General features: G+C 63.8%; 99 protein-coding genes and 2 pseudogenes. 41 read left to right on the top strand and 60 right to left on the bottom strand.

The window, feature by feature from the left end; translation table 11 throughout:
* Nucleotides 1–429, top strand: a 429-nt coding sequence (locus AAV94_RS02095; protein WP_046740682.1) for an IS5 family transposase, incomplete at its 5' end; no start/stop codon positions are given.
* A gap of 231 nt (nt 430–660) precedes the next feature.
* Here the strand turns inward: AAV94_RS02095 and AAV94_RS02090 are convergent.
* The 7 genes from AAV94_RS02090 to AAV94_RS02060 form a co-directional block, all read right to left on the bottom strand.
* The gene (locus AAV94_RS02090; protein WP_046740616.1) at nt 661–1,908 is read right to left on the bottom strand and encodes a phenylacetate--CoA ligase family protein; all 1,248 of its coding nucleotides are present in this window, start codon (nt 1,906–1,908) and stop codon (nt 661–663) included.
* A 320-nt stretch (nt 1,909–2,228) separates the two neighbouring features.
* A complete protein-coding gene (locus AAV94_RS02085; RefSeq protein WP_046740615.1) occupies nt 2,229–3,071 on the bottom strand; it encodes an ABC transporter ATP-binding protein in 843 nt (280 codons plus the stop codon).
* A gap of 100 nt (nt 3,072–3,171) precedes the next feature.
* Entirely contained in the window at nt 3,172–4,488 is a 1,317-nt protein-coding gene (locus AAV94_RS02080) for an ABC transporter substrate-binding protein (RefSeq protein WP_046740614.1), read from the bottom strand.
* A 104-nt stretch (nt 4,489–4,592) separates the two neighbouring features.
* Entirely contained in the window at nt 4,593–5,657 is a 1,065-nt protein-coding gene (locus AAV94_RS02075; protein ID WP_046740613.1) for a branched-chain amino acid ABC transporter permease, read from the bottom strand.
* Nucleotides 5,658–5,675: 18 nt separating this feature from the next.
* The gene (locus AAV94_RS02070) at nt 5,676–6,605 is read right to left on the bottom strand and encodes a branched-chain amino acid ABC transporter permease (RefSeq protein WP_046740612.1); all 930 of its coding nucleotides are present in this window, start codon (nt 6,603–6,605) and stop codon (nt 5,676–5,678) included.
* Between the two features lie 14 nt (nt 6,606–6,619).
* The gene (locus AAV94_RS02065; protein WP_046740611.1) at nt 6,620–7,405 is read right to left on the bottom strand and encodes an ABC transporter ATP-binding protein; all 786 of its coding nucleotides are present in this window, start codon (nt 7,403–7,405) and stop codon (nt 6,620–6,622) included.
* 2 nt (nt 7,406–7,407) lie between these two features.
* A complete protein-coding gene (locus AAV94_RS02060) occupies nt 7,408–9,345 on the bottom strand; it encodes an AMP-dependent synthetase/ligase (protein ID WP_046740610.1) in 1,938 nt (645 codons plus the stop codon).
* Between the two features lie 326 nt (nt 9,346–9,671).
* Here AAV94_RS02060 and AAV94_RS02055 point away from each other — a divergent pair, with 326 nt between their 5' ends.
* Nucleotides 9,672–10,391, top strand: a complete 720-nt coding sequence (locus AAV94_RS02055) for a Crp/Fnr family transcriptional regulator (RefSeq protein WP_052754868.1) — start codon at nt 9,672–9,674, stop codon at nt 10,389–10,391.
* 355 nt (nt 10,392–10,746) lie between these two features.
* Here the strand turns inward: AAV94_RS02055 and AAV94_RS02050 are convergent, their stop codons facing one another.
* On the bottom strand, nt 10,747–11,277 hold the full coding sequence (locus AAV94_RS02050) for a hypothetical protein (RefSeq protein ID WP_046740609.1): 531 nt from the start codon (nt 11,275–11,277) through the stop codon (nt 10,747–10,749).
* Between the two features lie 99 nt (nt 11,278–11,376).
* On the opposite strand from AAV94_RS02050, the gene AAV94_RS02045 reads away from it, so the two are divergent.
* The 3 genes from AAV94_RS02045 to AAV94_RS02035 all read left to right on the top strand — a co-directional run bounded on the left by AAV94_RS02045 (nt 11,377) and on the right by AAV94_RS02035 (nt 13,613).
* Nucleotides 11,377–11,607, top strand: a complete 231-nt coding sequence (locus tag AAV94_RS02045) for a DUF3460 family protein (RefSeq protein ID WP_046740608.1) — start codon at nt 11,377–11,379, stop codon at nt 11,605–11,607.
* Between the two features lie 92 nt (nt 11,608–11,699).
* Entirely contained in the window at nt 11,700–12,563 is an 864-nt protein-coding gene (locus AAV94_RS02040) for a segregation and condensation protein A (RefSeq protein ID WP_046740680.1), read from the top strand.
* Between the two features lie 42 nt (nt 12,564–12,605).
* Complete coding sequence (locus tag AAV94_RS02035) at nt 12,606–13,613, top strand: DUF3014 domain-containing protein (RefSeq protein ID WP_052754864.1); 1,008 nt, start codon at nt 12,606–12,608, stop codon at nt 13,611–13,613.
* A 3-nt stretch (nt 13,614–13,616) separates the two neighbouring features.
* Here AAV94_RS02035 and xerD read toward each other — a convergent pair whose 3' ends face one another.
* From xerD to AAV94_RS14790, 3 genes are all read right to left on the bottom strand, one after another.
* Nucleotides 13,617–14,522, bottom strand: a complete 906-nt coding sequence (gene xerD / locus AAV94_RS02030; protein WP_046740607.1) for a site-specific tyrosine recombinase XerD — start codon at nt 14,520–14,522, stop codon at nt 13,617–13,619.
* Nucleotides 14,523–14,624: 102 nt separating this feature from the next.
* Nucleotides 14,625–15,602, bottom strand: coding sequence for a tripartite tricarboxylate transporter substrate binding protein BugE (locus AAV94_RS02025; RefSeq protein WP_046740678.1), 978 nt, complete (start codon nt 15,600–15,602; stop codon nt 14,625–14,627).
* A 62-nt stretch (nt 15,603–15,664) separates the two neighbouring features.
* Nucleotides 15,665–16,006 (bottom strand): hypothetical protein, encoded by a 342-nt coding sequence (locus AAV94_RS14790; protein ID WP_156167904.1) that lies wholly within the window; start codon nt 16,004–16,006, stop codon nt 15,665–15,667.
* Nucleotides 16,007–16,139: 133 nt separating this feature from the next.
* On the opposite strand from AAV94_RS14790, the gene AAV94_RS02015 reads away from it, so the two are divergent.
* The 4 genes from AAV94_RS02015 (at nt 16,140) to zapE (ending at nt 20,749) form a co-directional block, all read left to right on the top strand.
* On the top strand, nt 16,140–16,898 hold the full coding sequence (locus AAV94_RS02015; protein ID WP_046740677.1) for a 3-hydroxyacyl-CoA dehydrogenase: 759 nt from the start codon (nt 16,140–16,142) through the stop codon (nt 16,896–16,898).
* A gap of 282 nt (nt 16,899–17,180) precedes the next feature.
* A complete protein-coding gene (locus tag AAV94_RS02010) occupies nt 17,181–18,521 on the top strand; it encodes a hemolysin family protein (RefSeq protein WP_046740605.1) in 1,341 nt (446 codons plus the stop codon).
* A 62-nt stretch (nt 18,522–18,583) separates the two neighbouring features.
* Nucleotides 18,584–19,378, top strand: a complete 795-nt coding sequence (locus AAV94_RS02005) for an endonuclease/exonuclease/phosphatase family protein (RefSeq protein WP_084824671.1) — start codon at nt 18,584–18,586, stop codon at nt 19,376–19,378.
* A gap of 273 nt (nt 19,379–19,651) precedes the next feature.
* Nucleotides 19,652–20,749: a cell division protein ZapE gene (zapE, locus tag AAV94_RS02000; RefSeq protein ID WP_046740604.1), complete on the top strand. Its 1,098-nt coding sequence runs from the start codon at nt 19,652–19,654 to the stop codon at nt 20,747–20,749.
* A gap of 170 nt (nt 20,750–20,919) precedes the next feature.
* Here zapE and AAV94_RS01995 read toward each other — a convergent pair whose 3' ends face one another.
* Nucleotides 20,920–22,371: an aldehyde dehydrogenase gene (locus AAV94_RS01995; protein WP_046740603.1), complete on the bottom strand. Its 1,452-nt coding sequence runs from the start codon at nt 22,369–22,371 to the stop codon at nt 20,920–20,922.
* Nucleotides 22,372–22,855: 484 nt separating this feature from the next.
* Here AAV94_RS01995 and argA point away from each other — a divergent pair, with 484 nt between their 5' ends.
* The 5 genes from argA (at nt 22,856) to galE (ending at nt 28,212) form a co-directional block, all read left to right on the top strand.
* Nucleotides 22,856–24,202, top strand: a complete 1,347-nt coding sequence (argA, locus tag AAV94_RS01990; RefSeq protein ID WP_046740602.1) for an amino-acid N-acetyltransferase — start codon at nt 22,856–22,858, stop codon at nt 24,200–24,202.
* A 52-nt stretch (nt 24,203–24,254) separates the two neighbouring features.
* The gene (locus AAV94_RS01985; RefSeq protein ID WP_046740601.1) at nt 24,255–24,926 is read left to right on the top strand and encodes a LysE family translocator; all 672 of its coding nucleotides are present in this window, start codon (nt 24,255–24,257) and stop codon (nt 24,924–24,926) included.
* Between the two features lie 167 nt (nt 24,927–25,093).
* Nucleotides 25,094–25,816, top strand: coding sequence for a response regulator (locus AAV94_RS01980; RefSeq protein WP_046740600.1), 723 nt, complete (start codon nt 25,094–25,096; stop codon nt 25,814–25,816).
* 35 nt (nt 25,817–25,851) lie between these two features.
* A complete protein-coding gene (locus tag AAV94_RS01975; RefSeq protein WP_046740599.1) occupies nt 25,852–27,072 on the top strand; it encodes a HAMP domain-containing sensor histidine kinase in 1,221 nt (406 codons plus the stop codon).
* A 93-nt stretch (nt 27,073–27,165) separates the two neighbouring features.
* Nucleotides 27,166–28,212, top strand: a complete 1,047-nt coding sequence (gene galE / locus AAV94_RS01970; RefSeq protein ID WP_046740598.1) for a UDP-glucose 4-epimerase GalE — start codon at nt 27,166–27,168, stop codon at nt 28,210–28,212.
* Between the two features lie 3 nt (nt 28,213–28,215).
* Here galE and AAV94_RS01965 read toward each other — a convergent pair whose 3' ends face one another.
* The 12 genes from AAV94_RS01965 to AAV94_RS01915 all read right to left on the bottom strand — a co-directional run bounded on the left by AAV94_RS01965 (nt 28,216) and on the right by AAV94_RS01915 (nt 40,321).
* Nucleotides 28,216–29,160: a hypothetical protein gene (locus AAV94_RS01965; RefSeq protein ID WP_046740597.1), complete on the bottom strand. Its 945-nt coding sequence runs from the start codon at nt 29,158–29,160 to the stop codon at nt 28,216–28,218.
* 8 nt (nt 29,161–29,168) lie between these two features.
* Nucleotides 29,169–30,110, bottom strand: coding sequence for a WlaTC/HtrL family glycosyltransferase (locus AAV94_RS01960; RefSeq protein ID WP_084824670.1), 942 nt, complete (start codon nt 30,108–30,110; stop codon nt 29,169–29,171).
* A 12-nt stretch (nt 30,111–30,122) separates the two neighbouring features.
* Nucleotides 30,123–31,136, bottom strand: a complete 1,014-nt coding sequence (locus tag AAV94_RS01955; protein ID WP_156167901.1) for a glycosyltransferase family 32 protein — start codon at nt 31,134–31,136, stop codon at nt 30,123–30,125.
* On the bottom strand, nt 31,133–32,113 hold the full coding sequence (locus AAV94_RS01950; RefSeq protein WP_046740596.1) for a glycosyltransferase family 32 protein: 981 nt from the start codon (nt 32,111–32,113) through the stop codon (nt 31,133–31,135). The genes AAV94_RS01955 and AAV94_RS01950 overlap by 4 nt, the downstream gene beginning before the upstream one ends.
* Nucleotides 32,113–33,153, bottom strand: coding sequence for a glycosyltransferase family 2 protein (locus tag AAV94_RS01945; RefSeq protein WP_046740673.1), 1,041 nt, complete (start codon nt 33,151–33,153; stop codon nt 32,113–32,115). The genes AAV94_RS01950 and AAV94_RS01945 overlap by 1 nt, the downstream gene beginning before the upstream one ends.
* On the bottom strand, nt 33,153–34,361 hold the full coding sequence (locus AAV94_RS01940) for a glycosyltransferase (protein ID WP_084824668.1): 1,209 nt from the start codon (nt 34,359–34,361) through the stop codon (nt 33,153–33,155). Before AAV94_RS01940 ends, AAV94_RS01945 begins: the two co-directional genes overlap by 1 nt.
* A 33-nt stretch (nt 34,362–34,394) precedes the next feature.
* Nucleotides 34,395–34,625: a zinc-finger domain-containing protein gene (locus tag AAV94_RS14535; RefSeq protein WP_084824682.1), complete on the bottom strand. Its 231-nt coding sequence runs from the start codon at nt 34,623–34,625 to the stop codon at nt 34,395–34,397.
* Between the two features lie 77 nt (nt 34,626–34,702).
* Nucleotides 34,703–36,028 (bottom strand): O-antigen ligase family protein, encoded by a 1,326-nt coding sequence (locus AAV94_RS01935; protein WP_197407985.1) that lies wholly within the window; start codon nt 36,026–36,028, stop codon nt 34,703–34,705.
* A gap of 28 nt (nt 36,029–36,056) precedes the next feature.
* Nucleotides 36,057–36,863 carry a glycosyltransferase family 2 protein gene (locus AAV94_RS01930; protein WP_231731175.1) on the bottom strand — a complete coding sequence of 269 codons (807 nt, stop codon included), beginning with the start codon at nt 36,861–36,863 and terminating at the stop codon, nt 36,057–36,059.
* Between the two features lie 366 nt (nt 36,864–37,229).
* The gene (gene hpnE / locus AAV94_RS01925) at nt 37,230–38,621 is read right to left on the bottom strand and encodes a hydroxysqualene dehydroxylase HpnE (protein ID WP_046740594.1); all 1,392 of its coding nucleotides are present in this window, start codon (nt 38,619–38,621) and stop codon (nt 37,230–37,232) included.
* Complete coding sequence (gene hpnD, locus AAV94_RS01920) at nt 38,618–39,463, bottom strand: presqualene diphosphate synthase HpnD (protein WP_046740670.1); 846 nt, start codon at nt 39,461–39,463, stop codon at nt 38,618–38,620. The genes hpnE and hpnD overlap by 4 nt, the downstream gene beginning before the upstream one ends.
* A gap of 177 nt (nt 39,464–39,640) precedes the next feature.
* Nucleotides 39,641–40,321, bottom strand: a complete 681-nt coding sequence (locus tag AAV94_RS01915) for a GDSL-type esterase/lipase family protein (RefSeq protein ID WP_046740593.1) — start codon at nt 40,319–40,321, stop codon at nt 39,641–39,643.
* A gap of 239 nt (nt 40,322–40,560) precedes the next feature.
* Between AAV94_RS01915 and proB the strand changes: the two genes are divergently transcribed.
* Nucleotides 40,561–41,724 (top strand): glutamate 5-kinase, encoded by a 1,164-nt coding sequence (proB, locus tag AAV94_RS01910; protein WP_046740592.1) that lies wholly within the window; start codon nt 40,561–40,563, stop codon nt 41,722–41,724.
* 82 nt (nt 41,725–41,806) lie between these two features.
* Here the strand turns inward: proB and AAV94_RS01905 are convergent, their stop codons facing one another.
* From AAV94_RS01905 to AAV94_RS01875, 7 genes are all read right to left on the bottom strand, one after another.
* Nucleotides 41,807–42,118, bottom strand: a complete 312-nt coding sequence (locus AAV94_RS01905) for an STAS domain-containing protein (protein ID WP_046740591.1) — start codon at nt 42,116–42,118, stop codon at nt 41,807–41,809.
* Nucleotides 42,119–42,221: 103 nt separating this feature from the next.
* Nucleotides 42,222–42,851, bottom strand: coding sequence for an MlaC/ttg2D family ABC transporter substrate-binding protein (locus AAV94_RS01900; protein WP_046740669.1), 630 nt, complete (start codon nt 42,849–42,851; stop codon nt 42,222–42,224).
* Between the two features lie 131 nt (nt 42,852–42,982).
* Entirely contained in the window at nt 42,983–43,804 is an 822-nt protein-coding gene (locus tag AAV94_RS01895) for an MlaA family lipoprotein (RefSeq protein WP_046740590.1), read from the bottom strand.
* Nucleotides 43,805–43,859: 55 nt separating this feature from the next.
* Complete coding sequence (gene mlaD, locus AAV94_RS01890) at nt 43,860–44,384, bottom strand: outer membrane lipid asymmetry maintenance protein MlaD (RefSeq protein WP_046740589.1); 525 nt, start codon at nt 44,382–44,384, stop codon at nt 43,860–43,862.
* Between the two features lie 36 nt (nt 44,385–44,420).
* On the bottom strand, nt 44,421–45,206 hold the full coding sequence (gene mlaE / locus AAV94_RS01885; protein ID WP_046740668.1) for a lipid asymmetry maintenance ABC transporter permease subunit MlaE: 786 nt from the start codon (nt 45,204–45,206) through the stop codon (nt 44,421–44,423).
* Nucleotides 45,206–46,051: an ABC transporter ATP-binding protein gene (locus tag AAV94_RS01880; RefSeq protein WP_046740588.1), complete on the bottom strand. Its 846-nt coding sequence runs from the start codon at nt 46,049–46,051 to the stop codon at nt 45,206–45,208. Before AAV94_RS01880 ends, mlaE begins: the two co-directional genes overlap by 1 nt.
* A 125-nt stretch (nt 46,052–46,176) precedes the next feature.
* Nucleotides 46,177–46,746: a DUF924 family protein gene (locus tag AAV94_RS01875; protein ID WP_046740667.1), complete on the bottom strand. Its 570-nt coding sequence runs from the start codon at nt 46,744–46,746 to the stop codon at nt 46,177–46,179.
* 254 nt (nt 46,747–47,000) lie between these two features.
* On the opposite strand from AAV94_RS01875, the gene rplU reads away from it, so the two are divergent.
* The 4 genes and pseudogenes from rplU (at nt 47,001) to AAV94_RS01855 (ending at nt 49,492) form a co-directional block, all read left to right on the top strand.
* Nucleotides 47,001–47,312, top strand: coding sequence for a 50S ribosomal protein L21 (rplU, locus tag AAV94_RS01870; RefSeq protein WP_046740587.1), 312 nt, complete (start codon nt 47,001–47,003; stop codon nt 47,310–47,312).
* Between the two features lie 46 nt (nt 47,313–47,358).
* Nucleotides 47,359–47,607: pseudogene (rpmA, locus tag AAV94_RS01865) on the top strand (50S ribosomal protein L27); the annotation flags it as partial.
* A gap of 99 nt (nt 47,608–47,706) precedes the next feature.
* Nucleotides 47,707–48,771, top strand: a complete 1,065-nt coding sequence (gene cgtA, locus AAV94_RS01860; RefSeq protein WP_046740666.1) for an Obg family GTPase CgtA — start codon at nt 47,707–47,709, stop codon at nt 48,769–48,771.
* A gap of 190 nt (nt 48,772–48,961) precedes the next feature.
* Nucleotides 48,962–49,492 carry an acyloxyacyl hydrolase gene (locus tag AAV94_RS01855; RefSeq protein WP_046740585.1) on the top strand — a complete coding sequence of 177 codons (531 nt, stop codon included), beginning with the start codon at nt 48,962–48,964 and terminating at the stop codon, nt 49,490–49,492.
* Between the two features lie 111 nt (nt 49,493–49,603).
* Here AAV94_RS01855 and AAV94_RS15390 read toward each other — a convergent pair.
* The 8 genes and pseudogenes from AAV94_RS15390 to AAV94_RS01820 form a co-directional block, all read right to left on the bottom strand.
* Nucleotides 49,604–51,810 (bottom strand): annotated as a pseudogene (locus AAV94_RS15390) (pyrroloquinoline quinone-dependent dehydrogenase).
* A gap of 47 nt (nt 51,811–51,857) precedes the next feature.
* Nucleotides 51,858–52,025 carry a hypothetical protein gene (locus AAV94_RS15140; protein ID WP_231731168.1) on the bottom strand — a complete coding sequence of 56 codons (168 nt, stop codon included), beginning with the start codon at nt 52,023–52,025 and terminating at the stop codon, nt 51,858–51,860.
* 274 nt (nt 52,026–52,299) lie between these two features.
* Complete coding sequence (locus AAV94_RS01845; RefSeq protein WP_046740665.1) at nt 52,300–54,384, bottom strand: TonB-dependent receptor; 2,085 nt, start codon at nt 54,382–54,384, stop codon at nt 52,300–52,302.
* Nucleotides 54,385–54,837: 453 nt separating this feature from the next.
* The gene (locus AAV94_RS01840) at nt 54,838–56,121 is read right to left on the bottom strand and encodes a solute carrier family 23 protein (RefSeq protein WP_046740584.1); all 1,284 of its coding nucleotides are present in this window, start codon (nt 56,119–56,121) and stop codon (nt 54,838–54,840) included.
* A gap of 154 nt (nt 56,122–56,275) precedes the next feature.
* Nucleotides 56,276–57,049: a ferredoxin--NADP reductase gene (locus AAV94_RS01835; RefSeq protein WP_046740664.1), complete on the bottom strand. Its 774-nt coding sequence runs from the start codon at nt 57,047–57,049 to the stop codon at nt 56,276–56,278.
* Between the two features lie 174 nt (nt 57,050–57,223).
* Entirely contained in the window at nt 57,224–58,201 is a 978-nt protein-coding gene (gene gshB / locus AAV94_RS01830; protein ID WP_052754859.1) for a glutathione synthase, read from the bottom strand.
* 134 nt (nt 58,202–58,335) lie between these two features.
* Nucleotides 58,336–58,740, bottom strand: a complete 405-nt coding sequence (locus AAV94_RS01825; protein ID WP_046740582.1) for a hypothetical protein — start codon at nt 58,738–58,740, stop codon at nt 58,336–58,338.
* Nucleotides 58,741–58,797: 57 nt separating this feature from the next.
* Entirely contained in the window at nt 58,798–59,331 is a 534-nt protein-coding gene (locus tag AAV94_RS01820) for a GTP-binding protein (RefSeq protein ID WP_046740663.1), read from the bottom strand.
* A 272-nt stretch (nt 59,332–59,603) separates the two neighbouring features.
* Between AAV94_RS01820 and AAV94_RS01815 the strand changes: the two genes are divergently transcribed.
* From AAV94_RS01815 to rfbD, 12 genes are all read left to right on the top strand, one after another.
* The gene (locus AAV94_RS01815) at nt 59,604–60,203 is read left to right on the top strand and encodes a hypothetical protein (protein WP_046740581.1); all 600 of its coding nucleotides are present in this window, start codon (nt 59,604–59,606) and stop codon (nt 60,201–60,203) included.
* Nucleotides 60,200–60,748 carry a TlpA family protein disulfide reductase gene (locus tag AAV94_RS14330; RefSeq protein ID WP_084824666.1) on the top strand — a complete coding sequence of 183 codons (549 nt, stop codon included), beginning with the start codon at nt 60,200–60,202 and terminating at the stop codon, nt 60,746–60,748. Before AAV94_RS01815 ends, AAV94_RS14330 begins: the two co-directional genes overlap by 4 nt.
* Before the next feature lie 246 nt (nt 60,749–60,994).
* Nucleotides 60,995–61,456, top strand: a complete 462-nt coding sequence (gene accB / locus AAV94_RS01805) for an acetyl-CoA carboxylase biotin carboxyl carrier protein (RefSeq protein WP_046740580.1) — start codon at nt 60,995–60,997, stop codon at nt 61,454–61,456.
* A 61-nt stretch (nt 61,457–61,517) separates the two neighbouring features.
* The gene (accC, locus tag AAV94_RS01800; protein ID WP_046740579.1) at nt 61,518–62,873 is read left to right on the top strand and encodes an acetyl-CoA carboxylase biotin carboxylase subunit; all 1,356 of its coding nucleotides are present in this window, start codon (nt 61,518–61,520) and stop codon (nt 62,871–62,873) included.
* A gap of 40 nt (nt 62,874–62,913) precedes the next feature.
* A complete protein-coding gene (gene prmA / locus AAV94_RS01795; RefSeq protein WP_046740578.1) occupies nt 62,914–63,837 on the top strand; it encodes a 50S ribosomal protein L11 methyltransferase in 924 nt (307 codons plus the stop codon).
* A 119-nt stretch (nt 63,838–63,956) separates the two neighbouring features.
* Nucleotides 63,957–65,258, top strand: a complete 1,302-nt coding sequence (locus AAV94_RS01790) for a zinc-ribbon and DUF3426 domain-containing protein (RefSeq protein ID WP_046740577.1) — start codon at nt 63,957–63,959, stop codon at nt 65,256–65,258.
* 31 nt (nt 65,259–65,289) lie between these two features.
* Entirely contained in the window at nt 65,290–66,204 is a 915-nt protein-coding gene (locus AAV94_RS01785; protein ID WP_046740576.1) for a carbohydrate kinase family protein, read from the top strand.
* Between the two features lie 29 nt (nt 66,205–66,233).
* On the top strand, nt 66,234–67,655 hold the full coding sequence (mpl, locus tag AAV94_RS01780) for a UDP-N-acetylmuramate:L-alanyl-gamma-D-glutamyl-meso-diaminopimelate ligase (RefSeq protein WP_046740575.1): 1,422 nt from the start codon (nt 66,234–66,236) through the stop codon (nt 67,653–67,655).
* A gap of 12 nt (nt 67,656–67,667) precedes the next feature.
* Nucleotides 67,668–68,729: a DNA polymerase III subunit delta gene (gene holA / locus AAV94_RS01775; RefSeq protein ID WP_046740574.1), complete on the top strand. Its 1,062-nt coding sequence runs from the start codon at nt 67,668–67,670 to the stop codon at nt 68,727–68,729.
* 170 nt (nt 68,730–68,899) lie between these two features.
* Entirely contained in the window at nt 68,900–70,189 is a 1,290-nt protein-coding gene (gene gshA, locus AAV94_RS01770) for a glutamate--cysteine ligase (RefSeq protein ID WP_046740573.1), read from the top strand.
* Nucleotides 70,190–70,214: 25 nt separating this feature from the next.
* Nucleotides 70,215–71,273, top strand: a complete 1,059-nt coding sequence (gene rfbB / locus AAV94_RS01765) for a dTDP-glucose 4,6-dehydratase (protein WP_046740572.1) — start codon at nt 70,215–70,217, stop codon at nt 71,271–71,273.
* Between the two features lie 81 nt (nt 71,274–71,354).
* A complete protein-coding gene (gene rfbD, locus AAV94_RS01760; RefSeq protein ID WP_046740571.1) occupies nt 71,355–72,245 on the top strand; it encodes a dTDP-4-dehydrorhamnose reductase in 891 nt (296 codons plus the stop codon).
* 216 nt (nt 72,246–72,461) lie between these two features.
* On the opposite strand, the gene AAV94_RS01755 is transcribed toward rfbD, so the two are convergent.
* Together AAV94_RS01755 and AAV94_RS01750 are read right to left on the bottom strand one after the other, a co-directional pair.
* Nucleotides 72,462–73,100: a DsbA family protein gene (locus tag AAV94_RS01755; RefSeq protein ID WP_046740570.1), complete on the bottom strand. Its 639-nt coding sequence runs from the start codon at nt 73,098–73,100 to the stop codon at nt 72,462–72,464.
* An 87-nt stretch (nt 73,101–73,187) separates the two neighbouring features.
* A complete protein-coding gene (locus tag AAV94_RS01750; protein WP_046740569.1) occupies nt 73,188–73,742 on the bottom strand; it encodes a flavodoxin family protein in 555 nt (184 codons plus the stop codon).
* A gap of 117 nt (nt 73,743–73,859) precedes the next feature.
* On the opposite strand from AAV94_RS01750, the gene AAV94_RS01745 reads away from it, so the two are divergent.
* Nucleotides 73,860–74,255, top strand: a complete 396-nt coding sequence (locus tag AAV94_RS01745; RefSeq protein ID WP_046740568.1) for a winged helix-turn-helix transcriptional regulator — start codon at nt 73,860–73,862, stop codon at nt 74,253–74,255.
* 40 nt (nt 74,256–74,295) lie between these two features.
* Here the strand turns inward: AAV94_RS01745 and gyrB are convergent, their stop codons facing one another.
* The 3 genes from gyrB to dnaA all read right to left on the bottom strand — a co-directional run bounded on the left by gyrB (nt 74,296) and on the right by dnaA (nt 80,015).
* The gene (gene gyrB / locus AAV94_RS01740) at nt 74,296–76,887 is read right to left on the bottom strand and encodes a DNA topoisomerase (ATP-hydrolyzing) subunit B (RefSeq protein ID WP_046740567.1); all 2,592 of its coding nucleotides are present in this window, start codon (nt 76,885–76,887) and stop codon (nt 74,296–74,298) included.
* A 182-nt stretch (nt 76,888–77,069) separates the two neighbouring features.
* Nucleotides 77,070–78,230 carry a DNA polymerase III subunit beta gene (dnaN, locus tag AAV94_RS01735; RefSeq protein ID WP_046740661.1) on the bottom strand — a complete coding sequence of 387 codons (1,161 nt, stop codon included), beginning with the start codon at nt 78,228–78,230 and terminating at the stop codon, nt 77,070–77,072.
* Nucleotides 78,231–78,416: 186 nt separating this feature from the next.
* Nucleotides 78,417–80,015: a chromosomal replication initiator protein DnaA gene (dnaA, locus tag AAV94_RS01730; RefSeq protein WP_046740566.1), complete on the bottom strand. Its 1,599-nt coding sequence runs from the start codon at nt 80,013–80,015 to the stop codon at nt 78,417–78,419.
* Between the two features lie 505 nt (nt 80,016–80,520).
* On the opposite strand from dnaA, the gene rpmH reads away from it, so the two are divergent.
* From rpmH to yidC, 4 genes are all read left to right on the top strand, one after another.
* Entirely contained in the window at nt 80,521–80,658 is a 138-nt protein-coding gene (gene rpmH / locus AAV94_RS01725) for a 50S ribosomal protein L34 (protein ID WP_046740565.1), read from the top strand.
* 95 nt (nt 80,659–80,753) lie between these two features.
* Nucleotides 80,754–81,251 carry a ribonuclease P protein component gene (locus AAV94_RS01720; protein ID WP_046740564.1) on the top strand — a complete coding sequence of 166 codons (498 nt, stop codon included), beginning with the start codon at nt 80,754–80,756 and terminating at the stop codon, nt 81,249–81,251.
* Nucleotides 81,248–81,541 carry a membrane protein insertion efficiency factor YidD gene (gene yidD, locus AAV94_RS01715; RefSeq protein WP_046740563.1) on the top strand — a complete coding sequence of 98 codons (294 nt, stop codon included), beginning with the start codon at nt 81,248–81,250 and terminating at the stop codon, nt 81,539–81,541. Before AAV94_RS01720 ends, yidD begins: the two co-directional genes overlap by 4 nt.
* Complete coding sequence (yidC, locus tag AAV94_RS01710) at nt 81,538–83,253, top strand: membrane protein insertase YidC (RefSeq protein ID WP_046740562.1); 1,716 nt, start codon at nt 81,538–81,540, stop codon at nt 83,251–83,253. Before yidD ends, yidC begins: the two co-directional genes overlap by 4 nt.
* Nucleotides 83,254–83,397: 144 nt before the next feature.
* On the opposite strand, the gene AAV94_RS01705 is transcribed toward yidC, so the two are convergent.
* The 8 genes from AAV94_RS01705 to AAV94_RS01670 all read right to left on the bottom strand — a co-directional run bounded on the left by AAV94_RS01705 (nt 83,398) and on the right by AAV94_RS01670 (nt 92,576).
* Nucleotides 83,398–84,681 carry a Zn-dependent hydrolase gene (locus AAV94_RS01705; protein WP_046740561.1) on the bottom strand — a complete coding sequence of 428 codons (1,284 nt, stop codon included), beginning with the start codon at nt 84,679–84,681 and terminating at the stop codon, nt 83,398–83,400.
* An 18-nt stretch (nt 84,682–84,699) separates the two neighbouring features.
* On the bottom strand, nt 84,700–85,875 hold the full coding sequence (locus tag AAV94_RS01700; RefSeq protein WP_046740560.1) for an amidase: 1,176 nt from the start codon (nt 85,873–85,875) through the stop codon (nt 84,700–84,702).
* A gap of 42 nt (nt 85,876–85,917) precedes the next feature.
* Nucleotides 85,918–86,925 carry an ABC transporter ATP-binding protein gene (locus tag AAV94_RS01695; protein WP_046740559.1) on the bottom strand — a complete coding sequence of 336 codons (1,008 nt, stop codon included), beginning with the start codon at nt 86,923–86,925 and terminating at the stop codon, nt 85,918–85,920.
* Nucleotides 86,918–87,997: an ABC transporter ATP-binding protein gene (locus tag AAV94_RS01690; RefSeq protein ID WP_046740558.1), complete on the bottom strand. Its 1,080-nt coding sequence runs from the start codon at nt 87,995–87,997 to the stop codon at nt 86,918–86,920. The genes AAV94_RS01695 and AAV94_RS01690 overlap by 8 nt, the downstream gene beginning before the upstream one ends.
* Nucleotides 87,994–88,899 (bottom strand): ABC transporter permease, encoded by a 906-nt coding sequence (locus AAV94_RS01685; protein WP_046740557.1) that lies wholly within the window; start codon nt 88,897–88,899, stop codon nt 87,994–87,996. Before AAV94_RS01685 ends, AAV94_RS01690 begins: the two co-directional genes overlap by 4 nt.
* Before the next feature lie 5 nt (nt 88,900–88,904).
* The gene (locus AAV94_RS01680; protein ID WP_046740556.1) at nt 88,905–89,858 is read right to left on the bottom strand and encodes an ABC transporter permease; all 954 of its coding nucleotides are present in this window, start codon (nt 89,856–89,858) and stop codon (nt 88,905–88,907) included.
* Nucleotides 89,859–89,979: 121 nt separating this feature from the next.
* On the bottom strand, nt 89,980–91,650 hold the full coding sequence (locus AAV94_RS01675) for an ABC transporter substrate-binding protein (protein ID WP_046740555.1): 1,671 nt from the start codon (nt 91,648–91,650) through the stop codon (nt 89,980–89,982).
* 113 nt (nt 91,651–91,763) lie between these two features.
* Entirely contained in the window at nt 91,764–92,576 is an 813-nt protein-coding gene (locus AAV94_RS01670; RefSeq protein ID WP_046740554.1) for an IclR family transcriptional regulator, read from the bottom strand.
* Between the two features lie 371 nt (nt 92,577–92,947).
* On the opposite strand from AAV94_RS01670, the gene yajC reads away from it, so the two are divergent.
* From yajC to AAV94_RS01650, 4 genes are all read left to right on the top strand, one after another.
* Nucleotides 92,948–93,286, top strand: coding sequence for a preprotein translocase subunit YajC (gene yajC, locus AAV94_RS01665; RefSeq protein WP_046740553.1), 339 nt, complete (start codon nt 92,948–92,950; stop codon nt 93,284–93,286).
* A 157-nt stretch (nt 93,287–93,443) separates the two neighbouring features.
* Nucleotides 93,444–95,366, top strand: a complete 1,923-nt coding sequence (gene secD / locus AAV94_RS01660; protein ID WP_046740552.1) for a protein translocase subunit SecD — start codon at nt 93,444–93,446, stop codon at nt 95,364–95,366.
* A gap of 13 nt (nt 95,367–95,379) precedes the next feature.
* Nucleotides 95,380–96,330: a protein translocase subunit SecF gene (secF, locus tag AAV94_RS01655; RefSeq protein ID WP_046740551.1), complete on the top strand. Its 951-nt coding sequence runs from the start codon at nt 95,380–95,382 to the stop codon at nt 96,328–96,330.
* A 12-nt stretch (nt 96,331–96,342) separates the two neighbouring features.
* The gene (locus tag AAV94_RS01650) at nt 96,343–98,913 is read left to right on the top strand and encodes a DUF1631 family protein (RefSeq protein ID WP_052754857.1); all 2,571 of its coding nucleotides are present in this window, start codon (nt 96,343–96,345) and stop codon (nt 98,911–98,913) included.
* A 27-nt stretch (nt 98,914–98,940) separates the two neighbouring features.
* Here AAV94_RS01650 and radA read toward each other — a convergent pair whose 3' ends face one another.
* Nucleotides 98,941–100,323, bottom strand: a complete 1,383-nt coding sequence (radA, locus tag AAV94_RS01645) for a DNA repair protein RadA (protein ID WP_046740550.1) — start codon at nt 100,321–100,323, stop codon at nt 98,941–98,943.
* Nucleotides 100,324–100,441: 118 nt separating this feature from the next.
* On the opposite strand from radA, the gene AAV94_RS01640 reads away from it, so the two are divergent.
* Nucleotides 100,442–100,795 carry a DUF1840 family protein gene (locus AAV94_RS01640; RefSeq protein WP_197407984.1) on the top strand — a complete coding sequence of 118 codons (354 nt, stop codon included), beginning with the start codon at nt 100,442–100,444 and terminating at the stop codon, nt 100,793–100,795.
* Nucleotides 100,796–100,824: 29 nt separating this feature from the next.
* Here AAV94_RS01640 and AAV94_RS01635 read toward each other — a convergent pair whose 3' ends face one another.
* From AAV94_RS01635 to AAV94_RS01605, 7 genes are all read right to left on the bottom strand, one after another.
* The gene (locus tag AAV94_RS01635) at nt 100,825–101,607 is read right to left on the bottom strand and encodes an amino acid ABC transporter ATP-binding protein (protein WP_046740548.1); all 783 of its coding nucleotides are present in this window, start codon (nt 101,605–101,607) and stop codon (nt 100,825–100,827) included.
* A complete protein-coding gene (locus tag AAV94_RS01630; protein ID WP_046740547.1) occupies nt 101,597–102,241 on the bottom strand; it encodes an amino acid ABC transporter permease in 645 nt (214 codons plus the stop codon). The genes AAV94_RS01635 and AAV94_RS01630 overlap by 11 nt, the downstream gene beginning before the upstream one ends.
* Nucleotides 102,242–102,367: 126 nt before the next feature.
* Nucleotides 102,368–103,147, bottom strand: a complete 780-nt coding sequence (locus AAV94_RS01625; RefSeq protein ID WP_046740546.1) for an amino acid ABC transporter substrate-binding protein — start codon at nt 103,145–103,147, stop codon at nt 102,368–102,370.
* Between the two features lie 136 nt (nt 103,148–103,283).
* Nucleotides 103,284–104,123 carry an ABC transporter permease gene (locus tag AAV94_RS01620; protein WP_046740545.1) on the bottom strand — a complete coding sequence of 280 codons (840 nt, stop codon included), beginning with the start codon at nt 104,121–104,123 and terminating at the stop codon, nt 103,284–103,286.
* Nucleotides 104,123–105,034: an ABC transporter permease gene (locus tag AAV94_RS01615; RefSeq protein ID WP_046740544.1), complete on the bottom strand. Its 912-nt coding sequence runs from the start codon at nt 105,032–105,034 to the stop codon at nt 104,123–104,125. Before AAV94_RS01615 ends, AAV94_RS01620 begins: the two co-directional genes overlap by 1 nt.
* 64 nt (nt 105,035–105,098) lie before the next feature.
* Complete coding sequence (locus AAV94_RS01610) at nt 105,099–106,190, bottom strand: ABC transporter ATP-binding protein (RefSeq protein ID WP_046740543.1); 1,092 nt, start codon at nt 106,188–106,190, stop codon at nt 105,099–105,101.
* A 26-nt stretch (nt 106,191–106,216) separates the two neighbouring features.
* Entirely contained in the window at nt 106,217–107,305 is a 1,089-nt protein-coding gene (locus AAV94_RS01605; RefSeq protein ID WP_046740659.1) for a polyamine ABC transporter substrate-binding protein, read from the bottom strand.
* Between the last annotated feature and the right edge of the window lie 83 nt (nt 107,306–107,388).

The raw sequence follows: 107,388 nt of genomic DNA, 5'->3' as shown, positions 1-107,388 counted from the left end.
CGCATCGGCGACGCGCCGATGCTGCCTGAGCTGCTGACGCAGATCCCGGCAACTGAAGCCGTGGCGACGGTGAGCGGCGATGGTGCCTATGACACCAAGGCCTGTCATGTCGCGATTGCGGCACGCGGAGCCGCCGCCGTGATCCCGACCCGCAAGAATGCGCAGACCTGGAAAGGCAGCAGCGCGGGCGTCGAGGCTCGCAACGAAACCTTGCGATCAACCCGGCACCTGGGCCGGACGATCTGGAAGAAATGGAGTGGTTACCACCGGCGCAGCCTGGTGGAAACCAAGATGGGTTGCTTCAAGTTGCTGGGCGAGCGGGTCATGGCCCGAGATTTCGACCGCCAGGTGACGCAGCTTCAGGTGCGCGCGGCGATCCTGAACCAGTTCACGCGCTTGGGCACGCCACACACGATACGTGTGTTCTGAGCAGACTGGGGAAAGGGGTAGCTGCGCTCAGTGGGGCAATTGCGCAACAGCGCCTTGCAACCCGCCACGGCAGCGCGCCCAGAAGCGACGTGCGCGGCAGAGTGATCGCACGACTTCTGAGAACCTGTCCATCCTCTTTTCATGCGTTGCTGCAGCCACAAGCCAGCAAGATGCTGACAGGGCATGGACCTTCCTCAGATAGCACCCGTGAACAGGCGTCTGAGCCGCTGCTCACTGATAGTTGCGCACATCCTCGATGACCTTGCCGTCATTGGGCAAGGTGCCAGGCGGCACGAACTGGACCTGGGCGCGCAGTTTTGTGACTTCCCGGACCGCGTCGACGATCTGCGCCGCCAGCGTGTCGCCGCCCTCTTCGGTCTCTACCTGGAGTTCCATCCGGTCGCTGGCCATCTCTCCGCTGACCACCAGCCTGGCCTTGCCCAGTTGTGGAAAGCGCCGCACGATCTCGGCGATCTGCTCCGGATGCACAAACATGCCGCGTACCTTGGTGGTCTGGTCCGCACGGCCCAGCCACCCGCGGATGCGGGTGTTGGTGCGCCCGCTCGGGCAGGCGCCGGGCAGGATGGCCGATAGATCACCGGTACCAAAGCGAATCAACGGGTAATCTGGATTGAGGGTGGTGACCACGACCTCGCCAACCTCCCCATCCGGCACCGGATCGTCCGTTCCCGGGCGCACGATTTCAAGGATGACGTGTTCATCCAGCACCAAACCTTCGCGCGCCTCGGTTTCGTACGCAATCAGGCCCACGTCGGCGGTGGCGTAGCACTGGTAGGCGGCGATGCCGTGTTGCGAGAACCAGTCGCGCAGGGACGGCGCAAACGCCTCGCCCGATACCAGTGCCTTGCGCAGGCTCGTGGTGTCCGCGTTCATCTGCTGGGCCTTTTCCACCAGCAGTTTCAGAAAGCTGGGTGTGCCGACGTAGCCTGCAGGACGCAGCTCGGCAATGACCTGCAGCTGCTGCTCGGTCTGGCCCGTGCCACCTGGAAAGACGGTACAGCCAAGCGCATGCGCGCCCGTTTCCATCATCGCACCCGCCGGAGTGAAGTGATAGCTGAAGCAGTTATGCACGAGCTCGCCTGCCCGAAATCCCGCCGCGCGCAAAGCGCGTGCCATGCGCCAGTAGTCTGCACGCCCGCCCTCTGGTTCATAAATGGGGCCGGGGCTGGCGAACACACGCGGCATGGCAGGGCCAAAGCCAATGGCCGCAAAGCCGCCGAAGGCATCGCTGGCACGACGCGCCTTCTGCTGCGCCAGCAGCTGTGACTTGCGCGTCACCGGCAGTTGCGCCAAGGCTGCGCGGCTGCTGATGCTGGCGGCGTCGATGCCTGCCAGTTTTTCCGCCATGGCGGGGCTGTTTCGCTGTGCATGGGCGATCTGAGTGGGCAGGGCCGCCATCAGCGCATGCTCGCGCTCCTGTGGTGCGCGGGTTTCCAGGGCGTCAAGGGAGGGGATCATGGGATTGAAGGCTCCAATGTGGGAGGACAAGTCGCGCCGCTACGCGGCTTAGAACCTGTTTACGATCTTTTCATGCGCCGCGTTGCCTCACCAGGCGATGCGATGCAAGGCGCAAACCGCAGTCGGGCTGGTGGCCCGACGAGGATTTGCAACGCCGCAGCGTGCGTCTGGCGAGGCAACCCCAAGGGGGCAGCCAGGCAAAGGCACACCGGACAGCGTTGCTCGCCTTGCGCAGACGCCCAGTCTGGGCTGCGGCAGGCGCCTTGCCCGCCGCGCCTTTGCCTGACTGCGCGGCGCATGAAAAGATCGTAAACAGGTTCTTAGGCAAGCCAGCGCTTGCGGCGCTTGTAGCTTTTGACATCGCGAAAGCTCTTGCGGCCGTCTCCCCCCATGCCGAGGTAGAACTCCTTGACATCTGCATTGCCCGCCAGCTCCTGCGCTTGGCCGTCCATGACAATGCGGCCGGATTCCATGATGTAGCCATAGTCGGCGTACTTCAGGGCCATGTTGGTGTTTTGTTCGGCAAGCAGGAACGTGACCTTCTCGCGGGCATTGAGATCCTTGACGATGTGAAAAACCTCATCGACGATCTGCGGTGCCAGCCCCATTGACGGTTCATCAAGCAACACCAGTGAGGGATTGGTCATCAGTGCCCGGCCAATGGCACACATTTGTTGCTCGCCCCCCGAGGTATAAGCCGCCTGCGAGTTACGGCGCGTCTTCAAACGCGGAAAGTAGGTATAGACCTTCTCCAGATTGGCGGCAATTTCTGCCTTGTCCCTGCGGGTGTAGCTGCCCGTCAGCAGATTTTCCTCGATGGTCAGGTGGGCAAAACAATGGCGCCCCTCCATCACCTGCACGACGCCGCGCGCAACCAGATCGGCGGGCGAGCGGTTCTCGATGCGCTCGCCGCGCAGTTCAATGGTGCCCTTGGTGACCTCGCCGCGCTCGGCCTTGAGCAGATTGGAGATGGCCCGCAACGTCGTGGTCTTGCCCGCACCATTGCCGCCAAGCAGCGCGACGATGCCACCCTCAGGTACCTGCAGGGACACGCCCTTGAGCACCAGAATGACGTGGTTGTAGATCACCTCGATGCCATTGACCTGCAGGATGGGAGCAGTCTGGGCTTTGGATCGATCGGGGACGGATTCCGCATGGGGCATGGCGTTTCCTCATTCAGCCGTTAAGGGCGCAGGCATTGCGCAGGGACAGCGCTGCCAGCAGTTGCGGTGTGTGCCGGACCGCGGCACACACCGAGGTAAATCACTCCACTGCACTGCAGTCGCGCGGCGTGATGTTCTTGGCCTTGGCGTCGCGCTCGGCATACTCCTTGACCAGCGGCCCAACGATGGATTGGTCGGCCTGGTACCAGTCGGAGACGACCTCGAACTTGCTGCCATCCCACTGGGCGATGCGCGCCCAGTCCTCGCCCAGGTGGTTTTCACAACTGGTCTTGAAGGGGCGGACGATGCCGTCAAAACCCAGCTCCTGGATGCGTTCCTGCGTCAGATCCAGGTTCTCAAAACCCCAGCGCACCTGCTCGGGCGTGACGGTCTTGGTGCCGAACTTTTCCTGCGCGGTGCGGATGGCCTCGACCTGAAGCATGGCGATGACCATGCCGCGCGTATGCGCGAGCTGACCGAGAATATCCGCTGACGCGGCACTGCCCTGCCCCTTGTCATAAAGCTCTGCCTTGATGGCGTCGTGCACCGGACCGCGCGCAGCCGTGTTGTGCAGCGTCACGGTGTTGTAACCCTTGGCGCCCTGCCCGATTTCGCGCACATCATGGTCGGAGCCGCCCCACCAGATGGCATAGATCCTGTCACGCGCATAGCCGGTGGCCTGCGCCTCGCGCACGGCGGTGGGCGTCATCACGCCAGCGCTCCAAAGCAATGTGTAGTCAGGGCGACGCTGGCGAATCTGCAGCCAGGTGGACTTCTGCTCGACACCGGGAGCGGTAACCGGCAGCAATATCAGCTCAAAACCTTCCTTCTTCGCACGTGCCTGCAACAGCGGAATGGGCTCCTTGCCGTAGGGCGAGTCGTGGTAAACCAGCGCAATTTTCTTGCCCTGCAGGCTGCCGCCCTCTTTCTTCAGAATGTCCTGAATCATGGCATCGGCCGCCGTCCAGTACGTGCCAAGCAGCGGAAAGTTCCACTCGTAAACCCTGCCGTCGACGGATTGCGACAGGCCGTAACCGGGCGTGAACACCGGCATCTTGTCACCGGGCGCGCGGTCGCTGACGGCGAATGTGATGCCGGTTGACTGCGTGTCGAAACCCGGCGCTCCACCATGCTGATCCTTCAGGCGTTCATAGCACTCGACGCCGCGCGCGGTGTCGTAGGCGGTCTCGCACTCCTCGTAGCGGATCTGCACGCCGTTGATGCCGCCGCGCGCGTTGACCAGCTTGTAGTAGTCCAGCTTGCCGTCGGCCCAGGGCACGCCCAGCGGGGCGAACTGCCCGGTGCGGTAAACCAGTGCCGGAATGTACTGCTCCTGCGCCACGACACTGGTGGCCAGAAACCCGTGAGCGCAGACCACGGTGGCAGCTGCGGCGATGATGCGGTGTCTCCATTGCATGTCTTGTCTCCTTGTCGAACTCCATTGCCAAAGCCTTGCGGCTGGTTGCATCGCGGCAGGCTATGCATGCCGACCGCCGTGCACGTCACGTCGGCACTGTCCGCTCAGTGCGGGAAGGGCCAGACGCGCAGCTTCTGCCTGGCCGTGCCCCACAGCCTGGCCAGGCCGTGCGGTTCGACGATCAGGAAGAAGACGATCAGGGCACCGAAGATCATGTGCTCCAGATAACTCAGCGTCGCCGTTGACAACGGCACACCCAGCGCATGCGGCAGCAGCGTCAGCGCCAGTGGCAGCATCACGAAGAAGGCCGCGCCGAAGAAGGCACCGGCAATCGAGCCCAGCCCGCCGATGATGACCATGAACAGCAGCTTGAGCGACATGTCCAGATTGAAAGCGGCAGGCTCCCATGCACCGAGGTGCACCATGCCCCACAGCGCACCAGCAACACCGACGATGAAGGCACTGACAGCAAACGCACTGAGCTTGGCGTAGACAGGGCGGATGCCGATGACGGCCGCGGCCACATCCATGTCGCGGATGGCCATCCATTCACGGCCTATGGCGCCGCGCACGAGATTCTTCGCCAGCAGCGCCATGACGCACAGGATGGCCAGGCAAAACAGGTATTTCTCCATCGGCGTATGAATGTGCCAGCCCAACACCTGCAGCTCGCGCGCGCTGACCGAGCCTGACGATGAGTGGTTGGTGACCCAGGCCGCGCGGCTAGCCAGCCAGTCCATGAAGAACTGCGCCGCCAGCGTGGCCACCGCGAGATACAGACCGCGAATACGCAGGCTGGGAATGCCAAACACCACCCCGAACAGCATCGCGACGAAACCGCCGCCGAGGATGCACACCAGCAACGGCATGCCATCGATGCGTACCTGCAGGTTGTATGCGGCATAGGCGCCAACGGCCATGAAGGCGCCGGTGCCCAGCGAAATCTGCCCGCAGTACCCCACCAGGATATTCAAGCCCAGCGCCGCCAGGGCGAGAATCACAAAGGGAATCAACACTGCCTGGTAGAAGTAGTTCGTGGCCAGCAGCGGTACGCCAACGAATGCGGCAGCGACCAGCAACAGCATCGCATAGCGGTCCTGCGCGACGGGAAAGATCTGCTGATCGGCACGGTAGCTGGTCTTGAACTGGCCGTTTTCACGATAGAACATGGTGTGCTCCCTTGCCCGTCAAACGCGGTCGATGATCTTGTCGCCAAACAGCCCCTGCGGCCGGATCAGCAGAAAGGCCAGCGCCAGCACGTACGCGAACCAGTTCTCGATGCCTCCGCCGAGAAACGGCCCGAGGTAGATCTCCGAGAGCTTCTCGCCCAGCCCGATGATGAGTCCGCCGACAATCGCGCCAGGCACCGATGTCAGGCCACCGAGGATGACCACCGGCAGCGCCTTCATGGCCACCAATGACAGCGAAAACTGCACACCCGCCTTGGAGCCCCAGATGATGCCGGTCACCAGTGCCACGCCGCCAGCCACAGCCCAGACGATGACCCAGATGCGCGACAACGCAATGCCGATGGATTGCGCCGCCTGATGGTCGTCGGCAACGGCACGCAGCGCCCGGCCAGTGCGCGTCCTCTGAAAGAACAGCGACAGCACGGCCACCAGCACCATAGCGATGAGCGCGGCGTACAGGTCCTCCTTGTTGACCATCACACCGCCCTCGAACAGGTTCTCGAAGATGAACACCGGATCCTTGGGCATGCCCACATCGATGCCGTATACCCCGCTGCCATAAAGCAGCGGGCCCAGCCCATCAAGAAAGTAGGCGATACCCAGCGTCGCCATCAACAGCGCAATCGGCTCCTGCCCCACCAGGTGGCGCAAGGCCAGCCGCTCAATCAGCCAGGCCACCACCACCATCGCGGCCATGGCGATCAGCATGGCCAGCAGCAGCGTCCACCAGCTCGATGCCACGCCGAACCAGCCTGGAATCCATTCGGAAAAGCGTGCCATCGTCAGTGCCGCGAACAGCACCATTGCACCCTGCGCGAAGTTGAATACGCCCGAGGCCTTGAAGATCAGCACAAACCCCAGCGCCACCAGCGCGTAAAGCATGCCGGTCATCAGCCCGCCGAGCACGGCTTCGATGAAAAATCCCATGGTCTTGCTCCCGCTCAGTGCGCCGTGCCGAGATAGGCTCGGATCACGTCGTCGTTGTTGCGAACGTCCTCGGGCGTGCCGTCGCCGATCTTCTTGCCATAGTCCAGCACCACCACACGATCGGAGATGTCCATCACCACACCCATGTCGTGCTCGATCAGCACGATGGTGGTGCCGAACTCTTCGTTGATCTCCAGGATGAAGCGGCACATGTCCTGCTTTTCCTCGATGTTCATGCCTGCCATCGGCTCATCGAGCAGCAACACCTGCGGCTGCATCGCCAGGGCGCGCCCCAGGTCGACACGTTTTTGCAGGCCATAGGGCAGCTGACCCACGGGCGTCTTGCGCCAGGCCTGGATTTCCAGGAAATCGATGATCTTCTCGACAAATGCGCGGTGCCTGATTTCCTCGCGCTCGGCTGGGCCGATACGCAGGGCTTGCAGCAAGATGTTGCTCTTGATCTGCAGATTGCGCCCCGTCATGATGTTGTCGATCACGCTCATGCCCTTGAACAGCGCCAGATTCTGGAAGGTGCGCGCCACGCCCATTTCCGCGACCTGCCGTGGGTTCATGTGCGAGAAGGTCCTGCCTCGGAACGTGATGCGGCCCTCGGTGGGCGTGTAGACGCCGTTGATGCAGTTGAGCATGGAGCTCTTGCCCGCACCGTTGGGGCCGATGATGGCGCGGATCTCATGCTCGCGCACGTCGAAGGAAATGTCCGTCAGCGCCTGCACACCACCGAAGCGCAGGGCGATGTTGCGGATATCCAGGATGACGTCACCGATGTGTCTGCGCTGCATGCTCAGGCCGCCTTTCTGCTGCTTGCCGCGAAGGTGGGCGCATCCAGAATCGCCAGATTGGCGCTGACGCTGCCGGTGCGGCCATCCTCGAACTTCACCTGCGTCTCAATGAACTGCTCGCGCTTGCCGCTGTAGAGCGCTTCGATCAACACCGCGTACTTCTCGGCCACGAACTTGCGGCGGATCTTGCGCGTGCGGGTCAGCTCGTCATCGTCCGGATCGAGCTCCTTGTGCAGCACGAGAAAACGCTGCACCTGCGCTGCCGCCATGCCTTCCTCGCTGGCCAGTTCGCGGTTGACTTGCGCCACGCACTCTCCGATCATTTCCAGCACCGCAGGCTTGCCCGCCAGGTCCACGTAGCCCGCATAGGGCAGACCGCGCTTTTCCGCCCAGTTGCCGACCGCCTCAAAGTCGATATTGATGAAGGCGCACACCGCTTCCTGATCGTGGCCCCAGCACACCGCTTCCTTGATCTGCGGGAAGAACTTGAGCTTGTTCTCAATATAGTTGGGCGCAAACATGGCACCGCCGTGCAGGCGGCCAACGTCCTTGGCGCGATCGATGATGCGCAGCTGCCCGTCGCCGTCCAGCACCCCGGCGTCACCGGTCAGGAACCACCCTTCTTCGTTGATGACCTCGGCGGTCGCATCCGGGCGCTTGTAGTACTCCTTGAGTACCGACACCCCCTTGACCTGCACCTCACCGCTGTCGGCAATCCGCAGCGTCATGCCGGGTGCGGCCTCGCCCACCGTGTTGAGCTTGACGCGGCCGTTGCGCTGCAGGCACACGTAGGCGCAGGTCTCCGTCTGCCCGTAGAACTGCTTGAGATTGATGCCGATGGAGCGGTAGAACTTGAACAGCTCCGGTCCGATGGCTGCGCCGGCCGTGTAGGCCACGCGGATGCGCGAAAAGCCCATGACGTTGCGCAACGGTCCATAGACGAGGAAGTTGCCCAGCCAGTACTTCAGCCGGTCGAGCAGGGCCACCGGCTTGCCATCGAGCAGATCTGCGCCGACACGCTGCGCCAGTGCCATCGCCTGCGCGTACATCCAGCGCTTGGGCCGCGCCGCGTCTTCCATGCGGATGGATACGCTGGTGAGCAGCCCTTCAAACACCCGCGGCGGTGCAAAGTAGTAGCTTGGCCCGATCTCCTGCAGGTCGATCTGCACGGTGGCCGAGGACTCCGGACAGTTGATGGTGTAGCCCACCACCAGCCACTGCGCCACCGAGAAGAGATGGTCGCCGACCCATGCCGGCGGCAGGTAGGAGATGACGTTGTCGCGTGGCTGTAAGCCGTCCACTTGCGCTGCGCCAGCGGCGGCGGAGGCGAACGCGCGGTGCGTCTGGCACACACCCTTGGGCTTTCCGGTGGTCCCGGACGTGTAGAGAATGACCGAGACGTCATCGGCATCGCCAGCGGCCACCAGCGCATCCAATGCGCCGGGATGGTCCGCATCCCACTTTGCACCCAGCGCAAGCAGCTGCTGCACGCTGAGCAGCCCCGGCTGGTCATAGCCGCGCAGGCCACGCGGGTCGTCGTAGATGATGGTCGCCAGATCAGGATAGCTGGCGCGCACTTCCAGCATCTTGTCGACCTGCTCCTGGTCTTCCGCAAGCACGATCGTGGCACCCGTATCCGCCAGCACATAGGCCATTTCGGCTGCCACCGCGTCCTGGTACATCGGCACCGGCACGGCGCGCAGCGACTGGGCCGCCAGAAAACTCATGTACGCATAGGGGCGGTTGCCCGATACCAGCGCCAGATTCTGGCCCTGCGTCAGTCCCAGCGAGGCCAGGCCACAGGCCATCTGCCGCACGCACTGCGCCACCTCCGCCCAGCTCCAGGTCTGCCAGATGCCGTACTCCTTCTCCCGGATTGCCGGATCATTCGGGCGCTGGCTGGCGTGTTGTGCCAGCAGCCGCGGGAAGGTTGTCTCCATGTTCCCTGCCTTTCTTCATGTGAGCCGCCGTCCGATCTGCGTCGGACCGATGCCGGGGGCGCAAGCGCCGCCTCGAGCAGCATGCCCCCATGGTAGGAAGCGCTTTGACGTTTTTTTGTCCTTATAGCGACATTCATGGGAAAACCCTAGACAGGTTTTACCCTTGTGCGGCGCACCGCAGGCCAGCGTCCGTTATACGGTTGTCGCACAGCAGCGGACGACGTGAACCCGCCTTTCCTGGCGGAGTGGTTTCCTGCAGAGTGCCTCCCGCTACGTTGCTGCCTTTTTCAAACAACAGCGCCAAACTGTTCCACACCCGAAAGTCCATGCATCCAACCGCCTGCGCACCGCTGCAGCGCATGCTGCAAACCCGCCGCCATGCCACCCCTGGCGAACTGCACGCCATTGCCTGGTTCAGTCAGCTCAAGCCGACCGAGCAGCGATTGGCCGAGCGCGCCCTGGAAATCGGCCAGGTGCGTCAGGGCGATTTCGTCTGCATGGCGGGAAAGCCCGTGCGGGCTTGGCTGGGCGTCATTGATGGATTACTGAAGATGAGCAACAGCCGCGCCGACGGCAGCAGCATCAGTTATGCCGGCCTGCCCTCGGGATCCTGGTTCGGCGAAGGCACCTGCCTTAAGCGTGAGGCCTACCGCTACGACATCCTGGCATTGCGCACCAGTACGATTGCGGCGCTGCCGCTGGAGGCGTTTCATGAGCTGGTGAACCGCTCCATCGCCTTCAACCGCTTCATCATGCTGCAGCTCAACGAGCGTGTCGGCCAGTTCATCAGCGGTATGGAAATTGACCGCCTGGCCAACACCGACGCGCGCGTGGCGCGTTCGCTGGCTGCGCTGGTGCATCCGGTGCTGGCACCAGCGCCTGGCAATACGCTGCGCATCACCCAGCAGGAACTGGCCCAGCTGATCGGACTGTCGCGCCAGCGCGTGAACGTGGCGCTGGTGCGGCTGCAAAAGCAGGGACTGGTCATGCTGGAGTATGGCGGGCTGCGGGTACTCGACGCAGCAGCCCTGCGTGACTACGGGTGATGCCAGGAGCCGCGCCCCCGGTATGGCCCACCGTACACATGAGAAAGACTGACGCACTTATGCACATCCGTAGCCAGCACGTGCAACCGTCAGCCGTCTGTACGCCGACCCGGCATCCCCCAGCAGGGCTTTCCGCCGCACGCGCATAAGTCATTGATTCAACTCAATGGCACCGCAATGGTGACCACTGCCTAAATATGCAGCAAATCATCTCCGACGCTTGTCGGTCATGCATTTGTCACGCACATGCACGCCTTGTCCACAAAGTTATCCACATGTTTCGTGGACAACCAGGAATTGCTTCAGAAAATCATGTGCTTAGCGCCGATTATTGGCGTGATGGCGCAGAACCGCTTCAGCGCCGACCGCCAGAGCGGTTCAACTCATCCAGGTCCGGCCCCGTGGAGGCGCGCAGCACGACGCGCCGGGCATCGAGCACGGCGGTGAACATGCCGCTGCTGGTCGGATCCGGGCGATAACGCCAGCTGACGTGGTGCTCCTGCGCCAGCGGATACCACACATCGCGAGCCGGTTTGCCCAGCATGCGGCGCACCTGGTCGTAGTGCATGCCCGGCCGGACCTTGGCGAACTCCTCTGGGGTCAGCACCTGGCGCACCTGCTGCAGCCGGCCGTTGGCGTCAAGCGTGATCATGTAGTTCACATGGCCTGCCGGCTGCCGGTTGTACTCAAAGGTGCGCACGCCTGCGCCATCGTCCCACACCATGTCGGGCGTGCCCATGGCATCACGCAAATCCGCCTCGGTCGATTCGCCAACCTTGAGTTTGTCCAGCGCAATCGGATCGCATGCCGCCAGCGCCAGTGTCAGTGCGAATGCCACCGCAGCGCCTGCCAGTCGGCTGGTTCTCCGCCAATAATTCGCGGCCATTACAATGCGCATCGCCCACAACCCCTTTCTGGTGATCCAGAGCCCTGGCAGTAGCAGTGCCGGTGCGGGCTCTCACGATGAAACAACCCGGTGAAGTCTATGTCCATTTTCCAACGGCCCCACTACAAATCGGAAGTCACCCAATTCATCGAACATCTCAAGAAGGAGCGGCCTTACCTGGACCAGCAACAGCAGCAAGGCCGCGCCCTGCTGTGGGACAAGGATGTCAACCCACGCATCTGGCGTGAGTACCGCGCCGCCGAAGTTCCTCCCAAGCCCTACCCCTACCAGCCAGAGTCGGTGCAGGAAAGCAGCGCGGAGCCGAGCTGAGTGCCTTGCCCTAAAGCCGCGTGACGCCCACCGAGCAGCTTCCGGATGAAGCGTCGCAGCACGCCGATGGCAGTGCTGCCGTCGTTGAGCGCCTGCAAGCCATCGAGGAGGCCGAACAGGCCCAGGCGGCTGCGCTGGCCAGACTGTACGGCCAGCCCCTGTTCGAGCTGCCTGCGGATCTCTACATCCCGCCCGATGCGCTGGAAGTGTTTCTGGAAGCCTTCGAAGGCCCGCTGGACCTGCTGCTGTACCTGATCCGCAAGCAGAACTTCAACATTCTCGACATTCCCATGGTGCCGCTGACGCAGCAGTACATGGGCTATGTGCAGGAAATCCGCAACCGCAACCTCGAACTGGCCGCCGAGTACCTGCTCATGGCGGCCATGCTGATCGAGATCAAGTCCCGCATGCTGCTGCCGCGCCCCCCCAGCGTGCAGGAGGAGGAGGCCGAAGACCCCCGCGCGCAGCTGGTGCGTCGGCTCATCGAGTACGAAAAGACCAAGCTTGCCGCCCAGTCCCTGGCCGCGCTGCCCCAGCGCGGGCGCGATTTCTGGGTCAGCCAGGCGCATCTGGCACTGGAGGTGGCGACAATGCCGCCGACCGTGCACCCGGACGATCTGCGGCGCGCCTGGCAGGCCATCGTGCAGCGCAGCAAACTGGTAGCGCACCACACCATCACGCGGGAAAAGTTGAGCGTGCGCGAGTTCATGACGCACGTGCTACGGGATCTGCAACACAAGCCCTACGTGCCTTTCGAGGCGCTGTTTCGCCCCGAGCAGGGCATGGCCGTGCTGGTGGTAACGTTCATCGCCATGCTGGAGCTGGCCAAGGAAACGCTCATCGAGATCACCCAGGCCGAGGCCTTCGCCCCCATCTACGTGATTGCACGCAGCCAGCTCGACACACCGGGGCAAACCGCCGAGCCCGTCAATCCCCTTGACGAGGAACGGGACTAACATAGCGCGCTACAGGACGACATAGACACCGCAGGAATCGCCATGGGAAACAGAGTCCGAGCCAATGCCAATGCATCGCACGAACGCCGCGACAGCGGCCTCCACACCGGCTGGTGGATCGCCGCCATCGTGGTCATCGTGATTGCAGCGGCAGCCTGGTGGCTCTGGCAGGCGCCGCAGTGGCGCACCCGCATCGTCGAGACGGTGCAACAGAGCCTTGGTCTTGCCACTCAGGAGCCCGCGCAGCCCGGCCCCGTCACAACCGCCGAAAACGCCGCGGCGCCCGCTGCGCAGGCAACCGTCGATGCCGCCTTGCCGCAGGCACCCGAGAACCCTGCCCCCCTGCATCCGCTGGAACCGTTGGAGGCGCAGGCGCCTGCCGCCGAATCCACTGCCGCCGCGCTGCCGCCGCTAGAGGCATCCGATGGCGATCTGCAAGCCACCCTCACACGCCTGGCAGGGGATACGCGCGTTGCCACGCTGGTTCGCGGCGACCAGCTCGTGCGGCGCATCGTCGCCACGGTAGATAACCTGCCCTCGCAGCGCGCGCCCACGCAGATGTGGCCGGTGCACCCGACCGCGCCGCGCTTTACGGTCGATGACAGTGGCGGCGAGGCCGACACCTTCATCGCCCCTGCCAACAGTGCGCGCTATGCCCCTGCGGTGGCGCTGTTCACGCGGCTGGACATGCAGCAGCTGGCGCGCGAGTACCGCCGCTACTACCCCCTGTTTCAGCAGGCCTACGAGGAGCTCGGCTATCCCGACCGCTACTTCAACGACCGCCTGGTTGCGGTGATCGACCACCTTCTCCAGGCGCCCGAGCCCGTTGCTCCGCGCGTGCGGTTGATGCCGGTGCGCGGCGAGATCGTCTCCCAACAACCCTGGGTGCGCTACGAATTCGAGGATCCGCAGCTCGAAGCCCTGTCGGCCGGCCAGAAAATCCTGGTGCGCATGGGGCCGGAGAATGCGCGCCGCGTCAAAAGTCAGCTGCGCGCGCTGCGTGCGGCCATTACCGCTGCAGCGCCTGCCAACCAGTCCGCCGCGCCATAGCGGTCAGCCTCGCGGATGGTGCGCCGCATGCAGCGTCTTGAGGCGCTCGCGCGCCACATGGGTGTAGATCGTGGTCGTGGAAATGTCGGTATGCCCGAGCAGCAGCTGTACCGCCCGCAGGTCCGCGCCATGGTTGAGTAGATGGGTGGCAAACGCATGACGCAGCGTATGCGGTGACAGCGGCTTGGTGATGCCCGCCTGCAGGGCGTATTTCTTGACCAGCAGCCAGAACATCACCCGGCTCATCGCCTGGCCGCGCACGGTCACGAACATGTCGTCGCTGGTGCGACCGGCCAGGATCTGCCCCCGCGCATCGGCCAGGTAGCGGCCAAGCCACTGCTGCGCCACTGCGCCAAATGGCACCAGACGCTCCTTGCGCCCCTTGCCGGTGACCTGCAAGACGCCATCGGTCAGCCGCAACTGGTAGGTCTTGAGCGCCACCAGCTCACTGACCCTCAGCCCGCTGGCGTACATGAGCTCCAGCATGGCGCGGTCGCGCAGGCCAAGCGGCGTAGCCACATCCGGCGCTGCCAGAAGGGCTTCGACCTCGGCTTCCGTCATGGTCTTGGGCAGTCGCACGCCCTGACGCGCCGCCTGGGCGCGCGCCGTCGGGTCATCGGTGCGCAGTCCCTCGCGGTAGGCCCAGCGGAAGAAGCGCTTGAAGACGGTCAGCCGCCGGTTGGCGGTGCTGGCCTTGCTGGCGTCATGGCGCGCTGCGAAGTAGGCATGCACATCCTGCTCGGACACGGCAAGCAGCGGCCTGGCTCCGCCCTCGGCCGCCAGCCACTGGGCAAACAGTTCAAGATCCTTGCGATAGGCGTACAGCGTGTTGCGCGCCAGCCCCTCATGCAGCCACAGTGCATCAATGAAGCGGTCAATCAACGCCTGATTGTCCTCCGCAGAAGGCATGGCAGAACTTGGCAAGGGCATGTACTCCGGTAGCGAAGCTGCCAAGGTTAGCGCAAACCGGCTCAGGTGCGACGACCGGCGCTGGCGCCAGCCGCGCAGCGGCTACTCCAGCTTGAGTTGCTGCCGTTGCACCACATCCTTGTAAACCGCGTATTCCTGCCGGATCTGTTCGGCAAATTCCTCCGGGGAGTTGGCCACCACGATCGAGCCGGTACCTTCAATGCGCTGACGCACGGCGGGGTCTTCCAGTACTTTCTTCACCGCTGCGTTGAGCCGTTGCACGATGGCATCCGGCACGCCTTTGGGTCCGAGGATGCCGTAATACGCCATGCGATTGGCCGGCTCCAGTCCCACTTCGGCAAACGTGGGAACGTCCGGCAGAGGAGCTACGCGTGCGGGCGCCGCAACGACGATGGCGCGCAGGCGCCCGCTGGTGATGAAGGGCAGTGCCGAAGGCAGGTTATCGAACATGATCGGCACCTGCCCAGCGACCGTGTCATTCAGACCCGGACCCGCGCCCCGATAGGGAATGTGCTGCATATCAAGATCCGCCAGCGACTTGAAAAGCTCGGTCTGCAGATGGCCAATGCCGCCAGTGCCCGATGACGCGTAGGAGTACTGGCCAGGCTTGGCCTGCACCTCGCGGATGAACTCCGCATAGTTCTGCGCAGGAAAGGACGGGTGCACCACCACCACGTTGGGTGTGGCGGCAATATTGATGATGGGCGTGAAGTCCTCAATCGGGTCGTAGCTGACGTTGGGATTGATGGCCGGGTTGGATGCGGTGGTGGACACGGTAGCCACACTCAGGTTGTAGCCATCCGGTTCGGCACGGGCTGCTTCCGTTGCACCGATGACGCCACCACCACCGCCACGGTTGTCAACCACGACGGACTGGCCCAGTTCACGCCCCAGCGGCTCGGCAATGGCGCGCGCGATGATGTCCGTCGTACCACCCGCTGCAAATGGAACCAGCAATTTGATGGGGCGGTTCGGATAATCTGATTGAGCCGCCCCTGTGCCTGGGGCAAGAGTGAACACTGCCACTGCGGCAGCAGCTATCCATATGCGGCGAGTGATGGTCATGGCATATCTCCCGAAAATCAGAAGCAAGACTGTTTTTTTATGCCATGCGCCTCCATTCACACAGGGTGATTACCCTTGATGACGCAATCCAAGCCTTGCCGGATCATCAAGTCAGGTTGACGGCTGACACCCCGGGACAGCACGCGCGGCGAGCGGCGATGCGGGCGCGCGCGCCCTTTGAACAGGTTCGGGTCGCGCGTACAGACGCGGCCACCTCCCACCACGCGAGCACGAACGCATACAGCGCGGAAATCAGCACGATGTCCCGCATGCGCATGTTCAAACAGTCCTCTCAAGCGTGAAGTTGCCTGATTCTCCAGCCAGACCACCTGCATGAGGTCCTGCCAACCAACAAAGGCATTTGCGCAAACGTCATCTTCATCAGGAAACCCGGCCATTACCCATGCCCAGCACTTTCCGCTAAAGTTTCACAAAGGGCCTTGGCCACCACGATGCCGCAGAGCGCCGTGCATGCCTGATGCGCTGCCAAGCAGCGCACCGAGCACCATCAAAAAACCACCAGGAGACACCATGCAGTTCAGGAATAACGTTTTCATCGTCACCGGCGGCGCTTCCGGGCTGGGAGAGGGGACGGCGCGCATGCTCGCCGGCGAAGGGGCCAGGGTCGTCATCGCCGATCTGCAGCAGGAACGGGGAGAGGCGCTTGCCGCAGAGCTGGGCGCCACCTTCGTAAAGACCGATGTAACCTCCGAGGCCGACGGACAGGCCGCCGTGGCAGCTGCCACGGCACTGGGGCGGCTGGCGGGGCTGGTCAACTGCGCCGGCATCGCACCGGCGTGCAAGACCGTGGGCAAACAGGGGCCGCACGCGCTGGAACTCTTTACCCGCACCGTAGCGATCAACCTGATCGGCAGCTTCAACATGATCCGGCTGGCTGCGGCAGCAATGGTGCACAACACGCCGGAGGAGACCGGCGAGCGCGGCGTGCTGATCTCGACGGCCAGCGTGGCGGCCTATGAAGGCCAGATCGGTCAGGCCGCCTATGCCGCGTCAAAGGCCGGCATCGTCGGCATGACGCTGCCCATCGCCCGCGACCTGGCGCGCGACGGCATCCGCAACATGACGATCGCGCCGGGCATTTTCGGCACCCCCATGCTGTTTGGGATGCCACAGCAGGTCCAGGATGCGCTGGCTGCCAGCGTGCCATTTCCAAGTCGCCTGGGCACGCCGCAGGATTTTGCCCGTCTGGTGCGCCACATCATCGAGAACGACATGCTCAACGGCGAAGTCATCCGCCTTGATGGCGCCATTCGCATGGGCGCAAAGTGACGCCACGGCACAACGCGCCGACACATGCGGCGCCGTTTGCGTTACGATATGTTTTTCAACTTTGGGCACCCCAGGCGCCAAGTGGTAATCGCCCACTACGGCCTGAAGCTTGCGCGCTGCCCGACATCCGTCCATGGAACCTCCCAGTTGCCGGTCTGACTCTTTTCTTGCCAACCCCATATTGCACGCGGCGTCCATCCGGCTACGCCTGCGGTCCGGAACAGCGTCCGCGCTTCCTGCCAGCCACGTTCTGGCCTGCGCGCTGCAGCAAGGAGGCACACCATGGAAGTGCTGATCCTCATCGGACTGATTCTGCTCAACGGCATCTTCGCCATGTCCGAGATTGCTCTTGTAACGGCCCGCCGCGCCAGACTGCAGGCGCGCGCCGAAGAGGGTGACAAAGCTGCCAAGGTGGCGCTCAAGCTGGGCGAGGATCCGACCCGCTTTCTCTCCACCATCCAGATCGGCATCACCTCCATCGGGCTGCTCAGCGGCATCGTCGGTGAGGCCGCATTGGCTGGCCCGCTGGCAATCTGGATGCAGGGCGCGCTGGGTGTGCCAGCAGGCACGGCCAGCGTGGTGTCAACGGCCATCGTGGTGCTGGGCGTCACGTACTTTTCCATCGTCGTGGGCGAGCTGGTGCCCAAGCGGCTCGGCCAGATATCGCCGGAGCCGATCGCGCGCATCGTCGCCCGCCCGATCCAGATTCTGGCGGCCATCACCCGCCCGTTCGTGTGGCTGCTGTCGTTTTCCACCAATGCACTGCTGAAGATGCTGGGCGCCAAGCAGGCGGCCGGCGGTGGCGTGACAGAGGAGGAAATCCACGCCATGCTGGCCGAGGGCTCACAATCTGGCGCCATCGACCAGAGCGAGCACGACATCGTGCGCAACGTGTTCCGGCTCGATGGCCGCGAGGTCGGCTCGCTAATGACACCGCGCACCGAGATTGTCTACATCGACCTGCAAAACAGCGACGACGACAACCTCAAGACCATGATCGAGTCCGGCCACACGCGTTTCCCGGTCTGCGACGGCGGCCTCGATCACATTCTGGGCTACATCCACGCCAAGCAGGTCCTGGCCCGCGTGGCCAGTGGTCAGCGCCCGGACTTCGCACGCGATCTGCACACCTGTCTGTACGTACCTGAGACTCTCACGGGCATGGCGCTGCTGGCGCAGTTCCGCGCCAACAGCCTGCAAATGGCTTTTGTGGTTGATGAATACGGGGAAACCGAAGGCATCGTCACCCTGCAGGACGTGACCGAGGCGCTGACCGGGGAATTCGCCTCGCGCGACGTTGACGATGCCTGGGCCCGCCAGCTTGAGGACGGCAGCTGGCTGCTCTACGGCACGATTCCGAATGTCGAGCTCAAGGATCGGCTGGGACTGCACGCCGTGCCGGAGGAAGAGCGCGGCCACTACAACACACTCAGCGGCATGTTCATGCTGCTGCTCGAACGGATTCCACAGGTGGGCGACTCCATCGAATGGGAGGGCTGGCGGTTCACTGTCTCGGAGATGGATGGCAAGATGGTCGAACGCGTCACCGCGGTGCGCATACAACCTGGCGCACCGGCGCCCACGACAGCACCGGCAACCGATGCTGCAGCCTCGCAAGACTGACGCTCGCAGCTTGTACAGGGCGCGCCGATACTGACGACGCGCCCACCCGCAGAATGCCCCTCATGACTGAAGTCGCTGGTGCGCTCCCCGACACCTCTGCCGCCGAGGATGCGCCTGTACCGGATGTGCTGCGCATTGCCACCTACAACATCCACAAGGGTGTACAGGGGCTTGGGCCGCTGAGCCGGCTGGAGATCGGCAACCTGGGGCTGGCCATTGAGCAGTTGGACGCTGACATCATCTGCCTGCAGGAGGTGCGCAAGCAAAACCTCTGGGGCCAGGCGCGCTTTCGAGACTGGCCGCAGTTGCCGCAAGCGCAGTACCTGGCACCGGAAGGCTACGAGGCGGTCTACTACACCAATGCGGTCACCCGCCACGGTGAGCACGGCAATGCCCTGCTGACGCGCTGGCCGGTGCTGCGCTCGCAGCAGCGCGACATCTCCGACCACCGCCTGGAACAGCGCGGCATCCTGCACGCAGAGGTCAACGTTGCCGGTCGCAGCGTGCATGTGCTGGTGGTGCATCTCGGCCTGATCCACATCAGCCGACTGCGGCAGGTCGCGATGATTCGCGAGTTCGTGCGCGAGGAAATCCCGCCCGATGCGGCCGTGATCGTCGCCGGCGACTTCAACGACTGGGGCGACCAGACCGGCATGCTGCTGCGCGAGACCGGTTTTACCGAATACGACGGGCACCGTGCCTTCACGTATCCATCGCGCCTGCCGGTGGTGCAGCTTGATCGCATCTTCGTGCGCCGCCTGGTGCCGCGCTCGGTGTTCGTGCCGCGCGGACGAATCTGGTGGCGCATGTCCGACCACCTGCCGCTGGTGGCCGATTTCTCCTTTGCGGCACCTTGACAGCCTATGCGGCGACAATCGCCCTTTTGGCCTTAGAACCTGTTGACGATCTTTTCATGCACCGCGTGGCCTCACCAGGGGATGCGCAGCAAGGCGCAAACCGCAGTCGGACTGGTGGCCCGACGAGGATTGGCAACGCCGCAGCGTGCGTCTGGCGAGGCAACCCCAAGGGCAGCCAGGCAAAGGCGCATGAAAAGATCGTAAACAGGTTCTTAGACCAGCGCTTAATTCAGCGCCTGCCCCGTGCAGCCAAACAACCAGGCAAACCCGACCATGAGTGTTGAATCCGCTTACCGCAAGGTACTCGCCGAACGCGGCTATCAGGAAGATCCCGCCCAGCTGCGCGCCGTGGCAGCGCTGCAGCGCTGCGCCGAAGAATGGGGCGCCTACAAGTCCAAACGCTCCAATCGGCTGAAGAAACTGGTCAATCACCCCGACATCCCCAGAGGCGTCTACATGTATGGCGGCGTGGGCCGCGGCAAGAGCCTGCTGATGGAATGCTTTTTCCAGGAAGTGCCGATCGAACGCAAGGTGCGGCTGCACTTTCACGAGTTCATGCGTGAAGTGCACAAGGAGCTGCATGGTCTGCAAGGCACGCGTGACCCACTGGACGTGCTCGGCGCGCGCATCGCCAAGCGCTACAAGCTGATCTGCTTTGACGAGTTCCACGTTGCCGACATCACGGACGCGATGATCCTTTACCGGTTGTTGCTTGCGCTGTTTGACAACGGGGTCGGGTTCGTCACCACATCCAACTTCAAGCCCGACGAGCTCTATCCCAATGGCCTGCACCGCGATCGCATCCTGCCCGCGATCGCGTTGCTCAACGAGCGCATGGAGGTCGTCAACGTCGACAATGGCACGGACTACCGCCGCCGCACGCTGCAGCATGTGCAGCTCTACCACACACCCACCGGCGCTGCCGCCGATGCCGCGATGGAAGCCGCGTTCAACCAGCTGGCCGAGGCACCCGATGAGGAGCCGGTGATGCGCATCGAATCGCGCACCATCCCGGCACGGCGCCGCGCCGGTGGCGTGATCTGGTTCGACTTCAAGCAGCTGTGCGGTGGCCCGCGCTCGCAGAACGACTACCTGGAAATTGCCAACCAGTTCCACACCGTGCTGGTCTCGGACATTCCGCAGATGTCGGTGAACCTGGCCTCCGAGGCACGGCGCTTCACCTGGCTGGTGGACGTGCTCTACGACCGCAGCGTCAAGCTCATTGCCTCCGCACAGGTGCCGCCCGAGCAACTGTACGTGCAGGGCCCGCTGGCGCACGAGTTCCCGCGCACCGTCTCGCGCCTGAACGAAATGCAGTCACAGGAATACCTGAGCCTGGAAAAGCGGCAGGTCGATACCAGCCTGACCTGATTTACACCGCTGCGCGTACGCGTTGGCGTATCGGGTCCGTCTGACTGTTGTCGGTCCGTGCGCCGCCCGCGGCTCAACCGTTAGGGATGCCATGCAAGAATGTCCCAGCAGCGGCACACACCGCATTTTTGCCTTATTGCGCCATGTGTGGAGGAACTTTGAACAGGTGCTCAGAACGGATAGTGGCGGGCACTGGTTTGCAGCGTGACCCAGCGCAGGTCGGTAAAGGCATCGATGCCGGCCTGACCACCAAATCGGCCCCAGCCGCTGTCCTTGACGCCGCCGAATGGCATCTGGGCCTCGTCGTGGACTGTCGCTCCGTTGACGTGACAGATGCCCAACTGGATTTGCCCTGCTACCCGCCAGCCGCGCGCAAGGTCGCCGGTGAAGATGGCGGAAGAAAGGCCATAGGCGTTGTCGTTGGCACATGCGATGGCCTGCGCTTCGCCGCGAACCCGCACGATGGGCTTGACCGGCCCGAACGACTCCTCGTGATAGATCGCCATCTCGGCCGTGACATGGTCGAGCAAAGTGGCAGGCATCAAGGTGGTATCGGCGCTGCCGCCGCACAGCAGGCGCGCGCCCTTGGCCAGGGCGTCGTCGATCAGGCGGTTGCAACGTTCCACTGTCGCCATGTCCACGACCGATCCGAGCACGACGGGCCCGTTGCGCGGATCGCCCTGCGGCAATCCCCTGACCTTGGCGACGAGCTTTTCGATGAAGGCATCGGCAATGTCCTGGTCGACGATGATGCGCTCGGTGGACATGCAGATCTGGCCAGAGTTGGCAAAGGCGCCGAATGCGACACCATTGACTGCATCGTCCAGATCGGCATCGTCGAGCACCAGCGCCGGCGCCTTGCCGCCCAGCTCCAGCACGGACGGCTTGAGGTATTTCGCACAAGTTGCGGCAATGATTTTCCCCACCCGCGTCGAGCCGGTGAAATTGACGCGTCGCAACGCCGGATGGGCAATCATCGCCTCCACGATCGGGCCAGCGTCCGCAGGGGCGTTGGTGACGAAGTTCACGACCCCGGCGGGAAACTCCGCGTCGCAAAACGCCTGCACGATTTCAGCGTGTGTGGCAGGACACACCTCGCTGCCTTTGAACACCACGGTGTTGCCGCAGGCAAGCGGCACGGCCAGGGCACGCACCCCCAGGATGAGCGGCGCATTCCATGGCGCCATACCCAGCACGACGCCGGCAGGCTGGCGCACCGCCATGGACAGCAGACCCGCCGTATCGGACGGAATGGTCTGGCCCTGGATCTGCGTGGTCAGGGCGGCGGCCTCGCGCAGCATGTTGACCGCAAGACGCACATTGAAGTCAGACCAGATGGCTGAAGCGCCCGTTTCCGCCATGATGGCCCGCGTCAGCGACGCATGCCTTGCCTGCAGTGCGTCCGCCGCCCGGTTCAGAAGGGCGCGGCGCTCCCCCGGTCCCGTCGCCGCCCACGCGCCTAATGCGTCCGCAGCGGCATCGACGGCCTTGCGGGCATCCGCCACGCTGGCAGCGGGGGCCACCGTCGCCAGCTGCTGATCGATGGGGTTTCTGCGCTCAAAGGTTCTGCCGCCTTCGGCCTGCACGCGCGTTCCGCCGATCAGCATGTCTGTCTGGGTCATGAATGTCTCCTGTGTTCTGGTTGAGAAAAAAGGCTGCAAAACTGCGGGATGCGGCACGGCTGCTGCGTGCCCCCCGAGCATCGCTCGTTAGGCGCGGTCAGACGGGCATCATCCCCTCGCGCCGCTTGGCGGCATCGGCCTGCGTAGAGGCCATGAATGCCAGCAACTGCCGCGCAGCGGGGCACCCGGGTACTGCCACGCACAATGGCAGCGGAAAAAACGGTATCGATGGCAACAGCTGTGGGCCATGGCTCCAGCACCACGATTGCGGGCCCTTGGATCAGCTCGCTCCTTTGCTGGAACCCGAGTGCCACCTGGCCTTCGGCCACCGATGCATCGACCGGCACGCCGCGCGCCGCCTGGACGAGGCGCTGGCGCACACCTGCCGCGCATCGAGAACCGGCGCCAAGCGCGTCACGCCTGAGTGCTTTGGCGCAAAATACGCCATTGCGCGCCTGAGCGAGCTCATTGCAAATCCCCTTCCATGTCCACCGTCTTCAACTTCACCTTCGTGCCGTGGTTTCGCTCCGTTGCGCCCTATATCCACAAGTTTCGGCACCAAACCTTCGTCGTCGGCGTCTGCGGCGAGGCCATTGCCGCGGGCAAGCTGCAGAATCTGGTGCAGGATCTGGCGCTGGTGCACAGCATGGGCGTGAAGATCGTGCTGGTGCATGGTTTTCGCCCGCAAGTCAACGAGCAGCTACAGGCCAAGGGCTTGCAGTCGCAGTACTACAAGGGCAACCGCATCACCGATTCCGCCGCGCTGGATGCGGCGCAGGAAGCAGCTGGGCAGCTGCGCTTTGAGATCGAGGCCTGCTTCAGCCAGGGCCTGCCCAATACGCCGATGGCCGGCTCCAAGGTGCGCGTGATCTCGGGCAACTTCATCACCGCACGGCCCATGGGCATTCTGGACGGGGTGGATTTCCAGCACACCGGCAAGGTGCGCAAGGTCGATGCCGAAGGCATCCAGCGCGCGCTGGAGATGGACTCCATCGTGCTGCTTTCGCCGTTTGGCTCCTCGCCCACGGGTGAAGCGTTCAATCTGGCTATGGAGGAAGTGGCCAGCTCCATTGCCATTGCGCTCAAGGCCGATAAGCTGATTTATGTGTGCGAGGTCCCGGGTATTCGTCGCAATCACGATCAGCCGGCCGGCGAGGACAATCCCATCATCACCGAAATGACGCTGGCCGACGCCAAGGCCCTGTTTCGCGCCGCTCCGGAAGCGGAAAAGCCCACGGACACGGGCTTTTATCTGAAATACTGCATCAAGGCCTGCGAGGGCGGCGTCGAGCGCAGCCACATCATTCCGTTTGCGGTCGATGGCTCGGTGCTGCTGGAAATCTATGTGCACGATGGCATTGGCACCATGGTGGTGGACGAGCGGCTGGAGGAGGTGCGTCAGGCCACCCCGGACGATGTGGCCGGCATCCTGCAGCTGATTGAGCCGTTCGAACAGGATGGCACGCTGGTCAAGCGCAGCCGCACGGAGATCGAGCGCGACATCAACAACTACACCATCATCGAGCACGATGGCGTGATTTTCGGCTGCGCTGCGCTGTATCCGTATCTGGAGAAAAGCACCGGGGAGATGGCCGCCGTCACCGTTTCGCCACACTCGCAAGGCCAGGGCGATGGCGAGAAGCTGCTCAAGCGCATCGAGCAGCGCGCCCGCGCCATGGGCCTCAAGAGCATCTTCGTGCTGACCACGCGCACCATGCACTGGTTCATCAAGCGCGGCTTCGAGGAAGTCGACCCGGACTGGCTGCCGCAGGCACGCAAGAACAAGTACAACTGGGACCGCAAGAGCAAGGTGCTGGTGAAGTACCTCTGAACGCCTGCTGACGCCCATCCTTTTTGTTTCACGTACCTGGAGATTCCACACCATGCAATGGCATGTCTGGCTGACCTTTTTCGCCGCCTGTTGGGTCATTGCGATCTCGCCAGGATCGGGCGCTGTGCTGTCGATGAGCCACGGCCTGGGCTATGGCTGGCGGCGCACCCTGCCCACCGTTTTCGGCCTGCAGCTTGGGCTGGCGCTGATCCTGGTGGTCGCCGGCGCTGGCGTTGGCTCGCTGCTGATCGCCTCGGAGATGGCCTTTCTGACCGTGAAGGTTGTCGGCGCGCTGTACCTGATGTATCTGGGTGTGCGCCAGTTTTTGCAAAAGCCCTCCTCGCCGCAGGACATCGCCAAGACCGAGCCTGCACTGACGGCCGACCGCCAGGCGATGCAACGCACCGGCACCCTGCCCTGGCAGCAGCGCGTGCTGACGGGCTTTTTCACCAACGCCACCAATCCCAAGGGGATTCTCTTCATGGTCGCGGTGCTGCCGCAGTTCATCGATCCGGCCCGCCCGCTGTGGCTGCAGCTGCTTGTTCTCGGTGCGACGATGTGCGCGGTCGACTCCATCGTCATGAACAGTTACGCTGCCAGCGCCAGCCTGCTGTCACAGTGGCTCAAGAGCTACCGCGCACAGCTGTGGCAAAACCGCATCTTCGGCAGCCTGCTGATGGCCATCGGCGCCGGCCTGCTGACAGTCAAGCGCGCGCAGCCGTGAGCAGCCTCGCGCGCGCATGCCATGGCAACGCTTTACCTGCGGTTTACCTCTGCGACATGCCGACGCGGCCACTTGCTGGCGATAGTGGCGCAGGCGCGCCGCAACGCCGCACCATGCTGTCAGAGGTGGCTGTGCCAGCGTGACCCTACTCCATTTTGACGACGCCTATGACTACTGCTGTGTTGATGATCGAGGACGACGAGCGCCTGGCCAGCATGGTGCGCGAGTATCTGGGCCAGTCGGGATTTGCCATCGTACACGCGCCCGATGGCAAGACGGGCCTGGAGCTGCTGCAGCGCGGGCTCGGGCAGCAACTGCCGGAGCTGGTAATCCTGGACTTGATGCTGCCTGACATGGACGGGCTGGACGTATGCCGCCAGATCCGCGCCACCCAAGGGCCCATTGCGCGTGTGCCGATCCTGATGCTTACTGCCAAGGGCGACCCGATGGATCGCGTCATCGGGTTGGAAATCGGCGCCGACGATTACCTGCCCAAACCCTTCGAGCCCCGCGAGCTGCTGGCGCGCGTGCGCGCCATCCTGCGGCGTCAGCAGGCTGGCACGTTGGCTGCGTCAGACAGCGACGTCCTGCGCTTTGGCTCGCTGGAGATCGACCGCAGCGCCCGGACGGTGTCCGTCGCCGGGCGGCCGGCGGAGCTGACCAGCTACCAGTTTGACCTGCTGGTGGCGCTGGCCGAACGCGCCGGACGCGTGCTCACGCGCGATCAGATCATGGAGGCCGTGCGCGGACGCGAGCTGGAGGCGTTCGACCGCTCCATCGACGTGCACATGGGGCGCATCCGTGCCGCCATCGAAGCCGACGTCAAGAATCCGCGCCGCATTCTGACCGTACGCGGTGTCGGCTACGTCTTCGCCAAGCAGCAGGACTGAACTACGCCACTCGCACGCCGCCCAAACCACGCACCATGGCCCTGCGCAATCCCTTCTCGCAACGCATGTACCTGCGCATTTGGCTGGCCGTGGTCGGCTGCGTAGCGGTGCTGATGCTGCTTGTCGCATGGGCCTGGAAGGTGGCAGACGAGCGCAGCGAGCGCGAGCGTGTCATCGTGCCGCGGGAAGTCGTTATTCACCGCGTCGACCAGCCAGCACCGGACATCCGCGCCATGTCGGTGTTCATCCCGACTTCCGAACCGGGCTTCTCGCTGGGCATCACGACAGAACATGGGCACGAGTACATTGCCCGCTTTGCCCCCCAGGAGCGGCGCCCCCGCCCCTCGGAGGGATGGGCGTTTCTGACTGCGCCACCGTTTGGCTACCTCTGGCTGCTGGGTCTGGTAGGCCTGTCAGTCATCATCGGTGTATTTCCCATCATCCGCCATTTGATGAAGCGGCTGGAGACCTTGCGCCTGGGAGTGCAGAAGTTCGGCGAGGGCGACCTCTCGGTACGCATTCCGGTATCCGGCAATGATGAAGTGGCGGAACTGGGCGGGCAGTTCAATGCCGCCGCAGCGCGCATTGAAACGCTGGTGCGCTCGCATAAGGCGCTGCTGGCCAATGCCTCGCACGAGCTGCGCTCACCGCTGGCACGCATCCGCATGGGGCTGGCCTTGCATGAAAACAGCCCACCATCGCCGCAAGCGGTGCAGGAAATCCAACGCAACATCGCCGAGCTCGACCAACTCATCGACGAGATCCTGCTGGCCAGTCGCCTGGACCTCGCCGAGGACGTTGCCACGCAACGCGAATTCGTGGACCTGATCGGCCTGTGTGCGGAAGAGACGGCGCGTGTGGGCGCGGAGCTGGACATAGCCGTCGCGGAACACGAGGATGCCGTGGCGGCGCTGGAGGTGCTTGCCGACGCCAAGCTGCTGCGCCGCGCCATCCGCAATCTTCTTGAAAATGCCCGCCGCTACAGCGCAGGCCCAATTACGCTCACGCTACAGCGCAGCGGCCCCACGATCGAAATACGCGTGGCCGACCGCGGTCCCGGCGTGCCGGCCGAGCAGCGCCAGCGCATCTTCGAGCCGTTCTACCGCGCACCCGGTGCGAGCGAGCGCTCGGGCGGCGTGGGGCTGGGCCTGTCATTGGTCAAGAGCATTGCCGAACACCATCACGGCAGCGTGCATTGCGAAGCGCGCGAAGGCGGCGGCGCGGTGTTCGTGCTGCGACTGCCCAAAAATTGCTGACAGCCGTTTCCGCTACAGTATCGGCAGTGGTCGCGCGCCTGCGCAGCCATTGCGCGCGACCTTCCCGCCCAGACACTTTCACCTGTTTCTCGCATGCACGTCCTCGTCACAGGAGGCGCCGGCTATATCGGCGCCCACACAGCCGTTGAACTCCTTGCCGCCGGCCACCAGGTGACCATCGTCGACAACCTCTGCAACAGCCATGCCGAGGCCATTGACCGGATCGGTGCGATTTCCGGCACCACACCCGCCTTTTTCCGAATGGACGTGCGCGACACCCCAGCCCTGCAGGCCGTGCTGCAGGGCAGCGGCATTGACGCCGTGATCCACTTTGCTGGCCTGAAGGCCGTCGGCGAAAGCGTACGCCTGCCGCTGGCGTACTACGACAACAACGTGGCCGGCAGCCTCAGCCTGCTCAAGGCCATGGACGCTGCTGGCGTGCGTACCTTCGTGTTCAGCTCCTCGGCAACCGTCTACGGCCCGGATGCCCCGGTCCCCTATCGGGAGGACATGCCGCTGGGCACGGCCTCCAATCCCTACGGCAACAGCAAAATCATGGTCGAGCGCATGCTGGTGGATCTGTGCCGGGCCGATACACGCTGGCGCGCGGCGGCGCTGCGTTACTTCAATCCCATCGGTGCACATCCCAGCGGTCTGATCGGCGAAGACCCGCAGGGCATTCCCAACAACCTGCTGCCATTCGTCACGCAGGTTGCCATTGGCCAGCGCGAGGAACTGGCCATCTTCGGCGGTGACTATGAAACCCCTGACGGCACGTGCATTCGCGACTACCTGCATGTCGTCGACCTCGCGCGAGGTCACCTGGCCGCGCTGGATGCACTTACCGCCGATCATGATTCTCCGGCCGGCCTGCGTGCCTGGAATCTCGGCACTGGCCGCGGCACCTCGGTGCTGGAAATCGTGCGGACATTCGAGGCCGTCACCGGTGCGCACGTACCCTACCGCATCGCCCCCCGCCGCGACGGCGACCTGCCCGCCTTCTGGGCCGATCCTTCATTGGCCAAGCAGGAACTGCAATGGCGCGCCACCCATACGCTGGAAGACATGCTCAGGGATGCGTGGCGGTGGCAATCAAACAATCCAGACGGGTATAACAGCACAACCCATTCGTCCCACTGACGATCAGCAGAAGTTTTCAAGCCATTGATTGATCTCGTGGCGACGCAGCGTTTCCTGAGGAACTCTGGGACACGGCTGGTTCAAGAACTCCGTTAACACATCTGCATCCGGTTCAAGCATGAGCAAGACCCGCCGAGGATCAAAGTCCGGTTCGTGGCGCGCATGTTGACGGGTCGTCACCAATTTTCGCGCCAGAAACAACGCCTCCACGCTGCGCAAAGTGGCTCCGGCCTGATGCACCTGAGCCACCTCCAGCAAGCATCGCGCCTGCATGGCATGACGCAAATTCTCTGCATACGAGAGATAGCCTCGCGCCATGAAGGCCCGTTGCCTCGGCGTGTAGCGTTGGCCTTTATCCGGCAACACATGCATAAAACACCGCAGCCCAGCTTGCTCTGCGACGTCAGCAAGCCGCATTAAAAAAGGCAAACGCCCTTTGTCCATCCCGATAAAGCAGAGATCTACCGTGCAATCCGCATATGCTGGTGCTGGGACTTCGCGATAGGGCTGCGGCACCAACCTCAATTTGTGCGCCTTGGCATCCTCGGGATCGAAGGTGGCGATATGCGGCGTCAACCTTCGCACCGCCTGCAGCCTGCGCTCGGCCTTGCGCGGATCTGCGCCATGTTCCCGCAATGGATTCCAGAGAAACACATGCACCTGCGCCTTGCGCAGGTATTTGCCCAGCACCTGCAAGTTCTTGGGGTTGAAGATGGAAAACAACAACACGTGATCGCCAGGGCGAATTTGCGCCAACTGCTCAAGCAGTGACGCGGAATACAGCCAATCGAGCCGTGTATTCGGCAGTGTGCACTCGGCGGCGCGCTTGAGTACGTCAAATCCTCGTGCACGCGGAGGCAGACAAATCAGATGCACATCTGTCCGAGCCACCCCATCGAAGATGAACCGTGTCAGTTCCGATTCGAAATCAGCGATGACATGCAGCATTGCAGAGACTAGCGCTTGTATTGCTCATAAATAGCCGACCCCTTTCGTTTGTACAGCTGCCAATCGATGTACTTCTCCCTCAGAATCCTTCTCCATCTCTTGCCACGAGATTCTGGTGCTTCAGGCGACACGTCATTCATAGTCAGGTGTCCACCCCCAAAGTTCTTTAATGCGTCACCCCACTGCGCACTTTCATGCAGTTCAAAAAGATCCGGCCGCTCACGGTAAGCCATCAAAAGCAGCGTTTGATCATCATCTGCAAAACCGCATGCCGTCAAGCTGACCATTGCAGAACGACAAAGGTGCCACAACTCCGACCAACTTCCAGCATCGGCGACAAGGAGGTTTCCCTTGATATACACATTCATGTTTCTAACTATCTCAAATATCGGCAACTCATCTACCGACCGATTCAAGAACGCATGAATTTTTGGCGAGAATGGATAATTCCACTCAAAATCAAATTCCTCCGCCACTGGAAAAACCTCCCCTCCGTGATTGAAGCCAAAATCCATCCACGCAATGGTCCCTGACGCGAGCCCTTTCTTGACTGCTTCATTGATGAAATAATATTTCATCAACATAATGTAATTATATTTTACACTCCACGATTCCGGATTATCCAGCCACCGCCTAAACACCCAGGCGTGCCGACTACGCATCGCCGTCTCAATGCGCAGAAGAATATCTCGATCGCACTGCTCCACCTCATCCACTGGCACAACGATCGTTCTATCGAGCAAACCAAAGGCACTGCGAATAGCCTTCACTTCTTCTGCATAGCATGCATCAACATAGACAACAAGATTGTTTTTTATCCTTGCCCAATGTTTGAAATAAGATATATACCTATCGCCACTCCTCCCAAAGCTCCCCCATCCTCCTCGCCTGATATCAAAAAATGCGGTGACAATCGTTATTTCATTATTCACGATAGAACCTTCATCCAATCATCCATTCCATCAGCGCTTTTTCAAGGAAGTCCTGCTCATTGCGTTCAGCGCCAGATCAACAAGACTACCCTTGCGATACCAACCGCGCTGTAACCAGAATTCCAGCTTGCTGCGTTCGCCGCCACGTAGTTTGACCAAGGCAGGCCAGAGCCCATCATCACCTCTTGCCCAGAGCAGCTTGGCAAACAGCGGCCTGCGTTTCCAGTGCGACTGCCATTGCAGCCAGTAGGCGCTTTCCTCAGCGCGCAACAGCGCCAGCTGCCACGGCCCACGATCTGCAGGGTGACGTTGCAGAACGTCCTGCGCCACCACGTGAATTGTGTGATAACTTGGTTCGCCAATACGCTGGATCAGATCGGCATAGCGCCCTTCGTTACGCAAGCGGCTTAGATAATCTTCTGTGTTCCCATCAATCGCTGCGCGCTGAAACAATGCCAGCCATTGCGTGACAAAAGCGCTTCCCGGAACGGCAGCTAAAAACCAGCTTTCTATCACCGGGTAATCCGGTTTGATCGTATAGCCATCCAGATAAAACCCGACGAAATCTGCCTGCTGCGGTGCGCGTAATTGCTCCACCCAATCCAACGGTCGCGTGAGAATAATAGATGCGTCTATCCAGACGCCACCGTAGCGCTGCAGCAAAGCCAGGCGAATCCAGTCCGTCTGCTTGGCGATGTTCAGGCGCGTGAGGCCAGCAGGAATGGCATCCAGGAATTCATGCACACGCCCCGGATGCAACACTTCGATGCGCCAATGTGGATGAAGTCGTCGCCAGCCCTGGATGCAGCATTGCACGACCAGCGGCAAACTTTCGCTGTGCCAATACGTCCAGATCACTTTGGGAATGGCGTCACGCACGAGTTCGCCTGATTGCGCGCCACGACCTAAGATCCGTTGCTGAGGCACTGGCAATGGCGCTAGGCGGCTGCATTGCCGAAGCCAGACCATTACCGCCAAGGCGATCGCCAACAGTAAGCCAAGGCCAATCTGTAACACGTGCGACAAGAGAGTGAATGCGTTCACGCCAGCTCCTGCAAATGCAGCCCCGCTAGGCTATCGGGCAGAAAGACGTGACCGTCTAGGTAGGCATCAAGCTTGCGCCGATCTGGCCCGCGCAGTTTGATGAGCGGTGAGACCGTCTTACCGACGCGCATGAGAAACAACCGCTCCTTCAGACGCGCACGGCTCCAACCAGCCTGGACATGGTAGAGGTAGCCGGTATCTTCAGAGCGCCACATGGCCAAGCGGTAGTTAGCTCCCGTCCATTGCAAAGTCCGCTGGATTGCCAAATGCGTGGTCAGGTATTGCGGCACGTCAATACGCTGACGCAGCTTCAGGTAATTGGGAAGTTGCCGCAGATGCTCAACATACGCCTGGGCACCTCGCTCAATCACCCAACAACCAAACTCCTGCAAGACATCGGCGAAAAAACGCGTATGTGGCGGCGCTGCCAGCAACCCAATCTCCAGCACCGGATAATCTGGCTCGCTGGTAAAACGGTCCAGATACAGCCCTAGCGCCTGCACCTTGAACTGGGCATGCGCCTGCAAAACCCAGTCGAGCGGCTGCGTCAGCACCGTACTGGCATCCAGCCAGATACCACCATGAGCATGCAATAAAGAAAGGCGCAACCAATCAGCCAACTGATGCACGGTTGCCTGCGCCAGCTTGTCCGGCCAATCGGGCACGAAATCGCGAGCCGTACGCGCATTCAGCACATGAATGTGCCAATCGGGATGCAGACGTCGCCAGCCAGCCACACAGCGCGCAATCAGAGGGGGCAGCACACCATCATGCCAGTATGCCCATATTATTTTGGGAATGGCTGACGACGCGCCGCCCTCACCTGACAGATTGTTTCCCACCTGTACCAAACGCGGCGACGGCAGTACGAACTCCGGCAAGAAAGGTGCTCGATGGCGACGCCATGCTAACAAGCCGCGTGCTATCTGCAGTTCCGCCCGAACGCGCCAATGCATGCGATCGTGTTGCACCACCATCACAGCGCCTTCATCGTTTGCAACCAACCCCGTACTTTCCAATAGCGCAACCACCAGCCCCGGCGTAAGTATGCGCGCAACAAAGCCCGTGGAGCCAACGGACTGATGGTCTGGTAGTACGCAAGAAATTGTTCCGGCACTTGTGGATTCTCCCGCCTTTGGTCAGGCGGTAAGCCAGAGAAAGCACGCATGGCGCCAAGGAAGTTGCGTGTAGCCAAGTGCGCAATGGCGAACTCCAGCTCGGCATTGCGCAACACTCCATCGTGTGCGACATGCCCTTGATAGTCGGCGGAAAATGCCAGCAAAGCTGAAGCCAGATCGCTGGCCTTGACCAAGGAAGTGGAAGAAAGAATGCTGCCTTCACGCTGGCGGTAAGCCACCCAAGGCTCTGGCACGTACGCGAAGCTGCGGGCGGCCAGCGCCAGACGCGGCATGGTTGCCATGTCTTCATAGTACGCGCCGCGCGGGAACTGCAGGCCGCTGCGCTGCCACAGCGTGCGACTGGCAATTTTGGACCACGCATGCATCTGACCAGTCAACATCAAGCCTCGCAAGAGTTGTACGCGATCGTGCGCCAATTGCCTTGCCGGACCTGCGAAACTGCGGCGGTGTGACTCGCCGCGGAGGCGATGCTTCAAACGCGGCCTGGCGCGCCACATTTGAAAGTCACACAGCACCAGTTCTGGCGCATGGCTTTGAATGCAGGCGCGCAGCTGCCCGATGGCCCCCGGCAAAAGGAAGTCATCCGAATCAAGAAACCACAAATATCTGCCTCGCGCAGCAGCCATCAAAGAATTACGCGCTGCACTCAACCCTTGATTGTCGGCATGCCGCAGCAGCGTGATCTGCTGCGGCCAATGCGTCTGTAGATGGGCCGCAATGCGTTCAGAGCCGTCGGTGGAGCCGTCGTCAAGCAGCAGAATTTCGACGCCCCGATCCGCCTGCACCAGCACCGATTCAACGCATTCGCGCAGATAAGTCGCAACGTTGTAGACCGGTATCAGCACGCTTAACCAAGGTCGGCCGCCATCTCCCGTCATCAGCATACCTTGGCCTCCGCCGACGAGTTCGCCTCCGCCCGCAGTGGCAACTGCCCGTCCAGAATCGCGGCAAATTCTCGCTCATAAGCGGCCGTCATCCGCTCCAGACTGTACAACGCGCTGGCGTCTTGCATGCCCTGCTGGGCCAACCTTTGGGCCAACGCATCGTCACTGAGCAGCAATGTCAGGGCATCGGCTAATGAGGCTGCATTCTGGTGGGCCACCAGCAAGCCGTTGCGTCCATGCTCCACGACTTCCTGGACACCAGGTACTTGACTGCCAACCACAACACAGCCAGCTGCCATGCCCTCGATCAGCGACAGCGGCATGCCCTCGTAATGACTGGCAAGCACGCAAATGCGGTTGCGCATTAGCAAGCCTGGCACGTCACCATGAAACCCCAGGAAGCGCACCTGCTCCTGCACCCCCAGTCTGCTGGCAAGACGCTCCATGCGTTCACGCACGCGCGTGCGGCCACCTCCTGGCAACCAGCACGTCGGCGTTAGCCCACGTTGCCGCAGTACCTGTAACGCCTTCAGCAGCGTTGTATGGTCCTTTTGCCTGGCAAAACGCGCTGCCATCACAATACCCGGCTCACGCTGGGCGAGGGGTCGTAGGGCAGCTTCCCGATACGGCTCCAGCTTGATGCCATTGGAAATGGCGATGGTCTTCTCCGGCGGCATACCCAGCGCCAACAGCGACGCTTTCACGCCCTCAGAGCAACCAATGATGCGATCCGTGCGCGAAGCTAGCCATCGGGCCTGTGCCAGTCGCCACCAGGTATAACGTTCGCGGCTGTTGTGTTCGACGTGCACCAGGTGCGGAACACCCGCCCACAGACCGGCAAACCGTCCCCACAGATGCTCGCTGAAGCCATGAGCAACCAGAATGTCTGGCTTCCACTGCAGACAAAGTCTGCGCAGTTGCCACATTGTGAGGCTATGCAACGCATCGGTGACGACATCGACCTCCAAACCCTCGCGGCGCAACGCTTCAATACGCAGGGGATCGGTGTGCCGTTTCTGACGCAATACCAATCGCGCTTCAAATATACGGTTGTCACGATGCGCTCGCACCAGATCTGCCGCGACCTGCGTGGCGCCTGAGAATCCTCCGGTGACAAAATGCAGAACGCGCGCTCGACGCACAACGGTCTGAACACCCTGCACCTTCACCGACGACAGCGGCGCAGCAGCCAAGGCCCTCATTGGATAATCGCCCGGTAAGCGGGAAGGCGCACCTCAATGACCTTTAAACACCTCTCCCGCCCTTAGCCGATAGACGGTGCCGCAGTACGGGCAGCGTGCGCTGCCAGTCTGTGCGACATCGAGAAACACGCGCGGATGGCCATTCCACAGCTGCATGCCGGCAAGAGGGCTGGGGCAGAAAATTCCACCGTTCTCGTTCAGATCCTTAGCCAGCACTTCAACATCTGCACGGGCCACGGGGGAGGAGGCTGTCGCTTGCGTCATGGTCATACATCCTTCTTGCTTAGAGCTACCCAGCAGTGGCAGCGAAACGGCCGTCCAAGGCCTGCAAATCCGGGCAATTATGGCACTGTGTCGACCACATCGACAGGCCCAGGCCGATTCCGTTGCCCGGCTGTCGAGACTGAGGCTTTCTCCAAGCAACGTAGCGCCGCCCAGAAGAGGATCAGCATAAAAACGTAGAACATCACGCCACTGTTATGCGCGAAAAATACTTGCGTCCAACCAAAGCCCACATACATAAGGACAATGGCCACGCCGCCTAGTCGCAGCGCCGGAGCTGCCGCGCCAACCCGCGTGCGCAGGCCATGCTGCTGCCAGCGTCTGCGCCAGCCTGCGCCGGGCCAGAACAATGCAAGGGGAACCAGATACAGCGCCATCAGAGCTGTCAATCCGGCCACACCTCGTTTTGCAAACATATCCAGCATTTCGTTGTGCGCATGGTCAAACTCCAGCGTGGATGCATCGAACTGGCCTGCAGCGACCAGTTCATGCTTACGCAAGGAGTATCCGGCATCCCCCCAACCTAGCCATGGTCGCTCTAGCCCCATGTGCCAAGCCAGGCGCCAATGCTCCAGGCGATGACCGATGGAAGTGCTGGCATCCCCGGATTGCTGATAAGCAGCCAATTCCGCATTCAGCGCAGCCATGCGCGTTTGCAGCTGGGGCACGTTCAGCACGATGGGCACGCTCACCAGCACCAACAGGGAAAGTCCAAGTACACAGTGCCGACGCACGGCGACCTTCAACGATCGCCAGCCGACCAATGCCAAACTCGGAAATGCCAGTACTGGCAGGAAGACAAGTGCCAACCAGCCACCTCGACTCAGCGAGAGCAGTGATGCCTGCGCGGCAAGCCCGATTCCCAGAAGCAGCCCCAGTCGCAGTACCCTGCCCAGATACTGGTATAGACACAGAAGGAAAATGGCGGCGAGCGCACCAAGCAACAATGCCAGATTGCCGAACTGGATCGCATTGGTATGCCCATTGGCACGGGGCAAGCCCAGTCCATACACCTGCCACATGGCGATCAACCCTGCGCCCCAGCAGCCCACCGCCACTCCCCACACTACAGAGCGCACCGAGGGCGCGTAGGTCACCGCGTACACCAGACACGGCAACGAGAGCGCTAGCTTGGAAAAACGATCCCACCGCGCAGCACCGAGCGAAGGATCGCTCTGAACGATCCAAATCAGCCCTATCCCTAGAATCGTGGCGCCGAGCAACCAAGTGCCTGTGTCAACGGTGTGAAAAGACCGTGGTAGCCAGCGATGCACACTGCCCAACGCTAACACAAGCAGCAACAAAGCCCCCCAGGAGTATCCGGAAGGCATCCAAAGCGCCAGGCCCGGAACCATAAACGCACACACGCTGGTAGCCTTGGCCAATCCAGTTCCTTGCGGCACGGAACACATCTCAACCATTGCGGCGCTGCACGTCGTCACTGAGCGTCTCATAGTCGTATCGCAGAGCCGCATAACGGAAAAAACTCTCCAACGCCTTGAACAGGCAATAAAGAAAGCCCGCGCCCCCGCCTAGAAAACCCAGCCGGATGACGTAGTGGCGGGTGAAGGCGACGCCTCCGGCCGCCAAACCACGCAACACGCCCCCTCGCTTGCCGCTGGCCTTGCGTTTGCATGCCCCCAGCATTGCATACTGCACCATTTTGGCCAGCGATGTCGCAACGTCCGGATTGGTGTAATGCACCAGCAGCTCCCGCATCATGCGACGCGGCACACCGGACTGCGTCAATGAGGCCTCCTCATGCACGACACCCTCGAAATGATCGATCAAGCACCGAGGAAACAGACGTACGACACAAGTCTTGGACATTGTGCGCGGCAACACCCGCCCGAAGGCAACGAGTTGCCACCGGACGCACCAGACTGCGCGGCGGTCATCCGCTGCAACCACAGCCTGCAGTTCGCGCTGAAACGCTGGTGAAATGACTTCATCGGCATCAAGGAAGAAGACGAAGTCACCCGTGCAGTACGAAAGCAGCCGATTGCGCTGCACGGCGAATCCGCGCCAATCAGGGTGGACGAAGACTTTTGCCCCATAGGATCGCGCAACTTCGACCGTTTTATCGGTGCTGCCGGAATCCACTACCACCACTTCGTCCGCAAATGCCGCACTCTCCAGACAACGTCCTATCAGACGCTCCTCGTTGAAGGTCAGGATTGCAATCGTCAGGCGTGGTGGATCAACAGGTTGAGAATGCATGCGCGTCATCATGGGGCAAGCAGCCACCTCCCTCACAGTCGGCCGAATAGCATTCATCCACGGTTGCCCGACGATGGGCCTGCCATATGCCGTAGGTGGTACGAGCACAAGCGTGACCTGCCGATGGCACAGCAACCGCCTGGACACTTGATAAACTGAGCCGGCACTTCATCCGTATAGGGCTGTCAGTAAGGCAACAGGAACACACGCTGCCGAGAAAAAACAGTCGCCAGCCGACTACGGATCACTTTTCATTATCGGCTTGATTATCCACCGCGTGCAGGCTGCGTCAGCGTACGGGCGCCGATAAGTCGCAAACTGTGACAGAGTTGTTGCATTGACACCAAATACCTACGAATCAAGCCGTCAAACGCGCATGGTATGCACCAGCACGCGACCTGCCGCCGCCGCCCCACTGCGCACGGCAGCCTCAAGCGTCGCCGGATAGGGGCCCGCCACGTAATCGCCGGCAACGGCCAGGGATGGCCAGCGTGTCAGTGGCTGACTTGGTGGACGGTGCAGTTGCGCGTGGCACACGAACGTCGCGCGCTTTTCCACGATGGTAGCCAGTACGCGCCAGTTACTGGCATCGGCAGAAATCGCTTGCGCCTGCGCCAGCACTGCCTGTTGCAACGCATTCTTGTCCGTCTTCAATGCACTGGCTACCCAAGCTGTAATCCCCTCGTCACCGGTGAGCTGCTGGCGATCGAATGCGAACTGAGCCACCGCCCCAGGCTGTGCGAGCATGGGGCGCTCCAGCAGTGGCTGCGTGGCGGCTCGGCCTGCCTCCCGCTCCAAGTAGACGGTGCCAATGGCCTCGTGAAACAACGTTCCAGCCTGTTCACACCAGCGCTCGAGCGCATGGCAATCGCCCATGCCCTCGGCGGTTTCGGCCAAACCATGGAGCAGGCGCCGCGTTTCCCAAACGGGTGTGGCAATGATTACCGCATCGAACGGCTCATCCATGACCTGCCAACCGGGCCGGCTGTGCTCTGTGGCCCTGACGGGAGCAGATCGCGAGCGCGTCACCGCGGTGACACGCTCGCCCAAGCGGATGCGCGCCCCATGGCGCGCCAGCCAGACAAGCGCGGGTTCAGCCAGCAGTGCACCCAGCGGCTTGGTGGGCAGCAGCAGGTCCGCGCTGCCGGGTCCTCCCGCGAGCGTGTCGCGCAGCACGCGCAAAAAAACCTGACCGCACGCCTCCTGCACCGGCGTGTTGAGGGCGGCAACGCACAGCGGCTCGACAAACTGCTGCATCAACTGCACCGGCGCATGCCGGCACAGCGCCGCCACGGTGGTACCCGGCGGGCACGCAAAGCCGCTGCGCTGCCAGCTTGCGAGCAGGCGCAGCAGGGCCAGCCGTGTCGGCCATGTCCAACCGCACGCACGCGCGATGCCATAAAGGCCCGCCAGCTGCGGCCGGCGCGGCCAGGGTGGCACGCGCAGACCGTGACCGTGGGCGTCGCGCAGGTCCAGTGGCATGCGCTGCAACACATGCTGTGGGCGCACACCGACCGTCTCCATCAACGCCAGGCAGGCCTGGTATGCCCCGATCAGAATGTGCTGGCCATTGTCGAGCGCCACGCTGCTGCCATCGGCACGCAGCAGGTGCACGGTGCGCGCCCGCCCTCCCGCCACCTTGGCCGCCTCGAACAGCGTCACCTGCGCACCCAACTGGCAGGCATGCACGGCAGCGGCCAGGCCGGCCCAACCGGCGCCGATGACGGCTACGCGTCTGGCGTGCGTCCGCGCACTCATCGCGGCATCCGGCCCAGGGCCTGCACCTGCCATGCCAGCCAGAGCTTGCGCACGGGTGTGAGATGGATGCGTTGGTGCAGCACCTGAAAACCGCCACGCTCGATCTCGCGCAGCAGCGTGCGGTAGATATGCGCCATCATCAATCCGGGTTTCTGGCTGCGCCGGTCGGCAGCTGGCAGCAGATCAAGCGCCTGGTCATACAGACGGTGCGCCCGCTCGGCCTGGAATCGCATCAGCGCCGTAAAGCGCTCGGAGTAGCTCCGATTGCTGATGTCATGGGCGCGCACATCAAACTGCTGCAGCTCGTCGACCGGCAGGTAGATACGCCCGCGCATCGCATCCTCGCCGACATCACGGATGATGTTGGTCAGCTGGAAGGCCAATCCCAGGGTGTGGGCGTACTGGGTGGTCTGCGGGTGCTGCTGGCCGAATATGCGGGCAGCCACTTCCCCCACCACGCCGGCCACCAGATGGCAGTAACGTTGGAGGCCGGCAAAGTCCAGATAGCGCGTCTGGTGCAGGTCCATCTCACAGCCTTCAATGACTGCAAGCAAGTGCGGCATCTCGATGCCGAACTGCGGAGCCAATGGCACCAGCGCCTGCGTCACAGGATGGCTTGGCCGCCCCGCAAAGGCCTGTTGCACCTCAGCCTGCCACCAGGCAAGTTTGGTGGCCGCCACGCCGGAGTCATGGACTTCATCGACGACATCATCGACCTCGCGGCAGAACGCGTAGAACGCCGTGATGGCAGCCCGTCGCTGCGGGGACAAAAACTTGAAGGCGTAGTAAAAGCTGCTGCCCGACTCGGCCGCCTTTTGTTCTACGTACTGCTGTGGGGTCATGGGCTGCGATTGTCCCATGCGGCGCCATCCCTTCTGACCTGCCCGGCCATCGCGCAGTGGCAATTTCAGCAGGCGCCGGTTGACGACCTGCTTTTGCGCCGGGCCGTTCGCGCCCGTGGCACGCGTTCACAAACATCGCAGGCATGCGTAGATGCGCCGCTACTTTTCAACCGGTTGCTACAACATGCCTGCGCTGCGCAGGCCTTCCAGCAGTTTCTGCGTAAACAGGGCGTAGCCCTGCGCGTTGCCATGCACCTGGTCGGAGCGCAGATCCTCGCTGGCAAGTACGACAGACCATGCGTCGGCAAGCAGCGGCACACCGCGCTCCTCGGCGATCTCGTCATACAGCGGATGGTCGCGCAGCACCCCTGCGGCCGCCAACACGTTCAACCCCGGCACGCCGACCAACAATACCTGTGCGCCCGCTTGCTGGCACAGCTGCACGATCTGGTCTATCTGCGCCCGCGTGCGCGTCGCCGGCACCCGCCGTAGGAAATCATTGCCACCGATGCTGACAATGACCAGCGCAGGCCGGTGCCCTGCCAGCAGCTGCGGCAGGCGCTGCAACGCCTGTGCCGAAGTGTCCCCGGAAACCCCGCCATTGACCACATTCCAGCCGGTCTGCTGCGCCAGCAGCTGCGGAAATGCCTGGTGCGGCGGCGCCCCAACGCCCACGGCCAGTGAATCGCCCAATACCAGCACCGTCGCTCCTGCCGGCACGCGCTGACCGAGCTCCTGGCGTCCGCAGCCGCTCAACCAGAGCGTCACCGGCCAGACGGCCGCGCCGATGAGAAGACCCCGCACCACGCTGCGACGTCGCAGCGGACGCGTCCTTTCCAGGGGCGTTGTGGGTCTCATCCGATTTCTCATGCGCATCTGGTAGCGTTCTTTCTCATCCCTGCCCGGCACCGAAAGTCTGTTTGCAATCTTCGCATGGATGCTACAGCCAGGCAAAAGCGCACCGGACAGCGTTACCCACCTTGCGCAGACGGCCAGTCTGGGCTGCGGCAAGCGTAGCACGCGCACGGCATGCCCGAGCGCCCGTATTCGCCACGGCGTGCGAGAATTACGGGTTTTACTGATTGGGCTCACGCAAGATGGTCTGCTCTTTGCCTACAGACGCCTCCCCATGGGACAGCGTGCACCGCGCACGGCGCATTGTTGTCAAGGTCGGCTCCAGCCTGGTAACCAACCAGGGCCAGGGGCTGGATGCGCAGGCCATCAGCGAATGGGCGCGGCAGATCAGCCACATCGTGCATGGCGCAGGCGACGACAGGCGTGAAGTCATCCTGGTCTCCAGTGGCGCCATTGCCGAGGGCATGAAGCGCATGGGTCTGAGCCGGCGCCCCCGCGAACTGCATGAACTGCAGGCCGCGGCGGCCGTTGGCCAGATGGGCCTGATCCAGATGTACGAGAGCATGCTGCGGCACTACCAGCTCGGCAGCGCGCAGGTGCTGCTCACGCACGCCGACCTGGCCGATCGCGAGCGCTACCTCAATGCGCGCGTGACGCTGCTGACATTGCTCAAACGCGGCATCGTGCCCGTCATCAATGAGAACGACACGGTTGTCAATGACGAAATCCGTTTTGGCGACAATGACACGCTGGGGGCGCTGGTTGCCAACCTCGTCGTGGCCGATCTGCTGGTCATCCTGACCGACCAGAATGGCTTTTACACCGCCGATCCGCGCAAGGACCCACAAGCGCGCAAGGTGCACCTGGCCCGCGCGGGCGATCCGGCGCTCGAAGCCATGGCCGGGGGGGCCGGCACCAATATCGGCACTGGCGGGATGCTGACCAAGATCCTCGCCGCAAAGCGCGCCGCGCGCTCAGGGGCATCCACCATCATCGCCTGGGGCCGCGAGCCGGACATTCTGCCCAGGCTGATGGCGGGCGAGCACAATCTTGGCTCACTGCTCTACGCCCCGATGCACAAGCTGCAGGCCCGCAAGCAGTGGATCGCCGACCACCTGCAACTGCACGGCTCAGTGGTACTGGATGCGGGAGCTGTACGCAAGATCCGCGACGAAGGCAAAAGCCTGCTGCCGGTCGGCATCGTGGCCGTCAAGGGCAGCTTCACGCGCGGCGAGGTAATCGGCATCGAGGATGAATCGGGCACACAGATCGCCCGGGGCCTGGCGAACTACAGCGCCGAGGAAGCCCGCAAACTCAGCCGGCATTCCAGCGAGGACATCGAGCACCTGCTAGGTTACATTGCCGAGCCGGAAATGGTGCACCGGGACAACCTGGTACTGATCTAAGAACCTGTTCTCGCATGGCGCATTGCACCATGGGACGCGAGGCAATGCGCAACACCCCGCAAGCGCGGCGCCGGGCCCGAGGTCAGCGGCCGGCAGACGGCTTTTCCCGGCCTTCGTCCAGCAATTCGTCGATGCCATAGACGTCGGCCAGCGAACGCAGCGTGGCCGACATCCCCACCACACCGGCAAAGACCACGCCCTGCTGCTGCGCCTCGCGGCGCACTGCCAGCAACGCTGCCAGCGCCGAGGAGTCGAACTGCTTCAATGCGGAAGCGTCCACCTGGATAGGCTCGGCATGCTCCTTGGCTTGCTGGAACTGCGGCTGTACGCTGCGCACCCAGGTCACCACTTCGTCACGGGTAAGGCGGGCTGGCAATGGCAGGGTGATAGGCATGATGCTCGAATTTCTTGTTGTGGTGGCAAGACGATGCGGATACCAAAGGCACGGTGTCAGAGGCACTCCCTGGTTTCGCCAGCGCGCTTTGACTAGGAACTGCTCATTCCGCAGAGCGTCTGCGCAGCGCGCGGATCAGGCCATCGATACCGTTGGCATTGATCTCCTGCTGGAACTGGCTGCGGTACGAATCAACGATCCACGACCCCATCACGTTGACGTTATAGACCTTCCATCCGAGCCCTTCACCCGGAGTTTTCTGCAGTCGATAGTCAAGCTGGATGGGCTGTTCGCCGCCGCGCACTTCCGAGCGCACCAGCACGTCATTGGCGTCAGGCTGAGCGCGCATGGGCAGCACCACCACTTCCAGATCACCGATCTGGTCCAGCGAGCCCGCATAAGTACGGATCAGCATGGCCTTGAATTCCTCGATGATCTGCTGACGTTGCTCGGGGGTCGCGTTGCGCCACGCGGGGCCGACCGCACCGGCCGTCATGCGCGTGAAATTGATGTGCGGCATCACGATACGGTTGACGGCATCGGTTGCCGCCGCAATGTCGCCTTGCTGCACCGCCTTGTTCTCACGCAACTCGCGCAGCACGTCGTCAGTCACCTTCTTGATCATGGCATCGGGCGCCATGTCCTGCGCGGCCACAACGGCAGGCGCAGCCGCAAGTAGGCCGGCCACTGCCACCACCGTGGCGCCGAGCAGCTTGTGCAGCAAATTCTTCATCATCACGTCCATTCCTCTTTCGTGGTTCTCGTAGCGCTGAAAAACGGCATAACCGTTGAGTCGCCTAGTGTGGCGGAAAGTTCCTGCGCACGCTGTCAGCAGATGGCGCCATCGCGCAGGCTGCCCCTTGGCTACTGCAACGGCGCTTCATCCACTTCCGGGACGTAGCCACTTCCCATCTCCTCATCGTAATCGGGAATGTAGCCGTCCTCGTCCACGGCGCCATCGCCGGTGGTGCTGCCCGTGCGTTGCTGCAGATACAGATCGCGCACCATGACGTAGGGATCGAACGCGGCCTGATCCAGCAGATCGCTGGCGCGCAGGTAACGCGCACGGGTGTCAACGATGTTCAGTGCGCGCAGTCCGTAACGGTGTTCGCTGGGATTGAGATGAGACAGCGGATTGCCATAAATGTCCGCAGGCAACGCCGCCGTATCCCGCACGGTGGACGGCCCCAGCAGCGGCAGCACCAGGTAAGGCCCGCTGGGCACGCCCCAGTGCGCCAAGGTCAGACCGAAATCGCTTTTGTAGCGTTGCAGCCGCATTTCACTGGCGACGTCGAGCAACCCGCCAAGACCAAACGTCGTGTTGACAGCGACGCGAAAGAAACTGCTCATGGCCGCCTCCCCCTTGAGCTGCGCCACGTTGTTGGCAAAGGACCAGACATCGCCGAGATTGCCAAAAAAGTTGCCTACCCCCTTGCGGGCCAGCTCCGGCACCACAGTCTGGTAGCCGGTGGCTACCGGTCGCAGAATTGCTCGGTCCAGGCCTTCGTTGAGACTGTACATGCTGCGGTTGAAGGACTCGAAAGGATCGCCCGGCGTCTGACCGTACTGCTGGCCTTGCGGTCCGGTGGTCGAGCAGGCAGCCAATGTCAGTGCAGTGCCCATGGCTGCACACAGATGCAGGGCACGCGGCGCTGGCAATGAGAAACGTGTCGGTTCAGTTGGCATGGTTGTCACTCAGGGCTAGCAATGGAATGTGGTGGGGACAGCCGGCAAGCTCGCATCAAGGCAGCTGCCCGGCCTGCGCGTCATCGGAAGTGGCATTCGCGCCGGCGGACGACGCCCCTCCGGCCCGTGATGCGGAATTGAACATGAACGCAGAAATGAGATTCTCCAGCACCAGTGCCGATTGGGTCTGCGTGATGACGTCGCCATCGCGCAGATTCTCGTCTTCGTAACCGGGTTCGAGCCCGACATACTGATCCCCCAGCAGCCCACTGGTGAGGATCTTGAGCGAACTGTCGCGCGAGAAGTGGTACCGGTCGTCAAGCTCCAGCACCACTTTGGCGCGGTAGACCGAATCGTCATAGCCGATCGCTGCTACGCGACCCACCACTACCCCGCTGCTGCGCACCGCCGCCCGCGGCTTGAGCCCGCCGATGTTGTCAAAATGCGCACTGACCTGATAGGTATTGCTATGCCAGTTGATCTGCAGCAGATTGGCTGCCTGCATGGCCATGAAGGCGATCGCCGCAAACCCGATCATCACGAACAGGCCAACCCACACATCCGACTTCGATTTCTGCATTTTCGTTTCTCTCCAGTATCGGTGGACCGTAGCGCCTCAAGGCGTGAACATGACCGCCGTGAGCAGGAAGTTCAGCGCCAGCACTGCCCACACGGAGGCCAACACCACCGTGCGCGTGGTAGCCTGCGAGACGCCCTCGGGCGTGGGTCGCGCCACATACCCCTGCAGCAGCGCCACGAACGTGACCGCCACGCCGAACACCAGACTCTTGACGAAGCCCTGGCGCAAATCGCCAAACACCGTCACGGCGCTTTGCATCTGCCCCCAGAACGCGCCGCTGTCGACGCCCAGCAGCACCACGCCCACCAACCAGCTGCCGAAGATGCCAACCGCATTGAACAGTGCCACCAGCAGCGGCAACGCAATGATGCCGGCGAAAAACCGGGGCGCCAGAATGCGCTGCACCGGATCGACCGCCATCATCTCCATCGCGCTGAGCTGCTCGCCCGCACGCATCAGGCCGATCTCTGCCGTCAGGGATGTGCCGGCACGGCCTGCAAACAGCAGCGCGGTGATGACCGGGCCGAGCTCACGCACCAGCGCCAGCGCCACAACCATGCCCAGCGTTTCTGCCGAGCCGAAGCTTTGCAGAATGTAGTACAGCTGCAGACTGAGCACGCTGCCGACGAAAAAGCCGGAGACGGCAATGATGGTCAGCGAACGGTTGCCCAGAAAGAAGATCTGCTCACTGACCAGACGAAAGCGCGCCAGTGCGGCAAGACCCGGCAGCCACAGCCGCCCAAACAACCGCGCCGCGTAGCCCCAGTTCGCCAGCAGGCGCCGGGTGCGAAACCCTACTTCGGCGGGATGCCAGCTGCGCATCATGGATGACCTCCTGCGGCGCGCTGCGCGCCGAAATCCTGCTGCAAAGTCGGGCCCGGGTAATGGAACCGCACCGGCCCATCAAACTCGCCACGCACAAACTGCCGCACCAGCGGATCGCTGCTGGCGCGGATCTGCGCAGGGGTGCCCTGCTCGGCAATGGCGCCATTGGCCAGGATGATGACGTGATCGGCGATCTGGAAGGTTTCGTCCAGATCGTGCGAGACCAGCACCGTGGTTGCTCCCAGTGCGTCATTGAGGCGCCGGATCAGACGCGCCGTCGTGCCCAGTGCAATCGGATCCAGCCCGGCGAACGGCTCGTCATACATCAGCAGCTCCGGATCCAGCGCGATGGCACGCGCCAGCGCCACGCGCCGGGCCATGCCGCCGGAGATTTCGCTGGGGTACAGATCCCGCGCACCGCGCAGCCCCACCGCATTGAGCTTCATCAGCACCACATCGCGCAGCAGACTCTCGGGCAATTGGGTGTGCTCTCGCAGCGGGAACGCCACATTCTCGAACACCGTCATGTCGGTAAACAGCGCGCCGAACTGAAACAGCATCCCCATGCGGCGGCGCAGTGCATACAGGCCCTGCTGGTCCTGCGCGCCCACGTCCGTGCCGTCAAAGAAGACGGCACCGCGCGGCGGCATGTTCTGGCCGCTGATCAATCGCAGCAACGTGGTCTTGCCACCACCGGATGCACCCATGATGGCCGTGACCTTGCCATGCGGCACCTGCAGCGAGACGCCAGAGAGAATCAGGCGCTCGCCATAGCCGAAATGCAGGTCGCGGATGTCGACCAGCGGCACAGCCTTTGAGGATGAGTGGGTATCAAAAGTCATAGATGCGAGATGCCGTGCCTCATGCGAAGCGCCCGGCCGCCACGTCCGAATGGCGCGGGCCGGGATGGGCTGATGAGCGGGCAATTGTAGCGATTGCGCCTGGGCGCGGCCGGAGCGGCGCGCCGTCAGCCGGCAAATCCGCCTGCATCCAGATAGGCCTGCTCCTGCGCAGAGCTGGTACGCAGCAGCACCGCGTTGCGATGCGGAAACCGACCGAAGCGGGCGATGATGTCGCGGTGCTCCCGGGCATGGTGCAGGGTCTGCCCGCCCAGCGGCTCGCACAGGGCCACGCAGCGCTGCTGGTCTGCCAACGTTTCCGAATGCATAAAAGGCAGATAAAAGAAACTGCGCAAGGCGGGCGCAACGCGCTGGTCATGTCCTTCGTCAACGGCACGCCTGGCCCAATGCAGCGCCAGATAGTCGGTGGCAAACATATGGGCCGTGCCCCGAAAGCTGTTGCGTGGGTACTGGTCCAGCGCCAACAGCAATGCCAGCGCCGAAACGGCTTCGCCCAGCCAGTGCGCCAGTTCCTGCCTGGCCGCTGCAAAATGCACGGCGCGAAACCGTTCGGCAAACACGGCATCGAATGCCGCATCCTTGCTGAACCAGCGCTGCGGTCCGGCCGCCTGCCAGAAAAGCACCAGCTCGGTTGCGGCCGCGTCGCTGACGACCGCGTCGCTGACAACCTCGCGCATGGGCATCTCCTTTTTCGTTGCCTTTGGGTGACTCGCCCGAAGCAGCCTAACCGCACGGCGCCGCACTTCACCGCCCCAACGTGGTATCGCCGCAAGAAACCTAGGGCAAAAACTTGCATCGGCGATGGCCACGCACTACAATGTGCGGTTCATTTCGTTCACAGACAGTTGCTTTGTGGTGCGGGTGATTCTCCCAAGGCTGGTTTTGGCAGCGTTTGCTGCGGGCCAGGCCGTATTTCGATCAAGGTGAAAACATGTACGCAGTCGTAAAAACCGGTGGCAAGCAGTATCGCGTGTCCGCTGGCGAAAAGATTAAAGTAGAACAGATTGCTGCGGACGTGGGCCAGGAAATCGTGCTCGATCAAGTGCTTGCCATTGGCAGTGGCGCTGATCTCAAAGTGGGCACACCTTTGGTTTCTGGTGCCAGCGTCAAGGCAACTGTCATCTCGCAGGGCAAGCACGACAAGGTGCGCATCTTCAAGCTGCGCCGTCGCAAGCATTACGTCAAGCACCAAGGCCATCGCCAGCGCTACACCGAGCTGCAGATTGGCGATATCACCGTCTGAGTCTGTCTGAATCGACGGTAAGAAAGGATTTGAAATGGCACAAAAAAAAGGCGGCGGCTCTACGCGCAACGGGCGGGATTCCAAGCCCAAGATGCTGGGTGTGAAAGCCTACGGCGGCGAACTGGTGAGCGCAGGCTCCATCATCGTGCGCCAGCGCGGCACACGCCTTCACGCTGGCACCAACGTGGGTACCGGCAAGGACCACACTCTGTACGCTCTGGTGGACGGCCACGTGTCCTTCCGCCACAAAGGCGCTTTGAACAAGCACATCGTGGAAATCACGCCCGCGGCCTGAGCCCGGCGCGATTTTTTCCACAGTGCCTCAAAAGCCCCGCTTGCGGGGCTTTTGTTTTGTTGGTGCAATGCACACCGCACTGTGCCCAAGGAGATCAGCATGAAATTCGTCGACGAGGCATACATCGAGGTCGCAGCAGGCGACGGCGGCAATGGCTGCGCCTCCTTCCGCCACGAGAAGTACAAGGAATTCGGTGGCCCTGACGGCGGTGACGGCGGTCGCGGCGGTCATGTCTACGTGATGGCGGACGTCAACCTCAACACCCTGATCGACTTCCGCTACGCCCGCCGGCATGAGGCCAAGCGCGGCCAGCATGGCATGGGCTCGGACATGTACGGTGCTGCAGGCGACGACCTGACGCTGCGCGTGCCGGTAGGCACCGTCATCAGCGATGCGGAAACGAGCGAGGTGCTGATGGAATTGCTCACGCCCGGCGAGAAACGCATTCTCGCCAAGGGCGGTGACGGAGGCTTTGGCAACCTGCACTACAAGAGCTCGACCAACCGCGCGCCACGTCAGAAGACCATGGGCAAGCCGGGACAGCGCCTGTCCGTCAAGCTCGAACTCAAGGTGCTGGCCGACGTTGGCTTGCTGGGCATGCCCAATGCCGGCAAATCCACCTTCATCACGGCGGTGTCCAACGCACGCCCCAAGGTAGCCGACTACCCTTTCACCACCTTGCATCCCAATCTCGGTGTCGTGCGCGTGGCGCCGGAGCAGAGCTTTGTCGTTGCCGACATCCCCGGGCTGATCGAAGGTGCTTCCGAGGGCGCCGGCCTGGGCCACCAGTTCCTGCGCCATCTGCAGCGCACCGGCCTGCTGCTGCACATCATCGATGTCGCGCCCTTCGATGACAGCGTCGACCCCGTTGCGCAGGCCATGGCCATCGCCGAGGAACTGCGCAAGTACGATGAGGCCCTCTACGAAAAGCCACGCTGGCTAGTGCTCAACAAGATCGACATGCTCGATGCCGCTGCCCGCAAGGCGATACGCCAGAAAATGGTCGACGGCCTGCAGTGGCAGGGGCCGGTGTACGAGATTTCCGCGCTGGCACGCGAGGGCTGCGAGGCTCTGATCCGTGACATCTATGCGCATCTGCGCGCGGCCAAGGCTCCTACCGAAGAGGAAATCGCCGAGCGCTTCGATCCCCGTTTCGACCGCTGACGTGTTTTTGCCGCAGGCGCTATAGTTGCTTCCGTCCTCGGATGCGAACCGCCTGCGGCTGGGAAGTGGGAGTTTGCGCAGTTTCTTGCCCCAGCCCGGGGCCTGGCATTGCGTCTTCCGCAGCGCTGCACCGCAGCCACCCACTATTTCTCTTTCTCGCATCATGCCAACAAGAATTTCCCCATTCGCTATGGCTGCGTGGGCTGCCGTAGCCGTCCTTTGCGCGCCCGCTGCCTTCGCACAGGAGGCTGCGGGCGGTGATCGTGGCGCCATGAGCGTGCAGTTCGGTATCGGCGAGCATTACGGCCGCGCTGGTCTCAATTACGAGACCCCTGCGCTTTGGCAGACGTCGCTGGGCAGCGGCTGGGGCCGTCTGACACTCGTGGGAGAGTTTGGCATCGCCTATTGGCGCGCCGACGGCAATCGCACCGACAAGGATGCCTGGCAAGTCAGCGCCACGCCATTGCTGCGCTGGTGGCCCGGCGCCAGCCAGCGCTTCTATGCCGAGGCGGGCATTGGCGCGACATTCTTTTCGACCACGCGCTTTGCCAACAAGACCATCAGCACTGCCTTCCAGTTCGGCGACCACCTTGGCGTGGGCTACCGGATTAGTGCCGACAAGGAAATCGGCGTGCGCTTCTCGCACTTTTCCAATGCCGGCATCAAGCGTCCCAACCCGGGGCTGAACCTCGTTCAGCTCAAGTACAAGCAGCGATTCTGAACGAACACGCATCCGCTACTGGCAGCAAAAAGCCCGCACGGGTGCGGGCTTTTGATCTATTCGTAGCGGAAATGGGGCATGCGGATCACGCACGCCCCATGGCTTTGCTGCTTAATCCGGCAACGCGAAGACGATGATGTCGTCGGTCTGCGGCTTGGCATTGCGGATGCCGCCTGCGGAAATCGCGACGTACTGCTTGCCGGTCTTGGGCGAGCGGTAGACGATCGGTGTCGCCGCAACACCTTCAGGCAGGCGATGGCGCCAGACTTCCTCGCCAGTCAGCGAGTTGAAGGCGCGGATGTACTTGTCCTGCGTGCCGGCAAAGAACAGCAGGCCGGAGGCCGTGGCGGTCGAGCCCGCGATGGACGGCATGCCAATTGGCATCGGCATGCCCAGCCGCGTCTTCTTGCCAAACAGCGTTGGCCCCAGCTCCTCGGCGGTGCCCAGGGGCACCTGCCACACCAGTTGCTTGGACTTGAGGTCGATCGCCGTCATCGTGCCAAATGGCGGGCGCGTGCAAGGCACGGCCAGCGGCGACTCGAAGAAGTCCACCCGCAGGCCGCCGTACGGACCGGAATCCTGCGGGCGCGTCGTGCCATAGAAGCTCGGCATCTTGTTGCCGTTGTAGTCGTACTCGGTAACCGTGGGATCTTCACGGCGCTTGAGCGACATCTTCACCGCCATCTCGATGGAGTTGACGAAGGCCAGCCCGCGCGATTCGTCGATGGTGATGCCCCCCCAGTTCAGCGCGCCAAGCAGCGCCGGCCACTGGATATAGGGCCGCTCCTGCGGCACCGGGAAAATGCCCTGGTAGACCGTTTGCTTGAAGTCGATGCGGCACCACAGCTGGTCGAACCTCGTCATGCCCCACATCTTCTCCTCCGTCAGCTCATCCGTGGCAATGGAGGGCAGCTCTACCGAGAAGGGTTGCGTGGGCGAGAGGCGTTCGCCTTCGAGCATCCCCTCTTGCGGGACGGGCTTTTCTTCGACGTCGTACAGCGGCTGGCCCGTGCGGCGATCCAGCACGAAGATCTGCCCGGACTTGGAGGTCTGGAGCAGCGCCGGCACATCCTCGCCCTGCTTGTTCTTGAGCGTATACAGCGTCGGTTGCGACGGCGTGTCATAGTCCCAGACATCGTGGTGCACCAGCTGGAACACCCAGCGTTTTCGCCCGTGGCCAGATCCAGCGCGACCACCGCGCTGCCGTACTTCTCCGATGCCTCGGTACGTGCGCCGCCCCAGTAGTCGGTCGGCCCATTGCCGGTGGGCATGAACACCAGGCCCAGATCCAGGTCGAACGACATCGGCCCCCACACATTGGGCGTGCCCATGGTATAGGTCTCACCCGGCGCGGGACCGTGGCGGTTTCCTTCGGGGTTGCCCGGGTCAAAGGCCCATACCAGATCTCCCGTGCGCGGGTCAAAGGCCCATACCAGATCTCCCGTGCGCGCGTCAAAGGCCCGCACCACGCCAGGCGCTGCCGTTGGCGCAATGTCCATGACCCAGCCGCCAATGATGACCAGATTGCCGGCCACCGTCGGCGCCGCCGTCGGGTGGTAGAAGCGGCCGTTTTGCGTCTCGCCCATGCCGACGACCTTCAGATCGACCACACCACCGTTGCCGAAGTCCTCGCAGGGCTTGCCGGTCTGCGCATCCAGCGCCCACAGGTTGGCATCGACCGTCGACAGCAGGATGCGCTGCACGCACGCGCCCGATGGCTGCTGCGTCGGCGCAGTGGCGGCGGCCACGTCCGGTACCGACGATGCATCATCCTGCAGGGGCTGTACCAACGCCGGCGAGGCCACCACCGGATCCGTGCTGGCGTCGTAATAGCCAACGCGACAGGTCAGGTGCGAGGTTCTTGGCTCGATCTTGGGATCGAACCGCCACAGCTCCTCGCCCGTGTCGACATCCAGCGCCGTGACCACATTCAACGGCGTGCACGAATACAGCACGCCACCGATTTGCTGCAGCGTATTGGCGTCATTGCCCCGGCCATCGCGGCCCGTCTTGTACGTCCAGGCCACCTGCAGCTTGTCAACGTTCTCGGGCGTGATGTCCGAGTACGGCGCGAACTTGGTGGCGTTCTCGCTGCGACCGAAGTAACGCCAGTCGGCAGGATTTTCCGGATTCTCCGTCGCCAGCGCCGGATCCTGCACCAGTGCCACCTCGTTACGAATCACGCCTTGTGGCACGAATGCCGCGCCCAGCGTTGCCAGCAGCGCCACGAAAACGACCACGCCCGCACCGTTGGCAATGCGCGAGCAGCCCTTGCTCGCAGCGCCGCGCAGCTGGCCCGTCAGCCACAGGCTGAGCATGAAGAGCAGCGCCGGCACCACCAGACGCGGCAGCAGCAGCCAAAAGCTCAACCCACCTCCGAGAGTGCCCACACCACGGTGGCCGCAAACGTCAGCGCAGACAACCACAGCGCCAGCCTGTGGCGCAGGAAGTACAGCACCACCATCGCCAGGTAAGCGATGCCGGCGATCAGGTAATAGGCGCTGCCGCCCAGACTGACGAGCTTGCCCCCCACGTCACCAGTACCAGACCAGTGACCAATGTCAGCACAAGAAACAGGTAACGGTAGACCGTCCCCCATGCTCCCGGCTCATGATTGTCGTTTTTCATGGTTCCCCAGATAAGGCTGCGAACGAACAACTAATTGCACGCGCGTCGCTGCCATCACGCCTGCAACCACTCATGCCTTGCGCGAGCGCGCCAAGCCCCTCAAGCCAACGTGTCGTGGGCGCCGGGCGCCGCCTCCAGCCCTGTTGCGCTCACGCCTTGCCGCGGCCTGCGCGCAGCCGTCAGAAATCGCGCCGCAACGTCACGCCCGCCGTCCAGCTGCGGCCCGGTGCCGGCTCGAAGAACCGCCCATTGCCGTCGTTGACGATGACCGACCCCACATAGTTCTTGTCCAGGGCGTTGTCCAGCCGCGCGAAGCTGCGCAGGTTCCAGGCTCCGAGCTGCCAGACATACCCTGCGTGCAGGCCCAGCAGCGTATAGGCGCTGGCGGCATCGGAATTGGCATCGTTGACGTATATCCGGCCTACATGGCGCAGCTCGGCGCCCGCCTGCCAGCCCTGCGCAGGCGCCCAGGACGCCCCCAGATAGAACGACTGCTTAGGGATACCCGGAATCGATGCGCCGCTGGCGAAGCGATTGCTGCCGGTGCGGTACTGCGCCTTCAGATAGGTATAGGCGGCATCAATGCGACCCTCTCCAAGAAAACGGGTGCTATAGGCCAGCTCCAGACCGTCGCGGCGGGTTTTGCCCGCATTGTGAAAACTGCTGCGGCCATTGCTGCTGCCGGCATTGACGATCTCGTCATCGGTGTCGGTGCGAAACAGCGCCACCGTCGCCAGCCCATCAAAGGGCATGGCCGCCTTAAGCCCCAGCTCCCAGTTGTCGCTCTCGGCCGGCCGCAGCGCCAGGTTCAGTCCGGGCGAGCCATCCGGGCGGTAGGAGAGCTCGTTGGTCGTCGGGGTCTCGAACCCGCGCCCGTACGAGCCGTACACGCTGACCTCGTCGGTCAGGTCCTTGCGCAGTGCCAGTGATGGCAGCAGGGCACTGTAGCGGGCACTGCCGCTGTCATCGCCATTGCGCTCGGCGATGTAATGGTCGCGCGAGCGAAATCGCACGCGGCTGTAGCGCAGCCCGGCGTCCAGGTTCCAACCCGGCGCAAAGCCGATGCTGGCCTGCACGTAGGGGTCAATGTTCCATACCGTATTGGTCTCGTCGCGCCGCAATGCGCCCTGCACGCCCAGCTGCTGCTGGGCGCCGCTGCCAATGAAATTCTCGAAGCCGCGGCGCTGCTCGCGCAGGTGGTCATAGGCCAGCCCGGCAATCAGCAGCACGTCCCTGCCCTGCCACTGCTGCGCACTGGTCAGACGCACGTCCAGCCCCGAGTACTGGCGCTCCAGATCAATGATGCCTCCGGCATGGCCGCGGTTGCTCAGCTGTGGTGCCGGCGGAATGGACTGGTACTGGCGCGTCTCGCGCTGGCCATGGTAGGCCATCATGCGCAGCAGGTTGTCGGCGTTCAGGTGCGACTCCCACACCGCGCCCAGCTGGGACTGCTTGACCTTCTTGCGGGTGTTGTAATCATGCGCCCGACTAACCGCCGCGCGCCGGTCGGTTTCCATCTGCGCACGCGTCATGCCCAGCGGATCCTGGGCCCGGATGTCCACATGGTTGGCGACGAGCTTGAGCCGGTTGGTGTCATTGAGCCGCACGCCCAGACGGGCGTTGACGATGCCGCGGCGCGCTTCGCTGTGGTCGCGGTAGCCATCGGTCTCGAAGCGGGTGGCGCTGAGGTTGTAGTCTTCCAGACCCTGCTCGACGTCCCGGCGGCCCTGCGCCTGCACGCCATAGCGCAACGCACCGTCACTGCCGGCGGCGGTGTGCACCGTCACGCTCGGAGGGTTCGTGCCGGCGGCCGTGTACATCTGCAGCACGCCACCTGCGGCATTGCCGTAGATCGAGGAAAACGGCCCATTGAGGACCTCGATACGGTCCAGCGAAGTGATGTCGATGTTCGAGGTCTGCCCTTGCCCATCGGGCATGGTGGCAGGAATGTCGTCCACATAGATGCGGATGCCGCGCACGCCAAACGTGGAGCGGGCACCGAATCCCCGCATGATGATCTGCAGATCCTGCGCGTAGTTGTGGCGGTTCTGCACCTGCAGCCCCGGCACCCGCCCGAGCGCTTCCGAGAGATTGACCTGCAGGCCATTGGCAAAGGCGGTGCCTTCGACCACCTGGACCGATGCCGGTGTCTGCAGCAGCGTACCGCCTTGCCGCGTGGCGGTGACCTCCACGGTATCCAGCGTCGGCACATCCGCTGCGCCCGGCTCGGCGTCAGCGCCCTGCGTCCAGCCAACGGCAGGCATGGCAGCACCGACTGCCACCACCAGTGCCCACAACACCTGCGACTTGCGACTATCCACCCACATGCTGTCTCGACTCCTGCTTTCGCCATGCACAGGCGCCGAACGGCCTGCCAGGCCCGTACCACCAGGTACGGATAGAGACACAGCTGATTCGGCGCGGGGCTTGCTTGTTATGGTGATTGCGGCATACCCCGCCTTCCCGAGGAACACAACGGGCAGGCCAGGTCGCCGATTCGGTGGCTGACCGTACGGCTTACGCCAGGCCACGCGCGCGGCGGCCAAAGGAAAACCCGTCTAATGCGGCCAATACCGGGCGGCACCATACCCGGAAATGAGAAACGGCGCCGAATCCATAAGCGCAGCGCGCCACTTCATTGGGGCGGGACACAAAAATTTACCATTTTGGCAGCATGGGAACACGCCAGACTGCTGCCGGAAACGGCATGCGGCGCCCTACCTGCCACTGCGTCTGAGCAGCGCGTGCAACAGAATCGCACCGAACGTGGCCGTGCCGATGCCAGCCATCGCGAAGCCACCAAAGTGCAGTGTGAAATCGCCAGTGCCGAGAATCAGCGTGATCGCTGCCACCAGCAGGTTCCTGTTCTGCGAGAAGTCAACCTTGTTGTCGACCCAGATCTTCGCGCCAGCCACGGCGATCAGGCCAAACACCACGATGGATACGCCCCCCATGACGGGCAGCGGGATGGCGCGGATCACCTCGCCGAACTTGGGCGAAAAACCCAGCGCAATGGCCAGCAGTGCCGCCACCAGAAAGACTGCGGTGGAGTAGATGCGGGTGGCGGCCATCACGCCGATGTTCTCCGCATAGGTGGTCACACCCGTGCCGCCCACGCTGCCACTGACCATCGTAGCCACGCCATCACCCATGAAAGCGCGCCCCATGTAGCGGTCGATGTCGCGGCCGGTCATGGCGGTCACGGCCTTGATATGGCCGAGATTTTCGGCCACCAGAATGATCGCCACTGGCGCAATCAGCACCGCCGCATTCCAGGTGAACACCGGCGCGGTGAACTGCGGCACGCCGAACCAGGCGGCCTGCGCGACGCCACTGAAATTCACCGGCGTACCCAGCCCCAGTCCATTGGTCAGCAGGATGTAGACCAGCGTGGCCACCACCAGTCCGGCCAGAATCAGCAGGCGCTGCAGCATACCCCGCGTGAACACTGCCACCAGTGCCACACAGACGAAGGTGAAGGCCTGCATCCAGCTGTCGAAATTGCTGGCGGCCATGTTCTTGATCGGAATGGCCGCCAGGTTCAGGCCAATCACGGCAACGATGGCCCCGGTGACGACCGGCGGCACCCAGCGCTCGATCCAGCCGGTGCCAACAGCCTGGACAACCAGACCGATGAGGGTGTAGAGCAGCCCGCAGACGACGATGCCCCCCAGCGCCACGCCGATGTTGGCATTGATGCCGATGCCCGTGTAGCCGGTGGCTGCAATCACCACTGCGATGAAGGCAAAGCTCGATCCCAGGTAGCTCGGCACCTTGCCGCCGGTGATGAGCAAAAAGAGCAACGTGCCGATGCCGCTCATCAGCACCGCAATGTTGGGGTCAAACCCCATCAGAAAAGGCGCCAGCACGGTCGAGCCAAACATGGCGATGACGTGCTGGATGCCCATCACGCTCGTTTGCGGCCAGGGCAGGCGTTCATCAGGTGCGATGACGCCGCCGTCGGCCAGCGTCTGCGGGGATTTCTCGGTCCAGTGAAACATGGTGCGTTCTCGCTGCGGTGGTCGCAAAACTGCGCCGGCGCGCGCAGCGGGCGGCGAGCATACACCGTATCGCGCATGCTGGCCGCCAAACACTGCGCCTCCCGACACACAAAACCGGCCACACGGGCCGGTCTGGAACCATCACGCGGCCGCTTTACTTGTCGGCAAAGGCGCGCTCGACCACGAACTCGCCCGGCGTGGAGGTGTTGCCTTCGATGAAGCCGCGCTGCTCGAACAGGCTGCGCAGATCCGACAGCATGGCAGGGCTGCCGCAGATCATGATGCGGTCCTCGGCGCGGTTAATCACCGGCACGCCCAGATCCTCGAACAGCTTGCCGGTCTCGATCAGCGTGGTGATGCGGCCTTGGTTGCGGAATTCCTCGCGCGTAACAGTCGGGTAGTAGCGCAGCTTGCCCTTGACATACTCGCCCAGGAATTCGTGCTCGGGCAGGGTCTGATGGATCAGCTCCTGGTAGGCCAGCTCATTGACGAAGCGCGTGCCGTGCACGAGGATGACCTGCTCGAAACGCTCGTAGGTCTCCGGGTCACGGATGGTGCTCAGGAATGGCGCCAGACCCGTGCCGGTGGACAGCAGGTACAGACGCTTGCCGGGCAGCAGGTAGTCCAACAGCAGCGTGCCCGTCGGCTTCTTGCCCACCAGCAGCGTATCGCCCACCTGGATGTGCTGCAGACGCGAGGTCAGCGGGCCGTCCGGCACCTTGATGCTGAAGAATTCGAGGTGGTCCTCATAGTTGGCACTGGCAATGCTGTAGGCGCGCAGCAGCGGCTTGCCATCGACCTTGAGGCCGATCATCGTGAAATGGCCGTTGGAAAACCGCAGCGAGGGATCGCGCGTGGTCTTGAAACTGAACAGCGTGTCGTTCCAGTGGTGAATCGAGATCACCTTCTCTTCGTTGAATGCACTCATGCTTGCGCTCTTGATTCGGTTGTCGTATCGCCCGCTGCGGCTGGCGGGATATCGCCGGTTCGTGCCGCCGCCTGCCTGCAGGCGGGAGACACGAAATGGCACGGATTGTCCCTGAGTTTTTAATACCTCAGGTTATATGACGCACTTCATCGCGGGAAGCCCAGCTCCGGGTTGTCACCAGTGCGGCTGGCGTCGCTGCACCGCGTCGATGAACATCGCCGCAACGTCAAAGCCGGTCTGGTTGGCAATTTCCTGAAAGCCCGTGGGGCTGGTGACATTGATTTCGGTGACATAGTCGCCAATCACGTCCAGTCCCACCAGCAGCAGGCCACGTTCAGCAAGAATGGGGCCGATGTGGGCGGCGATCTCCCGATCGCGCGCGCTCAGCGGCTGCGCCACCGCCTTGCCGCCCACTGCCATGTTGCCCCTGATCTCATTGCCCTGCGGGATGCGAGCCAGCGCGTGCGGCACCACTTCGCCGTCGATCAGCAGAATGCGCTTGTCCCCTTCCTTGATCGCCGGAATGTAGCGCTGCACCATCACGCTGTTGCGACCGTGGTCGTTGAGCATCTCGATGATGCTGCCCAGATTCAGTCCATCGGGGCCAACACGGAAAATACCCATTCCGCCCATGCCGTCGAGCGGCTTGAGAATGACGTCGCCATGCTCGGCATGGAAGTCGCGGATGCGCTGCGGATCGCGCGTGACCAGGGTCGGACCGATGAACTGCGCAAACTCCAGAATATCGAGCTTTTCCGGATGGTCGCGCAGCGCCGCGGCCCGGTTGAACACCTTGGCGCCTTCGCGCTCGGCCTGGCCCAGCAGGTGCGTGGTGTAGAAGAACTCGTTGTCAAACGGCGGATCCTTGCGCATCAGTACCGCATCGAAATCGGCCAGCGCGCGCTCCTCGCGCCGCAGCAGCTGCCACCAGGGCGCCATCTCACCACGCGCATAGGCAGCGGGATCGACATCCAGCAGCGCAATCCATTCGACCTGCGCGCTGACACGCCCGCCTTTTTGCCAGTACAGCGCCGGCTGGGTGCAGACAGCCACCTGATGGCCGCGCTGCTGCGCCGCGCGCATCATCACGTAGGTGGTGTCCTTGTAAATCCTGAAGCTGTCCAGGGGATCAATGACGAAAAGCAGTTGCATGGGCGTACGCCAGGTTGCGCAGAAGAGAAAAATGCCCCCGCATTATCCGCGCCCCGCCAAGCGCCTGCCAGCGTACGGCTTCACGCCAACACTGACCCTGTGTGCTCTATGCCCCTTTGCAGGGCTGCGCCCCTTCACAGCGTCCTGAGCAGCGCACCGATTTCCCCGGCGCGCTGCAACGCACTGGCCCAGTCAATCGCCACACCATCGCGCGTGACCAGCACCAGCACCATGGCCTCGCTGCACGGCAGTATGGTGATGCGCTGCTGCGCATGCATGAGCACGCAGTAACGCAAAGGTCCAAGCGCCTCGAAAAAACTGCTGTGGCGCTGGTAATGCCGCCAGTAGTCGCTGGCCGCTTCCGCCAGTGCGCTGCCCTTGAGCAGGCTGCCAACGCTGTGCACCACCATCCCACTGGCCACTTCCACCAGCGCGCATCCCTGCACGGCGGGAAACTGCCCGGGCAGCTCGTCAATGGCCGCCTGCATGGCGCCAAAACGCGCCTTCCATTGCTGATTGGAATCTGTAGAACTATGCATAGGAATTCGTCAAGGGGCACTGCGTCCAACCCGGCATCACATGCGCACGCTGACCGGTCATGGCCGTGGCCCCAGATTGAAGGCCTCCACCTGCGCCAACAAGGTCTCCAGCACCGTCACGATATCGAGGCGGCGGCGCACGTCGCAGGCCAGCACCGGCAGCACCGGGCCGCGCAGATGGAGAAACTGGGCGTAGTCATCAAGATCGGGCTTGGCCTGCTCGGGCAGGCGGCCCACCGCCACGGCGCAGGGCAGCACGGCCAGTTGTGCCGCAAAACCGTCGAGGTAGTAGGCCAGATCGGCCAATGGGTCGGCGCGTGCATTGTCAAGCAGGATGACCAGCCCCAACGCATTGGCAGCCAGCACGGGCAGCAGCGCATCGCAGCGTGCGTGTCCCGGTGCGCCCAACAGCCGTAGCCGGTCGCCGTTATCCAGCGTCAGTTGGCCGCTTTCGAGCAGCAGCCCCGTGGTGCCGACGGATTCGACGCCGGCAAGGTCGGCAGCCGTGGGCACCGTCTCGCTGATACGGGCAATGGCCGTGGTCTTGCCCGCACCCGCAGGCCCGGCAAACAGAATCGTGTAGTCGTGCATGGCGCCTGTCTTTTCATCCCGGTTGCCGTGCCACGGAGCATCGCATCGTATCGCTGCAGCAGCCTGCCACAGAGTCTCGCACTGCAATGGCCTCGGATCCTTGCATAGCCACTGCAGGCATCATTGCGCCGGCCAACAGCCTTATAAAATATTTTCACAATTGTATCTGCGCTCTTTCCACGCGCACATCGATTCCAGCGCTCACCCGGCTCGCAGCCGGTGCAAAGGCCGCACACCATGCTGGTGTTGGGTGGGCAGGGCATACTCGCCGGATGCATCCACTCACATTGGAACTTGCGCAGGTCGCCGCCGCCCTGGTGGTCGAGGAAGGCATGGAACTGGGCGCAGCCAAGCAACGCGCCTTGCGCCAGCTGAATGCCCCACGCGGCACGCCCCTGCCAGACAACCGCACGCTGGAAGCGGCCGTGCGTGAATACATCCAGATCTTCTGTGCGCAGGAGCAACCGCAGGCGCTTGCCGCACTGCGCGCGCTGGCGCTGCACTGGATGCAGCAGCTCAGCAGCTTCCAGCCGCTGCTTGGCGGTACGGTCTGGAGCGGCACCGCGACACGGCACAGCGCGATCCATCTGCAGCTGTTCTGCGACGATGCCAAGGCGCTACCCATGTGGCTGTTGGACAGACGATGGCGCTTTGACACGCAAGAGCAGCGCGGTCTGCATGGCTTGTCCACCGAGGTGCTGGTGGTGCAAGTTGCCACCCATGAGCCCCAGTTGGAGAGTCCGGTGCCCGTATGCTTGTGGAACAATCCAAGCAGCGCGTTGCGTGGCGCCCTGCAGCCCGACGCCGACGGACAGAGCCCGCGCGGCACGCTGCAGGCGCTGCGGGCACGCATGGCAGAATCAGAAACATGACAAGCTCTCCCACACCCGCGCCAGCATCCCCCCCCGTCAAGCGTCGCACATGGCTTGCCGCCGCGCTGGCAGCCGGTGTCGCTGCGGCAGCTGGTGGCGCCTGGCACCTGCGACGCCAGACTGCGCCCAGCGATGCGGTGGACGATAGGCTATGGAATATTGCCCTGCCCCAGCTTGATGGGCAGACGATGGCCATGCGGCAATGGCTGGGGCATCCGATCATCGTGAACTTCTGGGCTACCTGGTGCGCGCCGTGCGTGCAGGAACTGCCGCTGCTCAACGCCTTTCACCAGGCACAGCCGCAGTGGCGCGTCGTCGGCGTGGCGGTGGATACGCCCGAGAATGTCGCACGCTTTGTCAAGCGGTTTTCCCTGCAGTTTCCCGTTGGCATCGCGGGCGCCCAGGGGGTGCAGCTGGCGCAGTCGCTAGGCAGCACTGGAGGGCTGCCATTTACGCTGATGAGCGACGCATCAGGGCGGATTCGCGCCACGAAATCCGGACAAATCCATGCCCAGGACTTGGATTCCTGGCTGCAAATGGCGTGAGTTGCGCTTAGAATGCCCGACCTTTGGCCTTCACGGCAGTGAAGTACCGGCCAGTTGCGCAAGTCTGTCGCGCAACATCTTCCGGGTGAGCGCGGACGGACTCCGCACCACCCTCCCAAACATCAATTTGATGCATTTAAGCGTTTTTGACGTAAAATGCATGAATTTTTGCGGACGTTATAGAGATTTAATGCAAATCTCGAATCGCACCGTCCGCATCAAACCCACAACTGGAGCCTTGCAGCCATGGACTTGAGGAAACTGAAGACCCTGATCGATCTGGTGTCTGAGTCAAACGTGACGGAGCTGGAAATCACCGAGTCCGACGGCAAGGTGCGTATCGTCAAGGGCGGCCAGGCCGGCCCGGTGCAGGCCTATGCGCCCGCGCAGGCCAGCGCTGTGGCGGCATTGCCGCAGCCCACGCCGGCAGCCAGCGCCGCAGCCCCCGCGGCCGAGCCGCAGGCCGCGGCATCCGGCGCAGCCATTACCGCCCCCATGGTCGGGACGTTTTACCGCTCGCCCAACCCTTCTGCAGATCCGTTCGTCGAAGTGGGCACCCAGGTCAAGGAAGGCCAGACGGTGTGCATCATCGAGGCCATGAAGATTCTCAACGAGATCGAGGCTGACCGCTCTGGCACCATCAAGCAGGTGCTGGTCGAGAATGGGCAGGCGGTCGAGTATGGCCAGCCGCTGTTCATCATCGAGTAAACCGCCGGCCAACCCCTGGCATAGGATCAACCGCCCGCCGAGAGGCTGACGAGGCCCATCCATGTTCAACAAAATCCTGATCGCCAATCGCGGTGAAATCGCCCTGCGCATCCAGCGCGCCTGCCGCGAGCTGGACATCAAGTCCGTCGTGGTCTATTCCGAGGCCGACCGCGACGCCATGTACGTGCGGCTGGCCGACGAGGCCATTTGCATCGGCCCAGCGCCGGCTGCCGGCAGCTACCTGCAGATGCCCGCCATCATCTCGGCGGCCGAAGTCAGCGGTGCGCAGGCCATCCACCCCGGATATGGCTTCCTGAGCGAGAACGCGGACTTTGCCGAACGCGTCGAGCGCAGCGGCTTTGCCTTCATCGGGCCGACTGCCGAATCCATCCGCATCATGGGCGACAAAGTCTCGGCCAAGCAGGCCATGCTCAAGGCTGGCGTGCCCTGCGTGCCGGGCTCGGCGGGTGAGCTGCCGGACGATCCGGCCGAACTGCGCGCCCTGGCACGCGACATCGGCTACCCGGTCATCATCAAGGCCGCTGGCGGCGGCGGCGGACGCGGCATGCGCGTCGTGCATGCCGAAGGGGCGCTGCTCAGCGCCGTGCAGATGACCAAGAGCGAGGCACAGGCGGCCTTTGGCAATCCGGCCGTCTACATGGAAAAGTTCCTGGAGAATCCGCGCCATATCGAAATCCAGGTCATGGCCGACACGTTCAAGAACGCCGTGCACCTGGGCGAGCGTGACTGCTCCATGCAGCGGCGCCACCAGAAGGTCATCGAGGAAGCGCCGGCCTTTGGCATTCCGCGCAAGCTCATCGAGAAGATCGGCGAACGCTGCGCCGCCGCCTGCCGCAAGCTGGGTTACCGCGGCGCCGGTACGTTCGAGTTTCTCTACGAGAACGGCGAGTTCTACTTCATCGAGATGAACACGCGCGTGCAGGTCGAGCACCCGGTCACGGAAATGGTCACCGGCATCGACATCGTCAAGACGCAAATCCTCGTGGCCGCCGGCGAGCCCCTGCCCTTTACCCAGCGTGACATCGAGGTGCGGGGCCACGCCATCGAGTGCCGCATCAATGCCGAGGACCCCTACAAGTTCACGCCTTCGCCGGGCAAGCTGACGGCCTGGCATCCGCCGGGCGGGCCCGGTGTGCGGGTGGACTCGCACATGTATGCAGGCTACACGGTGCCGCCCAACTACGACTCGATGGTCGGCAAGATCATCGTGCATGCCAACACGCGCGGGGAAGCACTCAAGCGCATGAGCAGCGCGCTGCTGGAGACCGTGGTCGAAGGCATCAAGACCAACATCCCGCTGCACCGCGAACTGCTGGTGGACGCCAACTTCGTGGCTGGCGGCACCAATATCCACTATCTGGAAAAATGGCTGAGTCAGCGCGCTGACCATCAGTGATTCCAGCCACCTCGCGCAGATCCGCGCAAAGGAAACCACCATGTACGCCTTGACCCTGCTCTGTCCGCAGGAGCGCGTGGACATCGTCACCGAAGCGCTGGAGGCGCTGGATGCCGTCAGCGTCTCGGTCGAGGACGCCGACGCCCAGACGCCCCATGAACAGGCCCTGTTTGGCGAGCCGGGTCTGGAGCCAGAGCGTCTGGCCTGGCAACGCAGCGTCATCAGCGCCCTGTTCCCGGAGCACGCCAAGGCACAGGAGGCCCAGCAGCTGCTGGCCGTGCAGGACTTCTGCAGCGACTGCCAGTTCCAGCCCTTGCAGGAAGTGCCGGACATGGACTGGGTGAGCCTGACGCAATCGCAATTCTCGCCGGTGGAAATCACGCCACAGTTCTGGATCGTACCCAGCTGGCATGAAGTGCCGCAAGCGGCGAAAACGTCCATCGCGCTGGATCCCGGCATGGCCTTTGGCACCGGCACCCATCCCACCACGCGCATGTGCCTGCGCTGGCTGGCCACGCGCCACGAGAGCGATGGCGCCATCGCGGGCCGTTCCGTGCTCGACTACGGTTGCGGCTCGGGCATTCTGGCCATCGCCGCTGCCAAGTTCGCAGCGCGCCAGGTTGATGCGGTCGACATCGACGAGGCCGCCATCGCCGCGACCGCACACAATGCCGAGAACAACAACGTGGCACTGCGCAGCGGCCTGCCCGACATCATTGCGCCGCACTACGACATCGTGCTGGCCAACATCCTCGCCAACCCGCTGCAGGTACTTGCACCACTGCTGTGCCGCCACGTCGGTGACGGCGGCGATCTAGTGTTGGCCGGCATTCTGGCGCGTCAGGCCGAACAGCTCAAGGCCGCCTACGCGCCCTGGATTGCGCTCGAAGTCAGCGACGAGGAAGACGGCTGGATTCTGATGACCGGACGCAAGCAGGCTGCGGCAGCGCAGCAGGCGGCCTGAACCCGTTCGGGCGCTTTTGCCCCATGGGCGTCGGCGTGCTGGCGATGCGGCAGCACGCCTGTCACCGCGCCCGTGTCTCGGGCACAATAGATGGCTTTGCGCGCCCTCTCTGACCTCGCATGAACGCCATCACCCGCTGCCCCACGTGTGCGACCAAGTTCAAGGTCACGCCTGAGCAGCTGCGCGTCTCCGAAGGCTGGGTGCGCTGCGGCCGCTGCAACAGCATTTTCGATGCACAAAGCCACCTGGAGGCTGGCGCGACCCAGGCGCCCTCGCCGGCACGAACCGCACCGGGATTCGAGCATCCCGCCGATGCCGGTCCACTCGACTGGCGCGCCTACCATGCCGATGCGCTTTCCGAGCGCCCTACCGAGCGTTGGCTCAAGGAGCTGAGCGAGACCTTCAGCCCCACCGCCTCCCCCGCGCCAGAAAGCAGATTACCTGCGGCCGACGCAGATGATGTGGCGCCAGAGCCTTCCGCCAGCCCCGATGCTGCGGACTCCTTCGAGCAGGAGTTGCAGCGCTGGCAGGCCCAGCGCGCACGTGAGGCACAGACAGCCGCCAGCGCCCCCCCACAGGCCTTACCACCCATCACCACCGCACCGACATCCCCCGATGCTCCGGATCGCGCCGCTGCGCCGTTACACATGGCGGCACCAGATACCGGCGTGACGCTGCGCAAGGCCAGTGCCGACACTGCCGGCGCCAGCGCTCCCGCACCCGCCAGTATTGCGCCGGTCGCCGCTGCCAGCACGCTTGGCGCGCACGACGAAAAAGCGGCCGTCCGGTCTGATCGTGCAGCGCCTCGCAGTGCGCCGCAGCCGCAGCAAGACGCAACGGCTGCGCCACCGCAGGATCCTGATGATGCCGGCACCGACGCTGCAAAGGCGCTGCGCTTTGTGCGCGAGGCCGAGCGCAAGGCCTTCTGGCGCCGACCGGCCGTGCGTGCCGTGCTGTGGCTGGCCGCCTTCGTGTTGCTGGCCCTGCTGACGCTGCAACTTGTCGTGCAGCAGCGCGACCGCATTGCTGCACGCTCGCCGGCCTGGCAGGCCCGCATGCAGGCCCTGTGCGAGCGGCTGCAGTGCCGCATCACGCCCCTGCAGCAGCTCGACCAGCTTGTGCTGGACGGCTCGACCTTCCAAGTGGAAGGCCCGGGCCTCTTTACCCTCTCCTGGTCAGTGCGCAACCGCAGTGACCTGTGGCTGCAAACGCCCAGCCTGATGCTGAGCCTGCGTGATGCGCAAGGGCAGACCCTGCTGCGCCGTAGCTTCGATGTGACGCAGCTGCAAGGACCCGCAATGCTGGCGCCCGGCGCCGCATGGCAGGGCCGGCAGGCGCTGCAGGTGACCGTCCAGCCGCAGGCCATTGCCGGCTACCAGTTGACGATCTTCTACCCGGATCCGACAGACTCGCCCCATTGATCCGAATCCCGCTTTCTGAAAGGACTTACCCATGGCCGTACTGGTATGTGGCTCCGTTGCGTTCGACACCATCATGAACTTCGAAGGCAGCTTTGCCGAGCAGATCCTGCCCGAGCAGCTGCACATCCTGAACGTCTCGTTTCTCGTCAACACGCTGCGGCGGGACTGGGGCGGCTGCGCTGGCAACATCGCCTACGGCCTGAAGCTGCTGGGTGGTGAACCACGCCCCATGGCGGCCGTAGGTCAGGACGGTGCGGACTACCTCGCACGCTTTGACGCGCTGGGCATCGACCGCCGCCACATTCTGCAGCTGCAGGGCAGCTACACCGCGCAGGCCATGATCATGACCGATCGCGACAATAACCAGATCACCGCCTTCCACCCCGGCGCGATGATGCAGGCGCACCAGTTGCGCATCGACGCCAGCAACACCGCCGACGTGGCACTGGCCATCATCTCGCCCGACGGGCGCGAGGCCATGCTGCAGCATGCGCAGCAGCTCTCGCAGGCCGGCATTCCGTGGGTGTTCGATCCCGGCCAGGGCCTGCCGATGTTCGACGGCCAGGAGCTGCGCCAGTTCGTCGATCAGGCCAGCTGGGTCACCGTCAATGACTATGAAGGCCAGATGCTCAGCGAGCGCACCGGCTGGTCGTTCGATGCCATCGCCAGCCGCGTCAAGGGTCTGGTTGTCACGCTGGCAGCGCAGGGCTGCGACGTCTGGGAAGATGGCAGCCGCCAGCATATTGATGCACTGCCGGTGGCCGAGGCGGTGGACCCGACCGGCTGTGGCGATGCCTGGCGTGCCGCCCTGCTCTACGGGCTGGAACGCGGCTGGGGCCTTGCCCGCTGCGCGCGCCTGGGCAACGCAGTGGCAGCGCGCAAGGTCGCCGTGCGTGGCCCGCAGAATTACACGCTGGACGGGTTGGACCTCGCCGCCTTCGCCTGATTTTCCGCAAAGCCTCGTTCTCAGCAGCCATGCACATTCACATCCTCGGCATCTGCGGCACCTTCATGGCCGGCGTGGCGGCGCTGGCCAAGGCCAGCGGTCACACTGTCACGGGCTGCGACGCACAGGTCTACCCGCCCATGAGCGATCAGCTGCGCGCCTTGGGCATCGAACTGATCGAAGGCTACGGCGCCGACCAGCTCGCCATCAGGCCTGACCTGTTCGTCATCGGCAATGTCGTCAGCCGCGCCCGACTGGAGGGCGGCACGCCACGCTATCCGCTGATGGAGGCCATTCTCGACGCGGGAGCCCCCTACACCAGTGGGCCGCAGTGGCTGGCCGAACACGTTCTGTCCGGGCGCCATGTGCTGGCTGTTGCTGGCACTCACGGCAAAACCACCACCAGCGCCATGCTGGCCTGGATCCTGGAAGCCAACGGCCTGCAGCCGGGTTTTCTGATCGGTGGCATTCCACAGAACTTTTCCGTCTCCGCGCGGCTGGGCGCGCAGGTACCGGGCCAAGCGCGCAACCTGTTCGTGATCGAGGCCGACGAGTACGACACCGCATTTTTCGACAAGCGCAGCAAGTTCGTCCACTACCGCCCGCGTACCCTGGTACTCAATAACCTGGAGTTTGACCATGCGGACATCTTCGACGACCTTGCCGCTATCGCGCGCCAGTTCCACCATCTGATCCGCACCGTTCCGGCCAGCGGGCGCATCGTCGTCAACGGCGAGGATGCCAATCTGCCCAACGTGCTGGCACAAGGCCTGTGGAGTGAACTGGCGTGGTTTGGCCGCACTTCGCCTGCGGCACCTGCGCTGTCGCAGGTGCCTCGCCTGCGCGCCGATGGCAGCGATCAGCAGTTTTCCGTACTGCTCGATGACCGGCCTGTCGGCAAGGTAAAGTGGGCGCTCAGCGGCCACCACAACCGCCTCAATGCACTGGCCGCAATTGCCGCCGCAATGCACGTGGGCGTGCCGCCGGCGGCAGCAGCACAGGCGCTGAGCCAGTTCCGCAACGTGCGCCGCCGCATGGAACTGCGCGGCGAGGCCGCCGGCGTGCGGGTCTACGACGACTTCGCCCACCACCCCACGGCCATTGCCACGACACTGGAGGGCCTGCGCCGCAGCCTTGCGGACGGCGCGCGCGTGCTGGCCGTGTTCGAGCCACGCAGCAACACCATGAAGCTGGGCACCATGGCCGCCCAGTTGCCTGCGGCGCTGCAGGCTGCCGATCTGGTGTTCGCCTACAACCCGCAACTGGGCTGGGATGTCGCCGCCGCGCTGGCGCCGCTGGGGACCAAGGCCACCACCTATGCCGACCTGCCGACCCTGGTGCACGCCATCGTCGCCCAGGCGCGGCCCGGTGACCACATCGTCTGCATGAGCAACGGCAGCTTTGGCGGCATCCACCAACAACTGCTGGCCGCTTTGGCCAACGCTGCCTGAGGGAGCAACCGCATGGCCGTGACGAACCTGCAACTGCCAGCGCGCCTGCAAGACCCGCTTGCTCCCCTGTACGTGCTGCATGGCGACGAGCCACTGCTGGAGCAGGAAGCGCTGGATGCCATTCGCGCCGCCGCGCGTGCGCAAGGCTTTAGCGAGCGCAGTGCCTTTGTCGCATCGGCCACGCAGTTCGACTGGTCCGCCGTGCTGGCCGCCAGTGCCAGCCAGAGTCTTTTCGCCGAGCGCTGCATCGTTGAGATCCGCCTGCCCACCGGCAAGCCCGGCAAGGAAGGGGCGCAGGTGCTGGAGCGTCTGGCCGAACAGGCCGCTGCCAGCAAGCAGGCCGACGCGACCTTGCTGATCGTGGTGCTGCCACGCGCCGACCGCACCATGCAGCAGACCTCCTGGTTTGCCGCGATGGAGCGCGCAGGCGAGGTCGTGCGCATTGATCCCGTGGCGCGGCGCGACATGCCCGCCTGGCTGGCAACGCGGCTCAAGGCCCAGGGCCAGCATGTCGCGGCTGGCGAAGAAGGGCTGCAGGCACTCGCATTCTTTACCGACTGTGTCGAGGGCAACCTGATGGCCGCGCACCAGGAGGTGCAAAAGCTCGGCCTGCTCTACCCACCGGGTCCGCTGTCGCTGGCGCAGATCGAGGCCAGTGTGCGCAATGTCGCACGCTACAGCATGGCCGACCTCTCCGAGGCTGCACTGAGCGGACAGCTGCTGCGCGCCCAGCGCGTTCTTGATGGCCTGCTGGCAGAAGGCGAGCCTGCCGTGCGTCTGCACACTGTGATTGCCGGCGACATCCTCAGCCTCTACCGCGCGCGCCAGGCGCTCGATGCCGGCGCCCCATTGCCGCAGGCGTTGCGCCAGGCACGCGCCTGGGGGCCGAAGGAGAAGCTGCTTGAGCGTGTGCTGCCCCAGGTACGCCTGCCGCTGCTGGCCCGGCTGGTGCAATCGGCCCATGTGGTCGATGGCATCTGCAAGGGCTTGAAAGATCCGCAATGGCCCCAAGATGCTCAGGGCGCGTTGCAACGGCTGCTGATGCAGCTGTGTCGCACGGTCGCCCGCCGCTGACGACACACCCACCTCGGCCATCCTGCACGCGCCTGCATGGCCTGCACTGGCGCGTCACGCCGCTAGCGGGTGCCGCAGTTGCCATTCCCTCGCCTGAGTCGGGTGCCACAATCGCGCCCGGTCACACGCCTCTTCTACAATCGTCTCGTTTTTTGTCATACAGGACATCTATGGTCCCCCACCTCGTCACTGCCCTGACCGGCCCCATCAGCGAGCTTGAGCAACGCATTCTCGAATCCATGCCGGCGGTCGAACGCTGGTTCCGCCTGGAGTGGATGGAGCACACCCCGCCGTTCTACAGCTCGGTCGACGTGCGCAACGCCGGCTTCAAGGTCGCACCGGTCGACACCAACCTGTTTCCGGGCGGCTGGAACAATCTCACGCCCGAGATGGTGCCGCTGGCCGTGCAGGCGGCCATGGCCGCAATCGAAAAGATCTGCCCCGAAGCACGCAACCTGCTGCTGATTCCCGAGAACCACACGCGCAATCCACACTATCTGGCCAACGTGGCGCAACTGCGCCGCATCTTCCGCGCTGCCGGCCTGAACGTGCGCATTGGCTCCATCAGCCCGGAGATCACCGAGAACACCACGATCAAGCTGGCCAATGGGGAGGAACTGCTGCTTGAGCCCGTCAACCGCAGCAAGTACCGGCTGGAGGTCGACCATTTCGACCCCTGCACCATCTTGCTCAACAACGACCTGTCAGCCGGCGCGCCAGGTATCCTGGAGGATATCCACGAGCAGTTTCTGCTGCCGCCGCTGCACGCAGGCTGGAGCGTGCGCCGCAAGACCAACCACTTCAAGGCCTATGAGGAAGTGGCCAAGCGCTTCGGCAAGATGCTTGGCATCGATCCCTGGCTGATCAACCCGCTGTTCAGCGGCGTTCGCGGCATCAACTTCGCCGAAAGCCAGGGGCTCGAAGCGCTGCAGGATGCCGTGCACGCGCTGCTGGGCAAGGTGCGCCGCAAGTACAAGGAATACGGCATCACCGACAAGCCCTACGTCGTCGTCAAGGCCGACAACGGCACCTACGGCATGGGCGTGATGATGGTGCAGGATGCCGCCGAGCTGGCCAGCGTCAACCGCCGCACCAAGAACAAGATGTCGGTCATCAAGGATGGCCAGCAGGTCAGCGACCTCATCCTGCAGGAAGGCGTGCCCACCATCGAGTCCATCGAAGGGGCCACCGCCGAGCCGGTGGTCTACATGATGGACCGCTACGTCGTCGGGGGTTTCTACCGCACCCACGCCAGCAAGGGCGCCGACGAGAATCTCAACGCGCCCGGTGCCACGTTCCTGCCTCTGGCTTTCGAGCCCGAGCACATCGTCGACGCGCAGGGCCATCCGGGCGAGGCGCTGCCCAACCGCTTCTACATGTACGGTGTCATCGGTCGCCTGGCCATGCTGGCCGCCGCCTACGAGCTGGAGCAGACCAACCCTGAAGCCGAGGTCTACTGATTCCCCTGGATCCGGCCGTACAGACATGATCCTCGTCACCGGCGGCGCCGGCTTCATTGGCGCCAACTTCGTGCTCGACTGGCTTGCCCAGCGCGACGAGCCTATCGTCACACTGGACAAGCTCACCTACGCCGGCAATCTGCAGAATCTGGCCAGCCTCGACGGCGACGCTCGGCACACGTTCGTGCGCGGCGACATTGCCGATACGGCACTGGTGACGCAGCTGTTGGCGCGGCACCGCCCGCGTGCGATCGTGCACTTTGCAGCCGAAAGCCATGTGGATCGCTCCATCGACGGCCCCGGCGACTTTCTGCACACCAACGTGGTCGGCACCTTCCGGCTGCTGGAAGCCGCGCGTGCCTACTGGAGCGGGCTGGATGCGGCGGCTCAGGCAGCCTTTCGCTTCCTGCACGTCTCTACGGACGAGGTCTACGGCTCACTGGCGCCGCAGGCGCCTGCATTCACGGAGCAGCATCCCTACCAGCCCAACAGCCCCTACAGCGCCACCAAGGCCGCCAGTGACCACCTGGTACGGGCGTGGTTTCACACCTACGGTCTGCCGGTGCTGACCACCAACTGCAGCAACAACTACGGCCCGCTGCACTTTCCGGAAAAGCTCATCCCGCTGGTCATCCTCAACGCACTGGAGGGCAAGCCGCTGCCGATCTACGGCGATGGCCTGCAGATCCGCGACTGGCTGTACGTCAGGGACCACTGCAGCGGCATCCGCCGCGTGCTGGAAGCCGGCACCCCCGGCGAAACCTACAACATCGGCGGCCACAACGAGATGACCAACCTCGCCATCGTGCGCCACATCTGCGCCCTGCTGGATGCGCTACGTCCACGCCACGACGGCCAAAGCTATGCCGAGCAGATCCGCTTCGTGGCCGACCGCCCGGGCCACGACCGCCGCTACGCCATCGATGCGAGCAAGATCCAGCGGGAGCTCGGCTGGCAACCGGCCGAAACCTTCGATTCCGGCATCCGCAAAACCGTCCAGTGGTATCTGGACAATGCCGCCTGGGTAGAGAGCGTGCGCACCGGTGCCTACCGCGACTGGCTGCGCAGGCAGTATGCGCCGTAAATCCTCAGAACCTGTTTACCATCGCTCCATTCAGCCCGCGGCGCACCGGTGACGCCGTGGAGGCACACGGGGAGATCTGCAATGAAAATTTTGCTGCTGGGCAAGAACGGACAGGTCGGCTGGGAGCTGCAGCGCAGCCTAGCCGTCCTCGGCGAGGTCATTGCGCCAGAACGCGACGGTGGCGCGCTGTGTGGCGACCTGACACAGCCTGAAAGACTGCGCGAAACCATCCGCGCCGTTGCCCCTGATGCCATCGTCAACGCGGCCGCCTACACCGCGGTGGACAGGGCGGAGTCCGAGCCGGAACAGGCCTTTGCCATCAATGCAGCCGCTCCGCAGGTACTGGCCGAGGAAGCCGCCCGACTGGATGCCTGGCTGGTGCACTACTCGACGGATTACGTGTTCGATGGCAGCGGCGAGGAGCCATGGCGCGAGGACGCGCCCACCGCACCCCTTTCGGTCTACGGCCAGAGCAAGCTGGAGGGAGAAAAGCACATTACCGAAAGCGGCGCACGCCACCTGATTCTGCGCACCAGCTGGGTCTATGGCGCACACGGCCAGAACTTTCTCAAGACCATGCTGCGGCTGGCTGGCGAGCGTGAGCAGCTGCGCATCGTTGCCGATCAGATAGGCGCGCCCACCGGGGCCGAGCTGCTTGCCGATGCCACTGCACAGGCGCTGCGCCAGGCCATCCCCGGAAGCCCGGCCTTCTCGGGCATCTACCACGTCACGGCAGCCGGTGAGGCCAGCTGGTTTGACTTTGCGCAGTATGTGCTGGAATCAGCCAGGGCCCTCGGCGCTCAGGGCCTGGATGCGCAGCTCACGCCCATTGCCTCCAGCGAATACCCGACACCGGCGACGCGACCGCACAACAGTCGGCTGGATACCACGCTGTTTCAGCAGACCTTCGGACTGCTGCTGCCCGCGTGGCAGGATGGCGTGCGCCGTGTAGTGCAGGAACTGCATCGCTGACGCGCTGCGGCATCACGGCCAGATCCATCGGATCTGCGCAGAAGCTGTACTGCGCAATCCATGTGCTCACGCGCAACAGGGGAATCGGGCCGATCGAGCGGGCGCTAAGGTTAGCGCGCCATCTTCAGCCTTGCGGCGCGCTCGACTGCGAGAACCAGCGCCTGTCTCCGCGCGGCGGCATGTCACGCCCACGCGCAGGCAAGGTGCAGGTGTGCATTACGCCTGTCCCAATTGGTTTGCAAGCGCATAGGGATCTGTGAAAAGCGCCCCGCTTGGCAGCAAGGTCTGCCCCCCGGCATGCTCCAGCACGAGCGTTGGCACCCCCTGCGCGCCGAATCTGCGCAGCAGTGCCTGCGCCGACTCCACACGCGTGCGATTGGCGGCCTCCAGTTCAGCATCGGGCTGACGCAGTCGCTCGGCCGCCTCGGCCAGATCCAGGCTGCGCAGCAGGGCTTGCAGCGTCTGCACCTGCGTCACATCCTGCCCATCGACGTAACGCGCCAGCTGGATAGCGCCCAGCGCCTCCAGCTCACGCTGTGGCGCAGCCAGGGCGACGGCCGTGAGTGCCAGCGTGGCCAAGCCACTGTCGAAGCGCTGGGCATGGTTGCCCAACACCTGCGTACGGTAACGCTCGGTAAAGCGCTGACCGCTCAAGCGCGCGATCCGCTGGTCGTTGCTCCAGGCATAGGCCGCAAACGCATCGTCCATGGCGCGCGCGCCGCTGCCAGCAAACAGGCCGCTGGGCAACAGTCGAACACGAACGTCCGGAACCCCGGCCAGCGCATTCAGCCCTGGGCTGGCACCATAGCACCAGCCGCACAGCGGATCAAACACGTAGTGCAGGATCTTAACCATCTATGTCTCGCAATGGCAGCATGGGAGCCCCCCCTGCCGCGGGGCACCGCCAAGGCGGCCACGGCGGCTGCGGCAGGAATGTCGCGCTCAGCCATGCAGGCGGCTGGCAACATCGACCACGCGCTTGGCGTACTGGCGCACCGTCTCCAGATCGCCCTCGGGGATGGCTTCTGCCCCGGCATCCGATGGCGACTGCACCAGCGCCCCCACCGAGCCGCCGAGGTTGTTGACATCGTTGCGGGTGGCCGCCTGCGTGTTGGCAGGCAGCAGGCCCAGGCTGACCCAGACCCCTCCGTGCTGGGACGCCAGTGTCTGCAGGTAAATCATGGACACGTGCTTGTCGCCGTTGAGACTAGCGCTGTTGACGATGCCACCGAACACCTTGTCACTCCAGGCGCGCGTGCCCCACTTCTTCGACGTTGCGTCGGCAAACTTCTTGAATTGCCAGGGCACGTTGCCCATGTAGGTCGGTGTGCCAAAGAGGATGGCCCTGGCCTCATCAAGCTGGGCCCATGCGGGCTCGGGCAGATTGCCCTCGCTGTCGATCTCAATCAACGCGGCTCCGGAAGCCTGAGCGGCCACCTCGGCGATGCGCTTGGTGTGGCCATCGCCTGAAAAATGAACAATCACTGCATTCGTCATCAGTCACTCCTGAAAGTCATGGAAATGCGCGCATGCACACGCAGGCAGCCGATGGTATATATTTGATATCAACACCACAAGAAGTTACCATGTGGCAACTGGCTACTGGAGAATGGCATGCAGACGCAAACCACGGGGGCCGAAGTTGCCGCACCGTACAACGTATACAGGAAGGATTGCCCGGCGCGAATGGTGTTCGACCGCCTGGCAGACAAGTGGGCGCTGCTGATCGTGCGGCGGCTCACGCAAGGGCCGCAGCGCTTTAATCAGCTGCGCCGCGACATAGAAGGGGTATCCCCCAAGTCCCTGAGCCAGACCTTGCAGAAGCTCGAGCGCGACGGGCTGGTCAGCCGCACGGCATTTGCGACCGTGCCAGTGACTGTGGAATATGCGCTGACAGAGCTAGGCTCTGCGCTCTCGGCGCTGATCGAGCCGCTGGCCGCATGGGCAGAGGCCCATATCGAGAAGGTGCTACAGGCCCAGCGTGATTACGACAGACGCCACGCCGCCTGAGAGCCTGTCGGGAATCTATCAGGGACAGCGAGGCCGGACTTCACACGTCGATGTTCGCTGCACGCAGGGCATTGGTCTCGATGAAGTCACGGCGCGGCTCGACCTCGTCGCCCATCAGCATGGTGAACACCTGGTCGGCGGCAATCGCGTCCTGAATCTGCACGCGCAGCAGGCGGCGCACGGCTGGATCCATGGTGGTCTCCCACAGCTGCTCGGCGTTCATCTCGCCCAGCCCCTTGTAGCGCTGGCGGCTGGTGGTGCGCTCGGCTTCGGACAGCAGCCATTGCATCGCCTCGTGGAACGACTTGACCGGCTGCTCCTTCATCCGCTCGCCTTCGCCGCGCTGCACCATGGCCCCTTCTCCCATCATGCCGTTGAAGGCCTGCGCGGCTGCCGATAGCGTCTGGTAGTCGGCACTCTTGACGAAATCCTGCGGAATCAGGCTGCTTCGGACGTTGCCGTGGTGGTAGCGGCTGATGCGCAGCACCGGCTTGTCGGTGCGGGGGTCCACGACCGCCTCGACCGTTGCCTCCTCGGTGACGCGGGTGCGGCTGTTGAGATACTGCTGCAGTTCAGCAGCACTGCGCTGCATGTCCTGCAGCGAGTCAGCATACAGGTGCACGCCGTTGGCCACGGCCTGCAGCGCCTCATGGTCCATGTAGGCCGACAGGCGCGTGATAGTGGCCTGCGCTTTCTGGTAGGTCTTCGCCAGGCTCTCTAATGCCTCGCCGGTGATCGGCTCGGCGCCTTCGCGCGGGTAAACGCACGCATCGCGCAAGGCAATGCGGGTGAGAAACTCGTCGAGCGCCGGCGCATCCTTGAGGTAGAGCTCCTCCTTGCCGGCCTTAACCTTGTACAGCGGCGGCTGGGCGATGTAGATGTGGCCGCGCTCGACCAGCTCGGGCATTTGCCGGTAGAAAAAGGTCAACAGCAGCGTGCGGATGTGCGCACCGTCCACGTCGGCATCGGTCATGATGATGATGCGGTGGTAGCGCAGCTTGCTGACGTCGAAATCGTCGGCGCCGCTGGTCTTGCCGTCTTCGCTGCCGCCGCTGCGGCCAATGCCGGTGCCCAGCGCCGTGATCAGCGTGAGGATTTCGTTGCTGGACAGCAGCTTCTCGTAGCGCGCCTTTTCCACGTTGAGAATCTTGCCGCGCAGCGGCAGGATGGCCTGGAACTTGCGGTCACGCCCCTGCTTGGCCGAGCCACCGGCCGAGTCGCCCTCGACGATGTAGATTTCGCACAACGCCGGGTCCTTCTCCTGGCAGTCGGCCAGCTTGCCGGGCAGCCCCATCCCGTCGAGCACGCCCTTGCGGCGCGTCATCTCGCGCGCCTTGCGCGCCGCTTCGCGCGCCTTGGCAGCCTCGACGATCTTGCCGCAGATCAACTTGGCATCGCTCGGCTTTTCCAGCAGGAAGTCGGTCAGCGCCTTGGCCACGATGTCCTCGACCGGTGCCCGCACCTCGCTGGAGACCAGCTTGTCCTTGGTCTGGCTGCTGAACTTGGGCTCGGGCACCTTCACCGAGAGTACGCAGTTGAGTCCCTCGCGCATGTCCTCGCCAGTGACCTCGACCTTGTCCTTCTTGGCCAGGCCGTTTTCCTCGATGTACTTGTTGATGACCCGCGTCATGGCCGCGCGCAGGCCCGTCAGGTGGGTGCCACCATCGCGCTGCGGAATGTTGTTGGTAAAGCACAGCACCGTCTCGGTATAGCTGCTGGTCCACTGCATCGCCACTTCCACGGCGATTTCCGTGCCGGGAATGCCACCATAGCTGTCGGCGGGACGGCTGCCGGCAGCGTAGAACGTGGTCGGATGCAGGACCTGCTTGCCCTTGCTGATGAACTCAACGAATCCCTTGACGCCACCACTTCCGGCGAAGTCGTCCTCTTGCCCGGTACGCTCATCCAGCAGGCGGATGCGCACGCCATTGTTGAGAAAGCTCAGCTCACGCAGCCGCTTGGCGAGAACTTCGTACTGGAATTCGTTGTTCTGCTGAAAGATCTCCGTATCCGGCAGAAAGTGCACGCGCGTGCCGCGCAGGTCGGACTCGCCGACGACGCGCATCGGCGAGACTTCCACCCCGTCAACCACCTCGATCACGCGATCGACCAGCTTGCCGCGCGAGAAATCGAGGCGGTGCTCCTTGCCATCGCGCCAGACTGTGACCGTCAGCGACGATGACAGCGCGTTCACGCAGGAAACCCCCACGCCGTGCAGACCGCCGGAGACCTTGTAGCTGTTCTGGTTGAACTTGCCACCGGCGTGCAGCTCGGTCAAGGCGATTTCGGTAGCCGAGCGCTTGGGCTCATGCTTGTCGTCCATCTTCACCGCGGTCGGAATGCCTCGACCGTTGTCCTGCACGGACAGCGAGCCGTCACCGTGAATGGTGATCTGGATGTCGTCACAGAAACCCGCCAGCGCCTCGTCGATGGCATTGTCGACGACCTCGAACACCAGGTGGTGCAGCCCCGTGCCATCGGAAGTGTCACCGATGTACATGCCCGGGCGCTTGCGCACCGCTTCCAGCCCCTCGAGGATCTGGATGGCGCCGGCCCCGTAATCCGCGGACGCCGCTGGCGTGGCCACGCCTTCAGGGGTTGCTGCGGAATCGGGGCGGGTGGAATCGGTCATATCGGCTTTCTACTGCAAGGCCAGCGCGCAAAATCCAGCGACTTCTTGGTCTGACCCCAAACACCTGCTGCACCGGAACCCTGTGCAGCCGTGCGGTGAACTCTATTTATGGATATCTCTATCTGTAGACATGGTGGCGAATCCTTGAAAAACAAGCATTTACCACCTATCTCTGCCATCAATCAAATGCGCATGGGCATCACCACGTACTTGAAGTTGGCATCTCCCGGGATGCTGATCAGTGCCGAGCTGCTGCCATCTTCGAAGGCAAAGTTGACCATGTCCTGCGAGATGTTGCCCAGCACGTCGAGCAGATAGCTGACGTTGAAGCCGGACTCGACCTTTGGGCCGCCATAGTCGATTTCCAGCTCGTCCTGCGCCTCCTCCTGCTCGGCGTTGGCGGAGCTGATGCGCAGCACGCCTGGTTCGAAGTTCAGGCGCACGCCCTTGAACTTGTCGCTGGTCATGATAGTCATGCGCTGCAGGCTGGCCTGCAGGGCCTGGCGGCCCAGCGTGACGCTGTTGGTATAGCCCACGGGGATGACCCGGTTGTAGTCCGGGAACTTGCCCTCGACCAGCTTGGTGACGAATTCGAGCCCATTGAAGCTCAGCTTGGCCTGGTTGTTGGCAAACTGGAACTGGATCATGGCCGGTGCCTCAGCAGGCTCGGCGGTGTCGCTCTGCCGCGTGTCCTTGGGTTCGGGCACGTTGCGCAGCAGGCGCTGCAGCTCGACAACCGTCTTGCGCGGCAGGATCACTTCCTGCTTGGGCACGTCCGCGTCCAGCGTCGCGCTGGCAAACGCCAGCCGGTGCCCGTCGGTCGCCACCAAGCTCAGCGTGCGCCCTTCGGCGACGAACAGGATGCCGTTGAGGTAGTAGCGGATATCCTGCACCGCCATCGCAAAGGCCACTTGCCCGAGCAGGTGCTTGAACACCGCCTGCGGAATCGAGAACGCCGGTCCGTAGTTGGGCGACTCCTGCACCAGCGGGAAGTCCGCTGCCGGCAGCGACTGCAGGGTAAAGCGGCTCTTGCCGCCCTTGAGGACAAAGCGGTCCTGCGAGGACTCCAGCGTAACAGTCTGATCCGGCTGGAAGGTGCGCAGGATTTCGATGAGCTTGCGCGCGCCGATGGTGGTGGCAAAGTCCGCTGCGGCATCCCCACCGAGATCGGCACTGGTGCGAATCTGCACTTCCAGATCGCTGGTGGTCAGCTGCAGGGTATTGCCGGTCTTGCGCAGCAGCACGTTGGCCAGAATCGGCAGCGTGTGCCTGCGCTCGACGATGCCCGCGATGGATTGCAGAACCGAAAGGACCGTGTCCTGGGGGGCTTTGAAAACAATCACCTTGTCACTCCATGTATCGGGTTCGGGTTGCGGGTGGGAAACCGGCAGCACTGGTGCCTGACCACTCTCTGCCACAAACGGGCAAAGACCCTATTTTCTACGAAAAATCAGCCACTTGGCAGTTGGCCACAGAACGCGGGCAAGCCCGTGTTTTTGTTGAGAAAAGCCCGCATCTCGGCAACGGCATCAACGCTTGAGGGTCTGCTCCAGCACGTGCAGCTGCTGGTTCAGCTCGATTTGCTGCTGGCGCTCCTGGCCGATCTTGCGCACCGCGTGCAGCACCGTGGTGTGGTCACGCCCGCCGAACATCTCGCCAATCTCGGGCAGGCTCTTTTGGGTCAGCTCCTTGGCCAGGTACATGGCAATCTGGCGCGGGCGCGCAATGCTGGCCGGGCGCTTCTTGCTGTACATGTCGGCCACCTTGATCTTGTAGAAGTCGGCCACCGTCTTCTGGATGTTCTCGATGCTGATCTGGCGGTTCTGGATCGACAGCAGGTCGCGCAGCGCCTCGCGCGCTACGGGAATGGAGATGTCCTTGCCATTAAAGCGTGCATAGGCCAGCACCTTGCGCAGCGCGCCTTCGAGCTCGCGCACGTTCGAGCGCACGTTCTTGGCGATGAAGAAGGCCACATCCTCCGACAGCGCAATGCCCTCGGCCTTGGCCTTGTTGATCAGGATCGCCACGCGCATCTCCAACTCGGGCGGCTCGATGGCCACCGTCAGCCCGGCGTCAAAGCGCGAAACCAGCCGCTCATGAATGTCCGTCAATCCCTTGGGATAGGTATCGCTGGTCATGACGATGTGCGACTTCTTCGACAGCAGCGCCTCAAACGCATTGAAGAACTCCTCCTGCGTGCGCTCCTTGCCTGCGATGAATTGCACATCGTCGATCAGCAGGATATCCAGCGAGTGATAGCGTTGCTTGAGCGCATCGAACGTCTTGCGCTGGTAGGACTTGACCACGTCGGTAACGAACTGCTCGGCATGGATGTAGAGCACCTTCGCATCCGGCTTGTCGGCCAGCGTCTGGTTGCCCACCGCATGCATCAGGTGGGTCTTGCCCAAGCCGACGCCGCCATAGATGAACAGCGGGTTGTAGAGCTGGCCGGGCGCATGCGCCACATGCAGCGCCGCTGCCCGCGCCATGCGGTTGGCCGAGCCCTCAATCAGGGTCTCGAAGGTCAGCTGCGGATTCAGCCGCGACGGCGGCGCTGACGCTGGTCCGGCTGCCGTCGCCTCATCCTGCGCATCAGCAGGCGGGGCCGGCAGATCCAGCCCAGCCTGCATGCCATAGCCGTTGGCGTCGTCATAGGTCGCCTGCGCCGCAGCATGCAGCGGCGCAACCGGTTGCCTGGTCAGATTCAGATGCCCCTGGGCCTGTTCACGGGCCCGCAGCTGGGTCCCGAACTGTGCGGCCAGCCCCTGTGCCGAAGTGGTAGTGGAGGCGGCCACTGCCGCCACGCGCGCTGCGCGTTGCGCGACACCCCCTGCGCCAGTCGCCCGGCGCGCCACGCCCAGCTCGATGCGCAGGGACTGCTGGCCGCTGAGCTCTCGCAACAGCGCACCGATGCGCTCAAGATAGCGACCCCGGATGTAGTCCAGCGCAATCCGGTTGGGTGCCAGCAACCGCAGGCACCCATCGGACGATGCGTACTGTGCCTGCAGCGGCTTGAGCCACGTGCCGAACTGCTGGGGCGGCACTTCCAGGGCCAGCCGATCCAGACAAAGCTGCCAGATACCATCTTCCGTGCCATGCGGCACGGCCGCTGCAAAATCTTGTTCCATTCCCATCCGCAATCAGACTACTATTGGCGCCCGCCACGCGCTTAAAGCGCCTCCCCCTTGCGGCAAATGACTATGGCCAGGGCCGGCAGCGACCAAGGCTGCACCGCTGTGCCGCGCTGGCCCATCAAGCCAAACCGACCAGCTCTGGCCAAGCCGAGCGACCAGCTGGGCTGATTGGCGCGCAAAGGGAGAAAAAGGGCTCGATTATAGGCGCGGGCCACTCGCTCACCCAAGTTATCCACAGCCCAGACGGGGACGCGACGCACCGCCGCAGCGGACCACCACGCATCACAATGGACGGCGCGCAGCGCCACGTTGGCATGTCCTTAGCACCCCAATTTGGCACAAGCGGCAAGCGCGTGCGATAATCTGCGGTTTGCTTTGGCCCGGCCCCGGAATTTGACTGGGTTTTCGGGATGCGCGTTGCCCTTTTGCTTGCCGGGATCTGCGGCCTGCAGGGGGTTTGTGCAAACTTGGCATTTGCATTTGACCAAAGGTGAGTTTCATGAAACGTACATACCAACCCTCCAAAATCCGTCGTGCCCGCACCCACGGCTTTCTCGTTCGCATGAAGACCCGCGGCGGCCGCGCCGTGATCAACGCGCGCCGCGCCAAGGGTCGCAAGCGTCTGGGTCTGTCCTGATTGCGCGGGCGCCTGCGCATCCTGCCGGGCCCAGGGCCTGCCTTGGCAAGCCCGATGCCGGCGCCACCTGACTGCACCGCGCACCGGTAGCTGGCATGACGCTGCGGCACATCAAGACGCGCAAGCAATTCCAGATCCTGTTGGGGCACCCGCCGGTGGCACGAACCGCTCATTTCTGCCTGCATCTGCTGCCACTGTCCGAACTGGCAGAGGCGGAGCTTGGGCTTAGCGCGGGAGCGAACGCGTCCTCCGCGTCCATGGCAGTTGGCGCCATGCTGCCCAAACGCTGGGCTAGGCGTGCGGCCACGCGCAATCTACTGCGCCGCCAGGTTTATGCGGTGGCGCTTGAGGCGGTGCGCGCGCGCGCCACTGATGCCGAACCCGTTGCCATCCTTGTGCGGCTGCGTGCCGGTTTTCACGCGCGCACGCGCCAGCGTGGCGGCAGCCCCGCAGCCACCGACTCCGCTGCTGCCGTGTTTCGCAGTGCGGCCTCGGCACCGCTGCGTGCAGCCGTGCGCCAGGAACTGCTGACCCTGTTCGCACGTGCCAGGCTGATGGCCGTGACGGCCGCAGATCTGCAACGACAGCTATGATGCGCACGCTGCTCGTTGCTCTGGTCAAGGCCTACCGCCTGCTGCTCAGCCCATGGCTGGGCAGCGCGTGCCGGTTCACTCCGACATGTTCGCACTATGCCCTGATTGCCCTGCAGCGCCATGGCGCCGCCCACGGCAGCTGGCTGACGGTCCGTCGCCTGTGCCGCTGTCATCCGTGGTGTGCCGGCGGCCATGATCCCGTGCCCGAGCAGCCGCCGCAGAACCTGTTTTCCCGCCTGCTGACCACCGCGCAGCCTGCGCAGTCCTCGTCTTCCGAGAAGTCCTCATGAACGATATCCGCCGCTCCATCCTGTGGGTGATCTTTGCGTTCTCGCTGATCCTGTTGTGGGATCGCTGGCAGATTCACAATGGTCGGCCTGCGCTGTTTTTTCCACAGGCCACGCAGACCGCAGCCGCGCCAGAGCCTCCCGCAACACCAACCGCTGCGCCGGCACCGGACATTCCCGCCGCCAGCCAGCAGCTCAGCCAGGCGGGCGCAGGCGACGTGCCTGGCGCCAGTGCCGCAGCCGCAGCGCCGGCGGCCCAGGCCGAGCAGTTTGTCGTCACCACCGACGTCTTGCGTCTGACCTTCAGTACAGAGGGCGGCTCGCTCATCCGCGCGGAGCTGCTCGCCTATGAGAACGACAGCCGCGACGGCCCGGTGGTGCTGCTCGATCAAAGTGCCAACCGCGCTTACGTCGCACAGACCGGCCTGATCGGCGGCAATTTCCCCAACCACAAGACACTGCTCAAGGTCGCCGATGGCCCGCGCACGCTGGGCGACGGCCAGGATACGCTGCAAATCCGTTTCGAGTCCCCGGTGCAGGATGGCGTGCAGCTCATCAAGACCTGGACGCTGCAACGCGGCAGGTACGACATTCAGGTGCGCCACGAGGTGATCAACCACGGGCAGGCGCCGGTGGCCCCGCAGCTGTACGAGCAGATCGTGCGGGACGGTGGCGAGGTCCCGGGCGGGGTGATGTTTACCGGCACCTACACCGGACCGGCCATCTACACCGACGAGGAAAAGTTCCAGAAGGTGCCGTTCAAGGACATCGAAAGCAACTACCAGAAGGCCAGCAACAGCTTCCAGAAACTGAGCGACACTGGCTACGTGGCCATGGTGCAGCACTACTTTGCCTCGGCCTGGATATTGCCGGACGGCATCGCGCGCGAAAACTTCGTGCGCCGCCCCGGCGCGGGGCTGTACTCGGTGGGCATGATCGCCAGCTTCCCGCCGATCGAGCCGGGCGCATCGCAGGCCATCGACTCCCTCTTCTTTGCCGGCCCGCAGGTCGAACGCGAGCTGGCCGACATCGCGCCAGGCCTGCAGCTGCTCAAGGACTACGGCATGATCAAGGTGCTGGCGCAGCCGATGTACTGGCTGCTCAGCCACCTGCACGACATCATCGGCAACTGGGGTTGGTCCATCGTCGCGCTGGTGTTCCTGCTCAAGGTCGCGTTCTACTGGCTCAACGCCAAGGCCTATGCCAGCATGGCGAAGATGCGCGCGGTTGCGCCGCGCGTGACGCAGCTGCGTGAGCGCTATAAGGACAATCCGCAGCAGATGCAGCAGGAGATGATGCGCATCTACCGCGAGGAAAAGGTCAACCCGCTGGGCGGCTGCCTGCCGATCGTGATCCAGATGCCGTTCTTCATCGCGCTGTACTGGGTGCTGCTGTCCAGCGTCGAGATGCGCCATGCGCCATGGATCGGCTGGATTCAGGATCTCTCGGTGCCTGACCCCTGGTTCATCCTGCCGCTGCTGATGATGCTGACCTCGCTGCTGCAGGTGGCTCTCAACCCGCAACCGCCAGATCCCCTGCAGGCCAAGATGATGTGGATCATGCCACTGGCCTTCAGCGTGATGTTCTTCTTCTTCCCGGCTGGCCTGGTGCTGTACTGGCTGACCAACAACATCCTCTCGATTGCGCAGCAGTGGCTCATCAACGTGCGCATGGGCGTGCCGCCGCAGTTCAACCTGCCGAAGTTCGGCAAGTAGCGACCAACCGCAGGCCCTGCGCGTCACAGCGCACGGGGCAGTAGCGGAGCGCAAAAAAGTCGCCCGGCGGCAAGGCCTGCCGGGCGACTTTTTTCGTTCAGGCCGCACCTAGTCTGACACGGGCGCAGAGGTGCGGCAGGCACGCTAGCTGGCGTAGCGCAGCACCGCATGCAGCAGCACATCGGCACCGGCTGCCAGATGCGCAGGCTCGGCCCACTCGGCCTCGTTGTGACTGATGCCGTCCTTGCAGGGCACGAAGATCATCGCAGCGGGCGCCACGTTGGCGACGTACACCGCGTCATGCCCTGCGCCGCTAACGACCTCCATGCTCTGATAGCCAAGGCCAGCGGCGGCCTCGCGAACACTGGCAATGCACTTCGCATCGAAATGGCAGGGCGGAAAGTACACCACCGGCTTGACGGCAATGTGCAGGCGCGGATTGCGGCCTTGCAGCTCTGCCACGCAGGCCATCAGGTCCTCCTGCATGGCCAGCAGATCGGCATCCTCCAGGGCGCGCAGGTCCACGCTGCACTGGACGGTTCCGGCGATGGTGTTGCGCGAGTTCGGCAGCACCTGCAGATGGCCGACCGTGCCGCGCCCGTAGGGTGCCCGCTGCAGGGCGATGCGGTTGACGGCCTCGATCAGCCGTGCGGCCGCCAGCAGCGCATCGCCGCGCAGGTCCATCGGCGTCGTGCCCGCGTGCGATTCCACGCCGGTGATGGTCACGTCGTACCAGCGCTGCCCCAGCGCGCCCGGCACCACGCCGATCACCAGATCGTGGGCCTCAAGTACCGGTCCCTGCTCGATGTGCGCCTCGAAGTACGCCGCGTACATGCCGCCCGGCACCACGCCAGGCGTTTGCACGCCAGCGTAGCCGATGCGGGCCAGCTCCTGCGCAACCGAGAGGCCCTGTGCATCGGACGCCGCCAGCGCGTGCTCCAGCGTAAACGCCCCGGCAAACACGCCCGAGCCCATCATCACCGGCACGAAGCGCGAGCCTTCCTCGTTGGTCCAGGCCACCACCTCCAGCGGCGCAGCCGTGGTCACGCCGCGCTCATTGAGCGTGCGCACGACTTCGAGTGCAGCCATCACGCCGAAGATGCCGTCGAACTTGCCGCCAGTGGGCTGGGTGTCGATGTGGCTGCCCATGGCCACGGCCGCGCGGGTGGGGTCGCTGCCCTCGCGGCGTGCAAAGATGTTGCCGATGGCATCCACCCGCACCTGCATGCCGGCGTCGCGGCACCACTGCACGAACAGGTCGCGCCCCTGGCGGTCCAGCTCGGTGAGTGCGAGACGGCACACGCCCCCTTTGGCGGTTGCGCCAATGCGGCCATGGTCCATCAGCGTCTGCCACAGGCGTTCGCCGTTGATGCGCAATGCAGCGGCAGGAGCGGTTTCAAGTACAGCGGTATCGGTCATGGTGTCCATGTTCCTTGGTCAGTCAAGTCAGTGGTAAATGCGTTTGGCCAGTTTCACCAGCGACCGGTCGCTGCCGCGCGGGCCGATCAGCGACAGGCCCAGCGGCACCCCCTCGATGGCCATGACTGGCAGCGAGATCTGTGGCAGCTTGGCCAGCCCGGCCACGCACAGCTGGCGGATGGACTGGTTGCGGTAGTCCTCATGCGCAGCGTCATCGCTCGCAGCCAGCGGGGCCACCTGCGGCATCGTCGGCATGAGCAGCACACCATCCTGCCCAAGCAGCGCATCGATGGCACGCGAGAACTCCACGCGCAGGCGGTGGTGCGGCTCGACATCGCTGGCGCTGATGCCGCGCGACCACTCGAAGCGCTCACGCACGCCGGGCCCCAGTTGTAGGCCATAGTGCGCGATCAGTGCGCCATGGCTCTGCCAGGCCTCATAGCCCTGGATGAAGCGAAAGGCCCAGTAAAGCTGCTCTGGCGGCATCAGCCAGGCGTCAACAGGCTGCGCACTGACGCCCAGATGCGTGCACAGCTGCGCCAGTTGCGTTGCAAAGGCGTCACCGACGGCCGCGTCCAGCGTAGCCAGCACGTCTTGGGCGACCAGCAGGCGCGGCGTGGCCGGCAGCGGTGCCGAGTCCTCGCCCAGAAGCACGTCCGCGACTGCCGCAAACACGTCCATGTCACGGGCGAACCAGCCCAAAGTATCCAGCGAGGGCGCCAGCGCCATGCAGCCATCCAGGGCGATCCGGCCATGGGTGGGCCGTATGCCCAGAATGCCGTTGTGGCTGGCCGGACAGCGCACCGAGCCACCCGTGTCCGAGCCGATGGCCAAGTCGCACAGGCCGTTGGCGACGGCCGAGGCCGAACCCGAACTGGAGCCGCCGGGAATGCGATCGGGCGCGGCACCGTTGCGCGGCATGCCAAAGTGGGCGTTCTTGCCCGTCATCGAAAACGCCAGCTCGTCGGTGACGGTCTTGCCCACCATCTGCGCACCGGCAGCCAGCAACGCGGCAATGGCTGGCGCGGTGCGGGTCTTGATGCCCGACATGGCCAGCACATGCGGATTGCCCCAGCTGCTGGGATAGCCGGCGACGTCGTAGATGTCCTTGACCGCCATACGCACCCCGGCCAATGGGCCGTGCGCGGCATGGGGCACCTCGACCGGCGGATAGGGAATGAAGCAGAAAACGTTGTCCGACATGGGGTGATGCATCCTGAGTCCGAGGAAAAAGTGCGCTCGGCGTCATGCCACGTGGGCCGCCGCATGCGGCTGTACCCGCACGCAGCGCACGAGGTGTTGGCGCCCCACCGCAATGGGCGGCGGCGGCGCGTGCAAGCAGGCATCGGTGGTGTAGCTGCAGCGCTCGGCGAAGGCGCAGCCGGCGGGCAGCCGTGCCAGGTCGGGCGGCGCGCCACCGATCGTCTCCAGCGGATGGCCACGGCGCATGGCGCCATGGCTGCGGCTGCCAAGCAGCGCCTGCGTGTAAGGGTGTTGCGGCCGGGTGAGCAACTCGACGGCACTGCCCTGCTCGACGATGCGACCGGCATACATGACAGCCATGCGGTCGGCCACCTCGGCGGCCGCGCCGATGTCATGCGTCACGAAGATGATCGACAGGCCCAGCTCGCGCTGCAGCTCACGCAGCAGCAGCAGGATCTGGATCTGCACCGTCGCATCCAGCGCCGTTGTGGGCTCATCGGCCAGCAGAATCTGCGGATTGCAGGCCAGCGCCAGGGCAATCATGGCGCGCTGGCGCATGCCACCGGACATTTCGTGCGGATAGGCATCGAGCCGACGTGCCGGGCTGGGAATGCGCACCTTTTCGAACAGCGCCAGTGCCCGCGCCCGCGCCTGGGCGCGTGAAACGGGTTCGTGCCGCATGATCGTCTCGACGATCTGTTGGCCCAGCGTGTAGACCGGATCGAGCGCAAGCAGCGGCTCCTGAAAGATCATCGCCACCGTCTTGCCGCGCAGGCGCGACAGGGCACGGCGCGGCATCGCCAGCACATCCTGCCCCGCCACCAGCGCAGTGCCACCGTAGCGCGTCGTGCGTTCGTCATGCAGGCGCATCAGCGCCCGCAGCGTCACGCTCTTGCCGGAGCCAGACTCGCCGATCAAGGCCATGACCTCGCCCTGGCGCACCTGCAGGTCCACGCCGTTGACCGCGGCGATGCGCTTGCTGCCGGAATGGAACGCGACCTGGAAGTCCTGCAGATGCACCATCCATGGTGCTGGATGGCGCTCACGCATGACAGACCTCCTGCGACAGCTGTGCGGGCGCGGCGACATAGCCCGATTGCGGCTCATGGCGCAGGCACGCGACCTGCCGACCGTGGGCCACCTGCGCAAACCGTGGTGGCACCTGGGCACAGACGGGCTGCGCCAGCGCGCAACGGGGGTGAAAGCGACAGCCCGCAGGCGGATCAATGGGGTTGGGCGGATCCCCCGACAGAGGCGCCTCGCGGGTACGCTCAAGGGGATTCGTGCTTGGAATCGAGCGCAGCAGCGCCTGGGTATAGGGGTGCAGCGGGCTCTCGAAGACCTGCTCGGCAGGGCCCACTTCCACCACTTGCCCCAGGTACATCACCAGCACCCGATCGGAGATGTAGCGCACCACATTCAGGTCGTGGCTGATGAAGACGTAGGTCAGATTGAACTCCTGCTTGAGCTCCTGCAGCAGGTTTAGCACCTGCGCCTCGACCGACTTGTCCAGCGCCGAGACGGCCTCATCGAGAATCACCAGACGCGGGCGCAAGGCCAGCGCGCGCGCGATGTTCACGCGCTGGCGCTGCCCGCCCGAGAGCTCGTGCGGATAACGCCCCGCAAAGCGCGCTGGCTCCAGCCCCACGCGCGCGAGCAGGCCGTGGGCGCGCTGCAGCGCCTCGCGCCGCGGCACGCCATGCACGGCCGGTGCGAAGGCAATGGACTCCTCTATGGTCATGCGCGGATTCAGCGATGAATAGCTGTCCTGAAACACCATCTGCGTCTGCCGCCGGAAGTCCCGCAGCGGCAACGCCGCGCTGCCCACGCCGAGCCCGTCGAAGACCAGCTCACCCGCATCCTGCTGGGTCAGCTGCATCAGCAAGCGGGCGGTGGTGGACTTGCCGCATCCGGACTCGCCCACCACCCCCAGCGTCTCGCCCTTGAGGATGTCGAAGCTGATGCCATCGACAGCGCGCACCGCGGGCTTGCCGCGCCTGCTCAGGAAGCCCAAGCCCTTGTGCTTGAGCGGAAAGTGCTTCTTCAGACCGCGCACCATCAGCAGTGGCTGCGCCGGCCCACCCAGATCAACGGGTTCGGGCGCTGTGACGACCTTGCTCATGACTTGACCTCCATGGCCGAACGCAAACCGTCGGCCAACATGTTGAACGACACCGAGGTGATGAAAATCATCACGCCCGGCAGCGCGGCAATCAGCGGCTGCGTGTAGATCGCCGTGCGCAGCGTGTTGAGCATCAGCCCCCACTCCGGCTGCGGCGGCTTGACGCCCAGCCCCAGAAAGGACAGCCCCGAGGCCAGAATCATCGCCACCGAGATCAGGCTGGTGGCATACACGAAGATCGGCCCGATGACGTTGCCCAGCACATGGCGGCGCACGATCGTCAACGCACTGGCACCTGAAGCGCGGGCGGCATCCACGTAATCGCTGCGCCGCACCTGCGTGGTGACGCTCTCGGCAATGCGTGCGATCTGCGGCACGAACACCACGGTCAATGAAATCAGCGAGTTGGTGATGCCCGCCCCCAGCGCACCCGACAGTGCAATGGCCAACAGCACGGATGGAAACGCATACAGCACATCAATGCAGCGCATTACCACGGTGTTCAGCCAGCCGCCGGCATACCCCGCCAAAATGCCGATGGCACTGCCGATGACGAACGCCAGAATCACCGGCACGATGCCCATGAAAAGCGATAGGCGTGCGCCCAGCATCAGGCGTGAGAGCATGTCGCGCCCCAGCTCATCGGTGCCGAGCAGGTAGCCTTCGGTCCCTACGGGCTTGAGACGGTTGAGCATCGACGTGGCATACGGATCGGCAGGCATCAGCCACGGCGCCAAGAGGGCCACCAGCAGCAGGATGGCGATGACGGCCGCCGCCGCCATCGCCACGGGATTGCGCACCAGGCGCGCCATCACGTTGGCGAGGTGGCTGGGCGAGCGCGCCAGCGGCGTGGACGCCGGCTGCACCGCGCCAGATGGTGAAACCGCTGTGAAACTGCTCATGGCCTCTAGCTCCTCTCGATGCGGGGATCGAACAGCGTCTGCAGCACGTCCACCAGCAGGTTCAGCAGCACGAAGAACATCGCCAGCACAAGAATCGTGCCCTGCAGCAGCGGCAGGTCGCGCTGGAAGATCGCCTGGTTCAGCAGAAAGCCAGTGCCGGGCCACGAGAACACGGTCTCCACCAGGATGGAGCCGCCCAGCAGGTAGCCCAGCTGCAACCCCATGACCGCCAATGCGGTGGGCGCGCTGTTCTTGACCACATGCTTGAAGACCTCCCACTCGCCCAGGCCCCGTGCGCGCAGGCCCACCACGAACTCCTGGGAAAGAATGTCGGCCACCAGCGCGCGCACCGTGCGCGCGACGATGCCCATCGGGATGAAGGCCATGGTGATGGCCGGCAGGATCATGTACTGCACGTGCGCCCAGTCCCAGGCCCAGCTCGACGAACCACCCGGCCCCGCGCCGGTGGGCGGCAGCCACATCAGCTTGACCGAGAAAATGATGACCAGCACCATGCCCAGCCAGTAGTGCGGCATGCTCACGCCGATGATGGAAATGAAGGACGCCGTGCGATCGGCCCATGAATTGCGAAAGTACCCCGCAACAAAGCCGAACAGGCTGCCGAGGAAAAAGCCGATCACCGTAGCCAGCACGGCCAGCATCACGGTGTTGACGACGGCGGTCAGCACTTCCGTGGTCACCGGCCTGCTGGTGGCGATCGAGGTGCCCAGATCGCCGTGCAGCGCCCGCCAGATCCAGTGCACGAACTGCTCCGGCAGGCTCTTGTCGAAGCCGTACAGCTGCATCATCTGCTGCTGCAGCTCGATGGAGGCATCGGCCGGCAGGATGGACACCAGCGGATCGCCGGGGGCCAGATGGACCAGCAGAAAGCACAGAAAGGACACGCCGAGCATGATCGGCAACGCATAGCCCAGGCGCCTGAGAAGGTAGGAGAGCATCGTGGGGGCTCCTCTAGATGGTGAAATGGCGGGGCGTGCCCGCACGCACATGGCCACGCGGTGATCGGGGCGAGCGCTGGCACGGTCTGGCTGCGCCGCGCACCACCTCACCGCCGCGCCGTCACTCCAGCTTCATCGTGGCAATGTCGATGAACCAGCTCTTGGGCTGCACCACGTTGGTGACCTTGGGCGACATGGCCCGCGGCCCGACGTCGTGGGCCACGAACAGGAACGGCGCCTCGTCGACAATGCGTTCATGCAGCCGCGCCAGCGCGGCATCGCGTGCCTGGGCATCGAAGGTCGTGCGGGCCGTCTCGACCAGCTGGTCGGTCTCCGGGTTGCTGTAGTAGCCCCAGTTCTGCGCCACCGGCGGGTGGGCCTTGGTGCTGACGAAGCGCACCATCGCAAAGTACGGATCCATCGTCGCGGCACTGACGTTGGTGGCGTGCGCGCCGTTGGCGCTGGGATCCTTGGCGCCCAGGCGCCAGCTGGAAAAGAGCGTGTTCCACTCCACCACGTCGAACTCGACATCGAAGTAACACTGCTTGAGGCTTTCCTGGATGAACTCGTTCATCGGCAGCGGCTGCATCTGGCCCGAGCCCGATGCCGAGGTCTGCACCTTGACCTTGACCGGGTTCTCGGCCGAATAGCCCGCCTCCTGCATCAGCTTCTGGCCAGCGGCCACGTCGTAGCGGATCTGGAAGGTAGGATTGCCACGCCACGGATCGCCCGGCTCGGCAATTCCCGTAGCCGGCTCCATCAAGCCGCCGAGCAGCATCTTGAGCGAGTCGCGGTCAACGCACAGGTTGGCCGCGTGGCGCACCTTGATGTCGGTAAATGGCGAGTCCTCCAGGAACGAGAACTGCCACGGCCACAGGTGCGGCTGGAGGTTGGAATACACCTTGAAGCCGCGCGCCTTGATGGCATCCAGCGCATCCGGCGCTGGTGCCTCGATCCAGTCGACCTGGCCCGACATCAGCGCTGCCGTGCGCGCACTGGCCTCGGGCAGCGGCAGCAGCACGACGCGGTCGATGCTGGGGCGGCGCCTCTCGTCCCAGTACTGGTCATTCTTGACCATCTCGAAGCGCTCGCGCGGCACCAGCCGGTCGCCCTTGAAGGGGCCGGTGCCGGAGGGATCTTCGGCAAACGCGGCCCAGGCCTGCTTGCTGCGCTCGACGGGATCGGCCACGGAAGCCAGCGCGTCGTACTTGGCCTGCCAGTGCGTGGGCGAGACGATGAACAGATTGGTCAGGTTGATAGGCAAGAAGGAATCGGGCTCGCTGGTGGTCAGCTCCACGGTCAGATCGTCGATCTTGCGCGCACTGACCAGTGTCGGCATACGCGAGGCAGTCACGCCCACCTGCGCCGCGTCGAACTGCGGCGCTGACTTGTCCAGCACCTTGCCGACGTTCCAGACGACTGCGTCGGCATTGAAGTCCGAGCCGTCATGAAACTTCACTCCTTCACGCAGCTTGAAGATCCATTTCGTCTTGTCGCTCTCATCGACCACCCAGGACACGGCCAGGCCCGGAATCACCACGCTCGGCTCGGTGGCCGAACTCAGGTCCCACTGCGTGAGCGCGTCGTACATCGGAATGCCCGTGAAGCGGTTGCCCTCATAGCCCTGGTCAGGCTGGCCGGACGTGCGCGGGATGTCGCCGGCCGTCATGGCGATGCGCAGCACCTTCTCCTGCGCCAGCACAGCCGTGCTGCAGGCTGCGCCGAGCAATGCGATGGCGGCCAGGCGCCCCAGGGTTTTCAGGTGCGGAAATGTCGTGGGGAAGCGGTGCATGGAACTCTCCGTCGGGTAAAGGGACAGTTCCGAATGTGCAATTTGCGTGCCAATCGATGATTGTGTATCGATTAACGATATATTGATGACAAATCTGCAGCCGGCGCTGAGCGCTACAGTGTGGTCGGCAACGCACTGGCAATGGCCCTGGCGCAGCCCTTGACCAGCGGCCCCAGCTTCTTGCGCAGATCGTTGCGACTCCAGCGGCTACTCGGCGGCGCGAGATGAATGGTGGCCACCACTACGCCCTGCCGGTCCACCAGGGGCGCGGCAACGCCCATGTCCCCAGCAAACAACTCCTCCACGTTCAGCGCAAAGCCATCGCGGCGGCACTCGCGCACCCGCGCAAGAATGGCCTGCCGATCCACCAGGGTATGCGGCGTGCGCCGGATGAGCTGCGAGTGCGCCAGCACGCGCTCGACCTCCTCGTCGGACTGGCCGCTCAGGTAGGCTCGCCCGCAACTGGTGCAATACATCGGCACGCTGGTGCCAATGGGGGTGTGCGCCGGAATGTATTGGGGCGTCGTCAGCTGCGCGATGTAGACCATCTCGACGCCGCTGGCCTGCGCCAGCGTCACCGTCTCGCCGGTCTGGCGCGACAGCTCGGCCATGTAGGGCTGCGCAGCCTGCACCAGCGGATGTGTGGCCAGATAGCCAAAGCCCAGTGACACCACCTTGGGCAGCAAACAAAAGCCACGCTGCGGGTGCTTCTGCAGGTAACCCAGCCGCTGCAGCGTATGCACCGAGCGCTGCACCGAACTGCGCGTCATGCCGGTGCGCTGCTCCAGCTCGCCCAGCGTCAGCACACGCGGACCGGCCTGAAACGCCTGCAATACCGCCAGCCCTTTTTCCAGGGACTGATTGAACAGCGGATCGGCTGCCGCCTGCTCGTGCGCGGCGCCGGAATCAAGAGGATGGAGCGTCATGCAGTGAGCGTAACCGACAACCGGCCGCGGCCATGCCCATCTTCTGAACCTGCTCGGCGCCGCGCGGCACCGGTCAGGCAATGCGGTGTCCGGCGCGGACCCAATGTCCCGCCGGGTGCTGCCAAGGCCGCGGCGGCGCTGACACATCCGCGCCACAGGTAGCCGGGCAAAACGGCCATCCGCCCCAAAGGCCCCGCAACCCGTACGCCGCATACAATGGCAGTTTTTCGCCCCGCTGGCGCACAGGCACACCGTGCACCTGTCGCACGCGCCGGTTACCGGCACCCCGGGCCGTCGGGCCGCCTATGGCCAGTGGGCGCATGCGGGCATCTTGCCGTTTCCGTTTTCCTTATCTCTTTGTACAACCAACCATGATTTCCAACGCCTACGCCCAAACCGCCCCCGCTGCCGAAGCTGCTGGCGGCGCCTCCCTGTTCACCGGGATGCTGCCACTGATCCTGATGTTCGTGGTGCTCTACTTCATCATGATCCGCCCGCAGATGAAGCGCCAGAAGGAGCACCGTGCGATGCTCGACGCGCTGGCCAAGGGCGACGAAGTCAGCACCGCCGGTGGCATTGTTGGGCGCGTCTCCAAGCTCAGCGAACAATGGGTGCATCTGGAAATCGCCAACGGCGTGGAAGTGCAACTGCAACGCTCGGCCATCTCGCAGGTGCTGCCCAAGGGCACCTGGGACAAGACCGCCGCCTGAACGCCCCATGCGCTGCCGGTCCCGAATGCCCGGCTCACCCGCCTGCGCCAGCGCGGCGCGTGGCGCCACAAACCCTGCTGCATCGCACCGGGGTTTTCCTTTTTGTCCCTGATTTGCCGCGTACCCCGGGCGGTGCCGGCTTGGATGACACACTGACATGAACCGCTACCCGGTCTGGAAATACGCAATCATGCTGATTGCGGTGGTTGTGGGCCTGCTCTACACGCTGCCCAACATCTATGGCGAGGACTACGCCGTGCAGGTGGCCTCGCTGCGGCCCGATTCGCCCATCAACGACAGCCTGCAGGCGCGGGTGCTCAATGTGCTGCAGAGCGAGAACATCCCCGTCAAGGCCGTCGAGCGTGACGAGCAGTCGCTGCGCGTGCGCCTCAACAGCCAGGACGATCAGGCACCTGCGCGCGATGCCATTGCAGCGGCGCTGGCTCCCGATGAGGACACGGCGGGCTACTCCGTCGCGCTCAATCTGCTCTCGCGCACGCCAGCATGGCTGCAGGCCATCAACGCCCGGCCGATGTATCTGGGGCTGGACCTGCGCGGCGGCGTGCACTTCACCTTGCAGGTCGACATGGAAGGCGCCATGGTGCAGCGCGCCGAAGCCTTTGCGAGCAGCCTGCGCACGGCCCTGCGCGAGCGCGACATCCGCCACGGTGGCGTACGCCGTGACGGCCAGGCCGTCACGCTGGCGCTGCAAGACAGTGCAGACGCACAGACTGTGGGCGACCTGCTGCGCGAAAACTATCCCGACCTGACGATTGATCCGGCCCGCTCGACCGGCACGCAGCTGCGCATCGTCTTCACGCCGGAAGCCACGCAGCGCATTCAAGAGCAGGCGCTGGCACAGAACATGAGCACGCTGCACAACCGCATCAACGAACTGGGTGTGGCCGAGCCGGTAATCCAGCGCTCCGGCGCCGACCGCATCATCGTGCAGCTGCCCGGCGTGCAGGACGTGGCGCAGGCCAAGCGCATGATCGGACGCACTGCGACGCTGCAGATCCGGCTGGTGGACGAGTCCGCCGAGGGCCGCGCGGCAGAGCGTGGCGCCGGCCCGGTGCCATTCGGCTCGGAAGTGTTCCAGGACTCCAACGGCCAGCGCGTGGTCGTGCAGCGGCAGGTCATCCTCACCGGCGAGAACCTGCTCGATGCCCAGCCCGGGTTTGACCAGCAACGCGGCAACATGCCGGTGGTCAACCTGGAATTCGACGGGCCGGGCGCACGTATTTTCCGCGAAGTCACGCGCGACAACGTCAACAAGCGGCTGGCCATCATCCTGTTCGAGCGGGGCCAAGGCACGGTCGTGACCGCCCCCAACATCAACGAGGAGATTCCGGGTGGGCGCGTGCAGATCTCCGGCGCCTTCACCCCGCGCGAGGCCACCGAAACCGCCGTGATTCTGCGCTCGGGCGCGCTGGCCGCGCCGATGGAGATCATCGAGGAATACACCATCGGCCCCAGCCTCGGGGCCGAGAACATCGAACGCGGCCAGAGCAGCGTGGTGTGGGGCCTGATCATCATCATGGTGTTCATGTGCATCTACTACTTGGTGTTCGGCGTGATTTCGTCGCTGTCGCTGCTGGTCAACGTGCTGCTGCTGCTGGCGGTGCTGTCGATGCTGCAGGCGACGCTGACGCTGCCCGGCATTGCCGCGATGGCGCTGGCGCTGGGCGTGGCGATCGACTCCAACGTGCTGATCAACGAGCGCATCCGCGAGGAGCTGCGCTCGGGCGCCTCGCCCCAGGCAGCCATCCACGCCGGCTACGAACGCGCCTGGGCGACGATTCTCGATTCGAACGTCACCACCCTCATCGCGGGCTTTGCGCTGCTGGCCTTCGGCCACGGCCCGGTGCGGGGCTTTGCGGTGGTGCACTGCATCGGCGTGCTCACCAGCATGTTCTCGGCCGTGTTCTTCTCACGCGGCCTGGTCAACCTCTGGTATGGCCGCCGCAAGCGCCTGAAGTCCATTGCCATCGGCCAGGTCTGGAAACCCGGCATCAAGCCACCCATCTCCGCCGGCGCCACATCGCGCAAGAACGGCGACGAACAGTCCCAGCAGGCATAGGGGAGCAACAGCCATGGAATTCTTCAGAATTCAACGGGACATCCCGTTCATGAAGCACGTACTGGTGTTCAACATCATCTCGATCATCCTGTTCGTGCTCTCGGTGTTCTTCCTGGCCACCAAGGGATTGAACCTGTCGGTCGAGTTCACCGGCGGCACGGTGGTGCAGGTGCAGTATCCGCAGGCGGCAAATCTGGAGCAGGTGCGCAGCTCCATCGCAGGCATGGGCTACGGCGAGGTGCAGGTACAAAACATCGGCACCGCCCGCGACGTGTTGATTCGGCTGCCGGTGCAGGAAGGCGCCACCAGCAACGAGCAAAGCGCCCAGGTGCTGGCCCAGCTGCAAAAGGACGAGCCCGAGGTGAAGCTGCTGCGCACCGAGTTCGTCGGCCCGCAGGTGGGCGACGAGCTCACCCAGCAGGGCCTGCTGGCCTTGGCCTTCGTGGCCGCCGGCATCACGATCTACCTGGCGTTTCGCTTTGAATGGAAGTTCGGTCTGGCAGCCATCATCGCCAACCTGCACGATGTGGTGATCATCCTGGGCTGCTTCTCATTCTTCCAGTGGGAGTTCTCGCTGGCGGTACTTGCCGGCGTGCTGGCGGTGTTCGGCTATTCGGTCAATGAGGTCGTGGTGATCTTCGACCGGGTGCGCGAGATGTTCCGCAAGAACCGCAAGATGAACACCCGCCAGGTGCTCGACCATGCCATCACCAGTACCATGAGCCGCACCGTCATTACGCACGCGTCGACGGAAGCCATGGTGTTGTGCATGCTGTTCTTCGGCGGACCGAGCCTGCACTACTTTGCGCTGGCACTGACCATCGGCATCATCTTTGGCGTGTATTCGTCGATCTTCGTCGGCTCGGGGCTGGTGCTGTGGATGGGCGTCAAGCGCGAGGATCTGGTCAAGCCGCAAAAGCAGTCCATCGATCCCAACGACCCCAATGCAGGAGCGGTGGTGTAAGCTTGCACCACCATGAATGCCCGGACCGTCAGCGACAGCCAGAGTCTGGCGCGCGTTGCGCGCCAGACTTTTCTGCAGTCGCTGTGCAGCGGCATCGCGGAGCTGGACCGGCTGATCACCCGCGCCTTCGATCAGCACCTTGCTGCAGCCAGTGGTTCGGCGCAACTCGAACCGCTGCCACTGGATCAATGGGCGCAGCAGTACATGCGCAGTCGCCGGGACTGGGCGCAGGCGCTGCTGGCCACCTGGCGGGCGGCACTGACCAATCCCGACCAGCCGGTGGCACAGCGCAAGTCGCTGGAAACCGCCCAGAGCATCGACGAGCTGCAGCTCATCAGCGATGAAGCCATCGAAGGCCTGATCGCCTCCTCGCGTCTGAGCATGCAGGTCGCCGACAGTGTCGATCCCGCCTTCATTGAGCTGCGTCGGCGGCTGCACCGCCTGGGCGAGCAGCGCCTGAGCCCCGGGGATGTCATTCTGCCGGCCACGGTGGCCGAAAACATCGTCCAGACATGGCTCAAAGCCGGGCTGAGCAAACCGATGTTCATCTGGCTCATGCAGCAGATCAGCCAGGAATGGGCGGCTATCCTGCTCAAGGCCTACCAGGCCGCCAACCAGTTCCTGGAAGACCATGGCATCGCGCCGCTGGTGCCGCAGCCCGTTGCTGCCGCGCCGCGCTCGGGGCACGGCAGCCTTGCCGCTGCGGGCGCAGCGGCCTGGGCGGGGACCGCGGGGCCACAGGCCCATCCCCCTCACTCGCAAGATGCCCGCAGCCCAAATCCCGTGCAGCCGGGCGTTGCGGTGCCGACCGGAATGGCCATGCCCGCACCGGTCTTTCTGACCCAGCCTGCGGCCTCCGGCTTTCTGGCGCCGCAGATGGTCGTGCCCGGTGCGCCCATGCCTGCAACCACGCCGCTGCAGGCGCCACAGGCACGCTTCGGACAACAGGTGCTGCAGCAGGTGCAGGCCCTGCAGCAAAGCATTCTTGCGCGCATGAGCCTCGTACTGGGCGCCGGGCCCGGTGGCGTGCAGCCCGCCCCGAGTACGGCGCTGGCGCACGCACTGCAGGCGCAGCAGGTGCAAGCCATCGCGCAGCTGGAACAGGTTGCCGCCGGTACCACCTTCATCCAGTCGCCGGCGGCAGTCGGACAGCAGCTGGTCAGGGTGGCGCGGCAACAGTCCGAAGCCATCAAACAGCAGGCCAATCAGCCCAACGAAAAGGCCATCATCGAAATGGTGGCGCTGATGTTTCAGAGCGTGTTGTCGGAAGACCGCGTGCCGGCTTCACTGCGCGTATTGTTTGCACGGCTGCAGGTACCTGTGCTGCGCGTGGCGCTGTCCGATGCCGACTTCTTCACCAATGCCGAGCACCCCATCAAGCGCCTCATCGACCGCATGGGCAGCGCCGCTATGGGATTCGATGGCGCGAATTTCCAGGGCAGCGCGCTGGAGTCGGAAATCCGCCGCATCGTCCAGATGATCGAGCAGTACCCGGATACCGGGGTGAAGGTGTTCCAGCTCGCGCTCAACGAGTTCGAGAAGTTCCTGCAGAAGCATCTCAGCGAGCATCGGCTGGCCGGCAAGGCGATTTCGGTAGCGCAGCAGATCGAGGAAAAGGAAACGCTGCTGGTGCGCTTTACCATTGAGTTGCGCAGGCTGTTGCAGGACCTGCCGATCAAGGAGGAAATCCGTTCCTTTCTGTTCAAGACCTGGGCGGAGGTGCTGGCCGTTTCGGCGATCCGCTCGGGACCGAAGTCGACGGAGACGCGCGCCTTCAAGCGCGCTGCATCACTGCTGATCTGGGTGACCAGCGCCAAGACCACGTCGCGCGAGCGGCGCCGCGCCGTGCAGGCACTGCCGCAGCTGCTGGCCCGCTTGCGCGCCGGCCTCGCACTGGTGGGCGTGCTCGATGTCGTACAGGACGCGGCCGTCGCCAAGATCCAGGCCCTGGTACAGGAGGCCTTCCTCTCGCGCGCGCAAGGGCTGTCGGCCAGTCAGTTGCGGCAACTGGCCGGCAAGCTGGAAAATCTGGAGAATCTGGTCGGCAACGCCTCGGCTGGCGACATTCCGCTGAGCCGTGAACACATCGAAATGGTGGTCGGCATCGAGCTGCCGGGCCTGACCGTGGTGGAGCCGCAGGCCGACGAGCAACCCGCCGCCGATGTCCTGGCATGGGCGGATGCCCGCACTATTGGCGAATGGTTTCATTTCGGCACCGGCGCCCAGCAGACGGACTCGGAAGACGGCCTGCGCGTGCAGTATGCCTGGCACAGCCAGCATCGCCAGCTGCACCTGCTGGTCAGCAATGACGGGCGCAGCTTTCTGATGCAGCGCAACACACTGGCGGCCTGTTTTGAGCGCGGCACGCTGGTACCACTGGATCAGGAAGGTCTGATGCTGCGCGCCACCCGGGTGGCCCTGACGCAGTACCAGGCGACCGATCTCTCGCAAGCGGTGGCTGCGCCTCCTGCCAGCACGGAAGTGCCGCACCACCCGATGCCCGATGACGCCTTCGACGCCACCATGGTGGTGCCGCTGCCTCAGCCGGGCGCCGGGCCACAGGCTGGTCCCGCCACCAGCTAGCGGTGCATGCCTGCGCTGGCGCCCCCATCAATCGATGGTGCGCACCACGTCCATCGCCTGCTCGACCCGCTCGATGGAATGCACGGTCAGCCCTGCAATCGGACTCTTGGGTGCATTCGCACGGGGAATGACGGCGGTGTGAAAGCCGAGCTTGGCCGCCTCGCGCAAGCGCTCCTGGCCGCGCGCGGCTGGCCGCACCTCGCCGGCCAGTCCCACCTCCCCGAACACCAGCAGCCCTTTGGGCAACGGCTGGTTGCGCAGGGAGGAGTAGATCGCCAGCAGAATCGCCAGATCAGCGGCAGGCTCGTTGATGCGCACGCCGCCGACGGCATTGATGAACACGTCCTGGTCGTAAGTGGCCACGCCCGCATGGCGATGCAGCACTGCCAGCAGCATGGCCAGCCGGTCGCGCTCCAGTCCGACGGACAGCCGCCGGGGGCTCGGCCCGCCGGCATCGACCAGCGCCTGGATTTCCACCAGCAGCGGGCGCGTGCCCTCCAGCGTGACGAGCACGCAACTGCCCGCCACCGCGTCACGGTGCTGGCTGAGGAAGATGGCGCTCGGATTGCTCACGCCCTTCAGTCCGGCTTCCGTCATGGCGAATACGCCGATCTCGTTGACCGCCCCGAACCGATTCTTGATCGCCCGCACCAGCCGGAAGCTGCTGTGCGTGTCGCCTTCGAAGTACAGCACCGTGTCGACCATGTGCTCCAGCACACGTGGCCCGGCGATCGTGCCCTCCTTGGTGACATGGCCGACCAGCACGATGGCGATGCCCGTGCTCTTGGCCAGCCGCGTCAGATGGGCGGCGCATTCGCGTACCTGTGACACCGAGCCGGGCGCGGCCGTGAGCTGGTCGGAAAACAGGGTCTGGATGGAATCAATCACCGCCACCGCAGGCTGCTGCTTGTCGAGCGCCGTCAGAATGCGCTCAAGCTGCGTCTCCGTGAGGATCGGCACCTGACTGTCGGGCAGACCAAGCCGGCGCGCGCGCAGCGCCACCTGCGCGCCGCTTTCCTCGCCGCTGACATACAGCGTGGGCAGGCCCTGGCGCTGCAGGCGATCGAGCGTCTGCAGCAGCAGCGTGGACTTGCCAATGCCCGGATCGCCGCCGATGAGTACCACCGAGCCTTCCACCACACCGCCGCCGAGCACACGGTCGAGTTCGGCAATGCCACTGGCACTGCGCACCACATCCTGGGTCTCGATCTGCGCCAGTGGCGTGATGACGGCGCTGCTCGCACCCGCATAGTGCGACGCCGCCAGACGGTTCTTGCCCTCGCTGCGCGCCGGCTGTGGCTGCGTCTCCTGCAGGCTGTTCCATGCGCCACACGAAGGACAGCGCCCGAGCCAGCGCGTGGCCACCGCACCGCACTCCGAGCAGACAAATTGGGTTTTATCGCGCACCAACCGGCATCCTCCAACAAACAAAACTGCAATGTAGCAAGTTTGGACCGCTCCCCTTGCCTGTACGCAGGCCAGTAGTATGTAGGCTGGCTAGCGTCAGACCAGAATGGAGAGCTTCACCATGTACCGTTTCATCGCCCGATCCAGTGCCCCCATCCAATATTTCGAAGCCGATGCCAAACGCCTGCTGAAAATCATCGGCAAGGACGCCACGGCACCAGGCATCATCACGCAACAGCAACTGGCCGGCGCCATCACTGCCATTGAAGCGGCCATCGCACAGGAAGAACAGGCCCGCGAGGAGGCCAGGCAGGCTGCCGCGGAAGGTGGTGCACCCGCCGCACACGCTGAAACGGCGCACGACAGCACGCAGGACGACGAACCGGTAGCGCTGCGCCACCGCGCCCTGCCCCTGCTGCAGCTGCTGCGCGCTGCGCAGCAAGCGCAGGAAGACGTGATCTGGGAATCGCGGTAACGCACCGGATCACCGCGCTCGCACAGCACCTACAGCATCTGCTGCAGGAACGCCTGCGTGCGCGGGTGCTGCGGCGTGGCAAAGAACTGCGCTGCTGGCGCCTGCTCAATGAGCTGGCCCTGGTCCATGAACACGACGCGATTGGCCACCTCGCGCGCGAATCCCATCTCATGCGTGACCACCAGCATGGTCATGCGCTCCTGCGCCAGGGCGCGCATGGTGCGCAACACCTCCCCGGTCAGCTCCGGGTCGAGTGCCGAGGTTGGCTCATCGAACAGCATGATCTGAGGCTCCATCGCCAGCGCGCGGGCAATGGCCACGCGCTGCTTCTGCCCGCCCGAGAGTCGGCCCGGATAACTGTCACGCTTGGCCAGCAGGCCGACCTTGTCCAGCAAGGCTTCGGCCTTGGCCACGGCGGCCTCGCGCGCCAGTCCCTTGACGGTCATTGGCGCCTCGATGAGGTTTTGCAGCACGGTCATGTGCGGAAACAGGTTGAAGGACTGGAACACCATGCCCATCTTGCGGCAGATACGCCGCACCTCGCGCTCGGGCACGTAATGGCTGCGGCCATCCTGACCTGCCGTGGCCAACGGCTCGCCATCGATGGTCACGCTGCCTTCGTCGATGGTCTCCAGGTGGTTGAGGCAGCGCAGGAACGTGCTTTTGCCCGAGCCCGACGGCCCGATCACGGCCACCACCTCGCCATGCGCCAGATCCAGCGACACACCCTGCAGCACGCGGTTGGTGCCGAACGCTTTGCCCAGCCCGTGCGCGGCAATCATGATGCGGGGCTGCGGCGTCTCAGTCGTCATAGCGGGCATAGTGTCGCTCCAGGCGCTGGAACAGCCAGGTGAGCGCCAGTGTCATCAGCAGGTAGAAAACCGCCGCCACCACGAAGGCGGTGGTGTTGAAGTCGCGCTGCACGATCTGGCGCGCTGCACGCAGCAGGTCGTTGAGCGCCAGCACATAGATCAGCGAGGTGTCCTTGACCAGTGTGATGGTCTCGTTGGACAGCGGCGGCAGGATGCGTCGCACCATCTGCGGCAACACGATGCGTCGCATGGTCTGCGGATATGTCAGCCCCAGCACCTTGGCCCCTTCATACTGGCCGCGATCCACCGACTGAATGCCAGCGCGAAAGATTTCCGCAAAGTAGGCCGCATAGTTCATCACGAAGGCGACCACCGCCGTCGGAAAATCGGGCAAGGTGATGCCCAGCCCCGGCAGCGCGAAGTAGATGAAGAAAATCTGCAGCAGCAGCGGCGTGCCGCGCATCAGCCAGATATAGGCATTGACCAGTCCCGACAGCCACCAGTGCCGCGAGATGCGTGCCAGCGCCAGCAGCAGGCCCAGCGGGATCGCCAGCGCCAGCGTGATGGCAAACAGCTGCAGCGTGACCTGCAACCCCTGCCAGAGCGCCGGCAGCATCGAGAAAATGTAGTTCATGAGAGAGAGTCGGCCTGGTCGGCATCAGCATTGCAGCCCGCCGGGCCATTGCAAGCGTGGCCGTAGCGCAAAAACCCGGCACCGTTTTGCCGGGACTTTGCGCGCGCCAGTGTCGATGCGGTAGCGTTACTTGATCACGTTGGCGCCGAACCATTGTTCGGAGATCTTCTGCGCCGTGCCGTCTGCCTTCATCGCAGCCAGCGTGGCATCCAGGCGCTGCAGCAGCTGCGTGTCGTCGCGGCGTACGCCAACGCCGTACTCCTCGGTGCCGAAATGGTCCTGCAGCACGCGGAACTGGTCGCTGCGCTTGGCCACGTAGTAGCGGCCCACCACTTCGTCCAGCACCACGGCGTCAACCCGCCCGACGCCCAGGTCCATCAGCGCGGTGATGTTGTCGCCAAAGGTGCGCAGCTGCTTGAAGCTGCTGGCCGTGGCCGCGTCGCGGCCGATCGCATCGAGCGCACTGCTGCCTTCCTGCGCGCCAATCACCTTGCCCGCCAGATCGGCCTTGCTCTGGATGTCCGACTTAGCGGACACGACGATGATCTGGTGGTTTTCCATGTACGGCGCGGTAAAGGCGATGTGCTTCTTGCGCTCCTCGGTGATCGTCAGGCCGTTCCACAGCACGTCCACGCGCTTGCTGTTGAGCTCAGCTTCCTTGGCGCTCCAGTCGATGGGCCGAAACTGTGCGTCGACCTGCATGCGGCGCGCTGCCTCGCGGGCCATGTCGATGTCAAAACCGACGATCTCGTTGCGTTCATTGCGAAAACCCATGGGCGGGAAGTTGTCGTCGAGCCCGACCACGATGGTCTGGGGCAGCGCCGGCGCATCCGCGGGCGTCTGCGCCTGCACGAGCATCGCAGCAGCAAGAACCGGGGCAAGAACGAGCGATTTGAAGGGGAACATGGCAACTCTCAGGGCATAGGGATTGAAAAGCCGCGCACAGCATGCTGGCGCGCAACCGCGCATTCTCGCCCCAGATGCGTGCACTTTCAAGCGTCTGTGCGGTGGATGCTGGATCAATCGCGGCAGCGCGCCCCACTCATGTGCGCGACGACGCAGACAGCTCTGCCTGATGGCGCCGCTGACGCACCGCCATCAGGTAGCTGGCCGCGCCTACGGCGACGGCCACCACCACGATGACCACGGTGGCCATCGCATTGACGGTGGGATCCAGCCCAAGCCGTGCCCGCGAGAAGATGGCCATCGGCATGGTGGTCGAGCCCGGCCCCGACAGGAACGAGGCGATCACCACATCGTCAAGCGACACCGTGAAGGTCAGCAGCCAGGCAGCCAGCAGCGCCTGGCCGATGTTGGGCAGTATGACGAGAAAGAATACCTGCGCCGGCCGCGCGCCCAGGTCCTGCGCCGCCTCCTCCAGCTGGGGGTTGAGGTCGCGCAGCCGCGCGACGATGACCACCGTGGCATAGGCCAGGCCGATGAGGGCGTGGCCAATCCAGATCGTCAGCAGGCCACGCTCGGGATAGCCAAACGCCCGCTGCAGCGACACCAGCAGCAACAGCAGCGACAGCCCTACCAACACCTCCGGCATCACCAGTGGCGCGCGCAGCAGCGCGGAATAGATGGAGCGGCCGATGTGCCGGCGCATGTGGTGCAGCGTCACGCCCGCCAGCGTGCCCAGCACCGTGGCAGCAGTGGCCGAGCAGGCCGCCAGTTGCAGTGAGCGCCACAGGCCCTGCAGCAGCTGCTCGTCCTCCCACAGCCGCGCATACCAGCGCAGGCTGAAGCCCGCCCACACGTTGGGCACGGGTGAGTCGGTAAAGCTGAACACCACCAGCGCCACGATGGGCAGGTAGAGAAACACGAAAACCAGCAACAGCCACAGCCGCCCCAGCATCTTCTCGCGCTTGCCGGTCTGCATCAGCGCTTTCCTTCCCGCAGTTCGGCGCGGTCCTGGCTGTAGTTGAACAGCATCAGTGGCACCAAGATCAGCAGCATCATGATGACCGCCACGCCGCTGGCCATGGGCCAGTCGTTGTTGGCAAAGAACTCATCCCACAGCACGCGGCCGATCATCAGCGTGTTGGGCCCGCCCAGCAGTTCGGGGATGACGTACTCGCCCACACAGGGAATGAACACCAGCATGGCGCCGGCCATGATCCCGCTGCGCGACATCGGCACCGTTACCCGCCAGAACGACTGCCACGGCGTGGCACCCAGATCCTGCGCCGCTTCAAGCAGGCGACCATCCATTTTCGACAGCGTAGCGTACAGCGGCAAAATCATGAACGGCAGATAGGTGTAGACCATGCCGATCATCAGCGAAAACGGGCTGTAGAGCAGCTCCGTGGGCGAGTTGACCAATCCCCATTGCGCCAGCCAGTGGCTGACGCCGAACTCCACCAGCAGCTTGCCGACCCAGCCAGTCTGCGCATCCAGCAGCCCTTTCCAGGCATAGACGCGCAGCAGGAAACTGGTCCAGAACGGCAGCATCACGGCCATCAGCAGCAGCGGCTGCAGCGCCGCGCGTGCGCGGGCCATGAAGTAGGCAAACGGATAACCCAGCCCGAGGCAGATCAGCGTGGTCAGCAGCGCATACCAGACCGAGCGCAGGTAGGTCGACAGGTACAGGTCATCCTGCAGCAGCAGCAAGTAACTGCTCCACTGGCCGTTCCACTGCCAGCGGCCATCCACCTGGGTTAAAAGCGGTCCCAGCCGGATGCCGTCGAACGGCTGCACACTGATTTGCAGCACCAGCAAAAATGGCAGCACGAAAAACAGCAGCAACCACAACAGCGGCAGTGCTGCGGCAAACCGCATCAAACGGCTCATGGCGCCTCCCGGCGCAGCATGCGCATCTGCATCATGGCATTGGCTCCAAGCGGTGCGGACCGCATCATTGCGTCAGCACGATCTGTACACCGGCGGGCCAGACGGCACGCACCGTATCGCCGATGGCGTAGTCGATCTGACCGTGGCGCTCGTCGTTCTCCACACTGACCTTCATGCTCGCGCCGCTGGGCAGGCGCAGATGGAACATCGTGCTGTCGCCGAAGTAGGAGTACGCGCTGACCACGCCCTGCACCTGGTTGCCTTGGTCGGGATTGAACGGCTGGCGGTCCAGATCGATCTTCTCCGGGCGCACCGCCACCGTCACCTGCGCACCCACCTGCGCCTGCGGGGGCTGCGCCAGCACGTGCACCATGTCCGCACAATGAACTTCCCAGCGGCCGCAGGAACCTAGCGCCAGGCGCCCTTCCATCAGGTTGACGTTGCCAACGAAATCGGCCACGAAGCGCGAGCCCGGGTTTTCGTACACCTGCGCCGGCGGCCCCACCTGCAGCAAGGCGCCCTGGCTCATCACCGCGATGCGCGAGGCCATCATCATCGCCTCTTCCTGGTCGTGGGTGACCAGCACGCAGGTCACACCGATCTGGCGGATGATGTTGACCAGCTCGATCTGGGTCTGCTCGCGCAGCTTCTTGTCCAGCGCGCCCAGCGGCTCGTCGAGCAGCAGCAGCTGCGGCCGCTTGGCCAGGCTGCGTGCCAGCGCCACGCGCTGCTGCTGGCCGCCCGAGAGCTGGTGGGGCTTGCGCCTGGCCAGCGGCTGCAGCTGCACGAGCTTGAGCATGGCCTCCACGCGTTCGGCCACTTCGCCGCGCGGCAGTCCCTCGCGCCGCAGGCCGAACGCAATGTTGTCCCATACGCTCAGGTGCGGAAACAGCGCGTAGCTCTGGAACATCATGTTCACCGGCCGCTCGTAGGGCGCGGCATCGGTCAGGTCGCGCCCCCCCAGCAGCACCTTGCCCGAGCTGGGCTGCTCAAAGCCGGCCAGCATGCGCAGCAGGGTGCTTTTGCCAGAGCCCGAGGAACCCAGCAGCGCGAAGATCTCGCCCTGGGCGACCTCCAGATCAACCTGGTTGACGGCGGTGAAATCCCCAAAGTGCTTGGTGATCGCCTCGACTTTCAGAAATGCAGGAGCGCTCATCGCCGTATGTCGGTGGGTGCGCAACGTCAGCGGTTGGCCTTGAAGTTGGTGAAGGTGCGCGTGATCAGGCGCAGCGTGGCCTGGTCTGGCGTATCGGGTGCGATCATGTTCGCCAGTGCCTCGGCGTCCGGAAAGACCGCCTTGTCATTGGCCAGCTCGGGCTTGACGTAGGGCAGCGAGGCCTTGTTGGGATTCGCATAAAACACCGCGTTGGTCAGCGATGCGCTGACTTCCGGACGCAGGATGTAGTTGATCCACTTGTGGGCATTGTCGACGTGCTTGGCGTCGGCGGGGATGGCCATGGTGTCGAAAAACAGCAGCCCCCCCATCTTGGGCAGCAGCACCTCGAGATTTTGCGGGTTGGGCGTTTGCGCCGAGTTGTCCTTGGCAATCATGATGTCCCCGGACCAGCCGATCACCGCGCACAGCTGGCCACGCGCCATCTGGTCGATGTAGTCGGAACCGGAACCAGCAAAACGCGTGATGTAAGGCCGCACGGCCTTGAGCATCTTGGCCACCTCGGCATAGTCGGCCGCATCGGTGCTGCGCGGGTCCTTGCCGATGTACTTGAGCGCAATCGGGATGATCTCCGAAGCGGTATCCAGGTAGGAGATGCCACAGCTTTGCAGCTTGGACGCATAGGCAGGATCGAACACCAGATCCCAGGCATTCTCGGGCATGGGCATGTCGCCAAGCGCCTGCTGAACCTGGTCGACGTTGATGCCGACGGTGGTGTAACCCCAGAGCCAGTCGACCAGATATTCGTTGCCAGGATCGACCTTGGCCAGCTGCGCCTGGATGGCCGGATCGAGGTGCTGGAGGTTCGGAATCTTGGATTTGTCGAGCTTTTGCAGCAGTCCACCCTGGATCTGCAGCTTGGCAAAGTGCGAGCCCGGCACGACGATGTCATAGCCGGACATGCCCGCCACCAGCTTGGCGTGCAGCGACTCGTTGCTGTCGAACAGGTCGTAGCGCACCTTGATGCCGGTTTCCTTCTCGAAATTGGCAATCGTATCCTCGGCGATGTAATCGCCCCAGTTGTAGATATTGAGGACCGGCGGCTCGGCCGTCTCGGCATGCGCCGCCGTCGGCAGGATCGAACCAACTGCCAGCATCCAAGCGATGGAAATTGCGCGGGCACCTTGTGTCAAACGCGATTGCATAAGCCAAACCTCCGGGAAATGGGGGATACGAGCAA

This window comes from Lampropedia cohaerens (assembly GCF_001005215.1).
In the GTDB taxonomy this organism is placed as follows: domain Bacteria; phylum Pseudomonadota; class Gammaproteobacteria; order Burkholderiales; family Burkholderiaceae_C; genus Lampropedia; species Lampropedia cohaerens.
The sequence above is the reverse complement of the archived record's forward strand: the minus strand, read 5'-3'. Positions and strand labels throughout refer to the sequence as shown.

What these genes read in the sequence shown, in the direction of transcription:
- AAV94_RS02090 (WP_046740616.1), bottom strand. Translation starts at nt 1,908, where the DNA reads ATGATCCCCTCCCTTGACGCCCTGGAAACCCGCGCACCACAGGAGCGC.
- AAV94_RS02085 (WP_046740615.1), bottom strand. Translation starts at nt 3,071, where the DNA reads ATGCCCCATGCGGAATCCGTCCCCGATCGATCCAAAGCCCAGACTGCT.
- AAV94_RS02080 (WP_046740614.1), bottom strand. Translation starts at nt 4,488, where the DNA reads ATGCAATGGAGACACCGCATCATCGCCGCAGCTGCCACCGTGGTCTGC.
- AAV94_RS02075 (WP_046740613.1), bottom strand. Translation starts at nt 5,657, where the DNA reads ATGTTCTATCGTGAAAACGGCCAGTTCAAGACCAGCTACCGTGCCGAT.
- AAV94_RS02070 (WP_046740612.1), bottom strand. Translation starts at nt 6,605, where the DNA reads ATGGGATTTTTCATCGAAGCCGTGCTCGGCGGGCTGATGACCGGCATG.
- AAV94_RS02065 (WP_046740611.1), bottom strand. Translation starts at nt 7,405, where the DNA reads ATGCAGCGCAGACACATCGGTGACGTCATCCTGGATATCCGCAACATC.
- AAV94_RS02060 (WP_046740610.1), bottom strand. Translation starts at nt 9,345, where the DNA reads ATGGAGACAACCTTCCCGCGGCTGCTGGCACAACACGCCAGCCAGCGC.
- AAV94_RS02055 (WP_052754868.1), top strand. Translation starts at nt 9,672, where the DNA reads ATGCATCCAACCGCCTGCGCACCGCTGCAGCGCATGCTGCAAACCCGC.
- AAV94_RS02050 (WP_046740609.1), bottom strand. Translation starts at nt 11,277, where the DNA reads ATGGCCGCGAATTATTGGCGGAGAACCAGCCGACTGGCAGGCGCTGCG.
- AAV94_RS02045 (WP_046740608.1), top strand. Translation starts at nt 11,377, where the DNA reads ATGTCCATTTTCCAACGGCCCCACTACAAATCGGAAGTCACCCAATTC.
- AAV94_RS02035 (WP_052754864.1), top strand. Translation starts at nt 12,606, where the DNA reads ATGGGAAACAGAGTCCGAGCCAATGCCAATGCATCGCACGAACGCCGC.
- xerD (WP_046740607.1), bottom strand. Translation starts at nt 14,522, where the DNA reads ATGCCTTCTGCGGAGGACAATCAGGCGTTGATTGACCGCTTCATTGAT.
- AAV94_RS14790 (WP_156167904.1), bottom strand. Translation starts at nt 16,006, where the DNA reads ATGGCCGGGTTTCCTGATGAAGATGACGTTTGCGCAAATGCCTTTGTT.
- AAV94_RS02015 (WP_046740677.1), top strand. Translation starts at nt 16,140, where the DNA reads ATGCAGTTCAGGAATAACGTTTTCATCGTCACCGGCGGCGCTTCCGGG.
- AAV94_RS02010 (WP_046740605.1), top strand. Translation starts at nt 17,181, where the DNA reads ATGGAAGTGCTGATCCTCATCGGACTGATTCTGCTCAACGGCATCTTC.
- AAV94_RS02005 (WP_084824671.1), top strand. Translation starts at nt 18,584, where the DNA reads ATGACTGAAGTCGCTGGTGCGCTCCCCGACACCTCTGCCGCCGAGGAT.
- zapE (WP_046740604.1), top strand. Translation starts at nt 19,652, where the DNA reads ATGAGTGTTGAATCCGCTTACCGCAAGGTACTCGCCGAACGCGGCTAT.
- AAV94_RS01995 (WP_046740603.1), bottom strand. Translation starts at nt 22,371, where the DNA reads ATGACCCAGACAGACATGCTGATCGGCGGAACGCGCGTGCAGGCCGAA.
- argA (WP_046740602.1), top strand. Translation starts at nt 22,856, where the DNA reads ATGTCCACCGTCTTCAACTTCACCTTCGTGCCGTGGTTTCGCTCCGTT.
- AAV94_RS01985 (WP_046740601.1), top strand. Translation starts at nt 24,255, where the DNA reads ATGCAATGGCATGTCTGGCTGACCTTTTTCGCCGCCTGTTGGGTCATT.
- AAV94_RS01980 (WP_046740600.1), top strand. Translation starts at nt 25,094, where the DNA reads ATGACTACTGCTGTGTTGATGATCGAGGACGACGAGCGCCTGGCCAGC.
- AAV94_RS01975 (WP_046740599.1), top strand. Translation starts at nt 25,852, where the DNA reads ATGGCCCTGCGCAATCCCTTCTCGCAACGCATGTACCTGCGCATTTGG.
- galE (WP_046740598.1), top strand. Translation starts at nt 27,166, where the DNA reads ATGCACGTCCTCGTCACAGGAGGCGCCGGCTATATCGGCGCCCACACA.
- AAV94_RS01965 (WP_046740597.1), bottom strand. Translation starts at nt 29,160, where the DNA reads ATGCTGCATGTCATCGCTGATTTCGAATCGGAACTGACACGGTTCATC.
- AAV94_RS01950 (WP_046740596.1), bottom strand. Translation starts at nt 32,113, where the DNA reads ATGGTGGTGCAACACGATCGCATGCATTGGCGCGTTCGGGCGGAACTG.
- AAV94_RS01945 (WP_046740673.1), bottom strand. Translation starts at nt 33,153, where the DNA reads ATGACGGGAGATGGCGGCCGACCTTGGTTAAGCGTGCTGATACCGGTC.
- AAV94_RS01940 (WP_084824668.1), bottom strand. Translation starts at nt 34,361, where the DNA reads ATGAGGGCCTTGGCTGCTGCGCCGCTGTCGTCGGTGAAGGTGCAGGGT.
- AAV94_RS14535 (WP_084824682.1), bottom strand. Translation starts at nt 34,625, where the DNA reads ATGACGCAAGCGACAGCCTCCTCCCCCGTGGCCCGTGCAGATGTTGAA.
- AAV94_RS01930 (WP_231731175.1), bottom strand. Translation starts at nt 36,863, where the DNA reads ATGCATTCTCAACCTGTTGATCCACCACGCCTGACGATTGCAATCCTG.
- hpnE (WP_046740594.1), bottom strand. Translation starts at nt 38,621, where the DNA reads ATGAGTGCGCGGACGCACGCCAGACGCGTAGCCGTCATCGGCGCCGGT.
- hpnD (WP_046740670.1), bottom strand. Translation starts at nt 39,463, where the DNA reads ATGACCCCACAGCAGTACGTAGAACAAAAGGCGGCCGAGTCGGGCAGC.
- AAV94_RS01915 (WP_046740593.1), bottom strand. Translation starts at nt 40,321, where the DNA reads ATGAGACCCACAACGCCCCTGGAAAGGACGCGTCCGCTGCGACGTCGC.
- proB (WP_046740592.1), top strand. Translation starts at nt 40,561, where the DNA reads ATGGTCTGCTCTTTGCCTACAGACGCCTCCCCATGGGACAGCGTGCAC.
- AAV94_RS01905 (WP_046740591.1), bottom strand. Translation starts at nt 42,118, where the DNA reads ATGCCTATCACCCTGCCATTGCCAGCCCGCCTTACCCGTGACGAAGTG.
- AAV94_RS01900 (WP_046740669.1), bottom strand. Translation starts at nt 42,851, where the DNA reads ATGAAGAATTTGCTGCACAAGCTGCTCGGCGCCACGGTGGTGGCAGTG.
- AAV94_RS01895 (WP_046740590.1), bottom strand. Translation starts at nt 43,804, where the DNA reads ATGCCAACTGAACCGACACGTTTCTCATTGCCAGCGCCGCGTGCCCTG.
- mlaD (WP_046740589.1), bottom strand. Translation starts at nt 44,384, where the DNA reads ATGCAGAAATCGAAGTCGGATGTGTGGGTTGGCCTGTTCGTGATGATC.
- mlaE (WP_046740668.1), bottom strand. Translation starts at nt 45,206, where the DNA reads ATGCGCAGCTGGCATCCCGCCGAAGTAGGGTTTCGCACCCGGCGCCTG.
- AAV94_RS01880 (WP_046740588.1), bottom strand. Translation starts at nt 46,051, where the DNA reads ATGACTTTTGATACCCACTCATCCTCAAAGGCTGTGCCGCTGGTCGAC.
- AAV94_RS01875 (WP_046740667.1), bottom strand. Translation starts at nt 46,746, where the DNA reads ATGCGCGAGGTTGTCAGCGACGCGGTCGTCAGCGACGCGGCCGCAACC.
- rplU (WP_046740587.1), top strand. Translation starts at nt 47,001, where the DNA reads ATGTACGCAGTCGTAAAAACCGGTGGCAAGCAGTATCGCGTGTCCGCT.
- cgtA (WP_046740666.1), top strand. Translation starts at nt 47,707, where the DNA reads ATGAAATTCGTCGACGAGGCATACATCGAGGTCGCAGCAGGCGACGGC.
- AAV94_RS01855 (WP_046740585.1), top strand. Translation starts at nt 48,962, where the DNA reads ATGGCTGCGTGGGCTGCCGTAGCCGTCCTTTGCGCGCCCGCTGCCTTC.
- AAV94_RS01845 (WP_046740665.1), bottom strand. Translation starts at nt 54,384, where the DNA reads ATGCCTGCCGTTGGCTGGACGCAGGGCGCTGACGCCGAGCCGGGCGCA.
- AAV94_RS01840 (WP_046740584.1), bottom strand. Translation starts at nt 56,121, where the DNA reads ATGTTTCACTGGACCGAGAAATCCCCGCAGACGCTGGCCGACGGCGGC.
- AAV94_RS01835 (WP_046740664.1), bottom strand. Translation starts at nt 57,049, where the DNA reads ATGAGTGCATTCAACGAAGAGAAGGTGATCTCGATTCACCACTGGAAC.
- gshB (WP_052754859.1), bottom strand. Translation starts at nt 58,201, where the DNA reads ATGCAACTGCTTTTCGTCATTGATCCCCTGGACAGCTTCAGGATTTAC.
- AAV94_RS01825 (WP_046740582.1), bottom strand. Translation starts at nt 58,740, where the DNA reads ATGCATAGTTCTACAGATTCCAATCAGCAATGGAAGGCGCGTTTTGGC.
- AAV94_RS01820 (WP_046740663.1), bottom strand. Translation starts at nt 59,331, where the DNA reads ATGCACGACTACACGATTCTGTTTGCCGGGCCTGCGGGTGCGGGCAAG.
- AAV94_RS01815 (WP_046740581.1), top strand. Translation starts at nt 59,604, where the DNA reads ATGCATCCACTCACATTGGAACTTGCGCAGGTCGCCGCCGCCCTGGTG.
- AAV94_RS14330 (WP_084824666.1), top strand. Translation starts at nt 60,200, where the DNA reads ATGACAAGCTCTCCCACACCCGCGCCAGCATCCCCCCCCGTCAAGCGT.
- accB (WP_046740580.1), top strand. Translation starts at nt 60,995, where the DNA reads ATGGACTTGAGGAAACTGAAGACCCTGATCGATCTGGTGTCTGAGTCA.
- accC (WP_046740579.1), top strand. Translation starts at nt 61,518, where the DNA reads ATGTTCAACAAAATCCTGATCGCCAATCGCGGTGAAATCGCCCTGCGC.
- prmA (WP_046740578.1), top strand. Translation starts at nt 62,914, where the DNA reads ATGTACGCCTTGACCCTGCTCTGTCCGCAGGAGCGCGTGGACATCGTC.
- AAV94_RS01790 (WP_046740577.1), top strand. Translation starts at nt 63,957, where the DNA reads ATGAACGCCATCACCCGCTGCCCCACGTGTGCGACCAAGTTCAAGGTC.
- AAV94_RS01785 (WP_046740576.1), top strand. Translation starts at nt 65,290, where the DNA reads ATGGCCGTACTGGTATGTGGCTCCGTTGCGTTCGACACCATCATGAAC.
- mpl (WP_046740575.1), top strand. Translation starts at nt 66,234, where the DNA reads ATGCACATTCACATCCTCGGCATCTGCGGCACCTTCATGGCCGGCGTG.
- holA (WP_046740574.1), top strand. Translation starts at nt 67,668, where the DNA reads ATGGCCGTGACGAACCTGCAACTGCCAGCGCGCCTGCAAGACCCGCTT.
- gshA (WP_046740573.1), top strand. Translation starts at nt 68,900, where the DNA reads ATGGTCCCCCACCTCGTCACTGCCCTGACCGGCCCCATCAGCGAGCTT.
- rfbB (WP_046740572.1), top strand. Translation starts at nt 70,215, where the DNA reads ATGATCCTCGTCACCGGCGGCGCCGGCTTCATTGGCGCCAACTTCGTG.
- rfbD (WP_046740571.1), top strand. Translation starts at nt 71,355, where the DNA reads ATGAAAATTTTGCTGCTGGGCAAGAACGGACAGGTCGGCTGGGAGCTG.
- AAV94_RS01755 (WP_046740570.1), bottom strand. Translation starts at nt 73,100, where the DNA reads ATGGTTAAGATCCTGCACTACGTGTTTGATCCGCTGTGCGGCTGGTGC.
- AAV94_RS01750 (WP_046740569.1), bottom strand. Translation starts at nt 73,742, where the DNA reads ATGACGAATGCAGTGATTGTTCATTTTTCAGGCGATGGCCACACCAAG.
- AAV94_RS01745 (WP_046740568.1), top strand. Translation starts at nt 73,860, where the DNA reads ATGCAGACGCAAACCACGGGGGCCGAAGTTGCCGCACCGTACAACGTA.
- gyrB (WP_046740567.1), bottom strand. Translation starts at nt 76,887, where the DNA reads ATGACCGATTCCACCCGCCCCGATTCCGCAGCAACCCCTGAAGGCGTG.
- dnaA (WP_046740566.1), bottom strand. Translation starts at nt 80,015, where the DNA reads ATGGAACAAGATTTTGCAGCGGCCGTGCCGCATGGCACGGAAGATGGT.
- rpmH (WP_046740565.1), top strand. Translation starts at nt 80,521, where the DNA reads ATGAAACGTACATACCAACCCTCCAAAATCCGTCGTGCCCGCACCCAC.
- AAV94_RS01720 (WP_046740564.1), top strand. Translation starts at nt 80,754, where the DNA reads ATGACGCTGCGGCACATCAAGACGCGCAAGCAATTCCAGATCCTGTTG.
- yidD (WP_046740563.1), top strand. Translation starts at nt 81,248, where the DNA reads ATGATGCGCACGCTGCTCGTTGCTCTGGTCAAGGCCTACCGCCTGCTG.
- yidC (WP_046740562.1), top strand. Translation starts at nt 81,538, where the DNA reads ATGAACGATATCCGCCGCTCCATCCTGTGGGTGATCTTTGCGTTCTCG.
- AAV94_RS01705 (WP_046740561.1), bottom strand. Translation starts at nt 84,681, where the DNA reads ATGGACACCATGACCGATACCGCTGTACTTGAAACCGCTCCTGCCGCT.
- AAV94_RS01700 (WP_046740560.1), bottom strand. Translation starts at nt 85,875, where the DNA reads ATGTCGGACAACGTTTTCTGCTTCATTCCCTATCCGCCGGTCGAGGTG.
- AAV94_RS01695 (WP_046740559.1), bottom strand. Translation starts at nt 86,925, where the DNA reads ATGCGTGAGCGCCATCCAGCACCATGGATGGTGCATCTGCAGGACTTC.
- AAV94_RS01690 (WP_046740558.1), bottom strand. Translation starts at nt 87,997, where the DNA reads ATGAGCAAGGTCGTCACAGCGCCCGAACCCGTTGATCTGGGTGGGCCG.
- AAV94_RS01685 (WP_046740557.1), bottom strand. Translation starts at nt 88,899, where the DNA reads ATGAGCAGTTTCACAGCGGTTTCACCATCTGGCGCGGTGCAGCCGGCG.
- AAV94_RS01680 (WP_046740556.1), bottom strand. Translation starts at nt 89,858, where the DNA reads ATGCTCTCCTACCTTCTCAGGCGCCTGGGCTATGCGTTGCCGATCATG.
- AAV94_RS01675 (WP_046740555.1), bottom strand. Translation starts at nt 91,650, where the DNA reads ATGCACCGCTTCCCCACGACATTTCCGCACCTGAAAACCCTGGGGCGC.
- AAV94_RS01670 (WP_046740554.1), bottom strand. Translation starts at nt 92,576, where the DNA reads ATGACGCTCCATCCTCTTGATTCCGGCGCCGCGCACGAGCAGGCGGCA.
- yajC (WP_046740553.1), top strand. Translation starts at nt 92,948, where the DNA reads ATGATTTCCAACGCCTACGCCCAAACCGCCCCCGCTGCCGAAGCTGCT.
- secD (WP_046740552.1), top strand. Translation starts at nt 93,444, where the DNA reads ATGAACCGCTACCCGGTCTGGAAATACGCAATCATGCTGATTGCGGTG.
- secF (WP_046740551.1), top strand. Translation starts at nt 95,380, where the DNA reads ATGGAATTCTTCAGAATTCAACGGGACATCCCGTTCATGAAGCACGTA.
- AAV94_RS01650 (WP_052754857.1), top strand. Translation starts at nt 96,343, where the DNA reads ATGAATGCCCGGACCGTCAGCGACAGCCAGAGTCTGGCGCGCGTTGCG.
- AAV94_RS01640 (WP_197407984.1), top strand. Translation starts at nt 100,442, where the DNA reads ATGTACCGTTTCATCGCCCGATCCAGTGCCCCCATCCAATATTTCGAA.
- AAV94_RS01635 (WP_046740548.1), bottom strand. Translation starts at nt 101,607, where the DNA reads ATGACGACTGAGACGCCGCAGCCCCGCATCATGATTGCCGCGCACGGG.
- AAV94_RS01630 (WP_046740547.1), bottom strand. Translation starts at nt 102,241, where the DNA reads ATGAACTACATTTTCTCGATGCTGCCGGCGCTCTGGCAGGGGTTGCAG.
- AAV94_RS01625 (WP_046740546.1), bottom strand. Translation starts at nt 103,147, where the DNA reads ATGTTCCCCTTCAAATCGCTCGTTCTTGCCCCGGTTCTTGCTGCTGCG.
- AAV94_RS01620 (WP_046740545.1), bottom strand. Translation starts at nt 104,123, where the DNA reads ATGCAGACCGGCAAGCGCGAGAAGATGCTGGGGCGGCTGTGGCTGTTG.
- AAV94_RS01615 (WP_046740544.1), bottom strand. Translation starts at nt 105,034, where the DNA reads ATGAGCCGTTTGATGCGGTTTGCCGCAGCACTGCCGCTGTTGTGGTTG.
- AAV94_RS01610 (WP_046740543.1), bottom strand. Translation starts at nt 106,190, where the DNA reads ATGAGCGCTCCTGCATTTCTGAAAGTCGAGGCGATCACCAAGCACTTT.
- AAV94_RS01605 (WP_046740659.1), bottom strand. Translation starts at nt 107,305, where the DNA reads ATGCTGGCAGTTGGTTCGATCCTGCCGACGGCGGCGCATGCCGAGACG.